Source organism: Allobosea sp. 47.2.35, from assembly GCF_024655635.1.
GTDB lineage: Bacteria > Pseudomonadota > Alphaproteobacteria > Rhizobiales > Beijerinckiaceae > Allobosea.
The window spans coordinates 1-113,361 of sequence record NZ_JANLGI010000018.1; the positions used below are offsets into that span (position 1 = coordinate 1).

The 113,361-nt window shown below is 66.7% G+C and carries 101 protein-coding genes and 2 tRNA genes (1 of these 103 only partly in view); 55 read left to right on the forward strand and 48 right to left on the reverse strand.

Annotated features, from left to right (window positions below):
* Positions 1-83: 83 nt before the first annotated feature.
* The 4 genes from NUV79_RS19710 to NUV79_RS19725 all read right to left on the reverse strand — a co-directional run bounded on the left by NUV79_RS19710 (position 84) and on the right by NUV79_RS19725 (position 3,816).
* Positions 84-1,199 carry a DUF2865 domain-containing protein gene (locus tag NUV79_RS19710; protein WP_257734771.1) on the reverse strand — a complete coding sequence of 372 codons (1,116 nt, stop codon included), beginning with the start codon at positions 1,197-1,199 and terminating at the stop codon, positions 84-86.
* A 140-nt stretch (positions 1,200-1,339) separates the two neighbouring features.
* Entirely contained in the window at positions 1,340-1,750 is a 411-nt protein-coding gene (locus tag NUV79_RS19715) for an MAPEG family protein (protein ID WP_257734772.1), read from the reverse strand.
* Between the two features lie 70 nt (positions 1,751-1,820).
* Positions 1,821-3,314, reverse strand: a complete 1,494-nt coding sequence (guaB, locus tag NUV79_RS19720) for an IMP dehydrogenase (RefSeq protein WP_257734773.1) — start codon at positions 3,312-3,314, stop codon at positions 1,821-1,823.
* Between the two features lie 184 nt (positions 3,315-3,498).
* Positions 3,499-3,816, reverse strand: coding sequence for a hypothetical protein (locus NUV79_RS19725; RefSeq protein ID WP_257734774.1), 318 nt, complete (start codon positions 3,814-3,816; stop codon positions 3,499-3,501).
* Between the two features lie 300 nt (positions 3,817-4,116).
* Here NUV79_RS19725 and NUV79_RS19730 point away from each other — a divergent pair, with 300 nt between their 5' ends.
* Positions 4,117-5,556, forward strand: coding sequence for a DHA2 family efflux MFS transporter permease subunit (locus tag NUV79_RS19730; protein WP_257734775.1), 1,440 nt, complete (start codon positions 4,117-4,119; stop codon positions 5,554-5,556).
* Between the two features lie 36 nt (positions 5,557-5,592).
* On the forward strand, positions 5,593-6,213 hold the full coding sequence (locus NUV79_RS19735; RefSeq protein ID WP_257734776.1) for a hypothetical protein: 621 nt from the start codon (positions 5,593-5,595) through the stop codon (positions 6,211-6,213).
* A 7-nt stretch (positions 6,214-6,220) separates the two neighbouring features.
* Here the strand turns inward: NUV79_RS19735 and NUV79_RS19740 are convergent, their stop codons facing one another.
* The 3 genes from NUV79_RS19740 to NUV79_RS19750 are packed head-to-tail and all read right to left on the reverse strand — an operon-like array spanning position 6,221 to position 8,356.
* Positions 6,221-6,475, reverse strand: coding sequence for a hypothetical protein (locus tag NUV79_RS19740; protein WP_257734777.1), 255 nt, complete (start codon positions 6,473-6,475; stop codon positions 6,221-6,223).
* A 17-nt stretch (positions 6,476-6,492) separates the two neighbouring features.
* Positions 6,493-7,227 carry an RlmE family RNA methyltransferase gene (locus NUV79_RS19745; RefSeq protein WP_257734778.1) on the reverse strand — a complete coding sequence of 245 codons (735 nt, stop codon included), beginning with the start codon at positions 7,225-7,227 and terminating at the stop codon, positions 6,493-6,495.
* A gap of 10 nt (positions 7,228-7,237) precedes the next feature.
* Positions 7,238-8,356: a Ppx/GppA phosphatase family protein gene (locus NUV79_RS19750; RefSeq protein WP_374679302.1), complete on the reverse strand. Its 1,119-nt coding sequence runs from the start codon at positions 8,354-8,356 to the stop codon at positions 7,238-7,240.
* 221 nt (positions 8,357-8,577) lie between these two features.
* On the opposite strand from NUV79_RS19750, the gene glpK reads away from it, so the two are divergent.
* Positions 8,578-10,080: a glycerol kinase GlpK gene (glpK, locus tag NUV79_RS19755; protein ID WP_257734780.1), complete on the forward strand. Its 1,503-nt coding sequence runs from the start codon at positions 8,578-8,580 to the stop codon at positions 10,078-10,080.
* On the opposite strand, the gene NUV79_RS19760 is transcribed toward glpK, so the two are convergent.
* From NUV79_RS19760 to NUV79_RS19780, 5 genes are all read right to left on the reverse strand, one after another.
* On the reverse strand, positions 10,072-11,238 hold the full coding sequence (locus tag NUV79_RS19760) for a Gfo/Idh/MocA family protein (protein ID WP_257734781.1): 1,167 nt from the start codon (positions 11,236-11,238) through the stop codon (positions 10,072-10,074). The genes glpK and NUV79_RS19760 overlap by 9 nt on opposite strands.
* Before the next feature lie 65 nt (positions 11,239-11,303).
* The gene (locus NUV79_RS19765) at positions 11,304-12,266 is read right to left on the reverse strand and encodes a substrate-binding domain-containing protein (RefSeq protein WP_257734782.1); all 963 of its coding nucleotides are present in this window, start codon (positions 12,264-12,266) and stop codon (positions 11,304-11,306) included.
* Between the two features lie 25 nt (positions 12,267-12,291).
* Positions 12,292-13,305, reverse strand: coding sequence for an ABC transporter permease (locus NUV79_RS19770; protein ID WP_257734783.1), 1,014 nt, complete (start codon positions 13,303-13,305; stop codon positions 12,292-12,294).
* Positions 13,292-14,800: a sugar ABC transporter ATP-binding protein gene (locus NUV79_RS19775; protein WP_257734784.1), complete on the reverse strand. Its 1,509-nt coding sequence runs from the start codon at positions 14,798-14,800 to the stop codon at positions 13,292-13,294. Before NUV79_RS19775 ends, NUV79_RS19770 begins: the two co-directional genes overlap by 14 nt.
* Entirely contained in the window at positions 14,797-15,765 is a 969-nt protein-coding gene (locus tag NUV79_RS19780; RefSeq protein WP_257734785.1) for an ROK family protein, read from the reverse strand. Before NUV79_RS19780 ends, NUV79_RS19775 begins: the two co-directional genes overlap by 4 nt.
* A gap of 437 nt (positions 15,766-16,202) precedes the next feature.
* Here NUV79_RS19780 and NUV79_RS19785 point away from each other — a divergent pair, with 437 nt between their 5' ends.
* The 4 genes from NUV79_RS19785 (at position 16,203) to NUV79_RS19800 (ending at position 21,405) form a co-directional block, all read left to right on the forward strand.
* Positions 16,203-17,258: a sugar phosphate isomerase/epimerase family protein gene (locus NUV79_RS19785; protein ID WP_257734866.1), complete on the forward strand. Its 1,056-nt coding sequence runs from the start codon at positions 16,203-16,205 to the stop codon at positions 17,256-17,258.
* A gap of 268 nt (positions 17,259-17,526) precedes the next feature.
* Entirely contained in the window at positions 17,527-19,092 is a 1,566-nt protein-coding gene (locus tag NUV79_RS19790) for a DUF4153 domain-containing protein (protein ID WP_257734786.1), read from the forward strand.
* Between the two features lie 10 nt (positions 19,093-19,102).
* Entirely contained in the window at positions 19,103-19,807 is a 705-nt protein-coding gene (locus tag NUV79_RS19795) for a response regulator (RefSeq protein ID WP_257734787.1), read from the forward strand.
* Positions 19,804-21,405: a sensor histidine kinase gene (locus NUV79_RS19800; RefSeq protein WP_308218224.1), complete on the forward strand. Its 1,602-nt coding sequence runs from the start codon at positions 19,804-19,806 to the stop codon at positions 21,403-21,405. Before NUV79_RS19795 ends, NUV79_RS19800 begins: the two co-directional genes overlap by 4 nt.
* Positions 21,406-21,409: 4 nt before the next feature.
* Here the strand turns inward: NUV79_RS19800 and NUV79_RS19805 are convergent, their stop codons facing one another.
* From NUV79_RS19805 to NUV79_RS19820, 4 genes are read right to left on the reverse strand one after another with little or no spacing between them, the layout of a single operon-like run.
* On the reverse strand, positions 21,410-21,694 hold the full coding sequence (locus tag NUV79_RS19805) for a hypothetical protein (protein ID WP_257734788.1): 285 nt from the start codon (positions 21,692-21,694) through the stop codon (positions 21,410-21,412).
* A gap of 17 nt (positions 21,695-21,711) precedes the next feature.
* A complete protein-coding gene (locus NUV79_RS19810) occupies positions 21,712-21,978 on the reverse strand; it encodes a hypothetical protein (RefSeq protein WP_257734789.1) in 267 nt (88 codons plus the stop codon).
* Positions 21,979-22,038: 60 nt separating this feature from the next.
* A complete protein-coding gene (locus tag NUV79_RS19815; protein ID WP_257734790.1) occupies positions 22,039-25,170 on the reverse strand; it encodes an efflux RND transporter permease subunit in 3,132 nt (1,043 codons plus the stop codon).
* A gap of 4 nt (positions 25,171-25,174) precedes the next feature.
* Entirely contained in the window at positions 25,175-26,398 is a 1,224-nt protein-coding gene (locus NUV79_RS19820; protein WP_257734791.1) for an efflux RND transporter periplasmic adaptor subunit, read from the reverse strand.
* 77 nt (positions 26,399-26,475) lie between these two features.
* Here NUV79_RS19820 and NUV79_RS19825 point away from each other — a divergent pair, with 77 nt between their 5' ends.
* Positions 26,476-27,153 carry a TetR/AcrR family transcriptional regulator gene (locus tag NUV79_RS19825; protein ID WP_257734792.1) on the forward strand — a complete coding sequence of 226 codons (678 nt, stop codon included), beginning with the start codon at positions 26,476-26,478 and terminating at the stop codon, positions 27,151-27,153.
* A gap of 93 nt (positions 27,154-27,246) precedes the next feature.
* Here NUV79_RS19825 and NUV79_RS19830 read toward each other — a convergent pair.
* Positions 27,247-27,320, reverse strand: a tRNA-Gln gene (locus NUV79_RS19830).
* Between the two features lie 244 nt (positions 27,321-27,564).
* Here NUV79_RS19830 and NUV79_RS19835 point away from each other — a divergent pair.
* Positions 27,565-28,677 carry a M20 family metallopeptidase gene (locus NUV79_RS19835; protein WP_257734793.1) on the forward strand — a complete coding sequence of 371 codons (1,113 nt, stop codon included), beginning with the start codon at positions 27,565-27,567 and terminating at the stop codon, positions 28,675-28,677.
* A gap of 85 nt (positions 28,678-28,762) precedes the next feature.
* Here the strand turns inward: NUV79_RS19835 and accC are convergent, their stop codons facing one another.
* The 4 genes from accC to NUV79_RS19855 all read right to left on the reverse strand — a co-directional run bounded on the left by accC (position 28,763) and on the right by NUV79_RS19855 (position 32,085).
* Positions 28,763-30,124 carry an acetyl-CoA carboxylase biotin carboxylase subunit gene (gene accC / locus NUV79_RS19840; protein ID WP_257734794.1) on the reverse strand — a complete coding sequence of 454 codons (1,362 nt, stop codon included), beginning with the start codon at positions 30,122-30,124 and terminating at the stop codon, positions 28,763-28,765.
* A gap of 41 nt (positions 30,125-30,165) precedes the next feature.
* Positions 30,166-30,630: an acetyl-CoA carboxylase biotin carboxyl carrier protein gene (accB, locus tag NUV79_RS19845; RefSeq protein ID WP_257734795.1), complete on the reverse strand. Its 465-nt coding sequence runs from the start codon at positions 30,628-30,630 to the stop codon at positions 30,166-30,168.
* 72 nt (positions 30,631-30,702) lie between these two features.
* Positions 30,703-31,158 (reverse strand): type II 3-dehydroquinate dehydratase, encoded by a 456-nt coding sequence (gene aroQ / locus NUV79_RS19850; RefSeq protein ID WP_257734796.1) that lies wholly within the window; start codon positions 31,156-31,158, stop codon positions 30,703-30,705.
* A gap of 120 nt (positions 31,159-31,278) precedes the next feature.
* Positions 31,279-32,085: a DsbA family protein gene (locus NUV79_RS19855; RefSeq protein WP_257734797.1), complete on the reverse strand. Its 807-nt coding sequence runs from the start codon at positions 32,083-32,085 to the stop codon at positions 31,279-31,281.
* A gap of 186 nt (positions 32,086-32,271) precedes the next feature.
* Here NUV79_RS19855 and NUV79_RS19860 point away from each other — a divergent pair, with 186 nt between their 5' ends.
* On the forward strand, positions 32,272-33,462 hold the full coding sequence (locus NUV79_RS19860; protein ID WP_257734798.1) for a pyridoxal phosphate-dependent aminotransferase: 1,191 nt from the start codon (positions 32,272-32,274) through the stop codon (positions 33,460-33,462).
* Positions 33,463-33,550: 88 nt separating this feature from the next.
* Complete coding sequence (locus NUV79_RS19865) at positions 33,551-35,860, forward strand: mechanosensitive ion channel family protein (RefSeq protein ID WP_257734799.1); 2,310 nt, start codon at positions 33,551-33,553, stop codon at positions 35,858-35,860.
* A 7-nt stretch (positions 35,861-35,867) separates the two neighbouring features.
* On the opposite strand, the gene NUV79_RS19870 is transcribed toward NUV79_RS19865, so the two are convergent.
* Both NUV79_RS19870 and NUV79_RS19875 read right to left on the reverse strand, forming a co-directional pair.
* Positions 35,868-36,221, reverse strand: a complete 354-nt coding sequence (locus tag NUV79_RS19870) for a hypothetical protein (protein WP_257734800.1) — start codon at positions 36,219-36,221, stop codon at positions 35,868-35,870.
* Positions 36,222-36,346: 125 nt separating this feature from the next.
* The gene (locus NUV79_RS19875) at positions 36,347-39,091 is read right to left on the reverse strand and encodes a ribonuclease E/G (protein ID WP_257734801.1); all 2,745 of its coding nucleotides are present in this window, start codon (positions 39,089-39,091) and stop codon (positions 36,347-36,349) included.
* Between the two features lie 706 nt (positions 39,092-39,797).
* Here NUV79_RS19875 and NUV79_RS19880 point away from each other — a divergent pair.
* The 3 genes from NUV79_RS19880 (at position 39,798) to prfB (ending at position 45,115) form a co-directional block, all read left to right on the forward strand.
* Complete coding sequence (locus NUV79_RS19880; RefSeq protein ID WP_257734802.1) at positions 39,798-41,021, forward strand: N-acetylmuramoyl-L-alanine amidase; 1,224 nt, start codon at positions 39,798-39,800, stop codon at positions 41,019-41,021.
* A 338-nt stretch (positions 41,022-41,359) separates the two neighbouring features.
* Positions 41,360-43,810, forward strand: coding sequence for a penicillin-binding protein 1A (locus NUV79_RS19885; protein ID WP_257734803.1), 2,451 nt, complete (start codon positions 41,360-41,362; stop codon positions 43,808-43,810).
* A 176-nt stretch (positions 43,811-43,986) separates the two neighbouring features.
* Positions 43,987-45,115 (forward strand): peptide chain release factor 2 gene (gene prfB / locus NUV79_RS19890; protein WP_257734804.1). Its coding sequence is split into 2 segments (ribosomal slippage): positions 43,987-44,055 and positions 44,057-45,115, totalling 1,128 coding nucleotides; the frame shifts between segments, so codons are not numbered across the junction.
* A gap of 72 nt (positions 45,116-45,187) precedes the next feature.
* On the opposite strand, the gene NUV79_RS19895 is transcribed toward prfB, so the two are convergent.
* Together NUV79_RS19895 and NUV79_RS19900 are read right to left on the reverse strand one after the other, a co-directional pair.
* Positions 45,188-46,489, reverse strand: coding sequence for a peptidoglycan DD-metalloendopeptidase family protein (locus NUV79_RS19895; RefSeq protein WP_257734805.1), 1,302 nt, complete (start codon positions 46,487-46,489; stop codon positions 45,188-45,190).
* A 104-nt stretch (positions 46,490-46,593) separates the two neighbouring features.
* Complete coding sequence (locus NUV79_RS19900; protein WP_257734806.1) at positions 46,594-47,058, reverse strand: peroxiredoxin; 465 nt, start codon at positions 47,056-47,058, stop codon at positions 46,594-46,596.
* Positions 47,059-47,289: 231 nt separating this feature from the next.
* Between NUV79_RS19900 and NUV79_RS19905 the strand changes: the two genes are divergently transcribed.
* Complete coding sequence (locus NUV79_RS19905; protein WP_257734807.1) at positions 47,290-50,727, forward strand: AsmA family protein; 3,438 nt, start codon at positions 47,290-47,292, stop codon at positions 50,725-50,727.
* A gap of 149 nt (positions 50,728-50,876) precedes the next feature.
* Here NUV79_RS19905 and tyrS read toward each other — a convergent pair whose 3' ends face one another.
* Together tyrS and NUV79_RS19915 are read right to left on the reverse strand one after the other, a co-directional pair.
* The gene (gene tyrS / locus NUV79_RS19910; protein ID WP_257734808.1) at positions 50,877-52,130 is read right to left on the reverse strand and encodes a tyrosine--tRNA ligase; all 1,254 of its coding nucleotides are present in this window, start codon (positions 52,128-52,130) and stop codon (positions 50,877-50,879) included.
* A gap of 90 nt (positions 52,131-52,220) precedes the next feature.
* The gene (locus tag NUV79_RS19915; protein WP_257734809.1) at positions 52,221-52,454 is read right to left on the reverse strand and encodes a YjiS-like domain-containing protein; all 234 of its coding nucleotides are present in this window, start codon (positions 52,452-52,454) and stop codon (positions 52,221-52,223) included.
* 121 nt (positions 52,455-52,575) lie between these two features.
* Between NUV79_RS19915 and gcvA the strand changes: the two genes are divergently transcribed.
* The gene (gene gcvA / locus NUV79_RS19920; RefSeq protein WP_257734868.1) at positions 52,576-53,532 is read left to right on the forward strand and encodes a transcriptional regulator GcvA; all 957 of its coding nucleotides are present in this window, start codon (positions 52,576-52,578) and stop codon (positions 53,530-53,532) included.
* On the opposite strand, the gene NUV79_RS19925 is transcribed toward gcvA, so the two are convergent.
* Positions 53,507-54,178 (reverse strand): alpha/beta hydrolase, encoded by a 672-nt coding sequence (locus NUV79_RS19925; RefSeq protein ID WP_257734810.1) that lies wholly within the window; start codon positions 54,176-54,178, stop codon positions 53,507-53,509. The genes gcvA and NUV79_RS19925 overlap by 26 nt on opposite strands.
* A gap of 290 nt (positions 54,179-54,468) precedes the next feature.
* On the opposite strand from NUV79_RS19925, the gene NUV79_RS19930 reads away from it, so the two are divergent.
* From NUV79_RS19930 to NUV79_RS19965, 8 genes are all read left to right on the forward strand, one after another.
* On the forward strand, positions 54,469-55,674 hold the full coding sequence (locus NUV79_RS19930) for a cysteine desulfurase family protein (RefSeq protein ID WP_257734869.1): 1,206 nt from the start codon (positions 54,469-54,471) through the stop codon (positions 55,672-55,674).
* Positions 55,675-55,734: 60 nt separating this feature from the next.
* Complete coding sequence (gene sufB / locus NUV79_RS19935) at positions 55,735-57,207, forward strand: Fe-S cluster assembly protein SufB (RefSeq protein ID WP_257734811.1); 1,473 nt, start codon at positions 55,735-55,737, stop codon at positions 57,205-57,207.
* Positions 57,208-57,356: 149 nt separating this feature from the next.
* Positions 57,357-58,109: a Fe-S cluster assembly ATPase SufC gene (gene sufC / locus NUV79_RS19940; protein ID WP_257734812.1), complete on the forward strand. Its 753-nt coding sequence runs from the start codon at positions 57,357-57,359 to the stop codon at positions 58,107-58,109.
* Complete coding sequence (gene sufD / locus NUV79_RS19945; RefSeq protein ID WP_257734813.1) at positions 58,109-59,458, forward strand: Fe-S cluster assembly protein SufD; 1,350 nt, start codon at positions 58,109-58,111, stop codon at positions 59,456-59,458. The genes sufC and sufD overlap by 1 nt, the downstream gene beginning before the upstream one ends.
* Positions 59,458-59,667 carry a tautomerase family protein gene (locus tag NUV79_RS19950; protein WP_257734814.1) on the forward strand — a complete coding sequence of 70 codons (210 nt, stop codon included), beginning with the start codon at positions 59,458-59,460 and terminating at the stop codon, positions 59,665-59,667. Before sufD ends, NUV79_RS19950 begins: the two co-directional genes overlap by 1 nt.
* A 4-nt stretch (positions 59,668-59,671) precedes the next feature.
* Positions 59,672-60,910: a cysteine desulfurase gene (locus tag NUV79_RS19955; protein ID WP_257734815.1), complete on the forward strand. Its 1,239-nt coding sequence runs from the start codon at positions 59,672-59,674 to the stop codon at positions 60,908-60,910.
* A 15-nt stretch (positions 60,911-60,925) separates the two neighbouring features.
* A complete protein-coding gene (locus NUV79_RS19960; RefSeq protein ID WP_257734816.1) occupies positions 60,926-61,309 on the forward strand; it encodes an SUF system Fe-S cluster assembly protein in 384 nt (127 codons plus the stop codon).
* Positions 61,310-61,410: 101 nt separating this feature from the next.
* The gene (locus NUV79_RS19965) at positions 61,411-62,298 is read left to right on the forward strand and encodes a PhzF family phenazine biosynthesis protein (RefSeq protein WP_257734817.1); all 888 of its coding nucleotides are present in this window, start codon (positions 61,411-61,413) and stop codon (positions 62,296-62,298) included.
* On the opposite strand, the gene NUV79_RS19970 is transcribed toward NUV79_RS19965, so the two are convergent.
* Both NUV79_RS19970 and NUV79_RS19975 read right to left on the reverse strand, forming a co-directional pair.
* Positions 62,293-62,649 carry an MmcQ/YjbR family DNA-binding protein gene (locus NUV79_RS19970; protein ID WP_257734818.1) on the reverse strand — a complete coding sequence of 119 codons (357 nt, stop codon included), beginning with the start codon at positions 62,647-62,649 and terminating at the stop codon, positions 62,293-62,295. The genes NUV79_RS19965 and NUV79_RS19970 overlap by 6 nt on opposite strands.
* A 3-nt stretch (positions 62,650-62,652) precedes the next feature.
* The gene (locus NUV79_RS19975) at positions 62,653-63,720 is read right to left on the reverse strand and encodes a malate/lactate/ureidoglycolate dehydrogenase (RefSeq protein ID WP_257734819.1); all 1,068 of its coding nucleotides are present in this window, start codon (positions 63,718-63,720) and stop codon (positions 62,653-62,655) included.
* A gap of 232 nt (positions 63,721-63,952) precedes the next feature.
* Between NUV79_RS19975 and NUV79_RS19980 the strand changes: the two genes are divergently transcribed.
* Positions 63,953-64,342, forward strand: a complete 390-nt coding sequence (locus tag NUV79_RS19980; protein ID WP_257734820.1) for a HesB/IscA family protein — start codon at positions 63,953-63,955, stop codon at positions 64,340-64,342.
* Between the two features lie 9 nt (positions 64,343-64,351).
* Here NUV79_RS19980 and NUV79_RS19985 read toward each other — a convergent pair whose 3' ends face one another.
* Positions 64,352-65,410, reverse strand: coding sequence for a GGDEF domain-containing protein (locus NUV79_RS19985; protein ID WP_257734821.1), 1,059 nt, complete (start codon positions 65,408-65,410; stop codon positions 64,352-64,354).
* A gap of 184 nt (positions 65,411-65,594) precedes the next feature.
* Positions 65,595-67,064, reverse strand: coding sequence for a DEAD/DEAH box helicase (locus NUV79_RS19990; RefSeq protein ID WP_257734822.1), 1,470 nt, complete (start codon positions 67,062-67,064; stop codon positions 65,595-65,597).
* A 162-nt stretch (positions 67,065-67,226) separates the two neighbouring features.
* Here NUV79_RS19990 and NUV79_RS19995 point away from each other — a divergent pair, with 162 nt between their 5' ends.
* Positions 67,227-67,922 carry an alpha/beta fold hydrolase gene (locus NUV79_RS19995; protein WP_257734823.1) on the forward strand — a complete coding sequence of 232 codons (696 nt, stop codon included), beginning with the start codon at positions 67,227-67,229 and terminating at the stop codon, positions 67,920-67,922.
* Positions 67,923-67,928: 6 nt separating this feature from the next.
* Here NUV79_RS19995 and NUV79_RS20000 read toward each other — a convergent pair whose 3' ends face one another.
* From NUV79_RS20000 to parE, 3 genes are all read right to left on the reverse strand, one after another.
* Positions 67,929-68,189, reverse strand: coding sequence for a hypothetical protein (locus NUV79_RS20000; RefSeq protein WP_257734824.1), 261 nt, complete (start codon positions 68,187-68,189; stop codon positions 67,929-67,931).
* Between the two features lie 101 nt (positions 68,190-68,290).
* Positions 68,291-69,223 carry a LysR family transcriptional regulator gene (locus NUV79_RS20005; protein ID WP_257734825.1) on the reverse strand — a complete coding sequence of 311 codons (933 nt, stop codon included), beginning with the start codon at positions 69,221-69,223 and terminating at the stop codon, positions 68,291-68,293.
* A 156-nt stretch (positions 69,224-69,379) separates the two neighbouring features.
* Entirely contained in the window at positions 69,380-71,461 is a 2,082-nt protein-coding gene (gene parE, locus NUV79_RS20010; RefSeq protein ID WP_257734870.1) for a DNA topoisomerase IV subunit B, read from the reverse strand.
* 210 nt (positions 71,462-71,671) lie between these two features.
* Here parE and NUV79_RS20015 point away from each other — a divergent pair, with 210 nt between their 5' ends.
* The 3 genes from NUV79_RS20015 (at position 71,672) to NUV79_RS20025 (ending at position 74,364) form a co-directional block, all read left to right on the forward strand.
* Entirely contained in the window at positions 71,672-71,938 is a 267-nt protein-coding gene (locus tag NUV79_RS20015) for a hypothetical protein (protein WP_257734826.1), read from the forward strand.
* 162 nt (positions 71,939-72,100) lie between these two features.
* Entirely contained in the window at positions 72,101-73,492 is a 1,392-nt protein-coding gene (locus NUV79_RS20020) for a polysaccharide biosynthesis protein (RefSeq protein ID WP_257734827.1), read from the forward strand.
* Positions 73,489-74,364 (forward strand): glycosyltransferase family 2 protein, encoded by an 876-nt coding sequence (locus NUV79_RS20025; RefSeq protein WP_257734828.1) that lies wholly within the window; start codon positions 73,489-73,491, stop codon positions 74,362-74,364. Before NUV79_RS20020 ends, NUV79_RS20025 begins: the two co-directional genes overlap by 4 nt.
* Positions 74,365-74,370: 6 nt before the next feature.
* On the opposite strand, the gene NUV79_RS20030 is transcribed toward NUV79_RS20025, so the two are convergent.
* The 3 genes from NUV79_RS20030 to NUV79_RS20040 form a co-directional block, all read right to left on the reverse strand.
* Positions 74,371-75,474: a glycosyltransferase family 4 protein gene (locus tag NUV79_RS20030; RefSeq protein ID WP_257734829.1), complete on the reverse strand. Its 1,104-nt coding sequence runs from the start codon at positions 75,472-75,474 to the stop codon at positions 74,371-74,373.
* A gap of 197 nt (positions 75,475-75,671) precedes the next feature.
* A complete protein-coding gene (gene glnA / locus NUV79_RS20035; RefSeq protein WP_257734830.1) occupies positions 75,672-77,081 on the reverse strand; it encodes a type I glutamate--ammonia ligase in 1,410 nt (469 codons plus the stop codon).
* A 98-nt stretch (positions 77,082-77,179) separates the two neighbouring features.
* Positions 77,180-77,518: a P-II family nitrogen regulator gene (locus tag NUV79_RS20040; RefSeq protein WP_257734831.1), complete on the reverse strand. Its 339-nt coding sequence runs from the start codon at positions 77,516-77,518 to the stop codon at positions 77,180-77,182.
* Positions 77,519-77,797: 279 nt separating this feature from the next.
* On the opposite strand from NUV79_RS20040, the gene NUV79_RS20045 reads away from it, so the two are divergent.
* A complete protein-coding gene (locus tag NUV79_RS20045) occupies positions 77,798-79,333 on the forward strand; it encodes an NAD(P)H-hydrate dehydratase (protein WP_257734832.1) in 1,536 nt (511 codons plus the stop codon).
* A gap of 79 nt (positions 79,334-79,412) precedes the next feature.
* Here NUV79_RS20045 and NUV79_RS20050 read toward each other — a convergent pair whose 3' ends face one another.
* Complete coding sequence (locus NUV79_RS20050; RefSeq protein WP_257734833.1) at positions 79,413-79,970, reverse strand: PRC-barrel domain-containing protein; 558 nt, start codon at positions 79,968-79,970, stop codon at positions 79,413-79,415.
* 271 nt (positions 79,971-80,241) lie between these two features.
* Here NUV79_RS20050 and NUV79_RS20055 point away from each other — a divergent pair, with 271 nt between their 5' ends.
* Positions 80,242-80,445, forward strand: coding sequence for a hypothetical protein (locus NUV79_RS20055; protein WP_257734834.1), 204 nt, complete (start codon positions 80,242-80,244; stop codon positions 80,443-80,445).
* 20 nt (positions 80,446-80,465) lie between these two features.
* Here NUV79_RS20055 and NUV79_RS20060 read toward each other — a convergent pair whose 3' ends face one another.
* On the reverse strand, positions 80,466-80,633 hold the full coding sequence (locus NUV79_RS20060) for a hypothetical protein (protein WP_156407096.1): 168 nt from the start codon (positions 80,631-80,633) through the stop codon (positions 80,466-80,468).
* Between the two features lie 232 nt (positions 80,634-80,865).
* On the opposite strand from NUV79_RS20060, the gene NUV79_RS20065 reads away from it, so the two are divergent.
* The 13 genes from NUV79_RS20065 (at position 80,866) to NUV79_RS20125 (ending at position 92,750) form a co-directional block, all read left to right on the forward strand.
* The gene (locus NUV79_RS20065) at positions 80,866-81,144 is read left to right on the forward strand and encodes a hypothetical protein (protein ID WP_257734835.1); all 279 of its coding nucleotides are present in this window, start codon (positions 80,866-80,868) and stop codon (positions 81,142-81,144) included.
* A gap of 89 nt (positions 81,145-81,233) precedes the next feature.
* Positions 81,234-81,308, forward strand: a tRNA-Lys gene (locus NUV79_RS20070).
* Between the two features lie 157 nt (positions 81,309-81,465).
* Positions 81,466-81,708 carry an FtsB family cell division protein gene (locus NUV79_RS20075; RefSeq protein WP_257734836.1) on the forward strand — a complete coding sequence of 81 codons (243 nt, stop codon included), beginning with the start codon at positions 81,466-81,468 and terminating at the stop codon, positions 81,706-81,708.
* Positions 81,709-81,982: 274 nt separating this feature from the next.
* The gene (gene pdhA / locus NUV79_RS20080) at positions 81,983-83,080 is read left to right on the forward strand and encodes a pyruvate dehydrogenase (acetyl-transferring) E1 component subunit alpha (protein ID WP_257734837.1); all 1,098 of its coding nucleotides are present in this window, start codon (positions 81,983-81,985) and stop codon (positions 83,078-83,080) included.
* A gap of 58 nt (positions 83,081-83,138) precedes the next feature.
* The gene (locus NUV79_RS20085) at positions 83,139-84,539 is read left to right on the forward strand and encodes a pyruvate dehydrogenase complex E1 component subunit beta (protein WP_257734838.1); all 1,401 of its coding nucleotides are present in this window, start codon (positions 83,139-83,141) and stop codon (positions 84,537-84,539) included.
* A 14-nt stretch (positions 84,540-84,553) separates the two neighbouring features.
* Entirely contained in the window at positions 84,554-85,918 is a 1,365-nt protein-coding gene (locus NUV79_RS20090) for a pyruvate dehydrogenase complex dihydrolipoamide acetyltransferase (protein WP_257734839.1), read from the forward strand.
* 17 nt (positions 85,919-85,935) lie between these two features.
* The gene (gene lpdA, locus NUV79_RS20095; RefSeq protein ID WP_257734840.1) at positions 85,936-87,375 is read left to right on the forward strand and encodes a dihydrolipoyl dehydrogenase; all 1,440 of its coding nucleotides are present in this window, start codon (positions 85,936-85,938) and stop codon (positions 87,373-87,375) included.
* A 69-nt stretch (positions 87,376-87,444) separates the two neighbouring features.
* A complete protein-coding gene (locus NUV79_RS20100; RefSeq protein ID WP_257734841.1) occupies positions 87,445-88,218 on the forward strand; it encodes an alpha/beta hydrolase family protein in 774 nt (257 codons plus the stop codon).
* Between the two features lie 64 nt (positions 88,219-88,282).
* Positions 88,283-88,621 carry a GlsB/YeaQ/YmgE family stress response membrane protein gene (locus NUV79_RS20105; RefSeq protein WP_257734842.1) on the forward strand — a complete coding sequence of 113 codons (339 nt, stop codon included), beginning with the start codon at positions 88,283-88,285 and terminating at the stop codon, positions 88,619-88,621.
* Positions 88,622-88,702: 81 nt separating this feature from the next.
* Positions 88,703-88,981 carry a GlsB/YeaQ/YmgE family stress response membrane protein gene (locus NUV79_RS20110; RefSeq protein WP_257734843.1) on the forward strand — a complete coding sequence of 93 codons (279 nt, stop codon included), beginning with the start codon at positions 88,703-88,705 and terminating at the stop codon, positions 88,979-88,981.
* 112 nt (positions 88,982-89,093) lie between these two features.
* Positions 89,094-90,107, forward strand: coding sequence for a lipoyl synthase (gene lipA, locus NUV79_RS20115; RefSeq protein WP_257734844.1), 1,014 nt, complete (start codon positions 89,094-89,096; stop codon positions 90,105-90,107).
* A 15-nt stretch (positions 90,108-90,122) separates the two neighbouring features.
* Entirely contained in the window at positions 90,123-90,599 is a 477-nt protein-coding gene (locus NUV79_RS20120; RefSeq protein ID WP_257734845.1) for a type II toxin-antitoxin system RatA family toxin, read from the forward strand.
* A 42-nt stretch (positions 90,600-90,641) separates the two neighbouring features.
* A complete protein-coding gene (locus tag NUV79_RS20125) occupies positions 90,642-92,750 on the forward strand; it encodes a fused MFS/spermidine synthase (RefSeq protein WP_257734846.1) in 2,109 nt (702 codons plus the stop codon).
* Between the two features lie 8 nt (positions 92,751-92,758).
* On the opposite strand, the gene NUV79_RS20130 is transcribed toward NUV79_RS20125, so the two are convergent.
* Complete coding sequence (locus NUV79_RS20130; RefSeq protein ID WP_257734847.1) at positions 92,759-93,256, reverse strand: CinA family protein; 498 nt, start codon at positions 93,254-93,256, stop codon at positions 92,759-92,761.
* A 2-nt stretch (positions 93,257-93,258) separates the two neighbouring features.
* The gene (locus tag NUV79_RS20135) at positions 93,259-94,494 is read right to left on the reverse strand and encodes a bifunctional 2-C-methyl-D-erythritol 4-phosphate cytidylyltransferase/2-C-methyl-D-erythritol 2,4-cyclodiphosphate synthase (protein ID WP_374679303.1); all 1,236 of its coding nucleotides are present in this window, start codon (positions 94,492-94,494) and stop codon (positions 93,259-93,261) included.
* A gap of 147 nt (positions 94,495-94,641) precedes the next feature.
* Here NUV79_RS20135 and dusB point away from each other — a divergent pair, with 147 nt between their 5' ends.
* The 7 genes from dusB (at position 94,642) to hflX (ending at position 103,955) form a co-directional block, all read left to right on the forward strand.
* Positions 94,642-95,631, forward strand: coding sequence for a tRNA dihydrouridine synthase DusB (gene dusB, locus NUV79_RS20140; protein ID WP_257734849.1), 990 nt, complete (start codon positions 94,642-94,644; stop codon positions 95,629-95,631).
* A gap of 27 nt (positions 95,632-95,658) precedes the next feature.
* Positions 95,659-96,792, forward strand: a complete 1,134-nt coding sequence (locus NUV79_RS20145; RefSeq protein WP_374679304.1) for a two-component system sensor histidine kinase NtrB — start codon at positions 95,659-95,661, stop codon at positions 96,790-96,792.
* Between the two features lie 16 nt (positions 96,793-96,808).
* Entirely contained in the window at positions 96,809-98,260 is a 1,452-nt protein-coding gene (ntrC, locus tag NUV79_RS20150; RefSeq protein WP_257734850.1) for a nitrogen regulation protein NR(I), read from the forward strand.
* Positions 98,261-98,379: 119 nt separating this feature from the next.
* On the forward strand, positions 98,380-100,671 hold the full coding sequence (locus tag NUV79_RS20155) for a sensor histidine kinase NtrY-like (RefSeq protein ID WP_257734851.1): 2,292 nt from the start codon (positions 98,380-98,382) through the stop codon (positions 100,669-100,671).
* Positions 100,668-102,035, forward strand: a complete 1,368-nt coding sequence (gene ntrX, locus NUV79_RS20160; protein WP_257734852.1) for a nitrogen assimilation response regulator NtrX — start codon at positions 100,668-100,670, stop codon at positions 102,033-102,035. Before NUV79_RS20155 ends, ntrX begins: the two co-directional genes overlap by 4 nt.
* Positions 102,036-102,304: 269 nt before the next feature.
* Positions 102,305-102,553 carry an RNA chaperone Hfq gene (gene hfq, locus NUV79_RS20165; protein WP_038365847.1) on the forward strand — a complete coding sequence of 83 codons (249 nt, stop codon included), beginning with the start codon at positions 102,305-102,307 and terminating at the stop codon, positions 102,551-102,553.
* A gap of 73 nt (positions 102,554-102,626) precedes the next feature.
* Complete coding sequence (gene hflX, locus NUV79_RS20170) at positions 102,627-103,955, forward strand: GTPase HflX (RefSeq protein WP_257734872.1); 1,329 nt, start codon at positions 102,627-102,629, stop codon at positions 103,953-103,955.
* 12 nt (positions 103,956-103,967) lie between these two features.
* Here the strand turns inward: hflX and mazG are convergent, their stop codons facing one another.
* Positions 103,968-104,804 (reverse strand): nucleoside triphosphate pyrophosphohydrolase, encoded by an 837-nt coding sequence (mazG, locus tag NUV79_RS20175; protein ID WP_257734853.1) that lies wholly within the window; start codon positions 104,802-104,804, stop codon positions 103,968-103,970.
* 37 nt (positions 104,805-104,841) lie between these two features.
* Here mazG and arfB point away from each other — a divergent pair, with 37 nt between their 5' ends.
* Positions 104,842-105,261, forward strand: coding sequence for an alternative ribosome rescue aminoacyl-tRNA hydrolase ArfB (gene arfB / locus NUV79_RS20180; RefSeq protein WP_257734854.1), 420 nt, complete (start codon positions 104,842-104,844; stop codon positions 105,259-105,261).
* A 1-nt stretch (position 105,262) separates the two neighbouring features.
* Positions 105,263-105,838 (forward strand): regulatory protein RecX, encoded by a 576-nt coding sequence (locus NUV79_RS20185; RefSeq protein WP_257734855.1) that lies wholly within the window; start codon positions 105,263-105,265, stop codon positions 105,836-105,838.
* 19 nt (positions 105,839-105,857) lie between these two features.
* On the opposite strand, the gene NUV79_RS20190 is transcribed toward NUV79_RS20185, so the two are convergent.
* The 4 genes from NUV79_RS20190 to NUV79_RS20205 all read right to left on the reverse strand — a co-directional run bounded on the left by NUV79_RS20190 (position 105,858) and on the right by NUV79_RS20205 (position 110,478).
* Positions 105,858-106,004, reverse strand: coding sequence for a hypothetical protein (locus tag NUV79_RS20190; protein ID WP_257734856.1), 147 nt, complete (start codon positions 106,002-106,004; stop codon positions 105,858-105,860).
* Positions 106,005-106,077: 73 nt separating this feature from the next.
* Positions 106,078-107,052, reverse strand: coding sequence for a Bug family tripartite tricarboxylate transporter substrate binding protein (locus NUV79_RS20195; protein ID WP_257734857.1), 975 nt, complete (start codon positions 107,050-107,052; stop codon positions 106,078-106,080).
* 217 nt (positions 107,053-107,269) lie between these two features.
* Positions 107,270-109,057 (reverse strand): peptide ABC transporter substrate-binding protein, encoded by a 1,788-nt coding sequence (locus tag NUV79_RS20200; protein WP_257734858.1) that lies wholly within the window; start codon positions 109,055-109,057, stop codon positions 107,270-107,272.
* A 512-nt stretch (positions 109,058-109,569) separates the two neighbouring features.
* The gene (locus NUV79_RS20205) at positions 109,570-110,478 is read right to left on the reverse strand and encodes a LysR family transcriptional regulator ArgP (protein WP_257734859.1); all 909 of its coding nucleotides are present in this window, start codon (positions 110,476-110,478) and stop codon (positions 109,570-109,572) included.
* A gap of 68 nt (positions 110,479-110,546) precedes the next feature.
* Between NUV79_RS20205 and NUV79_RS20210 the strand changes: the two genes are divergently transcribed.
* Positions 110,547-111,173 carry a LysE/ArgO family amino acid transporter gene (locus NUV79_RS20210; RefSeq protein ID WP_257734860.1) on the forward strand — a complete coding sequence of 209 codons (627 nt, stop codon included), beginning with the start codon at positions 110,547-110,549 and terminating at the stop codon, positions 111,171-111,173.
* Positions 111,174-111,370: 197 nt separating this feature from the next.
* On the forward strand, positions 111,371-113,020 hold the full coding sequence (locus NUV79_RS20215) for an MFS transporter (protein WP_257734861.1): 1,650 nt from the start codon (positions 111,371-111,373) through the stop codon (positions 113,018-113,020).
* A 48-nt stretch (positions 113,021-113,068) separates the two neighbouring features.
* Here NUV79_RS20215 and NUV79_RS20220 read toward each other — a convergent pair whose 3' ends face one another.
* On the reverse strand, positions 113,069-113,361 hold the 3' end of the coding sequence (locus tag NUV79_RS20220; RefSeq protein WP_257734862.1) for a bifunctional acetate--CoA ligase family protein/GNAT family N-acetyltransferase. The gene runs 2,314 nt beyond the window's last position; only the last 293 of its 2,607 coding nucleotides appear in the window; the start codon falls outside the window, past its right edge; the stop codon is at positions 113,069-113,071.

A 113,361-nucleotide genomic window follows, 5' to 3' on the forward strand; every position in this document is an offset into this window, starting at 1 on the left:
CAGTGAAGGTAGCGTTCAAGCGGTGGATGCTCGCCACAAGGGCGAGCATCACGCCGAGACCGACAGCCAAAATACTGAAAAGACTAGCGCGCCGGCAGCGAAAGCGAGATCAACCGAACCGGCTCGCGCACGGTCGGATCGACGGAGCCGCGCAGGATCGCGTCGCTGATGACACTGTCATCCTGAAGCTGTGCCTCGCGGACCCGCATCTGGCGCCGGACGCTGCGTGCCTGCGCTTCCATCCGGGAAATGCCGACCTGCTCGTCGATCTGCTTGCGCTGCGACTTGCTGAGCTCGGACGCCGTGCGGAAATCGCGGAAGTCGCGACGGCTATAGGGCCAGCTCGAGCTGCCGGTGAAGGTCGAGACCTTGCCGTCGAGCACGACGCTGTCGCCTGGGCGCAAGGTGATGTCGCGCAGCAGGGAGACGCGCCGCTCGCCCGCCTGGACGATGGCCGGCCGGCAGGCCGGGTCGGAGGCCTTGGCATGGCTGAAGGCCATCGGCAGGGCGCCGTAGCGCTTGCCGTCGGCGGCGACCGCATCGGCGATGTCGGTCACGCCAGCCGCGGCCTTGAAGACCTTGACCGGAACGCCGGGATTCATCGCCTTGCAGATCGCTTCATGCGCCTTGATGTCCCCGGACGCACGGAGATAGCCGATCGGCGCATGGAAGCCGTCGCAGAGGCGCACGCAGAAGGTCTGGGCCCGGTCCGCCGCGCCGGTGACGGTGTCCAGCGAGGCGTTGGTCGTGCCGGCCGGCTTGCGCTGCCGGTCGGCGAGCTTCTTGGGGGCGGTACGGAAAGGGTTGAGCTCGATCGGCGGATGCGCGAGGCGACCGTCCGGCTGCAGTTGCATGAGCGGCAGGCGCCAGCCGTTATTGGCGGGCGCATAGGCATTGGCTTGCGGAGCGTAGCGGGTGGGAGCGGTGGACGTATAGGCGGCATTCCGTGCGCCGGCCTGTGCCGCCTTTCGGGCGGCTTCCTGGGCGAAGAAGGCATGGATGCCGGCATCGTCCTCGGCCTGGACGAGCGAGGCCGTCAGCACGATGCCGCCCGAACCGAGCGCGGCCCCGAGCACGGCGAGCGCCAATAACCGGCCCGTACGGTTGCGCCGGACGATCTTCGCTTTGCCCGAAGCGGCAGCCACAACCTCCCCCTCGCGGGCGAAAACCCGCGCCGGGACTTCACGGACACGCAACATCGCGTCACTCCAAACTACGCTTGTCCACCGTCCGCCGCCATTCGGGGTGTAGTTTACTTTTCGTTAAGCTTCAACGCTTCCGGGCGTGCGCTCACCGGAAACGGCCGGAATGCTTAACGGGAGCGCGGAGCTGGCGCCGTTCAGAGCACGGAGACGAGGACGCCCAGCCACATGCAGAATAGCGCAATGAAGCCGATGCCGTAGACCGCGCCGCGCAGGGGCAGCTTGTTGGGGCCGACATGGATGAAGGTGTGGATGACGCGGGTGGCGACATAGAGCCAGGCGAGCAGCGCCATGACATAGCCGGTCGCGCCGGTCTCCATCGCGACCATCACGACCGCGAAGAAGATCACCGGGGATTCGAACTGGTTGGTGAAATTCGCTGCCGCGAGCCGGGCTGGAACAGGATAGCGCTCGGTCGAAACCGACACGTCCGCAGGCCGGACGGCGCCGCTCGTGAAGGCATTCTTGCGACGTATCGCCAGGACGACGCCGACGACGAAGATCCAGAAGATCATCGCCAGCGTCGGATAGATCAGCTTGAGAGTCATGGTTGCGCGTCGCCTCGTGTCGCACCGGCCCGGAAGAGCCGGGCCAGTGCTGCACAATGCCCGCGCTGACTCAAGAGCGGGTCGGATAGTTCGGGCTCTCGCGCACGATGGTCACGTCATGGACATGGCTCTCGCGCAGGCCGGCGCTGGTGATGCGGATGAAGCGGGCCTTGTTGCGGTAATCCTCGAGGTCCTTGCCGCCGACATAGCCCATCGCGGCGCGCAGGCCACCGGCGAGCTGATGCAGCACGTTCGAGACCGGGCCCTTGTAGGCAACCTGGCCCTCGATGCCCTCAGGCACGAGCTTCAGCGAATCCTTGATGTCCTGCTGGAAGTAGCGGTCGGCCGAGCCGCGCGCCATCGCGCCGACCGAGCCCATGCCGCGATAGGCCTTGTAGGAGCGGCCCTGGTACAGGAAGGTTTCGCCGGGGGTCTCGTCGGTGCCGGCGAGCAGCGAGCCGACCATGGCGCAGGAAGCGCCGGCGGCGAGCGCCTTGGCGAGGTCGCCCGAGTACTTGATGCCGCCATCGGCGATGACCGGCACGCCGGCCTTAGCGCCGGCCGAGGCCGCATCCATGATCGCGGTGAGCTGCGGCACGCCGACGCCGGCGACGATGCGGGTGGTGCAGATCGAACCCGGGCCGATGCCGACCTTGATGGCGTCGGCGCCGGCGTCGATCAGGGCCTGGGCGCCGCCGGCGGTGGCGATGTTGCCGGCGATGACCTGGACCGAGTTGGAGAGCTTCTTCACCCGGCTGACCGCCTCCAGCACCTTGGCCGAGTGGCCATGGGCGGTGTCGACGACGATCAGGTCGACGCCGGCATCGATCAGCATCTCGGAGCGCTCGAAGCCCTGGTCGCCCGTCGTGGTGGCGGCAGCGGCGAGGAGCCGGCCATGGGCATCCTTGGCGGCGTTCGGGTGGGCGACCTGCTTCTCCATGTCCTTAACGGTGATCAGGCCGATGCAGCGGTAATGGTCGTCGACGACGAGCAGCTTCTCGATGCGGAACTGGTGGAGCAGGCGGCGCGCCTCCTCGGGGTTGACGCCCTCGCGCACCGTGATCAGGCGCTCCTTGGTCATCAGCTCGGAGACCGGCTGGGCCGGGTTCTGCGCGAAGCGCACGTCGCGGTTGGTGAGGATGCCGACGAGCTTGCCGTTATGCCCCTGCGGGCCGCGCTCGACGACCGGGATGCCGGAGATGCCGTTGTTCTTCATCAGCGCCAGCGCGTCGGCCAGCGTCTCGTCGGGGTGGATGGTGATCGGATTGGCGATCATCCCCGATTCGAACTTCTTGACGAGGCGGACCTGCGCGGCCTGCTGGTCGGCGTCGAGATTGCGATGGATGACGCCGAGGCCGCCGGCCTGCGCCATCGCGATCGCCATGCGTGCCTCGGTGACCGTGTCCATTGCCGAGGCGATGATCGGCAGGTTCAGCGAGATGGTGCGGGTGAGCTTCGTGCGGATATCGACATCCGCCGGCATGACCTCGGACGGGCCCGGCTCGAGCAGCACGTCGTCGAAGGTGAAACCGTCGCGAATCAGACCGTCGAGGGAAAGCGTCATCGTCAACTCCGACCGCCGGGCGAGGCCGGCTTTTCAAGGGGGCCAGGGCAAGAGGCCCAGTGCCGAGTTGACGAGGCCCGTTAGCATGGGCGCGGCGGGTCCGCTAGTGCGCCGGGCTGGATTCTTTTGCAGTGCGGAAACGGCGCCCGCGCATGGCGGCGCCGCTTCCCTTGCGTCGCCGGGGTTATCGGACGGGCCGCGTGGTTGCGGGCTGGGCGGGCGCATCCGGCGCGACGCCGAAGCAGCCGGCCTCAAAAATGGTCCGGCCCGCCGCATTGGCCATGCGCTGGCAGCTTTCGAGGCGCAGGCAGGCGTCATAGCGCAGGCCTTCGCCGCCGCTGTTGGGAATGGTCTTGAACTGGCAGCCGGCTTGCCAGCCGCCAGAGGCGGCTGCGGCCGGGGCAGGCGCCCATGTCAGCCCCGCGGCCAGCGCAAGGCCGAGAATGGATAGTCCAGGCGCAGCGTGGCGCGTCGCAGTGAAAACGGATGAAACGGTGGTCATGGCGCTTCTCCAGAGATTGACGACGCGCGCCCCTCGCGACGGCCCGGTGCAACCGGACACCCTGCAGATGGTGCTGACGAGAGCCCCGAACGAGTGAAGTCAGTGCATGGCGGCGTTGTGTGTATCGCCAGGCCATATTCCCAGCGCATGGCGGAAGCGCGCCCGCAGCGGGCAAATCGAGGGTGCCGTCGCGAATTCGCTCTCGTCACTCCGTACGCATCGGATTAATAGCCGAGCTTATGATTTCAAGCGCGCCTAATTGGCCGGCGCGGAAGGTCCGAAGTCTCAAGGTCCGAAGACTTGCAGCGCTCCAAACTCCTGCCCCTGATCGTCGCCTGTGCGCTCTTCATGGAGAACACTGACTCGACGGTGATCGCCACCTCGCTGCCGGTGATCGCCGCCTCGCTCGGCGAGGACCCGATCGCGTTGAAGCTGGCGCTGACCTCCTATCTCGTCAGCCTCGCGGTCTTCATCCCGATTTCCGGCTGGATGGCGGACCGCTACGGCGCCCGCACGATCTTCCGCTCGGCACTCGTCGTCTTCATGTTGGGCTCGATCCTCTGCGCGGTGTCGAGTTCGCTCGGCGCCTTCGTCGGCGCGCGCTTCATCCAGGGTATCGGCGGGGCGATGATGGTGCCGGTCGGACGCCTCGTCATCCTGCGCAGCGTCAGCAAGTCCGAGATCGTCGGCGCGCTCGCCTACCTGACGATTCCCGCTTTGGTCGGCCCCGTCGTCGGGCCGCCGCTCGGCGGGTTCATCACCACCTATTTCGACTGGCGCTGGATCTTCTTCATCAACATCCCGATCGGCCTCGTCGGCATCGTGCTGGCGAGCCTGTTCTTCGAGGATATCCGCGAGGAGGATGTCGCGCCGCTCGACGTCAAGGGCTTCCTGCTCTCCTCCTTCGGCTTCGCCAGCCTGATGCTGGGCCTCGCCACCGGCGGGCGCCATCTCGTGCCGCAGGTCGTGTCCTATGGCTGCGTCCTGGCGGGCGCTGCAGCCCTCGTGGCCTATTGGTTCCATGCCCGGCGCGTGCCCTATCCCGTGCTTAATCTCGCGCTCTTCCGGATTCCGACCTTCCGGATCGGCGTGATCGGCGGCTCGATCTTCCGGACCGGAATCGGCGCGATTCCCTTCCTGCTGCCCTTGATGCTGCAACTCGGCTTCGGGCTGGACGCATTGCAATCCGGCCTGATCACCTTCGTCTCGGCGGCCGGCGCGCTGATCATGAAGACGCTGGCGCGAACCATCCTGGCGCGCTTCGGCTTCCGCCGCGTGCTGATCGCCAATGCCGTGATCGGCGCGGCGTTCCTCGCAGCTTCCGGCCTGTTCACGCCGACGACGCCGCACGCGATCATGCTTTCGGTGCTGCTGATCGGCGGCTGCTTCCGCTCGCTGCAATTCACCGGCATCAACGCGCTGAGCTATGCCGACGTCTCCAATCGCGAGATGTCGAGCGCGACCAGCCTGTCGAGCGTCGCCCAGCAGCTCTCGCTCAGCATGGGCGTGACGATCGGTGCTTTCGCGCTGGAGAGCGCCAATCTCCTCCACGGCGGCAAGGCGCTCGGCGCTGGCGATTTCTGGCCGGCTTTCCTGATCGTCGGGCTGATCTCGGCCTCGTCGGCGCTGTGGATGATGCGGCTTGCCCCGGATGCCGGCGCCGAGGTCTCCGGCCATGTCCCGGTCAGCGCGCGCAAGGTCACCGCCGAGGCGATCGCGGACCAGAAGCCGCTCGAATAGCTTGTCAGGCCGGGCGGCTTGCCGCAGGGTCAGGGCATGCAGGCTGAGCCCGCGCCCTCGACCGAGACGCGCCACACGCTCTGCGTCGGCGACGGCGCGGCCAGGCTCAAGCTCGCCGAGACCGAGCTGACGCTCAGCGACGAAGGCATAGCCTACGAGCTCGACGGCCGTTCGGGCCTGCGATCCTTCGACAAGCTGACCGGTGTGCGGCTACAGGCGGTCAATGGCGGCCCGCGATCGCCCTGGGAGGCGCTGGCGGAGCTGACCTTCACCTCCGGTCGGCCGCTCTTCGTCCATTCCAGCTCCCCCTGGGGCGTGGACGATCCACAGCGCGACACGACATTCATCGCCTTCATCGAGGACCTGCATCGTCGGCTCGTTGCCGGCAGCCATGGCCACGTCGCTTTCCGGCGTGGCATCCCGGAGAAGCGTCACCGCTTCCTGATCGTGGTCGCGCTCATCGCCGCCGTGGTTTTCGGCGGTGCCGGCTTGATGGTTCTCTATATCGGCCTGAGCGGGAAGGCAGGGTTCTTCGAGGTTATCGGACCGCTCATCGGCGTCGGCGGCCTCGGTTTCTGGATCTTGGCCTCGGTCGTGAAGACCGCACCGGGCACCTACGACCCGCGCCATCTGCCACGCGACGTCTTTCCGGAGTGACGGCGACCTAGAACCCGCAGGCGAGACACTCGCTGCCATCGGCCGTGCGATACTCCGCCTTCCAGTAATGCGGGTCGTTCAGCGCGGCGTAGGTGACGCCAGGCGGGGCCGGATAGCGCTTCCTGAACGGACGGGCGAGCTGAACGAAGAGCCGGCAATCCGGCGGCCAGTCGCCAAGGCTCAGGATCGAATTTCCCCGCGCGAGCTCGGCGTCGAGGATCGCCTGAAGCGCCCGAACCATGCGCGGAGCGGATTGCGCCACCGCCTTATCCGCCCCGCTCAGGCGTCGTCGCCTTGGGGCTTCTGCGCCCGCCGGTAGCCAGTCGCGAGCACGTAAAGCTCGGAGGAATCGGCTCGGCTCGCCGCCGGTTTGACGTTTCGCACCGTTGTGAAGTCGCGCTTCAGCGTGGCGAGAAGCTCGGCGCTGTCGCCGCCCTGGAACAGCTTGGCGAGGAAGAAGCCGCCCGGCGCCAGCACATCGTGCGCGAACTCGATCGCGGCCTCGGCGAGCGCGATGATCTTGAGATGGTCGGTCTTCTTGTGGCCGGTGGTGTTGGCGGCCATGTCCGACATCACGCCGTCGGCCCGGCCGCCGAGGCGCTCGGTCAGCAGGGCAGGCGCCTCATCGGCCATGAAATCGAGCTGGATCAGGTCGACGCCGGGGATCGGATCGACGGCCAGCAGGTCGATGCCGACGATATGGCCTTTGCCTTGCTCCAGCCCGATGCGCTTGGCCGCGATCTGGCACCAGCCCCCCGGCGCGCAGCCGAGGTCGACCAGCCGCTGTCCGGGCTTCAGGAACTTGTAGCGGTCGTCCATCTCCTCGAGCTTGAACGCCGCGCGCGAGCGATAGCCCATCTCCCGGGCCCGCTTCACATAGGGGTCGTTGAGCTGGCGCTCGAGCCAGAGCTGCGAGGAATGCTTGAGCTTGCCGGCCTTCTTGACCTTGACGCGCATGTCGCGCGCGCCGGCAGGCTTGCCGCCGGTTTTGCCGCCCGATTTTCCGGTGCTCATTGTATCGAACCTATTTCCGCCGCCACCAGGCGCGGTCCTCATGCATCATGCGCAGCAGGATACCCTCGCGCAGGCCGCGATCGGCAATACGGACGCGCTCGCTCGGGAACGCGCGGCGGATAGCCTCGAAGATCGCGCAGCCGGCCAGCACCAGATCGGCGCGCTCGCGGCCGATGCAGGCATTCGCCGCCCGGGCGGCATAATCCATCTCGATCAGGCGGTCGATCACCGTGAGGATGTCGCGCTGATGCATCCACAGCCCGTCGACCTCGCGCCGGTCGTAGCGCGGCAGGTCGAGATGGATGCCGGCGACCGTTGTCACGGTGCCGGAGGTGCCGAGCAGGTGGAAGCTGCGGGCGTCGCGGGCGCCGGCCGCCTTCTTAGCGAAAGGAGCGAGCGCCTGCGCGCAATCCTCGACCATCTTCTCGAACAATTCGCGGCTGACCTCGATGCCGCCGTAGCGCTCGGCGACCGTAACGACGCCGATCGGCAGCGAGGCCCATTCGCGGATGCGGGCGGCGGGGTCGCGCGCCTCGCTGCGGCCGCCGAGCCAGACGATTTCGGTCGAGCCGCCGCCGATATCGAAGACGATGACGCTTTCCGCCGCCGGATCGGCCAGCGCCGCGCAGCCGGAGACGGCGAGCGCCGCTTCCGTGCGCTGATCGATGACCTCCAGCGCGAGTTCAGCCTCGGCCGCGACGCGGCGGATGAAGTCGAGCCCGTTGGTGGCGGCGCGGCAAGCCTCGGTGGTGACGAGGCGGGCGCGGGTGACGCCGCGATTCGCCATCTTGCCGCGGCAGATCTTCAGCGCCTCGACGGCGCGATCCATCGCGGCATCGGCGAGGCGGCTGCTCGCGCCAAGGCCCTCGCCGAGGCGCACGATGCGGGAGAAGGCGTCAACGACGCGAAAACCGTGTTGAGCGGGGCGGGCGATCAGCAGGCGGCAATTATTGGTGCCGAGATCGAGCGCTGCATAGGTCGCGGGCAACGGCCGGTCGGTGGCAGGCTGCGCGAAGCTCCTGAAAGGCGCACCAACCGGGAGCGCGCCGTTCCGTTGCGGATCGGCGTCATGTCTCTGCGGCCGCGCCAGAGGCGCGACATCCCGTTGTTGCCGGTCCTCGACCGCCACCGATCCAACCTCTCAACCTGTCCGATACCTGGGGCACGGACAGGGGCCGCGACCCGGCGCGGCCCTGCTTCGTAACGAAGCTAACTACAGGGCGCGCGACATGCCAAGCGGAACCTTGCCGGCTGGGAGACTTGCCGCACATTCGCATGGGACGCGGCTTGCGCCGGGACCGGCTCATCGGCCAGTCTCCGCCGACCAATGAGACCGGGCAGGGAACCGACATGGCCGCCAGACACATCCTCGCCATCGACCAGGGCACGACCTCGTCGCGGGCGATCCTGTTCGATGCGTCGCTCGGCGTGGTGGCCAGCGCCCAGCGCGAGTTCCCGCAGCATTTTCCGGCCTCGGGCTGGGTCGAGCACGAGCCCGAGGATATCTGGGAGAGCGTGCTCGCGACCGCACGCGAAGCCATCGCCAAGGGCGGCTTGACCGCTTCGGATATCGCCGGCATCGGCATCACCAACCAGCGCGAGACGACGCTGATCTGGGACCGCCGCACGGGCCGCGCGATCCACCGCGCCATCGTCTGGCAGGACCGGCGCACGGCGAAGGCCTGCGCGAATCTCGTCGCCGCCGGCCATGAGGACCTCGTCGCCGAGCGCACCGGCTTGCGCATCGATCCCTATTTCTCGGCCACCAAGATCGCCTGGCTGCTCGACAACGTGCCGGGAGCGCGGCGCCGAGCGGAAGCGGGCGAACTCGCCTTCGGCTCGATCGATTGCTTCCTGCTCTGGCGCCTGACCGGCGGGGCGGTGCATGCGACCGACGCGACCAATGCCGCGCGCACCATGCTGTTCGATATTGGCCGCGGCGTCTGGGATTCGGACCTGCTCGACCTGTTCGGCATCCCGGCAGCACTGCTGCCGCAGGTGCGTGACTGCGCCGTGCATTTCGGCGACACGGCGCCGGAGCTGTTCGGCGCGCCCATCGCGGTGCGCGGCATCGCCGGCGACCAGCAGGCGGCGACGATCGGGCAGGCCTGTTTCTCACCGGGCATGGTGAAGTCGACCTATGGCACCGGCTGCTTCGCGCTGCTGAATACCGGTGACACGCCGGTGCGCTCGAAGCATCGCCTGCTCAGCACCATCGCCTATCAGCTCGGCGGCAAGCGGACCTATGCGTTGGAGGGCTCGATCTTCATCGCGGGTGCGGCCGTGCAATGGCTGCGCGACGGGCTCGGCATCATCGAGAAGGCCAGCGAAACCGGGCCGTTGGCCGAGGCTGCCGATCCCGAGCAGGACGTCTATCTGGTGCCGGCCTTCGTCGGCCTGGGCGCGCCGCATTGGGATGCCCATGCGCGTGGCGCGATGTTCGGCCTGACCCGTAATTCAGGGCCGCGCGAATTCGCGCGGGCGGCGCTGGAAAGCGTCTGCTACCAGACGCTCGATCTGGTCGAGGCGATGCGGGCCGATTGGCCGGATGCCGGCGCAGGCAAGCAGTCCGTGCTGCGGGTCGATGGCGGCATGGTCGCTTCCGACTGGACGATGCAGCGCCTCGCCGACATCCTCGACCTGCCGGTCGACCGGCCGACCGTTCTGGAGACGACGGCGCTGGGCGCGGCCTATCTCGCCGGGCTCGATGCCGGGTTGCTGCCCGAGCCTGATCGCTTCGCCGACCTATGGCGCCTGGAGCGGCGCTTCTCGCCGGCCATGGCCGCCAGCGAGCGCAAGCGCAAGGTGACGGGCTGGCGCGACAGCGTCAGGCGGACGCTGAGTTCAACCTGAGAACGGCAGCCAGCGCCGTCCAGCCGAGGACGCCACCGCGCATTCGATGAAGCGCACGCCGCGTGCGCCGTCGTTGACCGTCGGGTAATCGGCATCGAGAGGATTGGCCGTCGTGCCGGCCTTGCGGGCCCGGATGTCGGCAAATGTGCCGCGATAGATATTGGCGAAGGCCTCGATGAAGCCTTCGGGGTGGCCGGCCGGGATGCGGCCGGCGCGGCGGGCCGATTCGCAAAGCCAGGGCGAGGCGCGGGTGAAGATTTCGGTCGGCCCCTCGCGGCGGTGATGGACGAGTCGGTTCGGCTCCTCCTGCCGCCATTCCAGCGTGCCGTTCTCGCCGGAGACGCGCAGGCGCAGGTCGTTCTCAAGCCCGGCATTGATCTGCGAGGCGACGAGAACGCCGCGCGCTCCGCCTTTGAAGCGCAGCAGCATGCTGGCGTCGTCATCGAGCGCACGGCCAGACACCAGCGCGCCGAGATCGGCGACCAGCTCCTCGATCTGAAGCCCGGTCACGGTCGAAACGAGGTTCTCGGCATGGGAGCCGATATCGCCGAGCGCGCCGGCAATGCCGCTGCGGGCCGGATCGGTGCGCCAGCTCGCCTGCTTGTTGCCAGTTGCCTCCAGCGCGGTCGCGAGCCAGCCTTGATTGTACTCGACCACGACCTTGCGGATGCGGCCGAGCGCGCCAGAGCGCACCATCTCGCGCGCCTGTCGGACCATCGGATAGCCGGTGTAGTTATAGGTGACGCCGAAGACAGTGCCTTGGCGGGCAACGGTCTCGACCAGCGTCGTGGCCTGCTGGCCGGTATGGGTCAGCGGCTTGTCGCAGACGACATGGAAACCGGCTTCCGCGAAAGCCTGCGCGATCGGGAAATGCGTATCGGTCGGCGTGACGATGACGACGAGATCGACGCGCTCCGCCGCCGGACGGGCGAGTTCGGCTTCGAGAAAAGCCTGCCAGCCAGCGTGATTATGGGCATCGGCCAGCCCCAGCGCCCGCCCGGACTCGCGGGCCCTCTCTGGCGTCGACGAGAGGGCGCCCGCAGCCAGTTCCGCCTGCCCGTCGAGCGCGATGGCATGGCGGTGCACGGCGCCGATGAAGGCATCGCGGCCGCCGCCGATCATGGCATAGCGCAGCCTTGGCGCGTATTCGTCGTTCATCGCGTGACCTGATGCTCTCGAAGATGCGGCCGCCGCAGGAGCGGCGGCCGGTGGGTGCTGTCCGCTCAGAACGGCGAGTCGGGGTAGTAGAAGTCCTTGGCGTTGCTCTTGTCGATCAGCACCGAGGGGATGATCGTGGTCGCCGGCAGCTTCTCGCCCTTCAGGCGAGCTTCCGCCGTCAATTTGATCGATTCGTAGATGAATTTCGGCGAGTAGCTGACATTGGCCTGGATGCGCGGGTCCTTGTTGTCGAGGATGACCTTGACCATGTCCTTGGCCCCGGCGCCGCCAAAGATCACCTTGATGTCCTTGCGACCGGCCTGGTCAATGGCGCGGATCGCGCCGAAGGCCATGTCGTCATCGGCCGCCCAGAAGGCATCGATATCCTTGAAGCGGGTCAGGAAATCCTGGGTGACCTTGTAGGCGTCGTCGCGGTTCCAGTTGGCGTATTTGGCGTCGAGCAGCTTGATGTCGGGATGGCCCTTCAGCACGGCGTTGAAAGCGTCCATGCGCTCGTTGTCGAGCGTGGTCGGGATGCCGCGGAGCGCCACGACGTTGCCTTTGCCGCCGAGCGTCTTGGCGATGTACTCGGCCGGAATCTTGCCGAAAGCGGTATTGTCGCCGGCGACATAAGCATCCTGCGCCGAGGTATCGGTCAGGCCGCGGTCGACCACCGTCACATAGGCGCCCTTGGCCTTCACATTGGCGACCGGCCGGGTCAGTGCCGCCGATTCGAAGGGGAAGACGACGAGCGCGTTGATCTTGCTGACCGTACTCAGGTCCTGCAGCTGGTTGGCCTGCTCGGTCGCGTTGGCGGCGGTGCGGATGGTGATCTTGAGGTCCTTGTGCTTGGCCTCGAGATCCTTCTTCGCCTGGTTCGCCCAGTAGTTGATGCCGCCCATGAAGCTGTGCGTGGCGGCGGGAATGGAGACGCCGAGATGGACGGGTTCGGAGGCGGCGCTTGTCGCCGCGAAGGCGAGGCCCGCGGCGGTGGCAAGCATGAGGCTGCGTCTGGTCTGCATGGACATCGCTTCTCTCCCTGGTTGGCCGCCTTCAGCGGCGGCCTTTCTGCAAAAACGCGACGGTGATGATGACGAAGCCCTGCACGGCGGCGTTCAGGTAGACGCTGATCAGGCTCGTCAGATTGAGGATGTTGCTGATCACCGAGAGCAGGATCGCGCCGATGACCGTGCCGGTGATGCTGCCATGGCCGCCTTTCAGCGCCGCGCCGCCGACGATGACCGCGGCGATGGCTTCGAGCTCCCAGAGCAGGCCGGTGGTGGGCGAGGCCGAGGCCAGTCGCGGCACATAGAGCAGCGTGGCAACGCCGACGCAGAGCCCGAGCAGCATGTAGGTGAGTATCTTGACGCGCTCGACATCGACGGCGGCGTAGCGCGCGACGGTCTCGTTGGAGCCGATCGCCTGGACATGCCGGCCGAAGATCGTGCGGTTCAGGATCAGCGCGCCTAAAAGCGCGACCAGCAGGAAGACCCAGACCGGGATCGGCACGCTGAGGAAGCTGCCGTAATAGACCGGCGCGTAGAGATCGGCCAAAGCATTGTCGAGCGTGAGCGCGCCGCCATCGGCAAAATAGGTGAGGTATGCCCGGTAGATGCCGAGCGTTCCTAATGTGACGATGAAGGGCTCGATCCGCCCCTTCGCGATCAGGATGCCGTGCAGCAGCCCGAAGACGCCGCCGAGCACGACCGCGAGCGCCGCCCCGCCGATCACCGCCATGAGCGGCGAGCCGAAGGCGCCGGCCGCCCAGTTGATGAAGAGGATGACGCAGCCGGCGATCAGCGCCGCCATCGAGCCGACCGAGAGATCGATCCCTCCGAGGATGATGACGAAGCACATGCCGACGGCGATGATGCCGATGAAGGCGGTGCGGGTGAGCACGTTCAGCGCATTGTCGAACGTGGCGAAATCGCTGTTCAGCATCGCGCCGGCCGCGCAGAGCAGCACAAGGCCGATGATGGGCCCGAAGGCTGCAATGCGGTCGCCGAGTGGCGTGGCGGCCTCGCGGGTGCGAGCCTCGGCACGCTGGACGGCTTCAGGCTGCGACATGGCGGGTCCCCGTGGCATGGGCGATCATGGTCGCTTCGGTCATTTCGTCACCCTCGACCGTCGCGACGATCCGACCTCCGCGCATCACCGCGACGCGATGGGCGAGGCCGATCAGTTCGATCAGCTCCGAGGAGATGACGATCAGGGCGAGGCCCTGCGCCGCGAGCTTCTGGATCAGGAAATAGATCTCGCGCTTGGCACCGACATCGACACCGCGCGTCGGCTCGTCGAGCACCAGCACGCGCGGTGCCGGATGCAACACCCTGGCGAGCGCGAGCTTCTGCTGGTTGCCGCCCGAGAGCGAGGCTGCCTTCATGCCGAGCGAGCCGGCGCGGATACCGAACTCGCCGACGGCGGCTACGAGCGCTTTCTGCTCAGCCTCATGGTCGAGCAGCGGCTTGGCATAGCGCTCCAACGCCATCAGCGTCAGGTTCGGCCGCAGCGGGAAGTCGACATGCAGGCCCTTGCCCTTGCGGTCCTCGCTCAGATAGGCGAGCCCGTGGCGGGTGGCGTCGCGCGGCGAGCCGAGCTGAATTGGCCTGCCGTCGCGTTTGATCGTGCCGGTGCCCGGCCGCAGACCCAGAATTCCCTCGAAAAGCTCGGTCCGCCCGGCGCCGACCAGCCCGGCGAAGCCCAAAATTTCGCCCGGCCGCACCGCAAACGAGATGTCGCTGGCCCAGCCCGGAACAGAGAATTCCTCGACCGACAAGGCCGGCGGCAGAGCTGGATCAGCGAAAATCTTCTCCGGAAAGAGGTCGGCGATCTCGCGCCCGACCATCATCGTCGCCATGGCCTGACGTGTCAGCGAGGCGGTCGGCGCGCGCCCGACGAAACGGCCGTCGCGCATGACGATGACCTCGTCGGTGATGCGTTCGACCTCGTCGAGCTTGTGCGAGATGTAGACGACGGTGATGCCTTCCGCCCGCATCCGCTCGATCAGGGCGAAGAGCCTTCCGGCTTCGGACGGCGTCAGCGTCGCGGTCGGCTCGTCCATGATCAGCAGGCGGGCCTTTCGCGACAAAGCCTTGGCGATCTCGACGAGCTGCTTCTCGGCGACGATCAGGCGGCGCACCGGCGTATCCGGCGCTCGCGCCAACCCGACCTGCGCGAGCGCGGCCTCGGCCTCGCGGCGCATCGCCTCTTCGTCGAGAAGCCAGCCCTTGCGGCGCTCATGGCCGAGGAAGATGTTGCCGGCGATGGTCAGGTCCTCGGCCAGGTTGAATTCCTGGTGGATCAGGACGATGCCCTTTGCCTCGGCCTCGCGGGAACCGGAGAAGGCGACAGGCTCGCCGTCGATCAGGACGCGGCCCTCGCTCGGCTGCTCGTAGCCGGAGAGGATCTTCATCAGGGTCGATTTGCCGGCGCCGTTCTCGCCGAGCAGGCCGTAGACCTTGCCCGGTTCGAGGCTGAAGGAGACGCCGTGCAGCACCTCGACCGGGCCGAAGCGCTTGACGATGCCGTCGAAGGCGACAGCGAGGCCGGCTGTCGTGCTCATGCCGGGCCTCCGCTGCGAAGCGCCTCGCGCATCGCAAGCACGCCGGCGCCGATGAGGCCGGTCTCGGGACCGAGCGGTGCGGAAGTGATCTCGAGATGCCGCGTCGAGAGGGCGAGCGAGCGCTGGTTCACGCTTTGGCGGATCGCCGCGAGGAACATCGGGCCGATCGCCGAGACGCCACCGCCGATGAAGATATGCGAGGGGTTGTAGAAATTGACGAGCGCGGCGAGCACCTGGCCGATCAGGTGGCCCGAGCGGCGCACGATCGCATCGGCCTCGGCATCGCCGGCGCGGCTGGCCGCGCCGATATCGGCGGCTTCCAGCTGGTCTTTTGCGGCGAGGCGGTCCGCCAAAGAGGGGCTGCGGCCCGATTGAGCGGCCTCCATCCCCATGGCAACGATGGCGGGGGCGGCAGCCATGGCCTCGACGCAACCGCGATTGCCGCAGCGGCAGAGCGGGCCTTCGGGATCGGCGCAGATATGGCCGATATCGCCGGCCGAGCCCGTGGAGCCGCGATAGAGCTCGCCATGGCAGACGATGCCGCAGCCGATGCCGGTGCCGACCTTGATGACGAGGAAGTTCTCGATCTGCTTGCGCTGGCGCCAGAGCACGCCGAGCGCCATCAGGTTCACGTCGTTGTCGACGAAGATCGGCGCATCGGTAACCTCGCGCAGGTCCTCGCGGATGGCGTAGCTGTCCCAGCCCGGCATCAGCGGCGGATTGACCAGCTGGCCGGCGGCGAAATTGACCGGACCGGGCACGCCGATGCCGACGGCGAGCACGCGGTCGGGCGCAATGCCGTTCTGCGCCAGCATTGCCGGCAGCAGGGTCCGCAGCCGCGCCATGATCGGGCCGGGGCCGGCCTGAACATCGGCCTCCTGTGCATGGCGGGCGATGATGCCGAGATCGGGGCGGAGCAGAGCGATGTCGAGGCTGGTCGCGCCGATATCGATGCCGACGAGCACGCCGATGCGGCGATGGACGCAGAGGGTCTCGGGCCGCCGGCCGCCGGTGGAATGCTGGACGCCGGCCTCGTCGAGCAGGCCTTCCTCGATCAGCCCTGCGGCGATCGCATTGGTCTTGCTGCGCGAGAACTGCAGGCTGTCGGCGAGCGCATGGCGGGCGGCGCCCCCGGACCAGAAGGTGGCCTCGAGCAGCGCGAGCTCATCCGGGCTCAGCCTGTGCCAGGGCAGGGCGATCGCAGCCTCCTGTCGTTTCCCGCTCGGCCTTTTAGTGGCCGTTGCGTGCAGGCTAGGGGACGGCCTCGAAACGGCTCAAGACCGAACTTCAGCCTAATTCAGGCTGAAGTTGATTTGAAGGCGAGGTGGAGATCGTGCTGCGGCGATCTGGACGCCCGGCCGATCTCTGGGTGAAGCTGCGCGCAACGATGGAGGAACAGCCGATGTCGGCGACGATGCAGGGCCCCGCGATTTTTCTTGCCCAGTTCGCCGGCGACAAGGCGCCATTCGACAGTTGGGCCGGCATCACGGCCTGGGCTGCGAGTCTCGGCTATCGCGGCGTACAGCTCCCCAGTGGCGATCAGCGCTTCTTCGATCTGGAGAAAGCCGCGGCCTCGCAGGACTATTGCGACGAGATCGCCGGCGTGGCCCGCGAGAACGGCATCGCGATCACCGAGCTTTCGACACATATCCAGGGCCAGCTCGTCGCCGTTCATCCGGCCTATGATGCGGCCTTCGATGTTTTTGCGCCGGCGGAACTGCGCGGCAAGCCTGGGGAGAGGCAGGTCTGGGCCGTGGAGCAGATGAAGCTCGCAGCGAAAGCCTCGCGCTGGCTCGGGCTGTCGGGCTCGGTTAGCTTCACCGGCGCGCTGGCCTGGCCCTTCCTCTATCCCTGGCCGCAGCGGCCGGCCGGCCTCGTCGAGGAAGCCTTCGGCGAATTGGCGCGTCGCTGGCGGCCGATCCTCGACGTCTATGAGGAGGAGGGCGTCGATATCGGATTCGAGATCCATCCGGGCGAGGATGTCTTCGACGGCGCGACCTTCGAACTCTTCCTCGACCGGCTCGGCGGGCACAAGCGCTGCCGGATCAACTACGATCCCTCGCATTTCATGCTGCAGCAGCTCGACTATCTCGCCTTCATCGACATCTATCACGAGCGCATCAGCGCCTTCCATGTGAAGGATGCCGAGTTCCGGCCGGACGGCCGGCAGGGCGTCTATTCCGGCTTCTCGCCCTGGATCGGCCGGGCCGGGCGCTTCCGCTCGCTCGGAGACGGGCAGGTCGATTTCAAGGCGATCTTCTCCAAGCTCGCGCAGTACGGCTTCGACGGCTGGGCCGTGCTCGAATGGGAGTGCGCCCTGAAGCATCCCGAGGACGGCGCGCGCGAGGGCGCCCGCTTCATCGCCGACCATATCATCCGCGTGACCGAGACCGCCTTCGACGATTTCGCCGGCGGCGGCGATCCGGGGCTGGCGCGGCGGATGCTGGGGCTCGACTAGCGCTCCCGCCTGCGGTCTGCACAGAACCTGCACGAAAATACTGAGTTTCTGCCGATCTCGGCGATCTCCGCTGCAAACGGCCGTCGCATCGATGGCGGATGGCGGACATCATCGCTCCAGCACCGTTCTCGTCGAGACTGCCGCGCCGGCTCGTCCGAGACGGCTGGTGGCTGGAAGCGGTGATGCGGCCCGCCTGTGCCGAAATCCTCGCCTTTCCAATCCGGCCTCGGGCCGTGACCGAAGGCGTCGCCAGCCGAGACGAACGCCCATGTCAGCCTATGCACCAGAAAGCCCCGCTGCCCTCCGCCCCGGAAAGCGGCCGCTAGGATCGCTGGCCCTTCAACTGACGGGCGCCGCCGCACTCGTCGCGCTCGCCGATTTTCTGTTCTACGACCGCGCGGTCGGGCTCTCGCTGGCGCTGTTTCTGCTGGGACTCGGCGCGGCTTCCGCCTGCCTCAACCATGTGCGCGCCGGCTCGACGCGACGCATGGGCGCTCTCGTGTTGTTCGGGGCGGGGCTGCTGCCGATCCTTGAGGATGTCGGCCCGCTTTCGATCCTGATAGCGCTGACGGCGACGGCCGTCTTCGCGAGGATGCTGAGCGAGGCGAGGGCGCTCTCCTGGCAGGAGCACCTGCGCGCCGCGCTGCGCATGCCATTTTCCGGCGCATTCAGGCTGCTGGGCGACCTCGCCCGTGCGCGCCGTGCCTCGCTGCGTGGCAGGAAGGGAGAGGGCGTTATCGCCCTGACACTAGGCTGGGCCATCCCGCTTGGCCTCTGTGGCGTCTTTGCCGCCCTGTTCGTCTCGGCCAATCCGCTGCTGGAACGCTGGGTGAATCATGTCGATCTCAATGCCCTGCTGACGAAACTCCTGTCATGGCGCGCCGCATTCTGGATCTTGGTCCTGTGCTTGATCTGGCCTGTGGTCCGGATGCGATCGCTGCGCCGCAAGCGCCGCGCAGCAATGGAGACGGTCGCGCTGATCCGCCCGCAAGAACTGCTCGGCGACCGCACGGTGCGTCGCTCGCTGATCCTGTTCAACGGGCTCTTCGCGATCCAGACGGTGATGGATATCGCCTATCTCTGGGGCGGCGTGGCGCTGCCTGCCGGCATGAGCCATGCGACTTATGCTCATCGCGGAGCCTACCCGCTGATCGTGACGGCCTTGCTCGCAGCAGCCTTCGTGGTGGCCGCGGTGCGTCCGGACGGAGCGGCGGCGCGAGACAGGCTGGTCCGGCCGCTGGTCCTCGCCTGGGTAGGGCAGAACGTCATGCTGGTCATGTCGGCGCTGCGGCGGCTCGACCTCTATGTCGCCGCCTATTCGCTGACCTCGCTCAGGCTCGCGGCCTTCGTCTGGATGCTGTTGGTCGCGATCGGCCTCGTCCTGATCCTCGTGCAGATCCTGACGCAGCGGAGCGTCAGCTGGCTCGTCTCGGCGAATGCCCTGGCGTTGGCACTGACGCTCTATGGCTACAGCTTCGTCGACACGGCCGTCGTGATCGCCAATTACAATATCCGGCACTCTTTCGAGATGCGCGGCGAGGGCAAGTCGCTCGATATCGGCTACCTCTTCGACCTTGGCCCCAGCGCCATCCGGGCGATCGATCGCTATGCGCCGCGGATCGTGGCCGCAAGGGGAAGTGCCGCTGCGCACTCGTCCTGGGCATCTCCGTATGGGATCGCGGCCCGACGCGACCGTCTGGCTTCAGATCATCGTCAATCTCAGGTCGACTGGCGCGTCTGGAGCTTTCGCGGATGGCGGCTGTCGCGATATTTGGCTAACACCCCTGTAGCGCCGTTCCCGGCGAAGCCGGCCGCGCCGGCAGGCAATTCCTGAGGCAGACGGCATGGCGCCCCGCATTCTCGTGGTCGACGACGACAGCCACATCCGGGACGTGATCTGCTTCGCGCTCGAGAAGGCAGGAATGACCACAACCACGGCGCATGACGGCCTGCGGGCGCTCGACGCCTTCAGGCGCCAGCCGGCGGAACTGATCGTGCTCGATATCGGCATGCCGGAAATGGATGGGCTGGAGGTCTGCCGGCAGATCAGGCGCTCCTCCGAGGTGCCGATCCTGTTCTTGTCGGCGCGCGACGACGAAATCGACCGGGTGCTAGGGCTGGAGATCGGCGGCGACGACTATGTCACAAAGCCGTTCAGCCCGCGCGAGCTGGTCGCCCGCGTCAACGTGATCCTGAAGCGCGTGCGGCAAGGGCAGCGCAAGGAGAGCGAGGTGGAGACGCCCCTGTCCTGGGGGGCGCTCAGCCTCGACACGGGCGCCCATGCCGCCCGCTTCGCCGCGCGGGACCTGCCCCTGACCGCGATCGAGTTCGCGATCCTGCGCGCACTGATCGCGAGGCCACGGCACGTCTTCAGCCGCGAGCAGATTCTCGATCATGCCTATGGCAGCGCGATCCATGTCGCCGACCGGACGATCGACAGCCATATCCGCAACATCCGTGCGAAGCTCGCCAAGGCCGGCTGCGAGAGCGCGATCGAGACTGTGCATGGCGTCGGCTTCCGGCTCGGGCGCTGCGAGGCTCCAGCGTGACCACGCAGGGCGCGGCACCTGTCCGGGTCAAGGCCAAGTGGCGGCCGAGCCTGAGCCTGATGGTCTTCATGATGCTGACGGCGGTGCTGGCGCTGCCCTTCGTCGGCCTGTTCTTCTTCCGCATCTACGAGAACCAGCTCGTGCATCAGGCGGAATCGGAATTGATCGCCCAGAGCGCGGCTCTGGCCGCGACGATCCAGCAGGACCTGCGGAGCCATCTGCCGCCGGGGACGCTGCTGGGAGCGCAGGTTCCGCCGGAAACAGGGCGTTACGGCAATGAAGAGCTCGCTCCGCTGCTGCCGTCGCTCGATCTGGCGCGGGACCGGCTGCTGCCGCGCCGGCCCGATGCACAGGCCGCGACCGTTCCGGCGAGCGAGGCCTATCGCGCCGCTGGCGGGCGGATCGAGCCGCTTCTTGTCGCGACGCAGAAGGTGACGCTGGCCGGTTTCCGCCTGCTCGATCCGCAGGGCGTCGTCATCGCCGGGCGCGGCGAGGTCGGCCAGTCGCTTGCCCATGTCGAGGAGGTGGCGGAGGCACTCAAGGGGCGGTTCGCCGCGATGTTGCGCTTGCGCATCTCCAAGAACGAACCGCCGCCGATCTATTCGCTCAGCCGCGGCACTGGCGTCAGGGTCTTCACGGCCATGCCGGTCGTGCTCGACGGCCGCGTTGCGGCGGTGCTCTATGCCTCGCGCACGCCGAGCAATGTCTTCCGCCATCTCTACGAGGAGAAGGGCAAGGTCGTCGCCGCAGGTCTCTCCGTCGCGGCGCTGACCCTGTTGATCGGGCTCGCCTTCCACCGCACGATCACGCGGCCGGTCAAGGAGCTGATCGCCCGCACCGATGCGATCGGGAAGGGCGATCGCACGGCGCTGCGGCCGCTCGACCATCACGGCACCGCCGAATTCGCGATGCTCTCGCAGAGCTTCCTCGACATGGCGGGGGCGCTCGCGAACCGCTCCGATTTCGTTGCGACCTTCGCCGCCCATGTCTCGCATGAGCTGAAATCACCGCTGACCTCGATCGAGGGCGCAGCCGAGCTTCTGCGCGAGGATGTCGACACCGGTGCGATGACGGATGCGGAGCGGAGACGCTTCCTCGACAACATCGCTGCCGATGCCAAAAGGCTGACGACGATCACCAATCGCCTGCGCGAACTGGCTCGCGCCGAGGAGCCGCCGACGGGCGGGCGGGCGAGCGTGGGGCAGGCGATCGAGGCGCTGCGGTCGGTTGTCTCAGGGCTTTCGATCGAGGCTGGTGGCGAGCTGATGGCGCCGGTCGGTATCTCGTCGGAGAACCTGCGGATCGTGTTGGCGCATCTGGCGGATAACGCGCTTCAGCATGGCGCGGCCCGCTTCGCTATCGACGTGTCGCGTGAAGACGGGGCGCTACGCCTCGACATCCGCGATGACGGGCCGGGAATATCGCCGAACAACCGGGCGCAGGTCTTCGACAGCTTCTTCACGACGCGGCGCGACAGCGGCGGCACCGGCATGGGGCTCGCCATCGTGCAGACGATGCTAACGGCGCATGGCGGTTCGATCACGCTCGTCGAGAGCGAGCAAGGCGCGCGTTTCGCGGTGATGCTGCCGACAGCTTAGGGCTTCAGGACAGGCGCCGGTCGAGCGTATCCGCGATACGCTCCACAAGCGCGGCATGCTCCGCCAGCAAATCCTGAAGCGGGCCGATCGGGCGGAAGGCGCGCGCGTCCTGCGCCTCCTCGCCCTCGTTCTCCCAGGCCTCGACCGCCTCGTCGGCAGCCGTCAGCCAGGTTTCGAGGGATGTTCCATCGAACGGCGCGCCTGCTTCCAGCGCCAGCCGCTCAGCGATCCGGCGGCGAAGCTCGTCCCGGGCGGCACGAAGCGCGTCGAGTTCGTCGGTATAGCGCATGGAAAGCCGCTGACCGCTCAGTGCACGGTGGCGAGGTCGTCGTCGTCCGGATCGATCAGACGGTCGAGGCCAAGCTGCTCGACGCCATCCGTGAACTCGGCAAAGGCGTCGGCATCGGTGGCGAAGGAATCCTGCCAGACGGTCGAGCCGCCTTCCTCGTCGATGAGCTCGAGGGTCCAGCCGTCGGTGCCCTCGATCTTGTAGATCTCCACGCGCACGGTCAGGCCGTCATGAGTAAAGGTCTGCGACAGGGGCGAGCGGATGATGTCGGGGAAATCAGTCATTGCCGCAGTCTAGCAGCTTCGTCGGAAGGGCGCAGCCGTCGCCGGCCGCGCCCCCGTCATTCACTCAGCGGCGGTCGCGGGGGCCGCTTCCGGGCGGCGCCAGCGCCGTACAAGGCGCACGACCACGACATAAAGCAGCGGCACGAAGAACACGCCGATCACGGTCGCGGCGATCATGCCGCCCATCACGCCGATACCGATCGAGTTCTGGCTCCCCGATCCAGCGCCCGTGGCAACGGCCAAAGGCGTCACGCCCAGCACGAAGGCGAGCGAGGTCATCAGGATCGGCCGCAGGCGCTGGCGCGCCGCTTCCAGCGTCGCCTCGACGAGGCCCTTGCCCTTGGCTTCCTGCTCGATCGCGAACTCGACGATCAGGATCGCGTTCTTGGCCGCGAGGCCGATCGTCGTCAGCAGGCCGACCTTGAAATAGACGTCGTTGGTCTGGCCGAACAGCGTTGCCGCGAGCAGGGCGCCGAAGATGCCGATCGGCACCGAGAGCATGACGGCGAACGGGATCGCCCAGCTTTCATAGAGCGCCGCAAGGCAGAGGAAGACGACGAGCATCGAGATGGCGTAGAGCGCCACCGCCTGGCTGCCGGAGAGCCGCTCCTGGAAGGACAGGCCCGTCCATTCATGGCCGAAGCCGGTAGGCAGCTGCGTCATCAGCCGGTCGATTTCCTCCATCGCCGCGCCCGAGCTGACGCCGGCCGCGGCTGCGCCCTGCATCTGGACCGCCGACGCACCGTTATAGCGCTCCAGCCGCGGCGAGCCGTAGGTCCAGCGCCCGGAGGAGAAGGCCGAGAACGGCACCATCTCGCCGCCCTGGTTGCGGACATACCAGCGCCCGATATCGCCGGGCTGCATGCGGAAGGGCGCATCGGCCTGGACATAAACCGATTTCACCCGGCCGCGATCGATGAAGTCGTTGACATAGGCCGAGCCCCAGGCCGTCGACAGCGTGTTGTTGATCGCCGCCAGCGGCAAAGTGAGAGCGCTCGCCTTCTCCTGATCGATCTCGACGGCGTATTGCGGCGTATCCTCCTGCCCGTTCGGGCGCGTGCCGGTGAGCTGCTTGCTCTGCGCTGTGAGGCCGAGCAGCTGGTTGCGGACTTCCATCAGGCGCGTATGGCCGGCGCCTGCGATATCCTGCAGGTAGAAATCGAAGCCTGCCGTATTGCCGAAGCCCTGGATCGCCGGCGGAGCCAGCGCGTAGACCGTGCCGTCCTTGATCCCGCGGAAGGCCCCCATGGCGCGGCCCGCGATCGCCTGCGCCGTCGCCTGCTTGCCGACGCGCTCGGCGAAGGGCTTCAGGCGCACGAAGGCGAGGCCGACGTTCTGGCCTTGGCCGCCGAAGCCGAAGCCGGCGACGGTCAGCACGCCCTCGACGAGGTCCTTCTCCTTTTCGAGATAGTGCTTCTGCACCTGATCGAGCACGCGCAGCGTCCGGTCCTGCGTCGCGCCGACGGGTAATTGCACGCTGGTCAGAAGGATGCCCTGGTCCTCGTCCGGCAGGAAGGAGGAGGGCATACGGGCGAAGAGCCAGGCCATGCCGCCGCCGATCAGCAGGAACACCATCAGGAAGCGCATCGGCCGCGCGATCATCGCGGCAACGCCGGAGCGATAGCCGTTGGTCGTGCGCTCGAAATTGCGGTTGAACCAGCCGAAGAAGCCCTTGCGCGGGCCGTGGTCGCCGACGGGCTTCAGCAGCGTCGCGCAGAGCGCCGGGGTCAGCACCAGCGCGACGACGACGGAGAGCGCCATCGCGGTCACGATCGTCACCGAGAACTGTCGGTAGATCACGCCGACCGAGCCGCCGAAGAAGGCCATCGGCACGAACACGGCCGATAGCACGGTGGCGATGCCGACCAGCGCGCCGGTGATCTCGCCCATCGACTTGATCGTCGCTTCCTTGGGCGAGAGCTTCTCCTCCTGCATCACGCGCTCGACATTTTCGACCACGACGATGGCGTCGTCGACGAGAAGACCGATGGCAAGCACCATCGCGAACATGGTCAGCGTGTTGATCGAATAGCCAGCGAGCGCCAGCACGCCGAAGGTGCCGAGCAGCACGACAGGCACCGCCAGCATCGGGATGAACGTCGCGCGCAGGTTCTGCAGGAAGACATACATCACGATGAAGACGAGAATGATCGCCTCGAACAGCGTGTGCACGACCTTCTCGATCGAGAGCGTCACGAAGGGCGTGGTGTCGTAGGGGTAGGTGACCTCGACGCCTTCCGGCAGCGTCTGCTTCAGCCGCTCGATCGTCGCGGTCACCGCCTTGGCGGTATCGATCGCGTTGGCGCCGGTGGCGAGGCTGACGGCGAGGCCAGTCGTCGGCTTGCCGTTGTAGAACGAGACGGTGTCGTAGCTCTTGGCGCCGAGCTCGACGCGGGCGACGTCGTTCAGGCGCACGATCGAGCCCGACGAGCCGCTCTTGAGGATGATGTTCTCGAACTGCTGCACCGTCTGGAGCCGCGAGAGCGCGGTCACGGTGGCGTTGAGCTGCTGGCCGCGGACCTGGGGCAGGCCGCCGAGCTGGCCGGCCGACACTTGCGTGTTCTGCGCCTCGATCGCAGCAGCGATATCGGCCGGCATCAGTGCATATTTCCGCAGCTTGTCCGGGTCGAGCCAGATGCGCATGGCGTAGCCGGCGCCGAAGAGCTGGGTCGTGCCGACGCCTTCGACGCGCTTCAGCGTGTCGTTGAGCGTCGAGTCAACATAGTCGGCGAGGTCGGTGGTCGACATCCGCCCGTCCTTCGAGACGAAGGCGACGACCATCAGGAAGCCGGTGGAGGCCTTGGCGACCGAGATGCCGGTGCTCTGCACCACGGCCGGGAGCTGGCGCGTCACGAGCTGCAGCTTGTTCTGCACCTGCATCTGCGCGACGTCGGGATCGGCCTGGCTGTTGAAGGTCAGGGTGATCTGGGCGTTGCCGGTCGAGGTCGATGTCGCCGTCATGTATTGCAGGTTGTCGAGGCCGGTCATGCCCTGCTCGATGACCTTGGTCACCGAATTCTCGACGGTCTGCGCGTCGGCGCCGGGATAATTGGCGCTGATCTGGACGGTCGTCGGCGCGATCTGCGGATATTGCGAGATCGGCAGCGTGCGCAGGGCCAGAAGCCCCGCCAGCATGATGACGATGGCGATGACCCAGGCGAAGATCGGGCGTTCGATGAAGAAGCGCGACATGGCGTCAGTTCTTCGCCGTGTTGCCGGCGGCGGGCAGCTCGGCCCGGCGATTGGCGGATTTGAGCTCGCCGGTAGCCTCGTCGACGCTGACCTCGTTCACGGTCACGGTCTGGCCCGGGCGCACGAGCTGCCCGCCCTCGACGATGATGCGCTCGCCATCCTTGACGCCGCTATCGACCAGCCAGTTGTTGCCGATATTGCGGCGGGTGGCGAGCACGCGCTCCTCGACCTTGCCCTCGGCCGAGACGAACTTCGCGGTCGCCTCGCCCTTGGTGTTGCGGCCGACCGCGCGCTGCGGCAGCAGGAAACTGTTCTCGGCGATGCCTTCCTGGATCACCGCGCGGACGAACATGCCCGGCAGCAGAATCCGCTCCGGATTGGGGAACTCGGCGCGGACCGTGAAGGTGCCGGTGGTCTCGTCGATATTGGCCTCGGCGAATTCGAGCTTGCCGGACTGCGCATAGGCATCGCCGGTGTCGAGCTTGAGCTTCACCGCGACATTGGGACCCGTGAACTTTAGCCGGCCGGAGGCGATGTCGTTGCGGAATTTCAGCAGGTTGGTGCTCGACTGGGTGACATCGACATTGATCGGATCGAGCTTGCGGATCGTCGTCAGGATCGCCGCCTGGTTGGCGGTGACGAGTGCGCCCTGCGTCAGGGCCGACTTGTCGATGCGCCCATCGATCGGCGCAGTCACCTTCGTGTAGGCGAGGTTGATTTTGGCCGTCTCGACATTGGCCTTGGCGGCGGCGACATCGGCCTGGGCCTGGCCGAGCGTCGCAGCGGCGTCGTCAGCGTCCTGCTTGCTGCCGGCATTGCGCTGGAGCAATTCGCGATAGCGATCGGCCCGCACCTGCGCGTTGGCGACGGCGGCCTCGGCCTTGTGCTGGGCGGCCAGCGCGCTGTCGAGCGCGGCCTGATAGGGCGCCGGGTCGATCTCGTAGAGCACGTCGCCGGCCTTGACCTCGCTGCCCTCGCGATAGAGCCGCGCCTTGATGATACCGCTGACCTGCGGCCTGATCTCGGCCGTGAGGCTTGCCGAGACGCGGCCCGGCAGCTCGGCCGTGATCGCGACCGGCTGCGGATGCAGCGTGACGACACTGACCTGCAACTGCGGCTGCGGCGGAGGCGCCGCCTTATCCGAATTGCAGGCCGCCAACGCGGCCGCAAGGAGGAGGGCGCCCGGCAAGGCATAACGGGATGACGACGGGGCGCGCTCGGCCAGCATGCAGGCTCTCTTTTCGGAAACTGAAGAGTTTCTTATCTCTTGATTTCTCTGCCTGTCAAATTCAAGAATGCGGCACGATGACGGGCGCGACGATGACAAGCGATAAAAATGGCGAGATCGAAGGGCGGCAGGCCCGCTCACGCGGGCGGCCAAAGACCCGGTCGGATGAGGCCGAACGGCAGCGGATCGTGCGCACGGCGCGCGAGCTGTTTCTCGACGTCGGCTACGGCGGCTCCACGATGGACGCAGTGGCGGCGCGCTGCGGCGTCTCCAAGCGCACGCTCTATCAGCTGTTCCCGGCCAAGACCGACCTGTTTCGCGCGATGATGGCCGATCACCGGCGTTCGATGCTGGCCCTGCCGCGTCCGGAAGGCGAGGATTTGCCCTTGTTGGAGGTGCTCGCCGCGATCTTCCGCCTCGACATCGATGAAATCGACAACCACGAGCGCCTGGCCTTCATCAGGCTTGTTCTCGCCGATTCGGACCGCTTCAGCGAGATCGGAGAGTTGATCGTGCAGGAGGGAGCCGAGCCCGCGCGCCGCCTTCTCGAAGACTGGCTTTCAGCTCAGCAGGTGCGCGGCGCGCTCCGTGCCTTTCCGGCGGATGCGCTGGCGCGCATGCTGATGGACATGATCTTCTCGGTGCTGATCAAGCGCTTTCCGGGAGACCGGCTGCTGACTGTCGAGGACCGCGCCCGGCACGCACGACTGTGCCTTGAGGTGTTTCTGGAGGGCGCGGCGGCAAAGGTTGGGTGAACGGAGCAAATCGACTGCCGACAAGGGCACGCAGAAACATGTGCCTAAATCGGTTTCAAAATGACGACATCGGGTTTGCCGGGCCACAAGAAGTGGCTGGGGGACTAGGATTCGAACCTAGACAACCAGAGTCAGAGTCTGGGGTCCTACCGTTAGACGATCCCCCAACGACAGGGCGCTTGGTGCCGCGCCGCGTTGGTGAGCCGGGGTCTAATCAATGCGATCCGGCTTGGCAAGAGCAGAATTCACCGTCGATGAGAAACGCTTCACAGAAACGACGTCAGCACCGTTCACGGGGCACAACTCCGCTCGCTTTCGTTCGTGCCATGAATATCGGTTGCGCTGCCGATCTGCGTAGGGCGCATGCAGCTCGCCTTGCGCGGCACCGCCCTCTTCGGAGAACATCACAGCATGAATCAGCAAGAAGCCGCCGCCGCGCTCTCCGTCTGGGTTGCGCTTGAAAGTCCCACCAGCCATGCCGCCGGGCTGAATGGCATGATGGACCTCGTCCAGAAGGAGGTCGCGGGGCTGCCGATCGCGGTCGAGCGCATTCCCGGCCGCGACGGGCTCGGCGATATGGTCATGCTGCGTGCCGGGCTCGACAATGGCCAGCACGCCGTCGCCGTGATGTCGCATCTCGATACCGTGCATCCGGTCGGCACCAGTTCCAAGGAACTGCCTGTCAGAATCGAGGGCGACCGACTCTATGGCCCCGGCGTCTACGACATGAAGGGCGGTGCCTGGCTCGCCCTGCAAGCCTTCAAGCAGGTCGCTGTGGCCGGCTCGGCCAAGCGGCCGATGGTCTTCCTGTTCACGCCGGACGAGGAGATCGGCTCGCCGACCAGCCGCGCGCTGATCGAGGAGATCGGCAAGGGATCGAAGGCCGTGCTCGTCACCGAGCCGGCGCGGCAGGGCGGCAAGATCGTGACCGCGCGCAAGGGTGTCGGCCGCTTCGACGTCCGGTTGGAAGGCCGGCCGGCCCATGCCGGTTCGAAGCATGCCGACGGGCGCAGCGCCATCCGCGAGGCGGCGCACCAGATCCTCGCGATCGAGGGCATGACGGATTATGCGCGCGGCATCACCACCAGCGTCGCGCTGATCGGCGGCGGCACGGCGGCGAACGTCATCCCGCAGCATGCCTGGTTCAGCGTCGATTGCCGCGTGACCACGCTTGCCGACGGCACGATGATGGAGAACCGCATCCTCAGCCTGAAGCCGCATGATCCCGATGTTGCCTTGCGCATCACCGGCGGCATGAACCGGCCGCCCTATGAGAAGTCGGCGGAGGTCGCCGCCTTGTTCGAACTGGCGCGCAACGTCGCCGCCGATGTCGGCTTCGACCTGCAGGATTGCCCGATGACCGGCGGCGGTTCGGACGGCAATTTCACCGCGGCGCTCGGCGTGCCCACCCTCGACGGCCTCGGCATCGACGGCGACGGCGCGCATACGCTGCAGGAATACGGGCTGATCTCGTCGATCGCGCCGCGCCAGGCGCTGATGAAGGGCCTGCTGGAGACGATCTGAGAGCGGGCTGCTCCTCTCAGCAGCAGACAAGAAAAAAGCCCCTCGCATCGCGAGGGGCTTTTTCATATCGGGAGTTGCCGAAGCCTCAGGCTTCCGGCTCGCCCATGCCGCCGGCAGCGAGGAATTTCTCGAGCCAGTGGATGTTGTAGTCGCCGTTGAGGATGTCCGGGTTGCGCACCAACGTGCGGAACAGCGGCAGCGTCGTGTCGACGCCGTCGACGACGAACTCGTCAAGCGAGCGGCGCAGGCGCATCAGGCATTCGTCGCGGTTGCGGCCATGGACGATCAGCTTGCCGACGAGCGAGTCGTAATGCGGCGGGATCGAATAGCCCTGATAGGCCGCCGAATCGACGCGCACGCCAAGGCCGCCCGGGGTGTGGAACGAGGCGATCTTGCCGGGCGAGGGACGGAAGGTCGCATGATGCTCGGCATTGACCCGGCACTCGATGGCATGACCCTCGATGACGATGTCGGACTGCTTGAGCGAGAGCGGGGCGCCCGCGGCGATGCGGATCTGCTCGTTAACGAGGTCGATCCCCGTAATCATCTCGGTCACGGGATGCTCGACCTGGATGCGGGTATTCATCTCGATGAAGTAGAACTCGCCGTCCTCGTAGAGGAATTCGATCGTGCCGGCGCCGCGATATTGCAGCTCGCGCATCGCCTTGGCGCAGATCTCGCCGATCCGGTCGCGCTCGCCGGCGTTCAGCGCGGGCGAGGGGCCTTCCTCCCAGACCTTCTGGTGGCGGCGCTGCAAGGAGCAGTCGCGCTCGCCGAGATGGATGGCGTTGCCGCGGCCGTCGCCCAGCACCTGGATCTCGATATGGCGCGGCTTCTCGAGATACTTCTCGATATAGACCGCGTCGTCGCCGAAATTGGCCTTGGCCTCGCTGCGGGCGGTGGCGAGCAGGACGGCGATCTCGTCCTCGGTGCGAACCACCTTCATGCCCTTGCCGCCGCCGCCTGAGGCGGCCTTGATGATCACGGGCAGGCCGATCTCGCGAATGATGCGCAGCGCCTCGGCCTCGTCGGCGACGCCGCCTTCGGAGCCCGGCACGCAGGGGATGCCGAGGCGCTTCGCGGTGCGCTTGGCCTCGATCTTGTCGCCCATCGAGCGGATATGCTCGGCCTTGGGGCCGATGAAGGTGATGTTGTGCCGGTCCAGGATGTCGGCGAAGCGGGCGTTCTCGGAGAGAAAGCCGTAACCGGGATGGACCGCATCGGCGCCGGTGATCTCGCAAGCCGCGATCAGGGCGGGGATGTTGAGATAGCTCTCGCGGGCCGGCGGCGGCCCGATGCAGACGCTCTCGTCGGCGAGGCGCACATGCATGGCGTTGGCGTCGGCCGTGGAATGCACCGCGACGGTCGCGATGCCGAGCTCCTTGGCGGCGCGCAGCACGCGCAGCGCGATCTCTCCACGATTGGCGATCAGGATCTTGTCGAACATCTTGAAACCCAAATCGGACCCGGCGGCGCGCGGCGCCACGCTCACTCGATCACCAGCAGCGGCTCGCCGTATTCGACCGGCTGGCCGTCCTCGACCATGATGGCCGTGACCTTGCCGGCGCGGGGCGCGACGATGTCATTGAAGGTCTTCATCGCCTCGACGAGGAGGATGCGCTCACCCTGCTTCACGATGCTGCCGATCTCGACGAAGGGTTTGGCATCGGGCGAGGGGCGGCGATAGGCGGTGCCGACCATCGGGGAGGGCACGGCGCCGGGATGGGCGGCGGTCGGCTTGGCATCGGCGGGCGCCACGGCAACGGCAGCGCCCGGAGCCGGCATCGCGACCATCGGGGCTGCGGCGGGGACCTGGACGGTCGTCGAGATGTTGCGGGCGACGCGGACGCGCAGATCGCCCTTCTCGACCTCGATCTCGGTGAGATCGGTCTGGTTCAGCAGCTCTGCGAGCTCGCGGACAAGTTCGGGGTCGATCGGGCTCTTGGTCGCCATGGCGGGTATCACCGTCTTCTTCGGATATTCGGATGGAGGCGACGATTGGGCCGCGCTCCCGTTCAAACAGGTTCAGGCGGCCTTCGCCGCCCGCTTTTCCAGCAGCGGCACGATCGCGTCGAGAGCGAGATCATAGCTCGCGACGCCGAAGCCGCAGATCACGCCGACGCAGACCGGCGCCATGTAGGAATGGTGCCGGAATTCCTCGCGTGCATGTACGTTGGAGATATGGACCTCGATCGCCAGCGCATCGACGCCCTTAATCGCGTCGCGCAAGGCCACCGAGGTATGGGTATAGGCGCCCGCATTGATGATGACGCCGGCACCGGCAAGGCCCGCCTGCTGGATGAAGGTGACGAGCTCGCCCTCGAAATTGGTCTGGCGGAAGGTGAGATCGACGCCAGCAACCTCGGCCTTGCGGCGCAGGCGTTCCTCGACGCCGGCCAGCGTGACCGCGCCATAGGTTCCGGGCTCGCGGGTTCCGAGCAGGTTGAGATTGGGTCCGTTCAGGACGTGGACGGCGACCATCGAAGGCGTTGATTCCGGCACCGCGCGCGGGCGGCAGGAGCCGCCCTCATAAACGTTGAAGGCCGGCAGGGGAAGCCTGAAGCTCCCTGCCGGCCCTGCGGATCGTGTTGAAACGACGGTTCAGCCGGCGCAGTCGGTCTTGCCGCAGCGGCGCACCGAATCGATCTTCTGCTTGAGGGCGGCCTGGCCGACCGCGCCGAAGACGATCTCGTCGCCGATGATGAAGGCGGGCGTGCCGGTGAGGCCGAGACGGTCGCCGAGCGCGACGGTGTCCTCGATCGCGGCCTTCGTGGCGGGCGCCTCCATGTCCTTCTTCAGCTGCGCGACGTCGGCGCCGGCCTCCTTGGCGATGTCGAGCGCCTTGGCGGCGTTGATCTTGCCCTTCACGGCCATCAGCTTGTTGTGGAACTCGAAATATTTCGGGCCCTGGAGCTGGTTCTTGGCGGCGATCGCGACGCGGCTGGCCTCGACCGAATCAGGTCCGAGGATCGGGAAGTCCTTGAGCACGACGCGCAGCTTCGGGTCGGCCTTGGAGAGCGCGGTCACGTCCTCCATCGCCCTTTTGCAGTAGCCGCAATTGTAATCCATGAACTCGACGAGGGTGATGTCGCCCTCGGGGTTGCCTATGATGACCGAGGTCGCGGGATCGGTGATGCGGGCCTTCTCGGCCGCTACCGCGTTGCGCTGGGCATCGGCCTGGGCGACCGTGTTGCGGCGCTCCAGCTCGATCAGGGCGTCCTGGATGATCTCGGGATTCTTCAGGATCGTCTCGCGGATCAGGTCGGTCACCGCCTTGCGCTGCTCGGGCGAGAGCGACTGGCCCTGCGCCATGGCCGGCGCGGCGGAGGCCGCGAGCCACAGGCTCAGCGCGACGGCGGCAGGCCGCAGGCAGGCGCGCGCCAGGCTGGTGAGGGTCGGGAAAGCCATCTCGTCATCCTTTTCAAAGCCGCCGGGCGGTAAACCGCGACCGAAGCAGCGCTTCCAGCCGCGAGCTTGTGGGTGTTCGGGGGGAGAAGGTCAAATCACAGCTCTGCCACCGGATGCGGCCGATGGTTGCAGGCCGCCACAGGCTCGGCTACGCGAGCGGGCCTCTTCGCGAAACCGGACAAGCCGATGCAGAAGCCCCTGATTGCGCCCGCCGCCTTGCCCGCTCTCGCCGAGCGGGCCGAACGCGTCGCGCCCTTCATCGTCATGGACGTGATGAACCAGGCGGCGGCCATCGAACGCCGCGGCGGCTCTGTCGTGCATATGGAGGTCGGCCAGCCCTCGGCGCCGACGCCGGCCTCGATCCGCGCCGCGGCAGCCCGCGCGTTGGAACATGGCCGGATCGGATATACGCAGGCGCTCGGCACGGATTCGCTGAGGGATCGCATCGCGCGGCATTATCAGGACGCTTATGGCGTCCAAGTGGCGGCCGAGCGTGTCGTGGTCACGACAGGCTCGTCTGGCGGCTTCATCCTCGCCTTCCTCGCCTGCTTTCAGCCGGGTTCGCGGATCGCCATCACGGCACCGGGCTATCCGGCCTACCGCAATATCCTGATCGCGCTCGGGCTGGAGCCTGTCGCGATCGAGGTCGGCCCCGAGACGCGTTTCGCGCTGACGCCGGACCTGATCGAGCGTGCCCATCGCGAGAAGCCGCTCGCCGGCGTGCTGACCATGAGCCCAGCGAACCCGACCGGCGTGGTGATGACGCCGGAGGCTATCGCCGATGTCGCTGCCTGCTGCCGCAGGCTCGGGCTCTGGTACATCTCCGACGAGATCTATCACGGCCTGACCTACGAGACCCCGGCGACGACGGCGCTGGCCGCCGATCCCGATGCGATCATCGTCAATTCCTTCTCCAAGTATTACTGCATGACGGGCTGGCGGGTCGGCTGGCTCGTCGTGCCGCAGCGGCTGGTGCGCACGATCGAGCGGCTGCAGCAGAATTTCTCGATCTCGGTGCCCTATCTCAGCCAGGTGGCGGGCGAGGCGGCCTTCGATGCGACAGAGGAATGCGAGGCGATCAAGGCGGGCTATGCCGAAAACCGCGCCTTTCTGCTGAAGGCCCTGCCGGAGATCGGCCTCGGCGACTTTCTGCCCGTGGACGGCGCCTTCTACATCTATCTTGATATCGGCCGGTACTCGAACGATTCCATGGCCTTCTGCCGCAGCGTGCTTGAAGAGGCCGGCGTCGCGATCACACCCGGGCTCGATTTCGACGAGGCGCGGGGCGCGCGCACGATCAGGCTCTCCTTCGCCGGCTCGCTTGGCGAATGTGAGGAGGCGGTGACGCGGATCGGCGCCTGGATGAAGAAGCGTTGAGGCGCGGTTTTCTCTGTCCCGCGAACGGCTTGCCAGAATTCGCGGAATCTCAGCATTCTGTACCCGTGGGATAGCGCGGAGGCCTGCCATGAACGTCGCTGCACCGGGCGCATCCGTCCCGCGACGAAGCTTTGCCCGACGGCTGGCCGTGCTCGGCTGGCTGGCGCTCGCCTTCACATGTCTCTCTCCGGTCATGCCCGCGATGGCCGAGGGCCAATCCACCGTCGTCCTCAACTTGCGCGGCGATGAGACGCCCGAGGCGATACGGAGGATGGTCGATGCCCTGTCCGCGCCGGGGCGACAGGTCGAGATTAGGGTCGGTGGCGCGACGGCGGCACCCGTCGCTGCGGCGCCGGCGGAGCCCGCCAGCAAGACCAAGCCTGTCGCTGCTCAACCCGCACCGGCTCCGTCCATGGCGGACGAGGACGGCTTCCAGGCCGAGGTCAACGCGCTCGTCGATCGCTTCGTCGACGGAGTCGAATATGGCGGCACCTCGATACCTGCGATCAGCGAATTGCCGGACAGCTGGGGGCGTGCCTGGCTGCGCAATCTCAATGGCCGCGAAGGCGCGTCCGCTGGCTGGCGCATCCTGGGGATCATCGGCCTGGCGCTCGTCGCCGCTTTCACCTTCCGGCTCGCCTCCGCCCGCTGGTTCGCGCGCAAGATGCAGCCTGCGGGGCCGGAATTCACGCCGCGCCTCGTCGCCTCGTCCTGGGGGCTGCTCCAGGATTTCGCGACGGTCCTGCTGGCCCTGGCCGTCGCGAGGGGCGCCCGCAACGCCTGGCTGCCGGAGCACGACCTCGCCCATGTCGCCCTGACGACGGGTGCCAATGGCGCGGCGATCGGCGCGCTCTACGTTGCCGTGGGCCGCTTCCTGATCGCACCTGGCGCGCCGGACCGGCGGATCATGCCGCTGCCGCGTGCCGAGGTGCATTTCCGCAGGCTGGTCGCCTACGCGATCCTGACGCCGCTGATCGTGACCGGCATCCTGCTCGCCCACCATGTCAGCGCCGGCCCGCGGCCGGTGACGGGGCTGATCGCGCTCACCGGAATCCTGATCACGCTGTTCAAGATCTGGTGGTTCCATGACGGACGGCACGATCTGGAGGCGCTGGTCCTGTCGGGCTCCTTCGAACCCGGCCCGATCCGGCGGCTGCTCGCGACCGGAACGGCCTGGTTCTACATCGGGACGACGGTTCTCCTGTGGATGGTCAGCAGCGCCGCCGCGATGATGTCGAATGGCGGGCGCTGGGCCGAGGCCGCGGCGCTGACGCAGGTGGCGATCGTCCTGATCCCGATCCTCGCCGTCGGCATTGCCAGTCTGCTGCGCTGCCATGCGATGCGGCACGAGGAGGAGCATGGCGCGACCCCGATGCGGCGCGCTGGTGGCGCGGCCCTGCGTGCGGCGGCTGTCGGGGCGCTCTGGGCGGCTGGTTTCTTCGTGCTGGCACGCCTCTGGGCAGGCCTTCTGCTCGGCGTCAGCTCGGCGCAGTTCGCCGCTGTGATGCGCCAGACGGCCGGCGTCGCGATCTTCGCCTTCGCCGGCTGGGTGGCGCTCGTCTTCCTGCATGCCTTCTTCGATGCCTATACGCCGCGGCGGCACGTCGTCGGCCCCGGCGACGAAGACGCGGCACATGAGGAGGGGGTGCCGAGCCGGCTGGCGACAGTGTTGCCGGTTCTGCGCGGCGTCGTTCTGGGCGCCGTGCTCGGCCTCACCATCCTCATCGTGCTGTCGCGGCTGGGCGTCGATATCGGGCCGCTGCTCGCCGGCTTCGGCATCCTCGGGCTCGCCATCTCCTTCGGCTCGCAGGCACTGGTGCGCGACATCGTCTCCGGCGTGTTCTTCATGCTCGAGGACGCCTTCCGCGTCGGCGAATATGTCGATACCGGCCGGCTCAAGGGCACGGTTGAGAAGATATCGCTGCGCTCCATGCAGTTGCGCCACCAGAGTGGCCAGATCCACACCGTGCCCTTCGGCCAGGTCCAGTCGCTGACCAATGCCAGCCGCGACTGGGCGACGATCAAGTTCAACGTCCGCCTCGACCATTCCGCCGATATCGAGCAGGCCCGCAAGGCGATCAAGAAGACCGGCATCGCCCTGATGGAGGACCCCGAATACGGGCCGCATTTCATCGCCCCGCTCAAGATGCAGGGTGTCGCCGACATCACCGACAGCGCCATCGTGATCCGGCTCAAATTCACGGCCAAGCCGAACCAGTCCTCGATGCTGCAACGCGAGTCGCTCAAGCGGGTCTATCGCGCCCTGAACGACGCGCATGTCCCCTTCGCCTCGAACGCCGTCACCGTGCGCGGCGGCGAGGGCGGTTCGCACAGCCATGCGGCGGCCGCGATCTCGACCGTGCCGCCGCCGACCCCGCTTGCGCCGGCTCCCGGCTGAGCCGTCGTTACGACAGGAAGAAGAGTCCGAAGCCGGTAATCGTGAGCAACCCGCCAAACAGGCTGGCGAGGCGGGCGGAGCTGGCCAGAACCCGTCGTTCCGAGCTTCGTCCGGCCCGTTCGGCATGCCCCTGGCCGGACTCGCTGTGATATTGCCCGGCATAGAGGCCGGGCGTCATCTGATGGCCGACGGGGCGGTTGTCCTCAAGCTCGACACGGACGGCGAGGAACAGGACCAGCAATCCGAGCAGTCCGGCGCCGAACCAGCCGATCGAGCTCCAGGCGAGATAGGCCAGGCCCGTCAAGGCGATCGCGGCCAGTGCGATCATGACCATGCGCTCGCGATTGCGTGGCGGCGGCATTGGCTCCTGCCTCAGAGGGATTGGTCTCCGGGCCGCGATCCTGACCGGTTTGCCGGCCCGTGAAAAGAGAAAGCCCGCTGCGGATCGCAGCGGGCTTCGTCATTCATCGGGTTGGGATGGCGCGATCAGGAACGGCCGGCGAGCCTGTTCCACCAGCCGCCACGCTTCGGCCGGTTCGGGTCCGGCTCGGTCAGCACGACCGCGACAGGTTCCTCCGCCGGGGCCTTGACCGGGGCGGGCTCGGGCGCGGGAGCCGGAGCTGCGACGGCCTCGGGAGTGGCAACCGGAGCCTCGGCCTTCGCCTCGACAGGAGCCGCAGCGGCTTCAGCCACAGCCTCACCGCCCTCGGTGATCGGCACGACCTTCTTGCGCGAACGGCTGCGCTTGGGCTTCTCGGCTTCGGCGGGGGGCGCTTCGACTGCAACCGACTCGGCCTTAGCCTCGGTCTCCTTGGCGGCCTCTGCCTTCGGCTTGCGGGCGCGGCTGCGCTTCGGCTTGGCGGCATGCTCCTCGGCGACCGGCTCCGGAACGACCTCGGCCACGGCCTCAGTGACCGGCTCGGCAGCGGCCGTGGTCAAGGCCTCGTCACCGTCCTCCTCGCCCTCGTCGCCTTCGTCATCACCCTGCGCGCCGTCGAGCTGCTGGCCCTGCTCGTCACGCTCACCGCCACGCCGGCGCCGGCGACGGCGGCGGCGGCGGCGGCCGTTTTCGCCCTCGCCACGCTCGGACTGGCCCTGAGCCTCGTCGGCAGCGGTTTCGGTACCGCCGGTCTCGGCGTCGAGAGCAGCCGCTTCCGCGGCGGCGTCGAGCGCCTCGTCATCGACGTCGGAAGCGATCGCTTCGGCCTTGAAGCTGGTCGGGACGACACGGCCCTCATTGCCGACGAAATCGCCACGCTCGACCTCGAAATAGCGCGTACCCAGCAGGTTCGCGTCGGTCGAGACCGTGATCGCGATGGCGAAGCGGGTCTCGAGATCGGCAAGATGGGCGCGCTTCTGGTTGAGGACGTAGAGCGCGACCTCCGGCCGGGTGCGGACGGTGAGGTTGTGCGAGGCGCTCTTGATCAGCGTCTCCTCCAGCGCGCGCAGGATCTGCAGCGCGACCGACGGGGTCGAGCGGATCATGCCGGCGCCGGCGCAGTGCGGGCAGGGCACCGACGACGATTCGAGCACGCCGGTGCGGATGCGTTGGCGCGACATCTCCAGCAGGCCGAAGGCCGAGATGCGGCCGACCTGGATGCGGGCGCGGTCGTCCTTCAGGCACTCCTTCAGCTTCTTCTCGACGGCGCGGTTGTTCCGGTTCTCCTCCATGTCGATGAAATCGATCACGATGAGGCCGGCGAGGTCGCGCAGGCGCAGCTGGCGGGAGATTTCCTCCGCCGCTTCGAGATTGGTCTTGAGGGCGGTGTCCTCGATGTTGTGCTCGCGGGTCGAGCGGCCCGAGTTGATGTCGATCGCGACCAGCGCTTCCGTCTGGTTGATGACGAGATAGCCGCCGGACCTCAGCGTCACCGTGTTCGAGAACATCGCATCGAGCTGGCTCTCGACGCCGAACGAGGCGAAGAGCGGGGTCTGCTCGCGATAGGGCTTCACGCTCTTGGCATGGCTCGGCATGAGCATGCGCATGAAGTCCTTGGCCTCGCGATAGGCGCTCTCGCCGGCGACGTGAACCTCGTCGATATCCTTGTTGTAGAGGTCGCGGATCGAGCGCTTGACGAGATTGCCCTCCTCATAGACCAGCGCAGGCGCGACCGAGGCGAGCGTCAGCTCGCGCACGCTTTCCCACATCCGCATCAGGTACTCGTAGTCGCGCCGGATCTCGACCTTGGTGCGCGAGGCACCGGCCGTGCGCAGGATCAGGCCCATCCCCTCGGGAACCTCGAGCTCGGTCGCGATTTCCTTGAGGCGCTTGCGGTCCTCGGCGTTGGTGATCTTGCGCGAGATGCCGCCGCCCTTGCCGGTGTTCGGCATCAGCACCGAATAGCGGCCGGCGAGCGAGAGATAGGTGGTGAGCGCCGCGCCCTTGTTGCCGCGCTCTTCCTTGACGACCTGGACCAGGATGATCTGGCGGCGCTTGATGACCTCCTGGATCTTGTACTGGCGGCGGTGGCTGCGCTGGCGCCGCTCCGGCATGTCGTCGAGGGCGTCGCCGCCACCGAGCTGCTCGGGCGCCTCCTCGGCCTCCTCGTCGCCGTTCTCGTCGTCGCTGTCGTCCTCGGAGCGCTTGCGCGCCGCAGTCTCCGTGCTCTCCGACGCTTCGGCGGAAACGACGGTCTCCTCGACAGAGACGCTCGCCTCGACAGTCTCGAAGGTCAGCGGCGCGGCGTTCGGGGCGGCGTCCTCGGTGGTCGATTCGGCGACGTCCGGGGCGAAGAACTCGCCGAAGGCGGGGCCGCCCTCGTTGACCATCGCGGCTTCCTTGCCGTCGGTCTCGACGCGCTCCTCGCCATTCTGCTCGACCTCGGCCGAAACGGTCTCGTCGGCGGCAGCCTTCTTGGCGCGGTTGTCGCGATCGCCGCGACGGCCACGATCGCGGCGGCCGCGCTTCTCGCGGCGCTCCTCGTCGCGCTCCTCGTCACGCTCGGCGCGGGCCTCGTCCTCGAGCAACGCCTGCCGGTCGGCGACCGGGATCTGGTAATAGTCGGGATGGATCTCGGAGAAGGCGAGGAAGCCGTGGCGGTTGCCGCCATACTCGACGAAGGCCGCCTGGAGCGAGGGCTCCACGCGGGTCACTTTGGCGAGATAGATATTGCCGCGGAGCGGCTTTCGGCTGGCGGATTCGAAATCAAACTCTTCGACGCGGGACCCGCGGACCACCACGACCCGGGTCTCCTCCGGGTGGGTGGCATCGATAAGCATCTTGTTGGCCATAAGAAATTTCCATTGGCGCGGCCGCCAACCGGGGCCGAGCGGCTACGGATGCGAATCCGCCGCCGCGGGCAGGGGCGCCGCGAGAAGGCCGGAGCGAGCCGGCATGTTGCAGGAGGGAGGAGGAAGCGGTCGAGACAGGAAGGCGGCTCGGAGCAGCCACTCGGGCGCAAAGCCCGGCGCGGTTCCGCAGGTTCGGACGGTTCACCGATGGTGCTAGCGGCGTCTTATGCCCCGTCATCTGTCCTGACCTGCGATGCTCCGGCCAGACAGCCAGGCGCATCGCGTTTGCACGCTCGCAAGACAGGGCAGGGCGCAGAAAACACGCAATCCCGATGCCAACCGTCTGCGGACGATCCGTTGCGGTCGTCTTGTTGCCGCCGCTCCGTGGGGAGCGGCAGCCCAGCCTGCTTCGGACGCCGACGGATCGCACGATCCGGATGTGTCCCTCGGGCAGGCTGACAAGCAACCTGTTCCATTACAGACAGGTGATGGTGATTTGCAAGTCACATGACGGGCGCATCTCACCCCGTCTCAGGCAGGGCGGTTCACGGTCTCGGGAAGAGATGGTAACGGGCTGTTAGGATTTCAGCCCCGTTATGGTTAAACCCTCGTAATAAATACCGGGATTGTTCAACTGTTCTCGTGCATCCGCCGTGCCGATTGGAGCCGTCGCGATGCGCTGTGGCACCTCCGGGCGCTGCGGCGCGTGCTGGCTGCTGCGTGCCTGCTCGCGAGTGTTCCCGTCGCAAGCCTCCTGCCGGCCCAGGCTCAGCCGAAGACGGAATCGCGACCGCAGAGCGAATATCCGGTCGCGACCGACGCCCGCATCGAGCAGAGCGGCGAGACGGTGCGCCTCACGATGATGCTGTCCTCGTCTGTTGCGGTCGATGCCTGGGTGCAGGCCGCACCCGATCGGGTCATCGTCGAATTGCCCTCGACAAATTTCCAGATTCAAGCCTCGGCCAAGCGCAGTGCCGGCTTCGTCAGCGGCTATCGTTTCGGCCTGTTCACGGCCGACAAGGCCCGAATCATCATCGACCTCGCCCAACCCGCCACCATCGCCAAGGCCGAGGTGAAGACGGTGCGCGGCGGCTTCGGCGAGCTGACCATCGAACTGAAAAAGACGGCGCGGGCGGATTTCCTGGCCGAGGCCGGAAGGGTGCTGAAGCCAGCGCCCGTCATTCCCGCTCCGGCACCGGCCAAGACCGCCGGCGAAACCCGGCGCACCATCGTTATCGACCCGGGCCATGGCGGGATCGACCCCGGCGCGACGGTCGCCTCCATTGCCGAGAAGGCCGTCGTCCTCGCTTTCGGCAAGGCGCTCAAGGAGCAGCTCGAAGCCAATGGCCGCTATCGCATCGTCATGACCCGCGATGACGACCGCTTCGTCTCGCTCGGCGATCGCGTTCAGCTCGGCCGCAGCGAGCAGGCCGACCTGTTCATCTCGATCCACGCCGATTCGCTGACCCAGGCGCAGGAGGTCCGCGGCGCAACCGTCTATACCCGTTCCGAGCGGGCGACCGACGCCGAGGCCGCCCGGCTCGCGGCCAAGGAGAACGAAGCCGATGCCGTCGCCGGTCTGGAGACCAGCGAGGAGGTGCAGGACGTCGCCGGAATCCTCATGGATCTCGCCCGGCGCGAGACGCGAACCTTCACCGGCGTCTTCGCCCGCAATCTGGTCGAGAAGCTCGGCGGCTCTATCAAGATGCACAAGATTCCGCTGCGTTCGGCGCGATTCTGGGTGCTGAGCGCGCCGGACGTGCCCTCCGTGCTGATCGAACTCGGCTATATGTCGAGCCCCAAGGACGCCGAGCTGCTGAACTCCCCCGAATGGCGCGGCAAGGCCGTGACGGCCGTCTCATCGGCGATCGAGGATTACTTCGCCCGCGAGCGGGCTTCCGTGGGCAAGGCGGCGGAAAGCCGGAACTAAGACATGCTGATGTCCGGCGCAGCCAGGCTGTCATCCCGTGCGCGCTGCGGCGCGTAGTGCCGCTGCGCAGACACGGGACCGTCACCCGGAAGGGGGGGCTTTTCGGGCGTCGAGGAGGATCGGAGTACGAAGCGGCACGCGGTCCCGTGTCTGCGCAGCAGCATTTCCTGCCGCAGCGCGCACGGGATGACAGCGTAGTCTCGCAAGGACGGTGTGAGATGATGCGGAATGTGGTTGCAAGGCCACGGTTCCGCCATCTCCGTCATGTTATAGCTATGATTTGCGAAGCGCCCTGATTTGGCGCCAGCCGATGGCAGTTACGGGGTCCAGGGCCTGAGATGCGGTTCATTCTGCGAATCTTCGGATGGTTGTTCGCCGCCGGCGCGATCGCTTTCGTGATCGGCGCCGCCATCGCGGGCGGTCTGATCTGGCATTATTCGCGCGATCTGCCCGATTACGCGCAGCTCAGGAACTACGAGCCGCCGGTGATGACCCGCGTGCATGCGGGCGACGGCAGCCTGATCGCCGAATATGCGCGCGAGCGGCGCCTCTACCTGCCGATCCAGGCCGTGCCGAAGCTCGTCGTCGACGCCTATCTCTCGGCCGAGGACAAGAATTTCTACAAGCATGTCGGCGTCGATCCCGAAGGCCTGGTCCGCGCCGCGATCTCGAATTTCCGCAATCGCGCCGCCGGCCGCCGGCCGCAGGGTGCCTCGACCATCACCCAGCAGGTCGCGAAGAACTTCTTCCTGAGCCCCGAGCAGTCGATCGAACGCAAGATCCGCGAGGCGCTCGTCGCGCTGAAGCTCGAATCGACCTACTCGAAGGACAAGATCCTCGAACTCTACCTGAACGAGATCTATCTCGGCGCGCCGGCGCCGGGGCAGGGCAGCTACGGCATCGCCGCCGCGGCCCTGAACTATTTCGGCAAGTCGGTGCATGAGTTGAACCTGCAGGAGGCGGCCTATCTCGCCGCGCTGCCGAAGGCGCCGACCGATCTTCATCCCTTCCGCAACCGCGACCGCGCGATCGAACGCCGCAACTACGTCATCGATCGCATGGTCGAGAACGGCTACGTCAAGCGTGAGGCGGGCGAGAGCGCCAAGAAGCAGCCGCTCGGCGTCAATCCGCGCACGGTTTCGCCGAACCAGATCGCCGCCGGCTATTTCGCCGAGGAGATCCGCCGCGAATTACAGGATCGCTACGGCGAGAAAAAGCTGCTCGAGGGCGGCCTTTCGGTTCGCGCCACGGTCGATCCCAAGACGCAGCTGATGGCGCGCAAGGCGCTGGTCGACGGCCTCGTGCGCTTCGACGAGGCGCGTGGCTGGCGCGGCGCGATCCAGAAGCTCGATATCGGCGGCAAGGAATGGGGCGCCGTCGTCGGCGAGCTGCCGGTGCTCGGCGACGTCGCGCCATGGCGGCTAGCGGTGGTGCTGGAGGCCAACGGCGACACCGCCCGCCTCGGTTTGCATCCGCTGCGCGATAATGCCGGCCATCTCAACAAGGAGCGCCAGATCCTGACGCTCGCTGCTGACGGTATCAAATGGACCCGTCGCGCCCGCGTCTCGCAGGCCGTCTCGGTCGGCGACGTCGTCTATGTCGAGCCGATGGACAGCCGGCCGGGCTTCGCGCGCCTGCGCCAGCTGCCGGAGGTCAACGGCGCCATCGTCGCGATGGACCCGTTCTCGGGCCGCGTGCTCGCGATGGTAGGCGGCTTCAGCCATGATCAGTCGGAGTTCAACCGCGCGACGCAGGCGCTGCGCCAGCCGGGTTCCTCGTTCAAGCCCTTTGTCTACGCGACCGCGCTGGACAACGGCTACACGCCGTCGAGCATCGTCCTCGACGCTCCCGTCGAGATCGACCAGGGCCCGGGCCTCGGCATGTGGCGGCCGGAGAACTATGACGGCAAGTCGACCGGCCCTCGCACGCTGCGCTACGGCATCCAGTTCTCGAAGAACCTGATGACGGTCCGGCTCGCCAAGGATGTCGGCATGCCGTTGATCGCCGAGTATTCGCGCCGCTTCGGCATCTACGACGACCTCCAGCCGGTGCTGTCGATGTCGCTCGGCGCCGGCGAGACGACGGTCATGCGCATGACCGCTGCCTATTCGATGCTGGTCAATGGCGGCAAGCGTATCCGGCCGACCTTGATCGACCGCATCCAGGATCGCTCGGGCTCGACGATCTTCCGGCATGACCAGCGGGTCTGCGAGGGCTGCAACGCCGAGAAATGGGCGAACCAGCCGGAGCCGCGCCTTGTCGACAACCGCGAGCAGGTGCTCGATCCGCTGACCGCCTACCAGATGGTCTCGATCCTCGAAGGCGTGGTCAACGCGGGCACCGCGACCGTGGTCAAGTCCGTCGGCAAGCCGCTCGCCGGCAAGACCGGCACGACCAACGACGCCAAGGACGTCTGGTTCGTCGGCTTCTCGCCCGATCTCGCCGTCGGCGTCTATATGGGCTTCGACAAGCCGAAGTCGTTGGGCACCTCGGCGACCGCCGGCCAGTACGCCGCGCCGATCTTCCGCGACTTCATGAGCGTTGCGCTCAAGGAGAAGCCGGCGACGCCCTTCCGCGTCCCGGCTGGCATCAAGCTGATCCGCGTCGACCCGAAGAGCGGCATGCGGGCGGGCGGCGAGGGCGGCATCCTCGAGGCCTTCAAGCCGGGCACGGCGCCGCCGGACAGCTATTCGGTGATCGGCGCGGCCGGCGACGGCAGCATGCCGCTCGGCGCAGGTCCTGGCGGCGGCGGCAGGGCCGTCGGTTCCGGCACCGGCGGGCTCTACTGAGCTGACAGCAGGTGATTTCGCGGCGCCCGGAGGGATTCTCCGGGCGTTGCCTTTTCAGGCCAGCCAACCCATGGCCGCCTCGATGGGGAGGCGATATCGCCTCCGGCGTTTACAGCCGGGCCTTTCGCCCCTATCTCAGCCTTCAAGTTTGCTCACAAGGACGTTCAGACGGAATCATGCGCCCCGAAATCCAGACGCAGCTCGATAACGCCAAGCAGTCGATCGGACTGCTGAGGAGGCATCTTTGACTGGGATCAAGCCCAGCGCCGCCTAGCGGAACTCAACGCCCTCTCGGAGGGACCCGATTTCTGGAACGATGCCGAAGCCGCGCAGAAGCTGATGCGCGAGCGCACTTCGCTGGAGACCCAGATCGAGGGCATCACCAAGCTTGAGCGCGAGCTTGACGACGCGCTGACGCTGATCGAACTCGGCGAGATGGAGGGCGACGACGCCACTGTCACCGAGGGCGAGCAGGCGATCAAGGCCGTTCAGGACGAAGCGGCGCGCCTCCAGGTCGAGACCTTGCTCTCCGGCGAGGCCGACATGCTCGACACCTATGTCGAAATCCATCCCGGCGCGGGCGGCACCGAAAGCCAGGACTGGGCCGAGATGCTCCTGCGCATGTACCGGCGCTGGGGCGAGCGGCGGAAGTTCAAGGTCGAGACGCTCGAATACCAGGACGGCGACACGGCTGGCATCAAGTCGGCGACGCTCCAGTTCAAGGGGCATAATGCCTATGGCTGGCTGAAGACCGAATCGGGCGTGCACCGTCTGGTGCGCATCTCGCCCTTCGACTCCAATGCCAGGCGGCAGACCTCCTTCGCCTCAATCTGGGTCTATCCCGTCGTCGACGATCGCATCGTCATCGACGTCAAGGAATCGGACTGCCGCATCGACACCTACCGCGCTCAGGGAGCTGGCGGGCAGCACATCAACACGACGGATTCGGCGGTGCGCATCACGCATATCCCGTCCGGCATCGCGGTGGCCTGCCAGCAGGAGCGTTCCCAGCACAAGAACCGGGCCAAGGCCTGGGACATGTTGCGCGCCCGTCTCTACGAGGTCGAGCTGAAGAAGCGCGAAGAGAAGGCCAATGCCGAGCAGGCCTCCAAGACCGATATCGGCTGGGGCCACCAGATCCGCTCCTATGTGCTGCAGCCCTATCAGCTGGTGAAGGACCTGCGCACGGGCGTGAGCTCGACGGCGCCCTCCGAGGTGCTCGACGGTGCCCTCGATCCCTTCATGGAGGCATCGCTGGCCCAGCGCGTCTATGGCACCGAGGTCGAAGTCGAGGACATCGACTAGTCCGGGCCATCAAGCCGAAAACAAAGAAGGCCGCGCCCGAAGCGCGGCCTTCTTTGTTTCTGTGGGGGTCTCTTAGAGCGCGTTCGCGAGCAGCTTGCCGCCGGCGCGCAGGAAGCGGGTGGGATCGACCGGCTCGTCGTTGATGCGGGTCTCGTAGTGCAGGTGCGGGCCGGTCGAACGGCCGGTGGAGCCGACGCGGCCGACCACCGTGCCGGTCTTGACCATCTGCCCGGTCGTGACCGAGATCGCCGACATATGGGCGTAGCGGGTCGTCAGCCCGTTGGCATGCTCGACCTCGACCATGTTGCCGTAGCCGCCGTTATATTCGGCCACGACCACCTTGCCCGGCGCGGTCGCCATGATCGACGAGCCGGTCTCTGCCCTGAAATCGACGCCGGTATGCATGGCGAGGCCGCGCGTGAACGGGTCGGTGCGATAGCCGTAATTCGACGTGAAGTCGTGGTCGCCGGCCATCGGCCGGGCGAGGGGGAGCTGCTCGATCAAGCCACGCAGCCGCATCACCGAGGCGACGCGCGGCTGGAGGGCGTTCAACGTCGCCTCGAAAGGTCCCGCCGAATTATCGAGCTTCACTGGCACGAAAGGCCCGCCCATGCCGCCCGTGGCAACGGCCGGCGCGGAAAGCTTCTCGGCATCGAGCCCGGTTTCGGCGAGCGCGCTGCGCAGGCGCTTCTGCGTCGCCGCGAGGGTCTCGTCCATGTCCTTGAGCGCGGCGAGCTGGGCATCGGAACTCCGCGCCATCGCACCGTCCAGTCGGGTCAGGGCGGCATCGACCCGCTTGGCCGGCGGCTCGGCCGGAGCCTCTCCTGATTGCCAGCCGCCGCCATCGGCGCCGCGCAGCGGTGGCGTCTCGGGCGCGGGCGTTGGCTTGTTCGGCAAGATCGGGGCGAAGCTGGTCACGCCGGAGGCGCGGATCGGTTCGCCGGGCTTGATGACCTGCGAGCGCAGCGGGAGCTTTGCAGCCGGGATCAGTCCGCTGGACTGCAATGTGTCGGTGAGGGCTGCGACCAGAGACTGGCGCGATTCGAGCTCGGCCTGCCGGCTCGCGAGTTCGTCGACGCGGGATTCGACGCCGTCCTGATCGAGCAGGGCGCGGCTGGCATAGCGGTCGATATCGGCCCGCAGCGCCGATATCCGGTCCTCATAGGCATATTGGCGCGTCGTCTCGCGGGCGATCATCCGGGCGGCGAGGTCATCGCTGCTGAGGATGTACCAGCCGGCGGCGCCGCTGCAGGCCGTGCTCAGGGCCAGCCAGGCGAGCCCCGCGAGCATGGTGGAGCGGCGCACCGTATAGGTCTTGTGGGAGACCAGGCCAACGGTCGAGAGGGCGGGGGCTGTCTGGGACTGATGATGCATACGCAGTACCGGTAATCACGCTGCCGATACCGTCATCAGACATTGTTAGGGTTAATCTTTCGCAAACTTCGCCCCGCGCAACGCCCGGGCAATGCTTCAAGGCCTCAAAGCGCTTGCGCCGCCGCCAGAACCTCCTCGGCATGGCCCGCAACCTTCACCTTGCGCCAGATCCGGGCAAGGCGTCCCTCGACATCGATCAGGAAGGTCGAGCGTTCGACCCCCATATAACTGCGACCATACATGCTCTTCTCGACCCAGATGCCATAGGCGTTCGCCAGCGCCTGCGTCTCATCGGCCAGCAGGGGGAAGTCGAGCTCGTATTTCTTCTTGAAATTGCTATGCTTCTTCGCCGAATCCGGCGAAACGCCGATGATTTCGGTGTCGCAGGCCGCGAATTCCCGGCGCAAGCGGTTGAAGGCGATCGCCTCCTCCGTGCAGGCCGGGGTATTGTCCTTGGGGTAGGCATAGAGCACGACCTTGCGGCCGCGCAGCGCGGAGAGGCTGACCTCGCCGCCGCCGTCGCGCGGCAGTGTGAAGCCGGGTGCCGGATCGCCTTCCTGCAAAGCCATGGTCGCTGCCTTCCTTTCGTCGCCTTCTCGCTGCATGGAGCCCGCGACCCGGCGTGGCAAGCCGGCTCACGGCAAGGCCCGGCGAATCGTCGGATGTTTCCGTTTCCGGATTGCCGAATCGCTTCGCCTGACCGCATCGACATGCATGCTGCCTTCCGGGATTGCGGCAAGGGGCGATCGGCCGCACCCTGATGCGAACCGATGCAGGCGCAGAAAAGGACCACGCGAATCTTGTCGGATCAGGAAGCAAAGGCTGCGGCGGCAGGGCACGGCAAGGCGTTGCCCGCGGACGAGGCCTGCGATGTCGAGATCGTGAAGCGGCGCGCCAAGGCGGGCCTCGTCACGATCTGCGTCGCGGTCACCGTTGCCGTGCTGGTGCTGGCCGGTGCGGCGGCGACGCTTCTGGTCACGGGCATCGTCCCGCTCTCCGGCCTCGAAGGCCGTATCACGGCCGCCATCGAGGAGCGGCTCGGGCCGGACTGGAAGGTCACCGCGGCCGCGGCCGAACTCGGCCGCATCGACGGGCATTCGCAGCTGCGGGTCCGGCAGGTCTCGTTCCAGCATGTCAGCGGCGCCGTGATCCGCGCGCCCGAGGCAGTCCTCGGCTATGCGCCGATGGCGCTGCTCCGCGGCGACATCAGGCTGGTCTCGGTCGATCTGCGCGGCGTCAATGTTCGTCTCGGCGTCACAAAGGACGGCGCCCTCGTGGTCAACGCCGATTCGGCGCCGGCCGAGACACCGCCCCAACCGACCCTGCCCGATGCCGCGCAGTGGAATGCCTTCACCGGCATCATGGGCGCGATCTCGACACTGGCGCGCGGCGACGGTTTTCTCGGCTCGCTCGAGGAAGCCGGCATGAACGGGGCGCGGCTGTCGCTGGTCGATCCCGACGGGCGTCAGAAGGCTGGGCTGGAAGATGTCGAGATCAGGCTGACGCGCATCGCCGAGCGCGGCACGCGGATGACGATGAAGGGGCGCACGGGACAGCGCTGGAAGGAACTGGCAGTCGATCTGTCGACAGAGGCCGACGGCACGCAGCGCGCGGACATCGACATTCAGCGCTTCGAGCCCGCCGAGGCGGTCGCGCTCGCCTTCGGCACCGGCGGTATCCGGGTCGAGGGGCTGCCGCTGCAGGGCCGCGCGACGCTGCGGCAATCCCCGGACGGCAAGAAATCGATCACGGCGCGGGTCGGTGTCCGGTCCGGCACGTTGCGCTTTCCCGACGCTCCGATCTCGTCCTTCGCGCTGGATTCGGTGGATCTCGAAGTCGCGAGCGGTGCCGACCTCTCCGAGCTCAACATCACCCGCGGCGAGATCAAGGCCGGCGCGACACATTTCACGGCGACAGGCTCGTTGCGCGAGGACAATGGTGGCTGGCGCATCGCACTCGATGCCAGCGGCCAGCTCGCCGGGATCGACAATGATCCGCCGGTCCAGATCGACAGCCTCAAAGCTGCGCTCAAGCTCGATTCAGCCAACAATGCGGTCACCATCGATTCAGCCTCGCTGCGCGGACCTCTGGCCTCGGTCGACCTGTCGGCCCTGGTGCAGCGGATCAACGGCTCGCCGCTCCAGCGCTTCGCGATCAAGTCCACGAACTCCGACGCGCGTGCTCTGCTCGCGATCTGGCCGAGCTTCACTTCGCCGGACGTGCACGGCACGCTGCGACGGCAGCTCGCCGCGGGGCGCCTCAGGTCGCTCTCGGTCGATCTGGATCTCGCGCCCGAGGACCATGCCCGCCTGGTCAAGGGCGAAGGCATGCCGGATGCCGCACTCTCCGTGATGATCGATGCCGACCGGGTTCGCTATCTCCCCGATCCCGGCCTGCCGCCGCTGGTCGATGCGACCGTGACCGGGCGTGTCGGCGGGCGCACCGTCCAGCTCGCCATCGGCAAGGCGACGGCGGAGATCGGCGGCGGCCGCCAGCTCCAGCTGAGCGAAGGCAGCTTCGCCATGCCGGACTACCACGTGCACCGTGCGCAGGCCCGGATCGGCTTCCGTTCGCTCGGCTCGATGGATGCGCTGGCGGCGCTGTTCGCGTTTCCGTCGCTGAAGGATTTCAGCCCCGGCAAGATCGACCCGGCCGCGATCAAGGGCACGAGCGACCTGAAGGTCGGCATCACGCTGCCGCTCGCCGATGACTTGAAGCCGGACGAGGTCGTCGTGACCGGCGCGGGCAACCTGGCGAATGTCGCCTCCGATACGCTCCTGGGCACGGAGAAGCTCGAAGCCGGCATGTTCGCCGTGAATGTCGATCGCGCCGGCCTGCTGCTGCGTGGCGATGCGCGGGTCGGCGGCGACAAGGCGCAGGTCGAACTCAAGCAAAGCGGCAAGGGGCAGGGCGAGGCGACCCTGCAGCTCGCGCTCGATGCAGCCGCGAGGCAGCGTCGTGGCTTTGGCGCCGATAGCGGCATTTCCGGGACATTGCCGGTGCGGGTGGTCAAGCCGCTCGGCAAGGGCCCGGAGCAGCCGCCGCGCGTCGAGATCGACCTTGCCAAGGTCGCACTCGACGGTGTCGTACCCGGCCTGAGCAAGCCGGCGGGGAGGCCCGGCAAGGTCTCATTCGCGTATGTGGCCGATCCGGAAGGCCCGGATCTCGACGATTTCACGCTCGAGGCCGGCTCGGCCTTGATTAAGGGGCGCATCGAGCTGAACAAGCAGAACGGGCTGGACAGCGCGAGCTTCTCGCAGTTCCGCCTCTCGCCCGGTGACAACCTGAAGATCGATGCCAGGCGGGACGGCAACATCGTCAAGCTGACGGTGCGCGGTGCGGTCGCGGACCTGCGCCCCTTCATCAAGGATCTGCAAAGCCCGGGATCGTCGGGCAAGGGTGACAAGTCCGGCGGGAAGGGCGGTGACTACGACGTCGATCTCGACGTGCCGATCCTGACCGGCTTCAACAACGAGGCGATCACCAACGGCACGCTGAAATTCGCCAAGCGCGGCGGCGAGATCCGCTCGGCCCATTTCCAGGGACGGATCGGCCGGGCCGATGTCTCCGCCCGGCAGGGCGGCCGGGGCGAGGGCGGGCAACTCGTCATCCAGTCGGAGAATGGTGGCTCGTTGCTGCGCTTTCTCGATCTCTACAACAAGGCCCATGGCGGGGATCTCCTGCTGACCCTGGGCCCGGGCGAGAACCAGAGCGGAGACCTGCTGTTCCGCAATTTCCTGGTCCGGGACGAGCCCGCGCTTCGCCGTGTGGTCGGCGCGCAGTCGTCGAGCGCCTTTGCGGGCGACAACGCAGCCGAGCAGCGGATCGATGTCAGCGAGGTCGCCTTCACCAAGCTCAAGGCCGAGTTCACCCGCTCCGCCAGCCGACTCGATGTCTCGGACATGGTGATCTGGGGCCAGCAGGTCGGCTTCACGCTGCAGGGCCATGTCGATTACGGCCGCGACCGCGTCGATATCGGCGGCACCTTCGTGCCGGGCTATGCTTTCAACAATGCGTTCGCGCAGGTGCCGGTGGTTGGCGCGCTGCTCGGCGGCGGCAGCCAGTATGGCGGGCTCTTCGCGGTGAATTTCCGGATTTCCGGCGCCGCCAGCGCGCCGACCATGTCGATCAACCCGCTCTCGGCGCTGGCGCCCGGCATCCTGCGCCGCTTCGTCGATCCGCTCGGCGGCGCGCCGGCGCAACGGCCGGTCCAGCCGCGGCAGACCCAGCCGCGCTGAAATGTATCATCCCGTGCGCGGTGCAGCGCGTAGCGGTGCGCCGCAGACACGGGACCGCGCGACGAGAAGGCACCTTTTCCGGGTGACGGTCCCGCATCTGCGCAGCAGCACTTCGTGCCGCAGCGCGTGCGGGATGGCAGGCGGAGAGCTTACTCCGGCCGCAGCAGGATGTGCTTCTTCTTGCCGAAGGAGAGCTTGATCACGCCTTCCGACGTCAGGTCTCCCAGGCCGAGCAAGGCGCGCTCGTCCGTCACGACCATGTCGTTGACGCGCAGGCCCCCGGCCTTGACCTGACGGCGAGCCTCGCCGGTCGAGGGCACCAGCCCCGCCTTGACGAAGGCAGTGAGCACGCCGACGCCGGGCTCGATCTCGGCGCGCGCGATCGCGACGCTCGGCAGGTCGGCGGCGAGGCCACCTTCCTCGAAGGTCTTGCGCGCCGTCTCCGCCGCAGCCTCGGCAGCCTCGCGGCCATGCACGATCGCGGTGATTTCGGTCGCGAGGATCTTCTTCGCCTCGTTCAGTTCGGCGCCGCCGAGCGCGGCGAGCCGGGCGATCTCGTCCATCGGCAGGCGCGTGAACACCTTGAGGAAGCGGCCGACATCGGCGTCCTCGGTGTTGCGGAAATACTGCCAGAAATCATAGGGGCTGAAGACATCGGCATTGAGCCAGACCGCGCCATTGGCGGTCTTGCCCATCTTGGCGCCGGAGGAGGTCGTCAGCAGCGGCGTCGTCAGGCAGTAGAGCTGCGGCCCGCCCATCCGGTGCGAGAGGTCGACGCCGTTGATGATGTTGCCCCACTGGTCGGAGCCGCCCATCTGCAGGCGGCAGCCATGGCGCCGGTTGAGCTCCGTGAAGTCGTAGCCCTGCATGATCATGTAGTTGAATTCGAGGAAGGACAGCGACTGCTCGCGGTCGAGCCGGAGTTTCACCGAATCGAAGGAGAGCATGCGGTTGACCGAGAAATGCCGGCCGACGTCGCGCAGGAACTCGACATAGTTCAGCTTCAGCAGCCAGTCGGCATTGTTCGCCATCATCGCGTCGGTCGGCCCGTCGCCATAGCGCAGGATGCGGCTGAAGACCCGCTTGATGCTCTCGATATTGGTGGCGATCTCCTCGACCGTGAGCAGCTTGCGCTGGTCGTCGCGGAAGGAGGGGTCGCCGACCATGGAGGTACCGCCGCCCATCAGCGTGATCGGGCGGTGGCCGGTCTCCTGGAACCAGTAGAGCATCGTCAGCGAGATCAGGTTGCCGATATGGATCGAGGTCGCCGTGGCGTCATAGCCGACATAGGCCGTCTGCGTTCCCTGCCGGCACAGAGCATCGAGGCCCTCCGCATCGGAGACCTGATGGATGAGGCCGCGCTCGTCGAGCACGCGCAGGAAATCGGACTTGTAGGTGGTCATGGCGGCTTGCGATCTGCTGAATGTCGTTCCGCCGTCGTCTAGAGCATCGGACCGCAAAGGGGAAACCGCTTTTTTGCGGCCAGGGCGCTCTCAACCGCCCGCGGAAAGGCGGTTGAGCCAGAGATCGGGATTGTCGCGGGCGCGCGGAGGCTGCACCGCATCGCGCGGCAGGCCGAGATCGCAGAGCGCGCGATCATCCAGTCGCGCGAGACGATGCTGCGTGCGGAGGGTGACTGCATGGCGCTGCCAGGCCGTGAACAGGCCATGCAGAAGGGATGAGCTGCCGGACGTGTCCAGCCGCCCCGCATGGGAAGCGCAGGTCATGATGTGATCCTCTCGGAGGCAGGCGCGACCGCCCGCTTTCATGAGATGAATCTGGGCCAGACCGGGCGCGGGGACAAAGCGGAAGATTGTCACCTGCCATAAAGCAGGCTTATGCTTGAGTATGCCCTCGCATCCGCCGCCGCCCAAGCTTCCGCCCCTTGCAGCGGTCCGCGTCTTCGAGGCTGCGGCGCGGCACCAGAACTTCACCCGCGCCGCCGAAGAGCTCGGCATGACGCAGGCGGCGGTCAGCTATCAGATCAGATTGCTGGAGGATCGCGTCGGGGCGCCCCTCTTCGTGCGCCAGCCGCGCCAGGTCGTGCTGACGCCGATCGGTCAGCGGCTCGCCGGCCCCGTCGGCAAGGCGCTCAACGATATCGGGACAGTATTCCGCGATATCTGCGAGGAGAACCAGACGGTCCTGACGATCTCCTCACTGCAGACGATGGCGATCACCTGGCTCTCGCCAAGGCTGGCTCAGTTCCAGATGGAGAACCCGCAATTCGCCGTGAGGGTCCGCACCTCGCAGCATCTCGTCGATTTCGCCACCGAGGCCGTCGACCTGGCCGTACGCTATGGGCCGGGCTCATGGCCGGGCGTCACGGCGGAGAAGCTGTTCGATTGCCATTACGCGCCGCTCTGCTCGCCGGAGCTGCGCGAGCGCTTGCAATTGCGCGAGCCGGCGGACCTGCTGCGGGCGCCGCTGCTGAGCGCCGACGAGGAAGCGTGGAAGGACTGGTTCGCCGATCTCGGCCTCGACATGCCCCGGCAAGGCGGGCGGTCGATGTCGCTGGAAATGCAGGCGATGAGCGTGCAGGCCGCGATGCGCGGGCATGGCGTCGCGATGGCGGTGCCGGAGCTGTTTGCCTATGACATCGCAGCCGGGCGGCTCGTCTTCGCCGTCGAGCACGCCGTTCCCGACGAATGGGCCTACTGGATCGTCTATCCGACGGAGCGTCAGCGCGAGCGCAAGATCAGGCTGTTTCGCGACTGGATCATGGCGGAGGCACGGGCAGCGCAGATGACGCTGCCCGTCATGGCATCGAGCCGGGGGCTCAGGCCTGTTCCTGCTCGGTCTTGAGGATTTCGGGGCCGACCTTGCGGTCGAGATAGACGCCGACCTGCTCCATGAGCTGCTCGACGCGGCCGTCGAAGAAGTGGTTCGCGCCCTCGACGACGGCATGCTCGATCTGGATGCCCTTCTGGGTCTTCACCTTCTCGATCACCGCCATGACTTCCTTGACCGGGGCGACGCGATCCTCGGAGCCATGGACGAACAGGCCCGAGGACGGGCAGGGCGCCAGGAACGAGAAGTCGTAGCGATTGGCCATCGCCGCGATGGAGAGGAAGCCCTCGATCTCCGGGCGGCGCATCAGCAGCTGCATGCCGATCCAGGCGCCGAAGGAGACGCCGGAGATCCAGCAGCTCTTGGCTTCGGGATTGAGCGCCTGCATCCAGTCGAGCGCGGCGGCCGCGTCCGAAAGCTCGCCCGCGCCATGGTCGAAATGGCCCTGGCTGCGGCCGACGCCGCGGAAATTGAAGCGCAGCGCCGAGAAACCGCGGTTCACGAACGTGTAGAACAGGTTGTAGACGATCTGGTTGTTCATCGTCCCGCCGAATTGCGGGTGCGGGTGCAGGATGATCGCGAGCGGCGCACCCCGCTTCTTGGCGGGCTGGTAGCGACCCTCGATCCGGCCTGCGGGCCCGTTGAAGATAACCTCTGGCATCGTCTCACCGCTTCTTGCGGCAGCGCCGGCGCGGGCGGGCAGAAAGCGGGCGCATGCCTGCTCGAAACCCGGCCACCCTTGACGGCGCCACCATGCGCGCCCTAGATGAAGGGCGCTTAGAATAGTTCTAACAGCCGTGAACAAGTCGAGAACAAAACGGTGGATCGCACTGGCGAACCGCGTTTCGACCGTTCCGGCCGGTTCGGATGGGCGGCTATAGCACGGCGCACAGGTGCGATTTCAAGCATTTCGTATCGGTGACCGGCAATGACGAGGATGGAGCAGGCAGGATCGTGACGGCGGGACGCGCCTATCTCGACCATAATGCCACGACCCCGGTGCGGCCGGAGGTGGTGGAAGCGGTCGCGCATGCGCTGACGCTGCCGGGCAATCCGTCCTCCGTCCACGGCGAGGGACGCGCCGCGCGGGCCGCCATGGAGCGGGCGCGCGAGCAGGTCGCGAGGCTCGTCGGTGCCAAGGCCTCGAATGTCGTCTTCACCAGCGGTGGCACGGAAGCGAATGTCGCGGTGCTGTCGCCCGGTCTGATGGATTGCGACGGCGGCCGCGACTGCGTGCGCACGCCCGCGACGCTTCTGCTTCACAGCGCGACCGAGCATGCCTGCGTGCGCGAGGGACATCGGTTCCCGGCCAACGCCGTCGAGGCGATCCCGGTCGACGGCAATGGCCTCGTCGACCTCGTCTGGCTCGACGGGCGGCTGGCGCGTTTCGTCGCCGAAAACCCCGGCGTCCGCGCGCTCGTCTCGATCCATCTCGCCAATAACGAGACCGGCGTGATCCAGCCTGTCGCCGAGGCGGCAACGATCGTGCATCGCCGTGGCGGGCTCATGCATAGTGATGCAGTGCAGGCTGCCGGCAAGATCGCCATCGATATCGCGGCGCTCGGCGCTGACGTGCTGACCCTCTCGGCGCACAAGATCGGCGGGCCGAAGGGCATCGGCGCGATCGTGTTCCGCACGGGCGCGCTCGAACTCGCCGACAAGCCGATGCGTGGTGGCGGGCAGGAGCGTGGCTGGCGAGCCGGAACCGAAAACCTGCCGGGAATCATCGGCTTCGGCGCGGCGGCCGAGATCGCTAGCAAGGTTCTGGCTGACGAGGCTGAGCGGCTTTCCAGATTGCGCGACCGTCTGGAAGCCGGGCTTGCTGCGCTGTCACCGGAGACGATGATCTTCGCCCGGTCCGCGCAACGCCTGCCCAATACCAGTGCCTTCGCCACGCCGGGCCTCAAGGCCGAGACCGTGCTGATCAAGCTCGACATCGCCGGTGCCGCGCTATCTTCTGGCTCGGCCTGCTCTTCGGGCAAGGTCAAGCGCTCGCATGTGCTCGATGCGATGAAAATCGACCCCGCCATGAGCGCAGGGGCCTTGCGGGCCTCGCTCGGATGGACCACCTCCGAGGCGGATATCGATCTCTTTCTCGCGGCCTACGAAAAGCTCGTGGCCGCGCAAGTCGATCGGGGCGCCCGGGCTGCCGCCTGACGCGTTTCGCAACACGAAGACCAAACCGGCGGGCCTTGAACCCGCACTGGAGACTGAGAAATGGCAGCGGTCCAGGAGACCATCGATCAGGTCAAGTCGATCGACGTGACCGAGTACAAATACGGCTTCGTCACGGAGCTGGAGGTCGAGAAGCCGGCCAAGGGCCTCACAGAGGACACGGTCCGCTATATCTCGGCGCGCAAGAACGAGCCGGAATGGATGCTGGAATGGCGGCTCGACGCCTTCCGCCGCTGGAAGACCATGACGGAGCCGACCTGGTCGCGCGTCAACTATCCGCCGATCGACTACCAGGACCTGTACTATTACGCGGCGCCGAAGAAGGGCGCCTCGCCGAAATCGCTCGACGAGGTCGATCCGGCCATTCTGGATACCTACAAGAAGCTCGGCATCCCGCTGCGCGAGCAGGAAATCCTGGCTGGCGTCGCTCCTGAGAACCGCGTCGCCGTCGATGCGGTGTTCGACTCGGTCTCGGTGGTCACGACCTTCAAGAAGGAACTGGCGCAGGCCGGCGTGATCTTCTGCTCGATCTCCGAGGCGATCCAGGAGCATCCCGAGCTGGTGAAGAAGTACCTCGCGACGGTCGTTCCGGTGACGGACAACTATTTCGCGACGCTGAACAGCGCGGTCTTCACCGATGGCTCCTTCGTCTACATCCCCAAGGGCGTGCGCTGCCCGATGGAGCTGTCGACCTATTTCCGCATCAACGAGCAGAATACCGGACAGTTCGAGCGCACGCTGATCATCGCCGACGAGGGCGCCTATGTCAGCTATCTCGAAGGCTGCACGGCGCCGAAGCGCGACGAGAACCAGCTCCACGCCGCGGTGGTCGAGCTGATCGCGCTGGATGATGCCGAGATCAAGTACTCGACCGTGCAGAACTGGTTCCCCGGCGATGCCGAGGGCAAGGGCGGCATCTACAACTTCGTGACCAAGCGCGGCGACTGCCGCGGCAAGAACTCGAAGATTTCGTGGACGCAGGTCGAGACCGGCTCGGCGATCACCTGGAAGTACCCGTCCTGCATCCTGCGCGGCGACGGCTCGCGCGGCGAGTTCTACTCGATCGCGGTGTCGAACGGCATGCAGCAGGTCGATAGCGGCACTAAGATGCTGCATCTCGGCAAGAACACGACCTCGAAGATCATCGCCAAGGGCATCGCCGCCGGCAAGTCGGACTCGACCTATCGCGGCATCGTCTCGGCCCACCGCAAGGCGACCGGCGCGCGCAACTTCACCAACTGCGACTCGCTTTTGATCGGCGACCAGTGCGGCGCGCACACCATCCCCTATATCGAGGCCAAGACTGCGACCGCGATCTTCGAGCACGAGGCGACCACGTCGAAGATCGGCGAGGACCAGATGTTCTACTGCCAGCAGCGCGGCCTCTCCGAGGAGGAGGCGGTGGCGCTGATCGTCAACGGCTTCGTCAAGGAGGTGCTGCAGCAGCTCCCGATGGAATTCGCCGTCGAGGCGCAGAAGCTGATCACGATCTCGCTCGAAGGCTCGGTTGGATAAGGGCGGTCTTCCCGCACGCGCTGCGGCACGCCAGTGCTGCTGCGCAGATGCGGGACCGTCATCGGAATAACCACTGGACAAAACGATCCCGGGTCTGCGGCGCACCGCTTCGCGCTGCACCACGCACGGGATGACACAGGAACGAAACGATGCTCGAAATTCGCAATCTGATCGTCAAGATCGCCGACGAGGACAAGCAGATCCTGAACGGCCTGAACCTCACCGTGAACGACGGCGAGGTCGCCGCCATCATGGGGCCGAACGGCTCCGGCAAGTCGACGTTGAGCTATGTCATCGCCGGCAAGGAGGACTACGAGGTCCTCGACGGCGAGATCCTGCTCAACGGCGAGAACGTGCTGGAGATGGAGGCCGATGCCCGCGCCGCCGCCGGCATCTTCCTCGCCTTCCAGTATCCGCTGGAGATTCCCGGCGTCGCCACCATGACCTTCCTGAAGGCCGCCATGAACGCGCAGCGCAAGGCGCGCGGGCAGGACGAGCTCTTGACCCCGGACTTCATCAAGCAGGTCAATGCCGCAGCCGACAAGCTCGGCATCGCCAAGGACATGCTGCGCCGCCCGCTCAATGTCGGCTTCTCCGGCGGTGAGAAGAAGCGCATGGAAATCCTTCAGATGGCTCTGCTTTCGCCGTCCATGTGCATCCTCGACGAGACCGATTCCGGCCTCGACATCGACGCGCTCCGCATCGTCGCCGAGGGCGTGAACGCGCTCCGCGACAAGAACCGCGGCTTCCTCGTCATCACCCACTACCAGCGCCTGCTCGACCATATCGTGCCGGACACCGTCCACGTCATGTCGAAGGGCCGGATCGTGAAGACGGGCGGCAAGGAGTTGGCGCTGGAGCTCGAGAAGTCGGGCTATGCGGCCTATGGGGAGGCTGCCTGATGGCCATCGTCACCCCGCTGAAGACGGCTGCCGAACAGCAGCTCGTTCAGCAATATGCCGACAGCAAGGCCGAGCTGCCGGGCGGCCCGGCCGTGCGCAAGCTCCGCGAGGACGCCTTCGCCGGCTTCGAGGCCAAGGGCCTGCCGCATCGCCGGCTCGAATCCTGGCGCTATACCGACCTGCGCACGCTGCTGCGCGAGGCACGTCCGCTTACCGGCGGCGCTGCCGTTACGGCGGCGGTCAAGGCTCGCCTGGCCGCGCTGAAGCTCGATGGCCTGCGCCTCGTGCTGGTCGACGGCATCTTCGCACCGGAGCTCTCGGCGCTCGACGCGATCCCGGAGGGTGTCTCGGTGCAGTCGCTCGCCGAGGCGTTGGTCTCGCCGCGCGAGGACCTGACCCGCATCCTGGCCGGGCCTTCGGTTGGCCATGACGACATGGGCCTCGCGCTCAACACCGCGCTGATGCGCGATGGCGTCTTCGTCGAGATCGCCGATGGCGTCGAGCTGGAACAGCGGATCGTCATCGTTGCGCTCGCCTCGGGCGAGGAGGAGCGGGCGGTGTTCCACCGCTCGGTCGTGCTCGCCGGCGAGGGCGTCAAGGGTACGGTGGTCGAGGTCAGCGAAGCAGCCGGGAAGGCCGCGCAGCAGATCAACGGCGCGATCGTCTTCGAAACCGGCGACGAGAGCGAGATCCAGCATGTCCGCCTCGTCACCCGCCAGCAGGCGGCGACGGTCGAGGTGCAGAGCCTGCTCGCGACGGTCGGTGCTCACGCGAAGTTCGATTCCTTCGCGCTGATCTGCAATGCCGGCACGGTGCGCCAGCAGCATTTCGTCCGCTATGCCGGCGAGCACACCGAGATCGGCTTGCGTGGTGTCAACCTGATCAACAAGGCGCAGCATTCCGACGTCACGCTGATCGTCGACCACGAGGTGCCGCACGGCACCAGCCGCGAGCTGTTCAAGACGATTGCCGGGGGCGAGGCGACCGGCGTGTTCCAAGGCAAGGTCATCGTGCGCAAATACGCGCAGAAGACCGATGGCGGCATGAAGAGCAACGCGCTGCTGCTCAACGACGGCACCTCGATGTACAACAAGCCCGAGCTTGAGATCTTCGCCGATGACGTGGTCTGCGGCCATGGCGCGACGGTCGCGCAGATCGACGGCGACCAGCTCTTCTACCTGATGGCGCGCGGCCTGCCGCGGCCGCAGGCCGAGGCGCTGGTGCTGCAGGCCTTCGCCGGCGAGGCAGTCGAGTTCATCACGGATGAGGATGTGCGCGATCTCGTGATCGGCGAGGTCGAGTCGTGGCTGAAGGCCCGCGAGGCCGCTTCCGAGGTGAGCACCGTCTGATGCCCTACATCAATCTCCAGATCACCAAGGGCGCCTCGCGCCAGCAGAAGGCGCAGATCGTGAAGGAATTCACGGAAACGCTGGTCAAGGTGCTCGGCAAGAACCCGCAGAACACCCATATCGTGATCCAGGAGATCGAGCGCGAGGATTGGGGCCATGGCGGCGAACTCGTCGCCGACAAGGCGCCAGTCACGCCCGGAAAGGCCTGAACCGATGAACGCGCTGGCGAAGCCCTACGACGTCCAGGCCATCCGCAAGGATTTCGCGATCCTGAGCCGGGAGGTCTATGGCAAGCCGCTGGTCTATCTCGACAATGCCGCCTCGGCCCAGAAGCCGGAAGCGGTGATCGAGGCGATGACGCGGCTGATGCGGGAGGACTACGCCAATGTCCATCGCGGCCTGCATTACCTCGCCAACGCGTCGACGGAAGCTTATGAGGCGGCTCGCGAAAGCGCGCGCCGCTTCCTGAACGCGGCGCATCTGGAGGAGATCGTGTTCACGCGCTCCTCCACCGGCGCGCTGAACACGGTGGCCTCCTCGCTCGGGCGCTACCTCAAGATCCAGGAAGGTGACGAGATCATCCTCTCGATCCTGGAGCACCATTCCAACATCGTGCCCTGGCACTACTGGCGCGAACGCCATGGCGCCGTGATCAAGTGGGCGCCGATCGACGAGGACGGCAATTTCCTCATCGATGAATTCGAGAAGCTGATCTCGCCGCGCACCAAGGTGGTGTCGCTGACGCAGATGTCGAACGCAATCGGCACGATCATACCCGTAGCCGAGGTCGCCGCGATCTGCCGTTCCTACGGCATTCCGTTGGTGGTCGACGGCAGCCAGGGCGCCGTGCACCTGCCGGTCGACGTGCAGGCGCTGGGCTGCGATTTCTACGCCTTCACCGGCCACAAGACCTATGGACCGACCGGCTCCGGCATCCTCTGGGGCAAGAAGGAATGGCTCGACAAGCTGCCGCCTTACGAGGGCGGCGGCGAGATGATCGTCACCGTCAGCGAAGACAGCGTGACCTATAACGACCCGCCGCATCGCTTCGAATCCGGCACGCCGGCTATCGTCGAGGCTGTGGGGCTGGGTGCGGCGCTCGACTACATGATGGCGCTCGGCCGCGAGAACATCGCGGCGCACGAGGCCAAGCTAGGCGCCTACGCCATGGAGCGGCTCGGCGAGATGAATTCGATCCGCATCTTCGGCAAGGCCAAAGAGAAGGGTGCGATCGTCGCTTTCGAGATGAAGGGCGCCCATGCCCATGACGTCGCGACCGTGATCGACCGCGCCGGTGTCGCCGTCAGGGCCGGCACCCATTGCGCCATGCCGCTTTTGGCACGATATGGGGTGACATCGACCTGCCGCGCCTCCTTCGGGCTCTACAATACGCTCGAAGAGGTGGACAAGCTGGTCGATGCCCTGCGGAAGGCCGAGAGCCTGTTCGCCTGACCGGGATTTGAAGAGATGACCGACAGCGTCGCCGAAGACATCAAGCCGAACGCCCCCGCCATGGGCACGGGCACCGCGCTGCCGCCGGAAGAGATCGACCGGCTGACGGACGATATCGTGGCCGCCCTGAAGACGGTCTACGATCCCGAGATTCCCTCGGACATCTACGAGCTCGGCCTGATCTACCGCGTCGATATCGCCGACGACCGGCAGATCACGATCGACATGACGCTGACCGCGCCGGGCTGCCCGGTGGCCGGCGAGATGCCGGGCTGGGTCGAGAACGCGGTCGGTGCCGTTCCGGGCGTCGCCGGCGTCACCGTCAACATGACCTTCGATCCGCCCTGGGATCAGTCGCGCATGTCCGACGAGGCCCGCGTCGCCCTCGACATGTGGTGAGCGGCTCCGCCCGCGTTGATGGATCGCATCTCATCGCTTCATTGGTGCTGAGCTCGCGCCGCTGGCAGGAATAGGCGCGTCATCCGCCACCGGAGCCCGCGATGCCCAGCTTTCCTTACGAGACCGTCGACGTCTTCACCGACCGCGCCTTCGGCGGCAACCAGCTTGCCGTCTTCACCGATGCGCGCGGTCTCTCGGACGCCCAGATGCAATCGCTCGCGGCCGAGATGAACTATAGCGAGACGACCTTCGTCCTGCCGCCGGACGATCCGGCCAATGACGCGCGCGTGCGCATCTTCCATCGCACCGCCGAGATGCCCTTCGCCGGTCATCCCAATGTCGGCACGGCCTGCGTGCTGGCCCGCCACGGCCGCGACCGCAACGGCGTGCTGCGTTTTGAGCAAATGGCCGGGCTGGTCGAGATCGCGGTCGAGCGCGATGCGGCCGGCGCTGTAACCGGCGCTGTCATCGCCGCGCCGCAGGCGCTGTCGCTCGGCATCGAGCTGCCGGCGGACGGCATCGCAGCCTGTGCGGGCGTCGCGGCTTCCGATATCGTCACCAGCGGGCACAAGCCGGTGCAGGCCTCGCTCGGCGTGAAATTCGTGCTGGCACAGGTCGCGCCGGCCGCGCTTGCGGGCGCGACGCCCGACATCGCCGCCTTCCGCAAGCTCGAAAGCCAGCATCCGGAATTGCAGGGGCGCCTGTCGCTCTTTCTCTATGCCCGCGACGGCAACGCCGTCCGGGCGCGGATGTTCGCGCCGCTGGCCGGTACCTGGGAGGACCCCGCCACCGGCAGCGCCAGCGCCACGCTGGGCGCGCTGCTCCTGTCGCTCGATGGCGGCGATGAAGCGGCCTACAGCATCACCCAGGGCGTCGAGATGGGCCGCCCGAGCCGGCTGAACGTCACGTCGCGCCGCGCGACAGACGGCTTCCGCTCGCGGGTCGGCGGTGGCTGCGTGCCGATGTTCCGGGGCGAGGCGCTGCTATAGCCCCAGCTCCGCCCGCACCCGCTTCGTCAGCCCGACGGCGACGAGGCGGTGGCTCTCGGCGAGGTAATCCCGCAGGGCATCGTCCGGCATGCTTTCACCGGTGAGCCACTGGATCCATTTCATCCCGCGCGAGGCGAGATAGGGCGCGGGCCTGAGGCCCGGCTGCTCGCTCAGGATATCGAAACCCATCGGCGAGCATTTGAAGGAGACGGCTATCTCGCCGTTCTCCTGCTGCCGACCGATGGCGAAGACCTTGCCGCCGACCTTCCAGACATCGGCGCCACCCCATTGCACGACATGGCTCGTCGCCGGAAGCGCAGCGCAGAAGGCGTTATAGGCCTCGGGGGACATGGCTCAGTAGCTTTCCGCGTCGATGCCATGCTGCTTGGCGGCGGCAACGATCTGCGACCAGGTCTCGTCGTCGAGCGGGATGCCGGCGGCCTGCCGCTCGATCTTGACCTTGCGCTCCTTGTCGCCGGGCGCCAGCACCGGATTGGCCGGGTCCATCGGTTTCGCCGCGCGGACGAAGGCGAGATAGCTCTCGGTGCGGCTGCGGCGAAGCTCCGCATCGGGCTCCAGCCGTGCCGGATCGATGATGACGCCGAAGAGCGAGTTGATCACCCAGGTCTTCTGCGGCTTCTGGTCGATCCGCGCCGCACCCATCAATCCGGCTGAGAGCAGTTCCGCGATCAGCGAAAGGCCGGCACCCTTGTGGTCGCCGAAGGGCAGGAGCGCGCCGAGCGGGTGGTTCGGGCTGGCGAAGACATGGGCCGGGTCCGTGGTCGGGCGGCCCTCGCCGTCGATGATGTAGCCGGGTGCTACTTGCTCGCCCTTGTTGAGGGCGACGCGGGCCTTGCCATGGGCCATGCGGCTGGTGGCGAAGTCGAGGATCAGGGGATCGCCGCCGGGCACGGGGATGCCGATCGCATGGGGATTGGTGCCGAAGCGGGCTTCCTTGGCGGCATAGGGCGCGACGATGGGCGGCCGGCCGGCGACATTGACCCAGAAGAACGAGATCAGCCCGGCCTCGGCCGCGACCTCGGCATAATGTCCGATGCGGCCGATATGGTGGGAATCGAGCAGGTTGACGATGGCGACGCCGCCGGCCTGCGCCATCGTGATGGCTCGGTCGACGGCATTGCGCGCGTTCGGCTGGCCGAGCGCGATCTTGCCGTCGATGATCAGGAAGGGCGCCGCATCGACGCGCGTCTGCGGCTGCGAGGCCGGGCTGAGATTGCCGTCGGCCAGCGACTGGAAATAGAGCGGCAGCATGCCGACGCCGTGGCTGTCATGGCCGCTGAGATTGGCGAGGACGAGATGGTCGGCGGTCTCCTGCGCCTCGGCCTCGGTCCAGCCGGCTTTCACGACCATGTCGCGGACAAGGGCATGCAGCGATTCGGGGCGATGCAGACGATGCGCCATGGGTTTCCTGCCGTTTGGAAGAGGTCTTGTCGGAAGAGGTCTTGGAGCCTCAGGGATTCTTGAGCGTCAGAGTGCATGAGCCGGCCCGTTCCGCAATGCGTCGGGCGGGCAGGGGCTGGATCGCGGGCGCATGGCGCGCCTCCGCCATCTCGACGAAAGCCCCGGCGATCCCTATGTTGTCGGGAACAATCTTGCTTCTCCGGGCCTTGAACCCGGTCGAGGAGGGAAACCGATGTTTTCGATACCGGGCCTCAAGGTCATTTCGCTGACCGACGCCGCGGCGGCCCGCATCCGCGAGATCATGGCGCAATCCTCTGGTGGGGATGCTCCGGCGCTCGGCCTCAGGGTCGGCGTCAAGAAGGGCGGCTGCGCCGGCATGGAGTACACCTTCGAGATCGCGCGCGCGCTCAACAAGGGCGACGAGGTCGTGAGCGACAAGGACGCGACGGTGGTCGTCGATGCCAAGGCCGTGCTGTTCCTGCTCGGCACCGAGCTCGATTTCAGGACGGACCGGTTCTCCTCGACTTTCGTCTTCAACAACCCCAATCAGGTCTCGGCTTGCGGCTGCGGTGAATCCGTCGAGATCAAGCCGCGCAACGAAAGTGCGCTGACGGCGCCCTGAACCGGAGGCTCAGGCGACGCGGCTGCTCGTTTCCAGCGCGTCTTCGGTGACGGTGCGGTTGCGCCCGTCGCGTTTGGCCTGCATCAGCGACTGGTCGGCCCGGTCCACCAGCGAGCCGGCCGTATCGCCGCGGCGATAGCTGGCAACGCCGAGCGAGATGGTGATGCGGCCGAGATTCACGTTGGTCGAGCGCTTGATCAGCTCGCGGGTCAGCAGCGCCTGGCGCACCGTCTCGGCGCCGAACTTGCCGGCGATCAGGTCGGCTTCCGGCAGGATGATGGCGAATTCCTCGCCGCCGAAGCGGGTGATGATCGCCTTGTCCTTGAACTTGTCCTTCATCGTGCGCGCGACAAGGCGCAGCACCTGGTCGCCCGTCAGGTGGCCATGGGCGTCGTTGAAGCGCTTGAAGAAGTCGATATCGGCCATGACCAGCGCGAAGGGCTCGCGGCGCAACGTCGCCTGATCGATCGACTTCTGCAGCATCTCCTCGAAATGACGGCGATTGGCGAGCCCCGTCAGCGGATCGGTGAGGGCCTCGGCACGCGTCGATTCCAACGCTTCGCGCAGGTTGCGGATTTCGTTCGAGCTATTGCGCAGCTCGGCCTCGAGCTGAGCCTTGCGCGTGACTTCTTCGCGGGTCGACATCACCAATGCCTCGACCCATTCGCGCAGCTTGTGACGGTCGGTCGCCGGCGGCACGTCCTCCGACATGGCGCAGAGTCGGCCATGATAGAGTTCGCTGGAGCCAAGTGCCTTGTCGACGAGGCCCATCATCGCGTCGATCTCGCCGAGCACCTGCAGGCTGGTGCGCTCGGCCTGGCGCGAGAAGCGCTCGGTGCTGATGAAGCGCTCGTAGAGGCTGTCGATATCGGCAGCGGAGACCTTTCCGTCGCTGCCGGCGATGATCGCGTTCATCGCGATGCTGACGGCCGGTATTTCGCCGCTCAGATGGGCGTACCAGACCTCGAAGGCGCGGGGATAGCTCGGCGAGCCATGCTCTCGCATCGCCGCGACGACGCGCTCGGCGAGATCATCAGTGCGGGCGGGAACCGAAACCAGGTCGTCCATGCCTTCGCCATCCCGTATGAAGCCGGGTCGCGGCCTTTGGCCACGTCAGCTTCGATCAAACAATCGAAGCGGGACATCCTGTCCGTATATACGGCGGCATGCGCCCGTCCGCCGCGAAGGTCATCCCGTCGCGACGAAATGCAATCTAGGGCGATGGTGTTAAAAACGGGTTGATGCCGTAACGTTATCCGACACGTGCCGGACGCAGCAGGAAGGCCGGCACGTGATCGCCCAGGCCCTTCACCTGCGGGCCGTCATCGTCGTCGCGATGGTTGCGGCCACGCCGGCCATCCTGGTTGCGGGGCTTGGCCGCAGCCGTGTCGGAATCCGGCCGCACGGGCTCGTGCCGACCGGGCGCGCGATGCGCATCGGCCTTGCCTTCCGGCTCGCTGGACCGCGGGCTCGCCTCGCTCTCGGCGCGGGGGCCGCGCTCGCGCTCGGGGCGGCCGCGACCGCGCGACGACGAACGCTTGTCGTCCCGGCGGCCTCCGCGGCGCTCATCGCGCGGTTCGCCCGGAGGGAGGGCGTCGAGGCCGGGACCTTCGAAGGCGATGGTCTGGCCGGTCAGTTTCTCGACGGCGGAGACGAGCTTGTCGTCATGGCGCGTGACGATGGTGAAGGCGGTTCCGAGACGCCCGGCGCGGCCGGTGCGGCCGATGCGGTGGACATAGTCCTCGGCATGGGTCGGCACGTCGAAATTGAAGACATGGCTGACGGCGGGGATGTCGAGGCCGCGCGCCGCGACGTCCGAGGCGACGAGGATCGGATTCTCGCCGGTGCGGAAGGATTCCAGCGCCGCCATGCGGGCATACTGGTCCATGTCGCCATGGAGCGCGACGGCGGGGAAGCCATGGCGCTGCAGCGACTTGTGCAGCGTCGCGACATCGCGCTTGCGGTTGCAGAAGACGATCGCGTTCTGCAGGTCGGTCGCGCCTTTGATCAGCTTGCGCAGCGTCTCGCGCTTCTCGAAATCCTGTGAATTGGAGGCGATCAGCCGCTGGGTGATCGTCGCCGCGGCCGTCGCCGGCCGGGAGACCTCGACGCGAACGGGATTGTGCAGGAACTGCTCGGAGATGCGGGTGATCTCCGGCGGCATCGTCGCGGTGAAGAACAGCGTCTGCCGCGTGAAGGGCACGAGCTTGCAGACGCGCTCGATGTCGGGGATGAAGCCCATGTCGAGCATGCGGTCGGCCTCGTCGATGACGAGGAGTTCGACGCCGGTGAGCAAGAGCTTGCCGCGCTCGACATGGTCGAGCAGGCGGCCGGGCGTCGCGATCAGCACATCGACGCCGCGGGTGATCTTGGCGTCCTGGTCGCCGAAGGAAACGCCGCCGATCAGCAGCGCCACCGAAAGCTTCTGGTTCACGCCATAGCGGACGAAGTTCTCCTCGACCTGCGCCGCAAGCTCGCGCGTCGGCTCCAGGATCAGGGTGCGCGGCATCCGGGCCCGGGCGCGGCCGGTTTCCAGGATGGTGAGCATCGGCAGCGTGAAGGCCGCGGTCTTGCCGGTGCCGGTCTGGGCGATGCCCAGAACGTCCTTGCGGGCAAGGACATGCGGAATGGCCTGGGCCTGGATGGGGGTCGGCGTGTTATAGCCTGCGGCCGTGACGGCCGTCAGAACCTTTTCGCTCAAGCCGAGTTCGGCAAATGACATCGCGTATCGTGCTTCTTCTGGGTCGGTGAAACGCGGCGGGATGACCTGCTCAACCACCACGTTGGCGCGACGACAGTTCCTGCGCGCCTTCGGACCCGTGTGGAATGCAAAGAAAACGCGGCAAAGTCAATCATCTAGCCTCGAAAGGACTGCTTTGATCTCATGAAGGAGCCGCTTGTTCTCGTGCCCGGCCTGAGTTGCAACGCCGCGCTCTATGCTCCGCAATGGCCGATGCTGGCCGATGGCCGGCCTATTCTCGTCGCCGATCACGCCCGCGACGACACGCTGCCCGCCATCGCGCAACGCCTGCTCGCGGCAGCGCCGCCCCGTTTCGCGCTCTGCGGCCTGTCGATGGGTGGCTATGTCGCGTTCGAGATTCTGCGGCAAGCGCCTGAGCGCGTGACGCGGCTTGCCTTGCTCGACACCAGCGCCAAACCGGCAACGCCCGAGACGAACGAGCCGCGGGAGCAGATGATCGCGCTCGCCGAGAAGGGCGTCTTCGACAATGTCACGACGCTGCTCTGGCAGAGGCTGGTGGCACCGGCGCGCCTGACCGACGAGCCGCTGCGGCTGCTGGTGCGGCGGATGGCCGACGACGTCGGGGCGGAGGGGTTCGTGCGGCAGCAGAAGGCGATCATGAAGCGACCGGATTCGCGGCCGCTGCTGGCGAAACTCTCGATTCCGACACTTGTTCTGGTCGGGCAGGAAGATGCGATCACGCCTGTGGCGGAAGCCCAGGAAATGGCAGGCCTTGCCGGCGAAAGGGCCCGCCTCACGATCGTGCCCGGCTGCGGCCATCTCTCGACACTGGAGGCGCCGGAGGTAGTGAGCGCGGAACTGTTGCGCTGGCTCGGCTGAGGGACGTCAGCGGGGCAGGGCGCAGGGGTCGAGTTTCGTCGCGTTGGCGGTCTGGCCGATCGAGCCGGTGATCATCGGGTCGGTGGGCTGGCGCTTCGACGCTGCAAGGCTGATGGCGGCCATGCGCTCCTTGTCGAGCGAGGCGGTCTGGCTCGACAGGAAATTCGCGGCGATGACCGACAGAAAGGCGATGGCCGCGCCGGCCTTGGCGATATCGGCGGCGAGCGTGCCGCGGTTGTCCTTCCAGAACATTTCGATCAGGCGCATGGCGCACTCTCCACGGCCCGTGACATCACGAGCTTTGCGGCAGCATGCGCCCAGAGCAGTAAAAGGATGGTTAGCCAAGTCTTGCCGGGCTGCCGAAGACTTTAAGGATCGGCGACCGTGCGGCCTGCGAGGCGTGCCTGATGCGCCTTGAACAGCTTGCGCAACGCGCTCAGCACTGCGGCGACGCCGGGTCTGCGGCGCGAGACCTCGTGCGAGACCAGGAAGATGTCATCGCCCGTCTCCTCCGGTGGTGGCTCAAGGCGGCGCAGGCTCGGATCGGCATCCCCCATGAAGCAGGGCGCCATGGACAGCGCGCCGGCCGAGCGGATGCTTTCATAGCGGGCCGCCGAATCGCCGACGCGGGCCGCGATCGGCCGCCCTGCGGCATAGGCCATGATGTGATCGTCGATCCGCGACGAGGTTTCGCGGTTCACCGAGATGATCGGAGCCGTCGTGGGATCGATGTCGCGGCGGACATAGAGAGTCTGCATCAGCCGCCCGACCTTCTGGGCGTAATGGCCGGGTTCGCCTGGAACCCTGGTCATTCGCAGCGCGATATCGGCCTCGCCGCGCGCCAGGTCGAGCCTGTTGCGCGTGCTGATGATCACGATCTCGACCCCGCCGGCTGCCTGCGAGATCGCCGTCGCGTTCATGGTCAGGAGCATGCTGATCGAGGTGGTCGCGGTGATCCGGACCGGCGCATCGGCGCGCGGGCGGGCAGCGTCGGCGCGGATCGCGAAGCGCTTGGCGGCGGCTTCCACGAGAGCAGCCTCGGCCGCGAGTTCCATGCCAATGGTCGTCGGCACGAGCCGGTTGGCTTCGCGGGTGAAAAGCTGCAGGCCGAGTTCGGCTTCGAAGCCCTTCAGCCGGCGCGCGACGGTAGCTTCGCTCAAGCCTAGCTGCGCCGCCGCCACGGCCATCGACCCGCAGACGGCGATGGCGTTGAATATCCGGATGTCGTCCCAGGATGCCTGTCCGGCCGGCGATGCCAATTCACCGTCGCGTCCAGATGGAGGGGAAGCAGGCTCGCCCATGCCGTCAGTGGCCAGTCCCAGTTGGAGTGGTGTCGGCGATCATGGTGGTCCGGGGAGTGGGGAGGGTTCGACATAAGCGAACCCTGCCGGGAAACGTTGCGTCGGGCAGCCCGCCGGGCCTGAGCCCCAGCCCTGCACGGATGCAGGGCTCAACTCTCACAGGTCGATCAGTTCGCCGGCAAAGGCGGCTCGTTCCTGGATGAACACGAAGCGCGCTTCCGGCTTGTTGCCCATCAGCCGCTCGACCGTGTCGGAGGTCTCCTCCTTGGCCTCGTGGTCAACCATGACCTTGAGCAGGATGCGCTTGCTCGGGTCCATTGTGGTTTCCTTGAGCTGGGCAGGCATCATTTCACCAAGGCCCTTGAAGCGCGAGATTTCCGGCTTCTTGCCTTTGAAGACGGTCTCGATCAGCTCGTCCTTATGGGCATCGTTGCGGGCATAGATGCTCTTGCCGCCGTGCTGGAGCCGGTAGAGCGGCGGCACGGCGAGATAGAGATGCCCCTTCTCGATCAGGCGCGGCATCTGCCGCCAGAAGAAGGTGACCAGCAGCGAGGCGATATGGGCGCCGTCGACATCCGCGTCGGTCATCACGATGACCTTCTCGTAGCGCAGGTCGTCCTCGCGGAACTGGGTGCCGATGCCGCAGCCGAGCGCCAGGATGAGGTCGGCAAGCTGCTGATTCTGGTTCAGTTTCTCGCGCGTCGCATTGGCGACGTTGAGGATCTTGCCGCGCAAGGGCAGGATCGCCTGGTTCGCGCGGTTGCGCGCCTGCTTGGCCGATCCGCCGGCCGAGTCGCCCTCGACGATGAAGAGTTCGGAGCCGGCGGCCCCTGCACTCGAGCAATCAGCGAGCTTGCCGGGCAGGCGCAGCTTGCGCGTCGCAGTCTTGCGCGAGACCTCCTTTTCGAGGCGCCGGCGCAACCGCTCCTCGGCGCGATCGACCGACCAGTCGAGCAGGCGCAAGGCCTGCTGCGGCGCGGCCGCGAGCCAATGGTCAAAGGCGTCGCGGATCGCGTTCTCGACGATGCGGTGCGCTTCCTGCGTCGCGAGCTTGTCCTTGGTCTGGCCCTGGAACTCCGGCTCGCGGATGAAGACCGATAGCATGGCGGCGCAAGTGGCCATCACGTCGTCGGAGGTGACCTGCGCCATGCGCTTCGACTGGCCGATGCGCTCGGCATGGTCGCGCAGGCCGCGCAGCAGGGCGATGCGCAGGCCCTGCTCATGGGTGCCGCCCTCGGGCGTCGGGATCGTATTGCAGTAGGAGGAGGAGAAGCCGTCCTCGCCGGTCGCGAGCCAGGCCACCGCCCATTCGAGCGAGCCGTGGCTGCCTTCCCTGGTGATCTTGCCGGAGAAGATCGGCTCGGCGACGAGGTCCTTGCCCTCGATCTCGCGGCCGAGATAATCGCGCAAGCCCCCGGGGAAGCGGAACACGGCCTCGGCGGCGACATCGCCTTCCGGCTTCAGCAGCGCGGGGGCGCAGGTCCAGCGAATCTCGACGCCACCGAAGAGATAGGCCTTCGAGCGCGCCATCCTGAACAGGCGGGCCGGGGAAAAATGCGCGCCCTCGCCGAAGATTTGCGCGTCGGGATGGAAGCGTACGCGGGTGCCGCGCCGGTTGGCGACGGCGCCGACCGTCTCCAGCGGCCCCTGCGGCAGGCCGCGCGAGAAGATCTGGCGATAGAGCGTCTTGCCGCGCGCGACCTCGACCTCCAGCCGATCCGACAGTGCATTGACGACGGAGACGCCGACGCCGTGCAGGCCGCCCGAGGTCTCATAGGCTTTGGAGTCGAACTTTCCACCGGCATGAAGCGTCGTCATGATGACTTCGAGCGCCGACTTGCCGGGGAATTTCGGGTGCGGATCGACCGGGATGCCGCGGCCGTTATCGGTCACGGCCAGCGAGCCGTCCTCGAACAGCTCGACATCGATGAAGGTGGCGTGGCCGGCCACCGCCTCGTCCATGGCGTTGTCGATCACCTCGGCGAAGAGATGATGCAGGGCGCGCTCGTCGGTGCCGCCGATATACATGCCCGGACGGCGGCGCACCGGCTCCAGCCCTTCGAGGACCTCGATCGCCGAGGCGTCGTAGCCGGCCTCGGACAGGGTGCCGTTGCGGGCAGGGGCGGCAGGCGCCGGTGCCGCCTTGGGAGCTGCGGCAGGCAGGGGCGCTTCCGGCCGCGGGCTTGCCGCGTCGGGCCGCTCCGGCTCCGAGCCGAAAAGATCGCCGTTATCCGCCATTGCCAACCGATTCTTCCTGATTCGCGACTGTGAACTCTAGCGCATCGCGCTGCGCAACGCCCTGTCAGGAACCGCTTATAGACACCTCATCCGCAGATCGAAACCGCCGTGCCATCGCAGTTTGCGTTCCCGTCACATCCCTGTCGTCGGCATGGGCAAGAGCGAGGTGGAACCGGCCCATTCAGTCCACGTTAACCATCGGTGTCGAGGATGATGAATACGGTCAGGCCTATGCGGATTTCCGCAATGCGCTATGATCGGCCTAAAGGGGAGAAGGCCGTGGCGTCGCGTCAGTCTGTGCCGGTTGCGGGTATCGCGGGCTTGCAGCGTACTGCACGCCTCGCCGGCGAATCCTTCGGTCATGAGGATGTCATCGGCAGGCCGCTTTCCGCCGCTGACCCACACGCCTCACGCTGGCTCTGGTGGCTGGCTGCGGTCGCGGCATCGGCTGGCCTCGCGGTTCTGCACTTCTCCTGAGAACCGCCCTCGCATAGCGCGGAAATATCAACCTTTTTGCCCTAGGCCTGTGGTCGGAGGGTAATGGGATGCGCCGCCTCGTCATCACGGTTTCCGGTTCGGCCGATAGCGGCACGCCGCTGCTTGCCGCGCCCGGGACGCTCTGAGCGGAGCATCGCACCGGTGGGCCAGATCGCCGCTCTCGGAGCCTATGTCTACCAGGCCGCGCTCGCGCTCGGGCTGCTGCTGCTTGTCTCGCGCATCCTGCCGGCGCAGGACTTCACGCATTACTCGCTGTTCATCACGATCAGCCAGTTCGGCAGCATCGCCGCCTTCGAATGGCTGCGCTTTTCCTGCAGCCGCTTCTATCCGGGCACAGACGAAACGGCCCAGCGCTCGGTGATCCTGTATTCCTTCATGGTCTGCGCGGTGCTCTGCCTGCTGGCTGGTGGCGGCGTTTTCGCGTCCGGCGCAGCTTCCATCGGCATCGCCATCGGCGGAGCACTGGTCGCGGTGTTCCAGGGCGGTTCCGAGCTACATCTGACCATGCTGCGCTTCCGGCAGAATTTCCGGCTGTTCTCCATCCTCCAGGCTGCGCGCGCTTCATTTCTGGCCGTCGGAACGATCTGCGGGGCGCTTCTCGATCCCACGCTGGCCGGCGCCGTGTCGGGCATGCTGGGCGCTTACCTCGCCTATGCCGCGCTGGCGCGCCTTCTGGCGGGCTCGCTTGCCGAGGGATTGCAGCGGCCGCAACGCCACCTGCTCGCCAAGCACCTGACCTATGGCGGTGTCTCGGCCGGGGCATCCGTCGCCGGCATCCTGGCGCCGCTCGGGCTCAAGGCCTTCCTGACCGCCGTGATCGGAGCGCATGGTGCGGCCGGCGCCTTGCTCGCACTTGATCTCTTGCAGCGTCCCTTCGTCATGGTGGTCTCGGCGCTCCAGGCCATCCGCTATCCGGAGATCGTCGCGACCTATGACCGCGAGCCCGGCACGGCCACGTTCCGCGGGCGGCTCGGCGAGTACTACGCCCAGCTGGCGAGTTGCTCGCTCGTCACTGCGGCGGGGATCCTGTGCCTGCTGGCGCCTGCAGCGGCCTGGCTGGTCAAGGCGGAACTGCGCGAAACCTTCCTGCTCGCGAGCCCGGCAGTGACCATCCTCGCGCTGCTGAGAGCCTGGGTCCAGACCTTGCTGCCGACCCCGGCGCATCTGAAACAGCGCCTGCGACCGATCATCGGGCTGGCTCTTGCCGATGCCGTCCTGCTCAATCTCGGTGCCGTCATGGGCTGGTACCTGTCCGGCGGCGCACTGGTCGGGCTTCTCTTTGGCAGCGTGGCCGGAGCGGCCGCTTCAGCTATCGTGGGGGCGCCGCTCTTCCTGTCGATGCCCTTCCGCTGGCATGCACTCACGCTTGTGAGCGCCCTGGCCGCCCTTGTCATCGCTGCGCTCGCCAATGGCAGCACTCCCCAGACATCCCTGCCGATCTCGCTGGCGGTTTTGCTGCTTTGCATCCCGCCGGCCGTCGCGACCCTCGGCTCGCTGCTCCAGCGTCGCGGCGTTTCACCGGAGGCTTCATGAAGATCGCCATCGGCATCGCGACCGCGGGGCGCCGCGATGTCCTCTCCGCAACGCTCGCCCATCTCGTCGAACAGAGCCGCCTACCAGATGCCGTCATCGTCTGCCCGGCGGAGGCAGTAGATTTCGACGAAACCGCCGCCGCGCACCTGTCCTTGCCCATCCGCCGCGTCGAGGGGCGGCGCGGCAGCTGCGGCCAGCGCAACGCGATCCTGGCTACGGCCGAGGACGCCGATCTCATCATCTTCCTCGACGACGACTTCATGCCGGCACGAGATTTCGTGGCAGAGGCGGAGGCGCTGTTCGGGGACAGGCCGGAGATCGTTGCAGCTACCGGTACGGTTCTCGCCGACGGGATCCACGGGCCCGGCATCAGCGCCGATGAAGCGCGCAACATCCTGGCCGCCGACAAGGGCGAGCCGAAGGCGACATGGCCGGTCTACAATGCCTATGGCTGCAACATGCTGGTGCGGATGGCGGCGGTTCATGCCGTGGCGGCGCGCTTCGACGAGAACCTGCCGCTCTATGGTTGGCAGGAGGATGTCGATTTCTGTCGTCAATTGGCGGGGCAGGGCGAGATCGTCCACAGCACGGCGCTGAGGGGGGTTCATCTCGGCAGCAAGCGCGGTCGGACATCGGGCCTGCGCTTCGGCTACTCCCAGATCGCCAACCCGATCTACCTCTGGCGCAAGGGGAATATGACGCTGCACAAGGCGCTGCGCCTGATGATCGGCAATGTCGCGGCCAATCTCGTCGGCAGCCTGCGCGAGCAGCCCTATGTCGACCGCCGTGGCCGCTTGAAGGGCAATGGCATCGCGCTGGTCGATCTGATGCGGGCGCGGCTGAATCCGCAGCGCATCCTGTCGTTCAAATAGGCGCCGTCAGCGCCGCGGCGCGGCCATCTCCGACAGGGTCGCGAGAAGCGTCTCGGCGCTCTTGTCCCAGGAGAAGCGCGCCAGATTGGCGCGGCCTTTCCCGGCCAGCCCCAGTGCGTCGCCATCAGCATCCATGACCCGCAGCATCGCCTCTTCGAGGCTGGCGCGATCGCGCGGATCGAAATAGAGCGCCGCTTCGCCGCAGGCCTCGCGCACCGCCGGGATATCCGCGGCCAGAACCGGGCAGCCCTGCGTCATCGCCTCCAGCGGTGGAATGCCGAAACCTTCATAGAGGCTGGGAAAGACGAAGGCGCGCGCGTGACGTTCGAGCGCGACGATCTCGGCATCGCTCAGGCGCCCGGTGAAGATCAGGTTCTCGGCGCTGGCGGGGGCATCCGCCTTGAACACGCCGCTCTTGTCGAGCGCACCGGCGATGACGAGCTTCCAACGGCGATCGCCGAGCGCGTCGAAGGCCCGGATCGCGAAGTCGACGTTCTTGTTGGGCTTCAGCGTGCCCAGCATGAAGAAGAAATTCGTACCTTCCAGCCCCAGCCGCTGCAGCACGGTTTCGTCCGGCGTCACCCCGGAGAAATGGTCCGTGGCGTTGTAGAGCACCGGGACAGTCTCCGGCGCGACACCGAAGACCGTGCCGAGTTCGCCACGCGAGAAGTTGGAAACGGTCGCGATCCGCGCCGTGCGCGTCAGCCCGAAGCCGAGGAGCTTGTGCGTGGCCCGATAGGAGGCGCTGAAGGCTTCCGGGTGCCGGAAAATGGTGACGTCGTGGATCACGACGAGCTGCCGGCGATGCAGCAGCGGCCCGCTGCCGCCGAAGCCGACGAGGGTGTCTCCTGCAGCCCGGTGCGCGAGCGAGGTCTGTTCCCAGAGATGGCCGGAGAACGGGCCGAAGCGCTCCACGGCGATATGCTGGAATTCCCGGGTTTCCGGAACGTCCTGCGGCGCGAGGAGGCGCCATTGGGCCCGCCTGAGCGCCTCGGGAGCCGCACCCGCGCCGATCCGCCGGTCGAGTGCCTTCGTCATCTCGAGGGCAAATCGCTGCACGCCGGTCAGCGGCTGGCCGAGAAAGCGGCCGTTGATCGAGATCGTCTGCAAGTCCGGGGCACCGCTGTTCGGCAATGGTCGCCAGAACCTGCCCGATCACGCGTGAAGGTCGCGTTACCTGATACCGGAACGGCGTGCGATGCCGAACGCTTCGCCCGATGCGCGCGCGAAAAAGCCGGGGCGTTGCCGCCCCGGCCTGGTGTCTCCCGGGAATGTCGGCCGCCGCCTGCGCAGCCGGCCAGCCATCCTCAGTACGAGTAGTACATCGCGAACTCGACCGGGTGCGGCGTCATCTCGAAGCGCGCCACATCCTGCATCTTGAGCTCGATATAGCTGTCGATGAAGTCGTCATTGAAGACGCCGCCGGCCTTGAGATAGGCGTTGTCCTTCTTGAGCGCTTCCAGCGCCTCGCGCAGCGAGCCGCAGACCGTCGGAATCTTCTTCAGCTCGCGCGGCGGCAGGTCGTAGAGATCCTTGTCCATGGCCGGGCCCGGATCGATCTTGTTCACGATGCCGTCGAGGCCGGCCATCAGCATGGCCGCGAAGGCGAGATAGGGGTTCGCCATCGGATCGGGGAAGCGGACCTCGACGCGCTTGGCCTTCGGCGAGGTCGTCCACGGAATACGGCAGGAGGCCGAGCGGTTGCGCGCCGAATAGGCGAGCAGCACCGGAGCCTCATAGCCCGGGACCAGGCGCTTGTAGGAGTTGGTCGAGGGGTTGGTGAAGGCGTTCAGCGACTTGGCATGCTTGATGATGCCGCCGATGTACCAAAGGCACTCCTGCGACAGGTCGGCATACTTGTTGCCCGCGAAGACCGGCTTGCCGTTCTTCCAGATCGACTGGTGGACGTGCATGCCCGAGCCGTTGTCGCCATAGATCGGCTTCGGCATGAAGGTCGCGGTCTTGCCGTAGCTCTGGGCCACGTTGTGGATCGCGTACTTGTAGATCTGCATCAGGTCGGCGGTGTGCACGAGCGTGTCGAACTTCATGCCGAGCTCATGCTGGGCCGAGGCGACCTCGTGGTGGTGCTTCTCGACGACCACGCCCATCGACTGCATCGCGGCCAGCATCTCGCCGCGCATGTCCTGCGCCGAATCCTGCGGCGGAACGGGGAAATAGCCACCCTTGGTGGCGATGCGGTGGCCGAGATTGCCGCCCTCGTAGTCGGAGTAGCCGTTGGTCGGCAGCTCGACGTTATCGAGCTTGAAGGCGGTGTGGTACGGATCGGCGGCGATCTTGACGTCGTCGAAGACGAAGAACTCGGCCTCGGGGCCGACATAGACGGTGTCGCCGATACCGGTCGACTTCAGATAGGCCTCGGCCTTCTTGGCGATGCCGCGCGGATCGCGGCCATAGGGCTCGCCGGTGCCCGGCTCGAGCACGTCGCAGTTGATGACCATGGTCGGAGCCGAGAAGAACGGGTCCATCGTGGCGGTCGTCGGATCCGGCATCAGCAGCATGTCGGACTCGTTGATGGCCTTCCAGCCGGCGATCGAGGAGCCGTCGAACATCGTGCCCTCGGCGAAGATGTCCTCGTCGATCATGCCGACGTCGAAGGTCACGTGCTGCCACTTGCCGCGCGGGTCGGTGAAGCGGAAGTCGACATACTTGACGTCGTTGTCCTTGATCGCCTTCAGGACATCCTTGGCGCTTTTCATTTCAGCATTCCTCTTGCCAGCAGTTATTCAATTTCACGCTGCCGCGACCGGCTCCAATCCGGCCGGCGGCTCGTTGTCCAATGATCGGGGAGACGATCTCAGATCGCGTCCGCGCCGGTCTCGCCGGTACGGATGCGGATCACCCCCTCGATGGTCGATACAAAAATCTTGCCATCTCCGATGCGGCCCGTCTGGGCGGCCTTCATGATCGCTTCGATGGCGCGGTCCAGCATCTCGTCGGCGAGCACGATCTCGATCTTCACCTTCGGCAGGAAGTCGACGACGTATTCGGCGCCGCGATAAAGCTCGGTATGGCCCTTCTGGCGGCCGAAGCCCTTGGCTTCCAGTACCGTGATGCCCTGCAGCCCGACCTCCTGGAGCGCCTCCTTCACCTCGTCCAGCTTGAAGGGCTTGATGATCGCCTCGATCTTCTTCATGCGCCGACCGGCCTCCTTTGCATCTCGGGCTCCGGCTCGGGCCGGAACGTGGCTGGCAGCGCCATCCAGAGTGGGATCAAGCCCCGCTCTGTAGGACGATTGCAACCTTGCTTTTGCTCATAGCATTGGCGCCGACGCCCCGCCATGCGGCACCGCCCGCGAACGCGCCTCGTGGAAAGGCAATAAACAGCACAAAAAATATGCATCTGCATATCTGTTGATCATAAGCGACATTCCACCGCAACTTGCGGGATCGCCAGCCCCGCCGGAAGATGCGGCATGGACGATACCGACGACAATATCAGGGGCAAGGCGGAGCTTGCCCTGCTGACCACGGAGCAGATGGCGACGGCCGATCGCATCGCGATCGCGCAGGGCGCGCCGGGCATCGAGCTGATGGAGCGCGCGGGCCACGCGGTAGCCGACGCCGTTCTCGACCGGGCAGGGGCGGGAAGCGTCGTGACGCTCCTATGCGGCCCCGGAAACAATGGCGGCGACGGCTTTGTCGCGGCGCGCCTCCTGCGCCAGAGCGGCCTGACGGCCCGTGTGGTCGCACCGGGCGGCGCGGGCGGCTTCGTCGGGGATGCGGCCATCGCGCTGGAGCGCTGGGCAGGCGCAATCGAACCGCTGGACGCGTTCCATGACCAGCGAAGCGACATCATGGTCGATGCGCTGTTCGGGGCCGGGCTGAAGCGCCCGCTCTCGGGCGCCTTCGCCGAGGCGGCGAAGCTCCTCAACGAGGCCGCTTGCCCCGTCATCGCGGTCGATATCCCAAGTGGTGTGTCGGGCGATACTGGCCTTGCCGAAGGTGTCGCGGTTAGAGCGGACGAGACCGTCACCTTCTTTCGGCTGAAGCCCGGTCATCTGCTCCAGCCGGGCAGGGCGCTTTGCGGCCGCGTGCGGCTCGCCGATATCGGCATTCCCGCCGACGCAGCCCTCACGGAGATCGGATCGACGGCCTTTCGCAATGATCCCGCGCTCTGGCGGCAGACCTTGCCGCGTCATGGTGCCGATACGCACAAGTTCCGGCGTGGTGCGGTCGCTGTCCTCGCCGGCGGCGTGTCGGGTGTCGGCGCGCCGCGACTCGGTGCGCGCGCGGCACTTCGGGTTGGAGCCGGGCTCGCGACGATCCTCTGCGAGCCGGAGGCCTTGCCCATCCATGCTGCACGCGGACCGGACGCCTTGATGCAGCGGGGCCTATCCGACCGGCAGGCCTTGGAGGCGTTTCTCGATGACCGCCGGACCGCGTCCATCCTGGCCGGCCCGGCTCTCGGCCTCGACAGGCGAGCTGAGGATCTGATCCGGGCCGTGATCGATTGCGACCGTCCAGCCGTCTTCGACGCCGATGCGCTGACCCTGCTCGCCGGCCTCCCTGGTGACGGCTCACGCAGTATCCAGAGCCGCAAGGGCTCGGCCGCAACGGTGCTGACGCCGCATGAGGGTGAATTCCAGCGCCTGTTCGGCAAGGACACCCTCGTTGCCGGAGAACCTTCCAAGCTGGAGCGCGCGCGGAAGGCTGCCGCGACTTGTGGCGCCGTGATCGTCTACAAGGGCGCCGACACGGTCATCGCCGCACCGGACGGGCGTGCCGCGCTCAATGTCACGGGATCGGCGGCTCTGGCGACGGCCGGATCGGGCGACGTGCTGGGCGGGCTGGTTGCGGGCCTCCTGGCACAAGGCATGCCCGCGTTCGAGGCAAGCTGCGCTGCCGTCTGGCTGCATGGGCTCGCCGGCGAAAGGCTCGGCATGGGCCTGATCGCGGACGATCTGCCCGAGGCGATCCCGCAGTTGCTCCGGGAGCTTGCCGTAGCCTGAGCCCGCTCACGAAAAGCCCGCCCCGTTTTCACGAGGCGGGCCTGCTCATTCACATCATGGCATCGCTGCCGATGACGGCTCAGGTGCCGGAATAGGTCACGCTCGGCGCGGACTTCAGCTGATCCTTGGTCAGCGTGATCTTGCCGTGATCCGGATACATGGCCGGCGCCTTCGGAGCGGCTGCGGCAGCCGGCGGGGACGCCATGCCGCCACCCGCGCCGCCGGCGCTACCGGACGAAGCGGGCGCAGGGGCCGGAGCCGGCGGGGCGATCGGCTGGTCGCTCCAGGTCACCTGGTCGAACGGGATCGCGACATCCTTGGAGCCGATGCCGAGGAAGCCGCCGACGCCGATCGTCACCATCTCGACCTTGCCGGTCTTGTCGACGATCACCTCGGTGACGTCGCCGACCTTCTTGTCGTCCGGGCCGTAGACATCGACGCCGATCAGCTTGCTTGTACGCCACTTGCCCTGGCCGGCGAGATTGGTTTCAGCCGGCGAGCTGGCGCTCGACTGCGTCGCCGCAGGGGCAGCCGGAGCGGACGAGGGCGGCGTCGGGGCGCTGGTTTGGGCCATGGCCGCGGTCGCGAGCATCGCGACGCCGACGGTGGACAGCATGAAACGATGATTCCTGATCATGTCTTCCTCCAGAGTGTTCCGCTGCGAAGCGGGTTGAACAGACAACAAACGGAAGGCGATTTTGTTCAGGTCGGCGTTGAATGATTTTCAGCTCTGAAAAAAAATGCATTTTGGAAAAGGTCATGAGTGACCATTGACCTTATGGCTTAACGTGACGACCTTGACGACATCGGCACATTTGCTTGACGGCCGAAGCTGTGGTCGAATACCGCACTCATGGAAACGTCGCAGCTGCGACACTGTTCCAGCCTCGGGACTGAGAGGTGCGTCGATGTCGCAAACCCCGATCGCGCTGACCCTCGATGAGCGCACGCTGGCCGCGCTCGATCGGCATATCGAACTTCATCGGCAGGGGCGTTCGCGCGCCGATGTCATCGCGGAGATCCTTTCCGTCTGGGCTGCGAGCCCGGAGCACACCGCGGCACCCGATGAAGGACTACGCCCCGAAGAGCTCAACGCAAGCAACGATTCCTGAGACGGAGAGCGGGCCGCCCGTCAGTCGTCGGCGTCGTCACGCCGTAGCTCGAAAGCCAGCATGGCCTCGGCGAGAGCGTGCAGCTCGCGCTCTTTCTCGGCGCCATCCGGCATCGCATTCAATTCCTCGACCCGTTGCTGCGCGCGGTCATAGTCTTCCTCGGTGTGGATCACGATGGGCAGCTTCACGGCGTTGGTCTCCTGTGACGTTCGGGCGGCTGGCAGCATCGATCCGAACGCCGCCTGACGTGGCGAGTTCCAGCGCACTCCCACGATATTGGGGCGCGCAGCCGGTTTCACAAACGCTTTTCTCTGGCTTGTCGCCCTGCGGCACGGCAACGTGAGCTTAAGCCTTCGGCAAGGCGGGGCCGCCATGATGGCCGCTTTCCGGCACGATACAGGGCGCCGAAAGGGCAGGTGGATGCGTGGCTTTCTGATTCCCGCTGGCTTGGCCGCAGCGATGATCGCTGCTGCTGGCGGGCCTGCATCCGCGTTCTGGCAGCGTTCGCAGGTCTCGGCCTGCTCGGATGCCACGACCGATGCGGAGCGCCAGCGCCTGCGCTGCTGGGAGCTCAAAGCCTATGCCGATCCGGGCTGGCCCGCGCTTGGGGCGGGCGGCGGCGCTTATCTCATGCCTGCGCCGGCAGCCCGGCACGGACGAGGATACAAGGGTGGCGGCGTGACCCGGCGGCTCGGCTGAAAGATGTGAGGAAGCGGGAGGCCCTTAGCCAATCCGCACGGAACGAGTTGACCGGCGCCGCTCGGCTCCGTATGTCAGCGGCCCGGTGAGGGCGGGTAGCTCAGTGGTAGAGCACGTGACTTTTAATCATGTGGTCGTGGGTTCGATCCCCACCCCGCTCACCACCGCAGGCCGCCGCTCTGCTGCGATCTCCCGCCTGCTTTCTTAAGCTCCGTTAACCAGCCGGAAACCAAACCGCCCTAGCGTTCCGGCATGGTTATTCGCCGCGGCCTTCGCTCGATCTTCGTGACATTGGCTCTCTACCTCGTGTCGGGAGCGGCGGTGGCCTATTTCATGTTCCACGCTCAGCACGGCGCGCGCGGCCTCGAGGCACGCGGCGCGATCCGGGAATCGCTGCGCGACCTGGAGGGCGAACTCGCCACTCTCACGACCGAGCGCAAATCCTGGGAACAGAGGCTCGCCCTGGTGCGCAGCGAAGCCGTCGATCGCGATCTCCTTGAAGAGAATGCCCGTGCGATCCTCGGCCGGACCCACAAGAACGACGTCGTCATCATGGGGCGCTGAGCAGGCGCAGCCGGCATCGTCAGGGCGGCGAACGGCAATCCGTTTGATCGCTTCGGCGTCGCGGTCCTCAGACGAGCGAGTTCCATCTTTCGATCCGGGCGTTCCAGAACCTGCGACGCTTAGTTCCGGACGTATCGATTAACTGAAATCCGGTTTATGCTTCCGGTTCCTTTCTTTTCAACAACTTAGACCATGCTGCATTGCGAGATAGCGTGCTCGCCAAGGTTTTTTTGATCCTCTACAACAATAGTCGGATGACCTTGGAGGACCGCCTATGGCTGTTGCTGCGCGTAAGTCGAAAGCTCCCGCTCAACCCAAAGCCGCCGCGAAGCCGGCGAAGGCCCGTTCGGGCAAGGACGGCGCCGGTAAGGTCGAAGGAGCCCTCAGCAACACCCCGACCTTCACCAAGGACGAAGATCTCCACGCCTATCGCGAGATGCTGCTGATCCGGCGTTTCGAGGAGAAGGCCGGTCAGATGTACGGCATGGGCCTGATCGGCGGCTTCTGCCACCTCTATATCGGCCAGGAAGCCGTCGTCATTGGCATGCAGATGGCCTCCAAGGATGGCGACCAGGTCATTACCGGCTATCGCGACCACGGCCATATGCTGGCCTGCGGCATGGAATCGCGCGGCGTGATGGCGGAATTGACCGGCCGGCGCGGCGGCTATTCGCGCGGCAAGGGCGGCTCGATGCACATGTTCAGCCGCGAGAAGAACTTCTATGGCGGCCACGGCATCGTCGGCGCGCAGGTATCTCTCGGCACCGGCCTCGCCTTCGCCGATTGGTATCGCGACGACAAGACGGTCTCGATGACCTATTTCGGCGATGGCGCGGCCAACCAGGGCCAGGTCTACGAGAGCTTCAACATGGCCCAACTCTGGAAGCTGCCGGTCGTGTTCGTCATCGAGAACAACCGTTATGCCATGGGCACGGCTGTCAGCCGCGCTTCCGCCCAGACCGATTTCTCCCGCCGCGGTGTCTCCTTCGGCATCCCGGGCGAGCAGGTCGATGGCATGGATGTCCGCGCCGTGCGCGAGGCAGCGGCCCGCGCGATCGAGCATGCCCGCTCCGGGAAGGGCCCGTACATCCTGGAGATGCAGACCTATCGCTATCGCGGGCATTCGATGTCCGACCCGGCGAAGTATCGCTCCAAGGACGAGGTCCAGCGCATGCGCGAGGAGCACGATCCGATCGAGCAGGTTCGCGCCCGTCTGGTTCGCGATTTCAAGATCGGCGAGGACGAGCTCAAGGCGATCGACGCCAAGGTGCGCGAGATCGTCAACGACGCCGCCGAGTTCGCGACCCATGATCCCGAGCCGGATCCGTCGGAGCTCTACACCGACATCCTGCTGGAAGCCCCGCGGAGCTGATCGCTCCGCGCCTGCCGGCCTTCATCCTTTCCCCGCGTCTTAGAATCCGGGTGCGTTCATGCCGATCGACATTCTCATGCCTGCGCTTTCTCCCACCATGGAGGAAGGAAAACTGGCCAAGTGGCTGAAGAAAGAGGGCGATCAGGTCAAGGCCGGCGATATCATCGCCGAGATCGAGACCGATAAGGCGACCATGGAGGTCGAGGCGGTCGACGAGGGCGTGCTCGCCAAGATCCTCGTCGCCGACGGCACCGAGAACGTCGCGGTAAACACGCCGATCGGCGTGATCGCCGCCGAGGGTGAGGATGTCTCGGCCGCGGCCAGCGGTGGCGGCAAGGCTGCGGCGCCCGAAGCCAAGGCCGCGCCTGCGCCGGCTCCCGCTGCGGAGGCCGCTCCGGCTGCCGCGGCCCCGGCCGCCAGCGTTCCCGCTCAGGCCAAGGCCTATGACGCCTCCTCGGAATTCCCGGCCGGAGCTGAGATCGTCAGCACCACGGTCCGCGAAGCTCTGCGCGACGCGATGGCCGAGGAGATGCGCCGCGACAAGGACGTCTTCGTCATGGGCGAGGAGGTCGCCGAATACCAGGGCGCCTACAAGGTCACTCAGGGCCTGCTGCAGGAATTCGGGCCGAAGCGCGTGATCGACACCCCGATCACCGAGCATGGCTTCGCCGGCATCGGCGTCGGCGCGGCTCTGTCCGGCCTGAAGCCGATCGTCGAGTTCATGACCTTCAACTTTGCCATGCAGGCGATCGACCACATCATCAACTCGGCCGCCAAGACGCTCTACATGTCCGGCGGCCAGATGGGCGCGCCGATCGTGTTCCGTGGTCCCAACGGCGCGGCCGCCCGCGTCGGCGCCCAGCACAGCCATGACTATGCGGCGTGGTACTCGAACGTGCCGGGCCTCAAGGTGGTGATGCCCTACAGCGCCTCCGACGCGAAGGGCCTGCTGAAGAGCGCGATCCGCGATCCGAACCCGGTGATCTTCCTCGAGAACGAGATCATGTACGGCAAGTCCTTCGACGTGCCGAAGGGCGACGACTTCCTGATCCCGATCGGCAAGGCGAAGGTGGTGCGTCCGGGCACGGATGTGACGATCGTCTCCTTCGGCATCGGCATGACCTATGCGCTCGGCGCCGCCGAGGCGCTGGCCAAGGAAGGCATCGAGGCCGAGGTCATCGATCTCCGCACGATCCGCCCGATGGATATCGAGACGGTCATCGCCTCGGTGCAGAAGACCAATCGCTGCGTCGCGGTCGAGGAGGGCTTCCCGCAGTCCGGCGTCACCGCCGAGATCGGCATGAAGATCATGGAGGTGGCCTTCGACTATCTCGATGCGCCCGTCGCCCGCGTCACCGGCAAGGACGTGCCGATGCCCTATGCGGCGAACCTCGAGAAGCTCGCGCTTCCGAATATCGGCGAGGTCGTCGCGGCGGCCAAGGCCGTCTGCTATCGCTGAGAGGGGGCTGACCGATGCCGACGAACATCCTGATGCCCGCGCTCTCTCCGACGATGGAGAAGGGCAACCTCGCCAAGTGGCTGAAGAAGGAAGGTGACACGATCAAGTCCGGTGACATCATCGCCGAGATCGAGACCGACAAGGCCACGATGGAGGTCGAGGCGGTTGACGAGGGCGTGCTCGCCAAGATCGTGGTGCCGGAAGGCACCGCCGATGTCGCGGTCAACGAGATCATCGGCGTGATCGCCGGCGAGGGCGAGGACGCCAAGAGCGTCTCCGCGCCGGCTGCCGGTGGCGCTGCGCCTGCCAAGAGCGACGCGCCGAAGGCTGAGGCTCCCAAGGCGGGCGCCGCAGACACCGACAGCGGTCATGTGACCGGCAACGGCAAGCCGCTCCAGCCGCAGTCGTTCGTTGCCGCGAGCGGGAATGCTTCACGCGCTTTCGCCTCGCCGCTCGCCCGCCGTATCGCGAAGGACGCCGGGCTCGACCTCAATGCGATCAAGGGCTCCGGCCCGCATGGCCGCATCGTCGAGAAGGATGTCGAGGCCGCCAAGGCGGGCGGCGGTGCCAAGGCTGCCCCGGCCGCGGCTGCCGCCGGGGCTCCGGCCGCCAAGCCTGCGGCTGCGCCGCTCGCGAGCGGTCCCTCCGACGAACAGGTCAAGAAGCTGTTCGAGCCGGGCTCTTACGAGGAAGTCCCGCATGACGGCATGCGCAAGACGATCGCGCGCCGCCTGACCGAGGCCAAGCAGACGGTTCCGCATTTCTACGTCACCGTGGATTGCGAGCTCGACGCGCTCTTGAAGCTGCGCGGGGAGCTCAACGCCGCGGCGCCGGAGAAGGACGGCAAGCCGGCCTACAAGCTCTCGGTCAACGACATGGTGATCAAGGCGCTGGCGCTCGCGCTCAAGGCCGTGCCGGATGCCAACGTGTCCTGGACCGACAACACCATGCTCAAGCACAAGCATGCCGATGTCGGCGTCGCCGTCTCGATCCCCGGCGGCTTGATCACGCCGATCATCCGCGATGCCTGCCACAAGAGCCTGTCGCAGATCTCCAACGAGATGAAGGACATGGCGGCGCGCGCCAAGGCCCGCAAGCTGAAGCCCGAGGAGTATCAGGGCGGCACCACGGCAGTCTCCAATCTCGGCATGTTCGGGGTCAAGGACTTCGCCGCGATCGTCAATCCGCCGCATGCGACGATCCTGGCGGTCGGCGCCGGCGAGCAGCGCGTCATCGTCAAGGGCGGCCAGCCGGCCGTCGCGACGGTGATGTCGGTGACGCTCTCGACCGATCACCGCGCCGTCGACGGCGCGCTCGGCGCCGAGCTTCTCGCGGCCTTCAAGGGCTATATCGAAAAGCCCCTGGCGATGCTGGTCTGAGCGGCGGGAGAGAAACCATGGCTGACTACGACATCATCGTCATCGGCTCCGGTCCCGGCGGCTATATCGCTGCGATCCGGGCGGCGCAGCTCGGCTTCAGGACCGCGATCGTCGAGCGCGAGCATCTCGCCGGCATCTGCTCGAACTGGGGCTGCATCCCGACCAAGGCGCTGCTGCGCTCGGCCGAGATCCTGCATTACGGCCAGCACGCCAAGGATTACGGCCTGACGCTGGAAGGCTCGTTCAAGGCCGATCTGGACGCCATCGTGAAGCGTTCGCGCGGCATCGCCGCGCGGATGAACAACGGCGTCCAGTTCCTGATGAAGAAGAACAAGGTCGACGTGATCTGGGGCGAGGCCAAGCTGACCAAGCCCGGCACCATCACCGTCGCGCCGACCAAGAAGCCGGCGATGCAGCCGCAGACGCCGCCGCCCAAGAACGCCAAGGGCGAGGGCACCTATACCGCCGACCACATCATCGTCGCGACCGGCGCCCGGCCGCGCGCGCTGCCCGGCATCGAGCCGGACGGCAAGCTGATCTGGACCTATTTCGAGTCGATGGTGCCCGCGAAGATGCCGAAATCGCTGCTCGTCATGGGCTCCGGCGCCATCGGCATCGAGTTCGCCTCGTTCTACCGGACGATGGGTGTCGAGGTGACTGTCGTCGAGGTGCTGCCGCAGGTCGTTCCCGTGGAGGATGCCGAGATCGGCGCCTTCGCGCGAAAAGCCTTCGAGAAGCAGGGCATGAAGATCCTGACCGGCGCCAAGGTGACGAAGGTCGAGAAGGGTGCCGACTCCGTCACTGCCCATGTCGATGACGAGAAGGGCGGCAAGCAGACGATCACGGCGGATCGGATGATCTCGGCGGTCGGCGTCGTCGGCAATATCGAGAATCTCGGGCTCGAGACGCTCGGCGTGAAGACCGATCGCGGCTGCATCGTCATCGACGATTTCTGCCGGACCAACGTCAAGGGCGTCTATGCGATCGGCGACGTCGCCGGCCCGCCGATGCTGGCCCACAAGGCCGAGCATGAGGCGGTGATCTGCGTCGAGGCGATCAAGGGCCTGCATCCGCACCCGATGGACAAGCTGATGATCCCGGGCTGCACCTATTGCCATCCGCAGATCGCCAGCGTCGGCCTGACCGAGGCGAAGGCCAAGGCTGCCGGCCACGAGATCAAGGTTGGCCGCTTCAACTTCGTCGCCAACGGCAAGGCCGTGGCGCTCGGCGAGGATAGCGGCATGGCCAAGACGATCTTCGACGCCAAGACCGGCAAGCTGCTCGGCGCCCATCTCGTCGGCCCGGAAGTGACCGAGCTGATCCAGGGCTTCGTCGTCGCCATGAACCTGGAGACGACCGAGGAAGAGCTGATGCACACGATCTTCCCGCATCCGACCCTGTCGGAGGTGATGAAGGAGAGCGTGCTCGACGCCTACGGCAAGGTCCTGAACGCCTGAGGCATAAGACGATGACGGAGAGCCTGCGGAGCCGGCTCTCCGCAGGCGCGATGGCGGCAGGGGGCAGCCATGAAGCGCTTGGGTGTGAGGATTCTCGCCGGTCTCGCGGCTGGCCTGTTCGGCAGTGTCGGTGCCTTGGCCTGCGAGGGCGAGAAATGCGCCAACGGCCTGGCCTATGAGGCTTTCGGCGCGGCGCCGGGTGGTTCGCGCCCCGTGCTCGCCATCTTCGTCCATGGCGATGTCTCGGCTGGTGGGCCGGCCGATTACATGTACGCCTATGCCCGGCAGTTCGCCTCCGGACGCAAGAACATGGTGGCCGTCGCCTTGCTGCGGCCCGGCTATTACGACCGCACCGGCCATCGCAGCGACGGCTCCGACAACGGCAGGCGCGATACGTTTCATTCCGGCAACAACCGCGCCGTCGCCGGGGCGATCAGCGAGCTGAGGCAGCGCTACAATGCCCGCAGCGTGGTCGCCCTCGGGCATTCGGGCGGAGCCGGCACGATCGGCGTGGTCGCCGGCAACAATCCCGGCCTGATCAACGGCCTCGTGCTGGTGTCCTGCCCCTGCGACGTTCCCGCCTGGAATGCCAGCCGCGGCCGACGGCCCGGCTCAGCCCAGTCGCCGGTGGATTACCTATCAGGCATACCCGGAGGAACCCCGATCGTCGCGGTCACCGGCCAGGCCGACGACAACACCCGCCCCGACCTGGCGACGGACTATGTCGCAAAGGCGCAGGCGCGTGGCTTGCCGGCAAAGGCGCAGATCGTTGGCGGCGGGCATGGCTTCAGCGGCGCACTGTCGGCAACCTCGGTATCCGCGCTGGGCGCGATGGCGCGCTGATCCCCAGCGAAAATGGGGCTAGGATCGGCTTGGCGCCGGCCAACCCGCGCTCCATATTGCGCCGATGCCGCCACGCACCCGCAAATCCGCCAAGCCCGATCGCATCGTCCGCGACGAGGAGATCGAGATCCTGCCACCGCGCCGGACGCTGCCGCTTGACTGGAGCGTCATCGCGCCGACCGTGGCCTTCGGCACCTTCACGGGCTTTGCCGCCAGCCTGGTCGTCGGTGGCGGCGGCGTGATCCGCCATGCGGTCGTCGGCGTGCTCGGCATGCTGGTCGGGCAGGGGATCGTGCGCCTGACCGGCTGGCGCCTGAACACCGGCTACAGCTTCCTCGACGATGCTGGCATGGCGGTGATCGGCGCCATCCTCGTCATCCTGCTGGCACGTTTCATCGCCTGAGATAGCATCGCGAATGGAACCGGCTCCGGCCGGAACCGTTGGTTACGCGCGCATTCGCGCTTGGCTAGGGGAATATCCGCGATGGAAAGCTTTGCCGCCACCATGGCCCAGCCGGGCTATGGCTTCTTCATGACGCTGCTGATCGGCGTCCTTGCCGGCTGGATCGCCGAGCGCCTGACCTCGTCCGATCACGGCCTCTTCACCAATATGCTCGTCGGTGTCGCCGGCTCGTTCGTCGGCGCCAAGGTCGCGGAACTGCTGGAAATTCCGGTCTTCGGCTTCTGGCGGACCCTGACGGCGGCGGTGGCTGGCGCCGTCATCGTCATCGTGATCTGGAATGCGGCTCGCCGTCGCAGTTGAAGCTCGGGTGAAGCTCTCTTGCCGGGGGCGGGAGTTGCGGCAGAGCCCTTTGGGGATTAGCTAGAGGGAGCCGGCTTTGTCCGGCTCCTGCTGTTGAAGCCCGGACCCCGTTATGGCGCTTGTTCTCGACCTGCTGAACCGCGATCCGCGGCCCAATGCCGGCAATCCGAAGGCGCAAGCCACGGAAGTCCGCCATCCCGAGAAGCAGAAGCGGCCGGAGAACCCGGTCCTGCGCAAGCCGGACTGGATTCGGGTGAAAGCGCCGGGCTCCCCGAAATGGGCCGAGACCAAGGCGATCGTGAAGGCCGAAAAGCTGGTCACGGTCTGCGAGGAGGCCGGCTGCCCGAATATCGGCGAGTGCTGGGAAAAGAAGCACGCCACCTTCATGATCATGGGCGACACCTGCACGCGGGCCTGCGCCTTCTGCAACGTGAAGACCGGCGTGCCGCAGCCGCTCGACCTGGAAGAGCCGCGCAAGGTCGCGGAAGCTGTCGCCAAGCTCGGGCTCGAGCATGTCGTGATCACCTCGGTCGACCGCGACGACCTCAAGGATGGCGGCGCCGAGCATTTCGCCAATGTCATCCACGCGATCCGCAAGGCTTCGCCCGGCACCACGATCGAGATTCTGACGCCGGACTTCCTGCGCAAGCCCGGCGCCCTCGAAGTGGTCGTGGCGGCCCGCCCCGACGTGTTCAACCACAATCTGGAGACCGTGCCGGGCAAGTATCTCAAGGTTCGCCCGGGCGCGCGCTATTTCCATTCGCTGCGCCTGTTGCAACGGGTGAAGGAGCTCGACCCGACCATCTTCACCAAGTCCGGCATCATGGTCGGCCTTGGCGAAGAGCGTAACGAGGTGCTCCAGCTGATGGACGACCTGCGCTCGGCCGAGGTCGATTTCATGACGATCGGCCAGTATCTCGCGCCCTCGCGCAAGCACCATGCGGTGATCCGCTTCGTCACGCCCGACGAGTTCAAGAGCTTCGAGACCATCGCCTATGCCAAGGGCTTCCTGATGGTGTCCTCGACGCCGCTGACCCGCTCCTCGCACCATGCAGGCGAGGATTTCGCCCGGCTGCGGGCAGCGCGCGATGCCCAGATCGGTATCGGCCACAACCGCCGCGGCTGAGAAGGCCCATCCTCGATGCCGATGTTCAACAGCACCCGCCGGGTGAGGCACTCGCCCGAGCAGATGTTCGCGCTCGTCGCCGATGTCGAGAAATACCCGCAATTCCTGCCGCTCTGCGAGGGGCTGACGGTACGGCGGCGTACACCGCGTGAAGGCGGCGGCGAGGTGCTGCTGGCCGATATGAGCGTCGGCTACAAGGCGATCCGCGAGACCTTCACCAGCCGGGTCACGCTCGATCCCGCCAATCTCAAGATCCTCGTCGAATATGTCGACGGGCCGTTCCGCTATCTGGAGAACCGCTGGACCTTCAAGCCGCACGAGGCGGGGTGCGAGGTCGGGTTCTTCATCTCCTACGAATTCGCCAGCCGGATGCTCGGGCTGCTGATGGGCGCGATGTTCGACAAGGCCTTCCGCAAGTTCGCCGAAGCCTTCGAGAAGCGCGCCGAACTGGTCTATGGCCGGAATGCCCCAACGGCAGTGACGGGGTCTTAAGCCCTGCATGGCATGGTTCGGCACCCAGCCGAGGACATGCCCATGGACGGATCCGCAGCGCAGACCGCCGATCGCCTTCAGACGCGCCGTCTGGCCGCGACGCTCCCGGTCTATGTCGCGACGATCTTCGTCTCGGCCTTCCTGCTGTTCGGCATCCAGCCGATGTTCGCCAAGATGGTGCTGCCGAAGCTCGGCGGTTCCCCCGGCGTCTGGTCGGTCGCCATGGTGTTCTTTCAGGCGGTGCTGCTCGCCGGATACGGCTATGCCCATCTGCTGGTCAGCCGCCTGACCCTGCGCCGCGCCGCACTCGTCCACCTGGCGCTGATGATTGTGGTCTTCGCGATCAGCCTGCCGATCCATATTGCCGCCGGCTTCGAGCGACCGCCGCAGCAGGGGGAAGTCTTCTGGCTGATCGGGCTCTTCGCCGCATCGGTTGGCTTGCCTTTCTTCGCCGTCGCCGCCAACGGCCCGCTGCTGCAGGCCTGGTTCGCACGGACCGGACATAGCCATGCCGCCGATCCCTACTTCCTCTACGCGGCCTCGAATGTCGGCAGCTTTCTCTCCCTGATCGCCTATCCTTTCGTGATCGAGCCCATGCTGCCGCTCGCGATGCAGGCCAATGCCTGGGCCTGGGGCTTTGCCTTGCTGTTGGCTGGCATTGCGGCCTGCGCCGGGCTCGCGATCGGGGTGAAGCACTCGGATGCGCCCACGAATCTCGACGTGGCAGCGGCGCCGCCGGTCACCAATGCCCAGCGCTTCAGCTGGGTGGCGCTCGCCTTCGTGCCCTCGGGGCTGCTGGTCGCCGTCACCGCGCATATCTCGACCGATGTCGCCGCGGTGCCGCTGCTCTGGGTCGTGCCGCTGGCGCTGTTCCTTCTGACCTTCGTCATCGTCTTCCAGCGCCGCCCGATCCTGCCGCATCGCTGGATGCTGCATCTTCAACTCGCCCTGACGGCACTGCTGGTGGTCGCAAGCGCCGCAAAGCTCGATATCGGCTGGATCGGAACGCTCGCCCTGCATCTCGGCTTGTTCTTCGCGACGGCCATGGTCGCCCATGGTGAACTGGTGAAGCGCAGGCCGGGCGCGGCGCACCTGACGGAATTCTATCTCTGGATGTCCTTCGGCGGCGTGCTCGGCGGACTGTTCTGCGGCCTGCTGGCGCCGATGATGTTCAACTCGGTCGTAGAGTATCCGATACTCCTTGTTGCCGGGCTGCTGTGCCGGCCGGGCTTCACAGCGATCAGGATGTCGCCTCGCGTCCGTTTTGCCGTGGCCGTCGCCGGAGTGAGCGCGATCATCGGCATCGTCCTGGGCGAACAGAGGCGCACGGATTCCGTCCGCTCCTTCTTCGGCGTCCATCGCGTCTTCGAAGCGGGCGACGGACGCTTCCGCGACCTCGCCCACGGCACGACCGTGCATGGCACGCAGCGCATCCGCAACGACGACGGCAGCGTCGTCACGGGGCGTCCCGAGCCGCTGACCTACTATTTCACCGGCGGCGGGATCGCGGATGGCATCGATGCCTTGCGGCGCACGCGCGGCCGCATGCTCGGCAAGGTCGCTGCGGTGGGCGTCGGCACCGGCTCGCTGGCCTGCCAGATCAAGCCGGGCGAGAACTGGAGCTTCTACGAGATCGACCCGCACGTGATCGGCATCGCGACCGATCCCGCTCGCTTCTCCTTCATCAGCCAATGCGCCCCGCGCGTGCCGTTCGTGATCGGCGACGCCCGGTTGACGCTTGGCGATGCAGCGCCGGGCTCCCTCGACCTCATCGTCATCGATGCCTTCTCTTCCGATGCGATCCCCGTCCACCTGCTGACGCGCGAGGCGATCGGGCTCTATCTCTCGCGGCTCGCTCCCGGTGGCGCCATGCTGTTCCATATCTCCAACCGGCACATGGATCTCGGCCCCGTCGTCGCCGCGACAGCCAATGAGCACGGGCTGGTCACCTGGGTCAGGGACTCCCGGCAAACCGAGGAGCTCACACGTGAGCGCAAGTTCTCGCCGCTCGTCGCGATGGTCGCGCGCAAGCCGGGCGATCTGAGCTTTCCCGAGAGCGAGAACTGGCGACTTTCGGAGCCCGCGGCCGTGAAGCCCTGGCGCGACGATTATGCCGATGTTCTCGGCGCGATCATGCGCAAGTCCCGGTAAAGGGCGGCTCAGGGCCCGGTCAGCACCGTCTCGCGCAACAGGTCGAGCGCTTCCCGCACGCTGAGGCGGCGGATCTCGTCGCGCGACTGCTCGCCGAAGCGGCGCTCGCGGTGGTGTGTGCCGGCAGGCCCGGCGCAGGCGAAATGGACCAGCCCGACCGGCTTCTCGACGCTGCCGCCACCCGGCCCGGCGACGCCGGTGATCGAGACCGCGAAACTGGCTTCGAGGCGCTCGCGCCCACCTTCTGCCATGGCGCGCGCCACCGGCTCGCTGACGGCGCCGTGCTGTGCGATCAGCGCCACCGGGACGCCCGCCAGCGCGGCCTTGGCTTGGTTGGAGTAAGTGACGAGGCCGCCCTGAACCATCGCGGATGAGCCCGCAATGGCCGTCATCGCGCCGCAGACGAGGCCGCCGGTGCAGGATTCGACCGTCGCGACCGTAAAGCCGCGCTCCAGGCTCAGGTTCAGCAACTCGACCGCTAGCGAACGGATCTCAAGATCGAACATGGCTAGTCCTCCTCGGGCAGGCGGATCGTTGCCGTCCCGAATGCGACGAGGCCTTCGCGCCGGCCGGTGAAGCCCATCCGCTCCGAAGTCGTCGCCTTGATCGCGACCTTGCTTGACGGAATGCCGGCGATCGCTGCGACCTCGGCGCGAATGGCCTCACGATGCGGGCCGATCTTCGGCGCTTCACAGACGACGGTCAGGTCGAGGAAATCGATCCGCCCGCCGCGCTCCCGGACGCGGGCTGCCGCGAAGGCCAGAAACTGGGCCGAGGCCGCGCCACGCCATTGCGGATCGCTCGGCGGGAAATGCGTGCCGATATCGCCATCGGCGAGCGCGCCGAGCAAAGCGTCGGTCAGGGCATGGAGCGCGACGTCGCCATCGGAATGGGCGATGACACCCTGGTCGTGTCCGATCCGGACGCCGCCGAGCCAGACATGGTCGCCCGGCCCGAAGGCGTGGACGTCGTAGCCGGTGCCGACGCGCGTCACGAGCGTCTTGCCCGGATGGGCCGCGGCCCGCAGGAAATCGGCTGCATGGGTCAGCTTCACATTGGCAGGGTCGCCCTGGAAGGTCGCGACCGGATGCCCCGCCCACTCCATCAAAGCGGCATCGTCGGTGAAGCCGTGCAGCAAGGCAGATTCAGCGGCCTCATGGGCTTCCAGCAGCGGCTTGAAGCGGAAGGCCTGCGGCGTCTGGACGGTGACCAGCTGGTCACGCGGCGGAGTTTCGGCGACATGGCCGTCGGCGCTGGTGCGTTTCACGGTGTCGGTCACAGGCAGGGCGGGGATGGCGGCGATCGCGCCGGCACCGAGCCGATGGATCGCGGCGCTGATCTGCGCGCGGGAAACGAAGGGCCGCGCCGCATCATGAACCAGTACGATGCCATCGAAGCCCGCGCGCGCCAGCGCAAGCAAGCCCCGCCGCACGGAGGCCTGACGCGTCGCGCCGCCCAGCGTCGGGGCTGCAAGGCGCGCGCTGTCGATCCCGGCCATGGCATTGGCATAGCGCGCCTCGTCGCCTTCGCCGATCACGATGGCAATGCGCTCGATCGCCGGCTCCGCGAGGAACGGCGCGAGCGCATGCGCGAGGACCGGGCGGCCTTCGACCAGCCGGTACTGCTTCGGTTCGCCCTCACCGGCGCGCAGGCCACGGCCGGCCGCCACGAGCAGGGCGGCAACGGGCAAGGACGCATCTGAATGAGGGAGCACGGCACTGGGTCCTGGCTGCAAGCGGGTCATGGGCGCATGCCATAGCCAATTCTGTGGCGCTGGGGCAGGGGGTGCGACGCTGCTGCATTGCAACATCAACCTATGAGCGCTTGCGCTCCTGCAGCATTGTCCAATAAATATGCATGTAGAGAAATGCCTTAAAAGCAGGCTGAAGCTTTGGACATCGCAGGTATCCCGGTTGCGTCCCGCGCCTTCCTGGCGCCGATGTCGGGCGTGACAGACATCGTCATGCGCCGCCTGGCGGCCCGCAGCCATGCCGGAATCGTGGTTTCGGAGATGGTCGCGTCCGACGAATTCGTGCGTGGCAGCGAGGAGGCGCGCATCCGCGCCGAAGGTGAGGGCGTCTCGCCGCATGTCGTCCAGCTCGCCGGTTGCGATCCCTATTGGATGGGCGAGGCAGCGCGGCTGGCCGAGGCCAATGGCGCCGATATCGTGGACATCAACATGGGCTGCCCGGCCAAGAAGGTGACGGGCGGCTGGGCCGGCTCCGCCCTGATGCGCGATCTAGACCATGCGATCGCGCTGGTTGAGGCCGCCGTTGCCGCCACCAGCGTGCCGGTCACGGTCAAGATGCGCCTCGGCTGGGACGATGCCTCCCGCAACGCACCCGAACTGGCCCGCAGGGCTGTCGCAGCCGGGGCGCGGATGATCACGGTCCATGGCCGCACGCGCCAGCAATTCTACAAGGGTACGGCCGATTGGCAGGCAATCGCTGCGGTGCGGGCCGCCGGTGACTTTCCCTTGGTCGCCAATGGCGACATCCATGACGTCGCGGATGCGCGAACCTGCCTTGAGCAGTCCGGCGCCGATTTCGTCATGGTGGGTCGCGCCGCGCTCGGCCGGCCCTGGCTGGTCGGCAAGATCGGCGCGGCGCTCGACGGGCGCGAATTCCGGCCGCTGACATTGGCTGAAAAGCTCGCGCTGGCCTGCGAGCATTACGAAGGGCTGCTGTCCCTGATCGGTGTCGCGCATGGCGTGCGCCATGCCCGCAAACACCTGGCTGCCTATGCCGACGATGCCGTGGCCGATGGCTGCGAGCCCGATGCGGACTTGCGCCGCAGCCTGCTGACGTCCGACGAACCCCGGAAGGTCCTGGCGGCCCTCGCGGGGCTGTTTTCGACCGACCGCAGCCGCGCAGCGGCTTGACGCGGAGAGGATGAGCTGATGACGGCGATGTTTGCCGACAAGGGGCTTGGAAGCCGCAGCGCCTACTTGCTCGACCCGATCGAGGTCCAGGCGCTGAACGTGCTGCCCATGCCGGTGCTGGTGATCGGCGAGAGCCATGCCGTGCTCTACGCCAACACGGCGGCCGAGGATTTCTTCCAGTCCAGCGCTGCCCTGCTCAAGCGCCAGCGCATCGACGATCTCATCGCCTTCGGCTCGCCCGTCCTGGGCCTGATCGAGGAGGTGCAGCGCCGCGGCGCCAGCGTCAGCGAGTATCGCCTCGATCTCGGCACGCCCCGCCTCGGAACCGATCACATCGTCGATGTCTTTGCCTCTCCCTTGCCCAGTCAGGGCGATGCGGTCGTGCTGATGCTGCAAGAACGGACAATTGCCGAAAAAATGGACAGGCAATTGACGCACCGCGGGGCAGCCCGCTCGATCACCGCCCTCGGTGCGATGCTGGCCCACGAGATCAAGAATCCGCTTTCCGGCATTCGCGGCGCGGCACAATTGCTCGAAGGCTCGATTTCCGACGACGACCGGATGCTGACGCAGCTGATCTGCGACGAGACCGACCGGATCGTGAAGCTCGTCGAGCGTGTCGAATTGTTCGGCGACGAGCGGCCAAGCGAGCGCGATGCGGTCAATGTCCATGACGTGCTCGACCATGTGAAGCGCCTGGCCCAGTCCGGTTTCGCGCGGCATATCCGCTTCACGGAGGTCTACGATCCCTCGCTGCCGCCGGTCGCCGGCAATCGTGACCAACTCGTCCAGGTGCTGCTCAACCTCGTCAAGAACGCCGCCGAAGCGATCGGCGAGGGCGCGATCGACGGCGAAATCACCCTGACGACGGCCTATCGCCCGGGCATCCGCCTGCAGGTGCCCGGTTCCTCGGAGCGTATCGCACTGCCGCTCGAAATCGGCGTGCGCGACAACGGGCCGGGCGTGCCTCCCGATCTGGTGCAGCACCTGTTCGATCCCTTCGTCACGACCAAGGCCCAGGGAAGTGGCCTTGGACTTGCACTTGTCGCCAAGGTGATCGGCGATCACGGCGGAATCGTCGAATGCGAGTCCGTTCCGCGCCGGACGCATTTCAGTATCCTCCTGCCCCTGCACCAGCTCAGGTCGGGGCAGGCAACGTAAAGGCCTCAAGCAACACATGCCGACCGGTCACATCCTCGTCGCCGACGACGACGCCGCGATCCGCACCGTCCTCAACCAGGCCCTCGCGCGAGCGGGCTATGAAGTCAGGACCACGGGTCAGGCTGCCACGCTCTGGACCTGGGCTGCCCAGGGACTGGGCGACCTGATCATCACCGACGTGGTCATGCCGGACGGCAATGCCTTCGACCTGCTGCCGCGCATCAAGCGGGTGCGGCCCGAATTGCCGATCATCGTGATGAGTGCGCAGAACACCTTCATGACGGCGATCAAGGCTTCGGAGCGCGGCGCCTACGAATATCTGCCCAAGCCCTTCGACCTGAAGGAACTCGTCGCCATTGTCGGCCGCGCGATGTCGCGCCCCCGTGGCGAGGCGGCTCGGGGACACGCAGCCGAGCCCGAGGATATCCCGCTGATCGGCCGCTCGCCGGCGATGCAGGACGTCTATCGCGCTCTGGCTCGCCTGATGCCGATCGACCTCACCGTGATGATCAACGGCGAATCCGGCACCGGCAAGGAGCTGGTGGCGCGCGCGCTGCACGATTACGGCAAGCGCAAGAACGGCCCCTTCGTCGCGATCAACATGGCCGCGATCCCGAAGGACCTGATCGAATCCGAGCTGTTCGGCCATGAGAAAGGCGCCTTTACCGGCGCGCTGACCCGCTCGTCCGGTCGCTTCGAGCAGGCGGAGGGCGGCACGCTTTTCCTCGACGAGATCGGCGACATGCCGATGGAGGCGCAGACCCGCCTCCTGCGCGTGCTCCAGCAGGGCGAATACACCACGGTCGGCGGGCGCACTCCGATCAAGACCAATGTCCGCATCGTCGCCGCGACCAACAAGGACCTGCGCATCTCGATCGCGCAGGGCCTGTTCCGCGAGGACCTGTTCTTCCGCCTGAACGTCGTGCCGATCCGCCTGCCGCCTTTGCGCGAGCGCATCGAGGACATCCCCGATCTCGTCCGCCACTTCTTCACGCTGGTCGAGAAGGAGGGACTGCCGCGCAAGCAGGTCGATTCGGAAGCGATGGACGTGATGCGGCAGTACCGCTGGCCGGGCAACGTCCGCGAGCTCGAGAATCTCGTCCGGCGCCTGGCCGCGCTCTACCCGCAGGAAACGATCACCGCGCCGATCATCGAGGCCGAATTGCAGCCGGCGGCGGTCGGGGCAGGGTTCACGAGCAGCACCGCGGCGCCTGAACGCGCCGAGACCCTGTCCGGCTCGGTCGAGCGCCATCTCGGCCAGTATTTCGGCGGTTTCGGCGACAATATCCCGCCGCCTGGCCTCTATCACCGCATCTTGCGTGAGATCGAGCCGCCCTTGATCGCTGCAGCGCTTGCCGCCACGCGCGGCAACCAGATCCGTGCCGCGGAGCTTCTCGGCCTCAATCGCAACACGCTGCGCAAGAAGATTCGCGAGCTCGACATGCAGGTGGTGCGTTCGTCCCGCTGATAGGGCTTCACCGCCTTGTGAATGTCATATTTTGACAACACCGTTGCGGCGGCGCATCAGTGGCGCCCTGCAGGCGTGATCGGTTCGCGATCCCTGCCATATCGGAGTTGTCGGGAAACGTGTCCGCTTCTGTCAACGAAGCCAGAATGATGCCGCGCGGCGAGGAGAAATCCCGCCGCGTCTCGGGTTGGGTTGGCGGGATCGTCGTCGCGCTGGCGCTGATCTCGGCGCTGCTGACCTTCCTCGTGCTGTCCGGCGCGACCCCGCTCGTGCCCGTGCACGAGGTCGTGGTCGGCGTATTCGTGCTCAACGCGCTGCTGATCCTGCTGCTCGTCGTCATCGTCGCCATCGAGGCCGCCGTGCTGATCCGCGCCCGCAAGGCCGGCGCTGCGGCGGCAGGTCTTCACGTCCGCATCGTCGGCCTGTTCAGCATCATCGCGGCCCTGCCGGCGGTGCTTGTCGCCATCATCGCGACCGTCACGATCGAGCGCGGTCTGGAACCGTGGTTCTCGGACCGGATGCGCGACGCGATTTTCAAATCGGTCGAGGTTGCCGATGCCTATGCCGCAAGCCAATGCCGTTCGCTCGGGCGCGAGATTCGGGTGCTGGCCGACGACCTGAGCCGGGCCAAGCCCGCCTTCGACGTCGATCGCAAATGGTTCGAGAACTTCCTGACGACGCGCGCGACGGCGCTCGGCGTCCCCGTCGCCGCGATCATGCAGCCGCCCGACAAGATCGTCGTGCGCGCCAATATCAATGTGCTGCGCGATCCGCCCATGCCGGATCAGGCAGCCTTCGACGATGCGCGCTCCGCGCCGGAGCCGATCTGCGTCATCCCGCGGACGGGCACGGTGTTCGGCGCCGTGATGAAGCTACCGGCCTATGACAACAGCTTCCTGCATGTCGCGCGCGAGGTCGATCCGCTCGCGGTCGAATTCCCCGCGGTCGCGCGCGGAGCGGCGGTCGAATACCTCTCCATCGATGCACGCCGGAAGGGCGTTCAGATCGCCTTCGCCTCGATGTACGGCCTGATCGCGCTGATCCTGCTGCTCTCGGCGATCTGGCTGGGCCTGAGCTTCGCCAACGGCCTCGTCGCGCCGATCCGCCGGATGATCGACGCGACGGACCAGGTCTCCAGCGGAAACTTCTACGTCCAGGTACCGATCCGGCGATCGGAAGGCGACCTCGCCCATCTCGGCGAGACCTTCAATAAGATGACGGCCGAGCTGCGCCGCCAGCGCGACAGCCTGATCACGGCGAGCGAAGTCATCGACCGGCGCCGACGCTTCACCGAGACGGTTCTGTCCGGCGTCTCCTCAGGCGTGCTCAGCCTCGACAGCGACGGTCATATCACCACGATCAACCGCTCGGCCGAGAGCCTGCTCGGCACCGGTGGGCGCCTGCTTGGCAAGCCCATTGCCGAAGTTGCACCGGAAGTGGCGGGCTTCGTCGCTGAAGCCCTGCAGAACCGCCAGCGCCAAAGCTCGGGTCAGGTCGCCTTCACGCGCGCTGGCCAGGACCGGATGGTCAATATCCGTGCCGCGCGGGAAGGCGAGGGGATCGGGGCCGGGCTCGTGGTGACGCTCGACGACATCACCGATCTCGTCTCGGCCCAGCGCACCGCCGCCTGGGCCGATGTCGCCCGTCGCATCGCGCATGAGATCAAGAACCCGCTGACGCCGATCCAGCTTTCGGCCGAGCGCATCAAGCGCCGCTTCGGGCGCGTCATCACCGAGGGCAAGGACGTCTTCGACCAGTGCACCGACACGATCGTGCGGCAGGTCGAGGATATCCGCCGCATGGTCGACGAGTTCTCCTCCTTCGCCCGCATGCCGAAGCCGTCGCTCGCCCGCGAGGATATCGTCGAGACGGTTCGGCAGATCGTCTTCCTCTGGCGGGTCGGCAACCCCCAGACGACGATCGCCGAGGTGCTGCCGACGGATGCCGTTTCGGCGCGCTTCGACCGTCGCCTGATCTCGCAGGCGCTGACCAACGTCATCAAGAACGCGACCGAGGCGATCGAGGCCGTGCCGGCGGAGGAACGCGGGCAGGGCCGGATCGATGTCCAGATGGCCCGCCTCGACGACGGCCGGATCGTCATCGACGTCATCGACAACGGCAAGGGCCTGCCGGCGGACCAGCGCCAGAAGCTGCTCGAGCCCTATATGACGACGCGCGAAGGCGGCACGGGCCTGGGGCTCGCCATCGTCGGCAAGATCCTGGAGGACCATGGCGGCGGCATCGAATTGCTCGACCGCCCGGATGCCGCCAGCGGTGCACGGGGCGCGCGCATCCGCCTCTGGTTCCCCGAGGCAGGTCCGGCGCAGGACACTGAGGGCGGCGATGCGGCCGCACAGCCGGCTAACGGCGCGCATGACACGGATGATTCGAAGAATGGGATACGCCTATGAGCGCTGACATCCTGGTAGTGGACGACGAAGTCGATATCCGCGATCTGGTCGCCGGCCTGCTGGAGGACGAGGGCTATCGGACCCGCAAGGCAGGCTCCGCCGACGAGGCGCTGGCCGCGATCGCATCGCGCCGGCCCAATCTGGTCTTTCTCGACATCTGGCTGCAGGGCAGCCGGCTCGACGGCCTGCAGGTCCTGGAGCTGATCAAGGAGAACCATCCCGATCTCGCGGTGGTGATGATCTCCGGCCACGGCAACATCGAGACGGCGGTCTCGGCGATCAAGAGCGGCGCCTACGACTTCATCGAGAAGCCGTTCAAGGCCGACCGGCTGGTGCTGGTCGCCGAGCGGGCGCTGGAAGCGTCGCGCCTGCGCCGTGAGGTCCGGGAGCTCAAGACCCGCTCTGTCCAGGCCGACCGCATCGTCGGCCGCACCACGGTCGTCAATCAGCTCCGCCAGACGATCGAGCGCGTCGCCCCGACCAATGCGCGCGTGCTGATCACAGGCGAGCCCGGCTGCGGCAAGGAACTGGCGGCGCGCACGCTGCACGGCGCCTCCACCCGTTCCAGCGGCCCCTTCGTCGTCATCAACGCCGCGACGATCACGCCCGAGACGATGGAAGAGGAGTTGTTCGGCATCGAGGGCGGTGACGGCCGCGGGCGCCGGATCGGCGCGCTCGAGGAGGCGCATGGTGGCTCGCTCTATATCGACGAGATCGGCGACATGCCGCGCGAGACGCAGAACCGCATCCTGCGCGTGCTCGTTGACCAGAACTTCCAGCGCGTCGGCGGCGCGACCCGCGTCCATGTCGATGTCCGCGTCATCTCCTCGTCGAGCCGCGACCTGGCGCAGCTCATCGCCGACGGACATTTCCGCGAGGACCTCTACCACCGCCTCAGCGTCGTGCCGATCAAGGTGCCGCCGCTGTCGGAGCGGCGCGAGGACGTTCCCGAGCTGATCGAGTTCTTCATGGATCAGATTTCGGTCGCCAGCGGCCTGCCGAAGCGCCAGATCGGCAGCGACGCAATGGCCGTGCTGCAGTCGCATGAATGGCCCGGCAACATCCGCGAGCTGCGCAACAATGTCGAACGCCTGATGATCCTGACCAAGGGCGATCCGACGGCAGAGGTGACAATCGAGATGCTGCCGGCCGAGGTCGGCGCGATGGTGCCGACGACGCCGTCCGGCTCAGGCGGCGAGCGCCTGATGAGCCTGCCGCTGCGCGATGCGCGCGAGATTTTCGAGCGCGAGTACCTGATCGCGCAGATCGCGCGCTTCTCCGGCAACATCTCGCGCACGGCCGAATTCATTGGCATGGAACGCTCGGCGCTGCACCGGAAACTGAAGTCGCTCGGCGTCGGCTAGCCATAAAGCCGAACAGCTCGCCTGTATTGGAATCGTCCAGGGGCGAGGCGATTGCAGGCCGTCAGGCGCCCCGCGCATGCCCAGTTGCACGCTACGCAGGCGGCATGCGTCTAAAGTCGGCAATGCTGCACTTGCGTTGCGGGCGAAGACGACGATCTAATGGAACATCGGTGTTCCGACGCTGGCGGAATGCGCCGCCGGCCTGAAACGGAACGAATTGGATCGCTGGATTTTAATCCGATCGGCGATCCCAACAACAGGGACTACCCATGGCCGCCGAGCGGGCACAGAATCTCCAGGACACTTTCCTCAACCATGTGCGCAAGCAGAAGATCCCGCTGACGATCTTCCTCGTCAACGGCGTGAAGCTGCAGGGCGTCGTCACCTGGTTCGACAATTTCTGCGTGCTGCTGCGCCGTGACGGTCACTCGCAGCTGGTCTACAAGCACGCGATCTCGACCATCATGCCCGGCCACCCGGTGCAGCTGTTCGAGCCCGAGGAAACGGACAAGAACTGATTTGGCGACAAGCCACAAGGACGACAAGGATCGGGCGGCCACGCGCGTCACAGGCGCGAAGCCGCTCGACGAGATCGAACGCGACATCGCGGCGAATACGCGCGCCTTCGTCGTGGGACCCTACCTGCAGAAGCGTGGCGTCGCCGTCGATGCCAACCAGCGTTCCTTCGCGGCGCGGCTGGACGAGGCCGTCGGCCTCGCGGCCGCGATCGACCTGACGGTCGTCGAGCCGGTGCAGGTGCTGCTGACCGCGCTGCGCCCTGCGACCTATCTCGGCAAGGGCAAGGTCGAGGAGCTGGCCGAGCGCATCAAGATCGAGGAAATCGGCCTCGTCGTGATGGACTGCGCCCTGTCGCCGGTCCAGCAGCGCAATCTCGAAAAGGCCTTCGGCTGCAAGGTCATCGACCGCACCGGCCTGATCCTCGAAATCTTCGGGCGGCGCGCCCGCACCAAGGAAGGCGCGCTGCAGGTCGAGCTCGCGCATCTGAATTATCAGAAAAGCCGATTGGTGCGGTCCTGGACCCATCTTGAACGCCAGCGCGGCGGCTTCGGCTTCCTCGGCGGCCCAGGCGAAACCCAGATCGAGGCCGACCGACGCATCATCCAGGAGCGGATGACCAAGATCGAGCGCGATCTGGAGAGCGTGAAGCGCACCCGCTCGCTGCATCGCGCCAGCCGGAAACGCGTGCCTTATCCGATCGTTGCGCTGGTCGGCTACACCAATGCCGGCAAGTCGACGCTGTTCAACCGGCTGACCTCGGCCGAGGTGCTGGCGCAGGACATGCTTTTCGCCACGCTCGACCCGACGGCACGCGCAATCAAGCTGCCGCATGGCGCGCGTATCATGCTTTCCGACACGGTCGGCTTCATCTCCGACCTGCCGACGCAGCTCGTCGCCGCCTTCCGCGCCACGCTGGAGGACGCGATCGAGGCCGACGTGCTGCTGCATGTCCGCGACGTCGCGCATGAGGACACGCAGGCGCAGGCTGCCGACGTGCAGGCGATCCTGCGCGATCTCGGCATCAATCCCGACGATGGCCAGCGCGTCATCGAGGTCTGGAACAAGGCCGACCTGCTCGATCCGGCCGAGCGCGAACGCCAGCTCGGCATCGCGACGCTGCGGCCGGACGGATCGCGTCCGGTCCTGGTCTCGGCCCTGACCGGCGAGGGGATCGATCGCCTGACGCGTTCGATCGAAACCCGCATCGCGCATAGCCGCCCGGTCTACGCGCTGGAGCTTGCGCCGGGAGACGGCAAGTCGCTCGCCTGGCTGCATGCCAATGGCGAAATCCTGCAGCGCGAGGATGGCGAGGATGGCGCGCTGAAGCTCACCGTGCGCCTGCCGCCGGAGCGCGAAGGGGCGTTCACGGCGCGTTTTCCTGAGGCTGAGCGGCGAGGGTAAGCCCCGCCGCAGCTAGCCGGTGGCCTTCTCCCGCTTCTTCACGGCCTGCCAGAGCGCTTCCATCTCGTCGAGACTGGCATCTTTCGCGGTCCGGCCTTCGGCTTCCAGCGCCGCCTCGATCGCCTTGAAGCGGCGTTCGAACTTGATGTTGGCGGCGGCGAGGCAGCCTTCCGGGTCGGCATCGGCATGGCGGGCGAGGTTGGCGACGACGAAGAGCAGGTCGCCGATTTCCTCATGGATCGCGGCCTTGTCTCCGCCGGCGAGCGCTTCGTCGATCTCGGCCGTTTCCTCGCGAATCTTGTAGAGCACGAGGCGGGCATCGTTCCAGTCGAAGCCGACGGTGGAGGCGCGTGCCTGCAATTTCCAGGCACGGGTGAGGGCGGGCAAGCTATGCGGCACGCCGGCGAGCACGCCGCGCTCCTCCGTCTGCGGCGGCAGCCCGGCCGCCTCGCGCGCCGCCGCCTTGGCAGCCTTCTCCTCGGCCTTGATCCGGTGCCAGAGCACCTTCACCTCGGCTGGCGAGAGATCGCGCGCATCGCCGAAGACATGCGGATGCCGGCGGATCAGCTTGGTGGTGATCGCCTCGACGACATCGGGAAAGGCGAAGGAGCCTTCCTCCTCGGCCATCCGGGCATGGAAGACGACCTGCAGCAAGAGGTCGCCGAGCTCATCCTTGAGGTCGAGCTTGTCGCCGCGTGCGACCGCGTCGGCGACCTCATAGGCCTCCTCGACGGTATAGGGCGCGACCGAGGCGAAATCCTGCTCCAGGTCCCAGGGGCAGCCGGTCTCCGGCGTGCGCAGGGCGGCCATGATCGCGATCAGGCCGTCAATCTCGCGAGAAGGCTTCACCGCTGCATGTCTCCGTGATTTGCAGTACGGTCCTTCCATGATTCAAGCCACCCCGTCCATCGCGATCGACGAGAGCGAGATCGAGGAAAGTTTCGTCCGTGCCTCCGGTCCGGGCGGCCAGCACGTCAACAAGGTCTCGAGCGCGGTGCAGATTCGCTTCGACGTGCGCCGCTCGCCGTCGTTGCCGAACGATGTCGCGATCCGCCTGATGAGGCTCGCCGGCAGCAAGCTGACGCAGGAGGGCGTGATCGTCATCGTCGCGCAGACACACCGCAGCCAGAAGCGCAATCGCGAGGAAGCGGTGGAGCGCCTTCTGGAGCTGATCCGGGCCGCTGCCGTGCGCCCGCAAGTGAGGCGCGCGACGAAGCCGACCAAGGCGTCGAAGGAGCGCCGGCTCGCCTCCAAGGAGAAGCGCTCCGGCGTGAAGGCCGGCCGGCAGAGGCCGGCTTCCGACTGACATGGCGGAGGGAGACGACAGGCGCCGGCGGGAGGCTCGCCCGGCCCGTGCGCCGCGGCGGATCACACCGGACTATCTCCAGCGCGCGGCGATGCATTATCTCGAACGCTATTCGGCGCCGGCCGCGCAATTGCGCCGGGTGCTGGCACGCAAGATCGCCCTGAGCTGCCGCCATCATGGCGAGGACCCGGCCATGCACGCGGCCGCGCTGGATGATGTCGTCTCGCGCTGCATCAGATCCGGACTGGTCGACGACCAGCGCTTCGCCGAGGCACGGGCTGCGACGCTCAGGCGCCGTGGCCGTTCGGCGCGGGCCGTCGCCGCCTCGCTCACCGCGAAGGGCGTGGGCCGCGAACTCGCGCAACAGGCCAGCAGCGCCGGTGACGATGAGGAACTGGCTGCGGCGCGGAAAGCGGCCCGGCGCAAGCGGCTCGGCCCGTGGTCGCGCGCCGATCGAACCGCAAGTCGCCAGAAGGATCTCGCAGCCTTGGCGCGGGCCGGCTTCTCGATCACAGTCGCCCGCGCCGTGATCGACGGTGCGGGCGATGAAGATGCGAATGACGGCGCGCTGATCTGACTGTAGAAGCCGCGCCGATTCAGGTCGGAATGCAGGTTTGCTTCGCAGCATCCCATGTCCCGTCCTGACAGGGCACGGTCGCGAACTCGGTGAGGAAGCCCACCGCCAGGAGCACGACAAAGGCGGCCAGCGCGATCGCGATGCCAATGACGGCCAGCCTCGCCATGCTCCATCCCGCCCGCATCAGGGCGCTCACTCAGGTCGATGCGGCACGGGAAGAACGGCCACAGCCGCCGGTCTCACTCCAGCTTAACCTGCGCCTCCTTGACGACCTTGCCCCAGCGCTCGACCTCGGCCGTGACGAACTTGCTGAAATCATCGCCGGCCAAGGTCGGGATCGGCGAGCCGCTCTTCTTCCAGACGGCGTCGATGGCGGGCGTCTTGAGCGCCTTCTGCACCTCACCGCGCATCCGGGTCACGATCTCGGCCGGCGTGCCCTTCGGCGCCCAGAGCGCATACCAGGTCGAGACTTCGTAGCCGTCGAGGCCAGCCTCCTTGGCCGTCGGCACGTCGGGCACAGCCTCGGACCGGGTCGGGGCAGCGACGGCGAGTGCGCGCAAGGCTCCGCTCTGGATCTGGGCGGCCGATGAGCCGAGCCCGTCGAACAACAGGTCGACCTGGCCGGCAACCGTATCCTGCAAGGCCGGTCCCGCGCCGCGATAGGGCACATGGGTCAGCTTGGTCTTGGTCGAGATCTGGAAGAGCTCGCCGGCGAGATGATGCGTGGTGCCGTTGCCGGCCGAGGCATAGTTCAGCTTCTCCGGGTTCTTCTTCGCGAAATCGACCAGCTCCGCGACAGTCTTGGCCTGGACCTTGCCGGGGTGGACGACGATGACCTGCGGCGGCTGGGCGATGACCGCGATCGGGATGAAGTCGGTCTGGATATTGTAGTCGAGCTTCGGATAGAGCGCCGGCGCGATGGCATGATGCGCCGCGCCTACGAAGAAGGTGTAGCCGTCGGGCTTGGCTTTCGCCGCGGCCGAGGCGCCGACCGTGCCGCCGGCACCGCCGCGATTCTCGATGATGATGCGCTGGCCAAGTTGCTGGTCGAGCTGGGCGGCGAGCGGCCGGGCGAAGGTGTCGGTGCCGCCACCGGCCGGGAAGGGCACGATGAAGGTGATCGGCCGGGCTGGCCAGGTCTCGGCCACGGCCGGCGCGGCCGCGAGCAGCGCGAAGGCCGCGGTCGCGAGGATCAGGTCTCGTTTCGTCGTCATCTGGATGCTTCTCCCTTGGTGCGGCGCTTCTCGGCCCCTGCCTTCGTGGCGGGCAGGGTGCAGGAGAGCCGGAAAATCGGCCGGGTCGCTCGTCGGTTTCAGGGCGAGCACGGCCGCGTCGAACCGGATGCGTGGAAGCATTCCCGGCCCTGTACGGGCCGGGGCGTCATCGGATCGGAGACCGGGCGAAACCCGGCCTCCGAAACAAGCGCGGCGATCAGCTGCGATACCAGCTCGCCAGGTTCCAGGTCGTGACTTCCCAGCCCGAGATGTCGGGCGTCAGGTTGTTGGCGGAAGCGCCGACGACCGTGCGCGACAGGACCGGGAGGATGACATTGGCCTCGCAGAAGATCTCGTTGACCTTGATCAGCAGCGCGGCGCGCTTGGCCGGGTCGAGCTCCTTCTGGGCGGCCTTGTAGGCCTTGTCGGCCTCCGGGTCCGAGTAGCGCGAGACGTTGCGGCCCAGCCACTTGTTCTCCTTGCTGGCGATCTCCCAGGAGACGAGCTGGTTGAGGAAGCGCTCCGGATCGGGCTGCGGCTGCGTCGTCGTGTACATCTCCATGTCGCAATACAGCTTGGTGTAGGTGTCGGGATTGGCGACGTCCGACGAGAAATACACCGAGGCCGTCACCGACTTCAGCTCGAGGTCGATGCCGGCGCGTTGGCACGCCTGCTTGATGATCGCCTGGGTCTTCTGGCGCGGGGCGTTGATCGAGGTCTGGAAGACGTATTTGAGCTTCTTGCCGTCCTTCTCGCGGATGCCGTCGGCGCCCTTCTTCCAGCCGGCGTCGTCGAGGATCTTGTTGGCCTTGTCGATGTTGAACTCGTACTTGAGCTTGGTCGACTTGAACTGCTTGGGCTCGTTGACGAAGCTCGCGGTCGCGACGCCGCCGCGGCCATAAATGAACTTCTCGATCGAATCGCGGTCGATCAGCAGGTTCATCGCCTGGCGCACCGCCGGATCGCTGAGCGAGGGGTGCTTGGTCTTGACGCTGGAGCGCTCGCCATCGACCTCGGTCCACGGATCGGTCGTGTTCAGGATGATGAACTCGACGTCGCCGCCCTTCACCGCGACGACCTTGCCGCGGCCGCCGGCTTCCATGCGCTTGAGGACCTCGTCCTCGACCTGCAGGTTCCAGGCATAGTCGTATTCGCCGGTCTGCAGGACGGCACGGGCCGCCGAGACCGCATCGCCGCCGCCCTTGACCTCGAGCGTGTCGAACTGCGGCTTGTTCTTGACGTGGTAGTTCTCGTTGCGCGCGGCGAGCACGATGTCGCCCGGCTTGAAGTCGACGAACTTGTAGGGGCCGGTACCGACGGGCTTGAGGTTCGCCGGGGCCTCGCGCGACTTGGCGCCCTTGTACTCGCCGAAATGGTGCTTCGGGATGATCATGCCGGCGACGCCGACGAAGGGGTCAGCCCAGAACGGGGTCGCTTCCTTGAAGATCACCTTGATGGTGTGGCTGTCGATCTTCTCGACCTTGATATTGGCATAGGAGCCGGTGGTGTAGGCGGCGGTCGCCGGATCGGCGGCATATTCCCAGGTGAAGACGGCATCGTCGGCCGTGAACGGCTTGCCGTCATGCCATTGCACGTCCTTCTTGAGCTTCCAGATGACTTCCTTGCCGTCGGCGGAGAGGCCGCCATTGGCCTTGCTCGGGATTTCGGCCGCGAGCTGCGGAATGAGGTTGCCGTCCTTGTCCCAGCCGGCGAGCGGCTCGAAGAAGATGCGGGACGCGATCTGGTCCTTGGTGCCCGAGGCGAAATGCGGGTTCAGCAGCGTCGGGGCCTGCCAGAGCAGGATCTTGAGCGGCCCGCCGCCACCGGCCTTGGTCGGCTTGTAAGGGTCGGCCGGCTGGGCCATCGCGACGTCGTTCCAGGCGAGGATCTGGCTCGCCAGCGGTGCCGTGATGCCTACGGCCGCCATTCTCTGGATGAAGGATCGTCGCGACAGCGAGCCGTCCTTCACACCCGCGACCAGGCCGCGGATTTCCTCTTCCTTCATGGGTTCCCTCCACCTTTCAGCATAAACGGTGCCCCGGCATTCGGTGCCGTGTTTTCGTTGGCGCGCCAGCAATGCATGGCCGGGCGCGGGCGTCCAGTCGGCGAATGGACGGAGCATGCCGGCAATGACGCCGATGCGCATCGCCCACCGGCGAGAGGCGGCCGGCAGAGCGTCAAACCGAGCAATCAGCGCTTCTTAGCGGGATATTCTCGTAAGAATTGCCGCATGCGCGCAATTTTACATTCCGAATTGAACGCAATTTGAGAGTTCTCGGCCATTGCTGGCCCCGCGAGCATATGGCTGCGGGGGTTCATGTTCACGCGATACCTCACCTTCGTCTTCCTGGTGGGCTTGAGCGCGCTCTTCTTCACGAGCGGGCGCTCTGAAACGCCAAGTGACGAACTCCGAAAGGGCTTGGTACACGCTGCGGCAAAGGCCGGCTGAGAGGGCTTTGTCCGATTCGGCTGTGGCTAACGACAGCTGAGCCGGTCGTCTCCTTGGCCGCGCGCACACTATACGTCCGGCGCAAGCTTTCGCAGCTGTCGAGCAGCCACCGTCTTCACGGCTTTCGTCATGGCGTCGAGCAGCCGCGTGTTCAATCGCGTGCATTGCCAGTTCAGCGGCACGGCTATCCGGTGGAGCGGCAGCAATTCGACGAGCCGTCCCTCGGCGATCAGCGGCGAGGCCATGGTGATCGGCGCCATCGACCAGCCCAGGCCTGCGAGCGTCAACTCCAGCATGCCGTGGGTCGAAGGCGCCCAATGCGTCGGCGGCAACGGGGTCGCGCCCCAGACCTCCCGCATCCAGCGTGATTGCAGTTCATCGCGCCGGTCGAAACGCAGCATCGGCGCGGATTGCAGGCTCGGGCCAGCAACGCCCTCCGCGAAATGGCCGGCATTGAACGCCGGGCTGGCGACGGCGGCATAATCCAGCACGCCAAGCGGATGGATCTTGCAACCGGCCACAGGCGCGAGGTCAGCGCTGACCGCAGCCACGACTTCACCGGTGCGAAGCCTTTCCGTGGTATGGGCTTCGTCATCCAGAACCAGGTCCAGCAACGCACCTGTGTCAGCCGTGAACTGCGCGGCAGCGTGCGGAAACCAGGTGCTGAGGCTGTCGGAATTGACCGCGACGCGCAGCGTCGGCGTAGTTTCGCCAGCCCCTGCGAGGCCCTGCAGATCGTCCGAGATATCGGCTTCGAGCAGCCTGACGCGCTCGATATGGGCATGGAGCTTGGCGCCGATCGGTGTCGGCAGGCAGGGTGCTCCGCGCGTCAGCAAGGTTGCGCCGAGGCGTTCCTCCAGCCCCTTCACGCGTTGCGAGACCGCCGAAGGGGTGACGCCGAGGGCCGACGCAGCCTTTTCGAAGCTGCCTTCGCGCAGGACGGCTGCCACCGTGGCAAGCGCCAAATAGTCGAGCATTAGCCACCCTAATTCTGACTTAGAGAATGTAGTTAGACTACGCCGACTCGCTCAGGCATCAAGCCGCCATGAGCACATTGTTTCTCCCCGCCTTCGCCAAGGGCTTTGCGCTTTCGGCAGGACTGATCATCGCCATCGGCGCGCAGAACATGTTCGTGCTCAGGCAGGGTCTCAAGCGCGAGCATGTCTGGCCGATCGTGCTTTTCTGCGCAGCCGCCGATGCGACGCTGATCGTCGCCGGCGTCAACGGGCTGGGCGCGTTGCTCTCGGCCGTGCCCGGCCTCTCGGTCGCGCTGAGCCTGGGCGGGGCTGCCTTCCTGATCTGGTATGGCTATGGCGCCTTGCGCCGTGCCATGGCCTCGTCGAGCCTGGTCGTCGAGCAGGAGGCCGGAATCTCGCTTGCCGCCGCGCTTGCCGGCACGGCCGCCTTCACGTTCCTGAACCCTCACGTCTACATCGATACGGTCATGCTGATGGGCGCGATCGGCGCGAGCCTGCCGGTGGACGAGCGGCCTTGGTTCGTGATCGGCGGCGCCTGCGCGAGCTTCGCCTGGTTCGCCGCGCTCGGTTTCGGCGCCCGTTTCCTGGCGCCGGTCTTCTCGCGGCCTGCGGCCTGGCGCGTTCTGGATCTGCTCATCGCGATGATGATGGCAGCTCTCGCCATCAGCCTTTTGCGCGGCGCTTTCGCCATGTGATCAGGCCGCCACCTCCTTGCTCGGATGAACTCTTCCGGGCTGGGAGGCGCCTGTCGCGGGTGACGAGCCCATCGTCCGGCAGACCGCCGCCATCCGCTGATGGCGCTTCTCAAACAGGATTCGAGACGTAAGAGTCCGGCGTCAGGCTCGGAATCAATGCCGGCGCCCCATGAACAGACGTCGGATCTAAGCCGGTTATGGATGCACGAAAGCCTGCGGCAGGCACGGGGCCGTTTGCGCCGCTCAACAACCTGACGTTCCGGGCGATCTGGCTTGCCGGGCTGATCTCCGGATTGGGATGGCTGATCCAGACCATCGCCATGAGCTGGCTGATGGCGACGATCACGCCCTCCAGCGTGATGGTCGCTCTGGTTCAGGCCGCGACGAACCTGCCGGCCTTCATCCTGTCGATCTTCGCCGGCGCCATCGTCGACAATTTCAACCGCCGCAAGGTGATGCTGGTCGCGCGCTCCCTGATGGCCTTGACGGCCGCCACGCTGACGCTGCTCGTCGCGCTCGGGCTGATCAATCCCTGGATCATCCTGTTCTTCAGCTTCCTGGCGGGCTGCTGCATCGCCTTCAACGATCCGGCCTGGCAGGCCTCGGTGGGCGACATCGTCGATCGGAAGGACCTCGCCGCGGCGGTGACGCTGACCTCGGTCGGGTTCAATACCGTGCGCAGCGTCGGGCCGGCGCTCGGCGGCATCATCCTCGCGACATTCGGCCCCCTGACGGCCTTCTGCCTCTACACCCTCGGCCATTTCGCGCCACTGATCGTGGTTTGGCGCTCCAAATGGAAGGTGCCGGAATCGCGGCTGCCGCCCGAAGCGATGCTGACGGCGATCTCCGACGGCATTCGCTTCACATCGCTTTCGTCCGAGATCAAGACGGCATTGGCGCGCGGCTTCCTGTTCGGCCTTGCGGGCATCGCCATCCTCGCGCTTCTGCCGCTGGTGGTCCGCGATCAGCTGAAGCTGGGAGCCGTTGCCTACGGCGTTCTCATGGCCGGCTTCGGCGCCGGGGCGCTGCTGGCGGGGCTTTCCTCGACGGCGCTCCGGCGCAGATTGTCGGACGAGCAGATGCTGAAGCTGGCTTGCATCGCCTGCGCGACCTGCACGATCAGCCTTGCGCTGACCCAGACCGCGGCCGTCGCCGCCGTCGCGCTAATGCTCGGCGGCGCCGGCTGGGTCCTGGGATGGTCGGGCCTGAGCATCAGCGTGCAATGGGCGAGCCCGCGTTGGGTCGTCGGACGGACGATCTCGCTCTACTACGCGCTCACCTCGTTCGGGCTCGCCGTCGGGAGCTGGCTCTGGGGCATGGTCACCGAGAGCTATTCCCTGAGCTTCGCCTTGCAGGCATCGGGCGCGGCATCGCTCGGCGTCGCCGTTCTCGGCGTGCTCCTGCCGATCCACCAGCGCAAAGACGCCGATGTATCGACGCCCGATCACGTCGAGCCCCCCGAGATCAGCCTCGACGTGAAGCCACGGAGCGGACCGATCGCGGTCAAGATCGAGTACCGGATCGCGGCCGATCAGGTCGAGCCGTTCCTCGCCCTGATGCTGCAGCGCCGGCGTGCGCAGGGACGCAACGGAGCGCGCCGGTGGATCCTCACGCGCAATCTGCACGACACGGCGATATGGACCGAGACATTCCGCACGCCGACCTGGAACGACTATCTGCGTTTCAACTACCGCCAGACCGCGGCCGACAGGATGCTGAATGCCAGCCTCGCCGAGCTCCATATGGGCCCGGGCGGGCCGGGTGTGACGCTCGCGATCGAAAGACCCACCGCTGCGCCGCGAAAAGCTGAGATCTTCAGGTCCGAAACGCCCAACAGCTCGGCGTGAGCGCCCGCTTTGGGCCTCGTTTCTTTCCAGATGTGCAGGAGGTCTGCTTCAGCCGCTCTTGGGCGACCGGCGCTTTCGAGCGGGGCGGCGTTCTGCTGGCTTGCTGCCCCGCTCCTTGCCCGCGGCCTTGCGCAAATCCAGCGCGACGCGCCTGACGGAGGTATCGTCCGGATCGAGCGTGATCTCGAATCCCAGATCGCGACAGAGCGCGAGCATCGGCGCGTTTTCCGCGAGAACCTGGCTATGGACGCGCTGCAGCTTCTCCGCCCGTGCCCAGTCGAGGATCAGCTCCATGAGGGCCCGGCCGAGCCCGATGCCCTTCAGGTCGGAGCGCAGCAGGA

What these genes read in the sequence shown, in the direction of transcription:
- guaB (WP_257734773.1), bottom strand. Translation starts at nt 3,314, where the DNA reads ATGACGCTTTCCCTCGACGGTCTGATTCGCGACGGTTTCACCTTCGAC.
- NUV79_RS20135 (WP_374679303.1), bottom strand. Translation starts at nt 94,494, where the DNA reads ATGACCCGCTTGCAGCCAGGACCCAGTGCCGTGCTCCCTCATTCAGAT.
- NUV79_RS20015 (WP_257734826.1), top strand. Translation starts at nt 71,672, where the DNA reads ATGATGAATACGGTCAGGCCTATGCGGATTTCCGCAATGCGCTATGAT.
- sufC (WP_257734812.1), top strand. Translation starts at nt 57,357, where the DNA reads ATGCTCGAAATTCGCAATCTGATCGTCAAGATCGCCGACGAGGACAAG.
- NUV79_RS19985 (WP_257734821.1), bottom strand. Translation starts at nt 65,410, where the DNA reads ATGGACGACCTGGTTTCGGTTCCCGCCCGCACTGATGATCTCGCCGAG.
- NUV79_RS20100 (WP_257734841.1), top strand. Translation starts at nt 87,445, where the DNA reads ATGAAGCGCTTGGGTGTGAGGATTCTCGCCGGTCTCGCGGCTGGCCTG.
- NUV79_RS20215 (WP_257734861.1), top strand. Translation starts at nt 111,371, where the DNA reads ATGGATGCACGAAAGCCTGCGGCAGGCACGGGGCCGTTTGCGCCGCTC.
- NUV79_RS19875 (WP_257734801.1), bottom strand. Translation starts at nt 39,091, where the DNA reads ATGGCCAACAAGATGCTTATCGATGCCACCCACCCGGAGGAGACCCGG.
- NUV79_RS19885 (WP_257734803.1), top strand. Translation starts at nt 41,360, where the DNA reads ATGCGGTTCATTCTGCGAATCTTCGGATGGTTGTTCGCCGCCGGCGCG.
- NUV79_RS20110 (WP_257734843.1), top strand. Translation starts at nt 88,703, where the DNA reads ATGGAAAGCTTTGCCGCCACCATGGCCCAGCCGGGCTATGGCTTCTTC.
- NUV79_RS19925 (WP_257734810.1), bottom strand. Translation starts at nt 54,178, where the DNA reads ATGCCAGAGGTTATCTTCAACGGGCCCGCAGGCCGGATCGAGGGTCGC.
- NUV79_RS19995 (WP_257734823.1), top strand. Translation starts at nt 67,227, where the DNA reads ATGAAGGAGCCGCTTGTTCTCGTGCCCGGCCTGAGTTGCAACGCCGCG.
- NUV79_RS19835 (WP_257734793.1), top strand. Translation starts at nt 27,565, where the DNA reads ATGAATCAGCAAGAAGCCGCCGCCGCGCTCTCCGTCTGGGTTGCGCTT.
- gcvA (WP_257734868.1), top strand. Translation starts at nt 52,576, where the DNA reads ATGCCCTCGCATCCGCCGCCGCCCAAGCTTCCGCCCCTTGCAGCGGTC.
- NUV79_RS19735 (WP_257734776.1), top strand. Translation starts at nt 5,593, where the DNA reads ATGCAGGCTGAGCCCGCGCCCTCGACCGAGACGCGCCACACGCTCTGC.
- NUV79_RS19900 (WP_257734806.1), bottom strand. Translation starts at nt 47,058, where the DNA reads ATGGCTTTGCAGGAAGGCGATCCGGCACCCGGCTTCACACTGCCGCGC.
- NUV79_RS19980 (WP_257734820.1), top strand. Translation starts at nt 63,953, where the DNA reads ATGTTTTCGATACCGGGCCTCAAGGTCATTTCGCTGACCGACGCCGCG.
- NUV79_RS20085 (WP_257734838.1), top strand. Translation starts at nt 83,139, where the DNA reads ATGCCGATCGACATTCTCATGCCTGCGCTTTCTCCCACCATGGAGGAA.
- sufD (WP_257734813.1), top strand. Translation starts at nt 58,109, where the DNA reads ATGGCCATCGTCACCCCGCTGAAGACGGCTGCCGAACAGCAGCTCGTT.
- parE (WP_257734870.1), bottom strand. Translation starts at nt 71,461, where the DNA reads ATGGCGGATAACGGCGATCTTTTCGGCTCGGAGCCGGAGCGGCCCGAC.
- NUV79_RS19855 (WP_257734797.1), bottom strand. Translation starts at nt 32,085, where the DNA reads ATGGCTTTCCCGACCCTCACCAGCCTGGCGCGCGCCTGCCTGCGGCCT.
- lipA (WP_257734844.1), top strand. Translation starts at nt 89,094, where the DNA reads ATGGCGCTTGTTCTCGACCTGCTGAACCGCGATCCGCGGCCCAATGCC.
- NUV79_RS20025 (WP_257734828.1), top strand. Translation starts at nt 73,489, where the DNA reads ATGAAGATCGCCATCGGCATCGCGACCGCGGGGCGCCGCGATGTCCTC.
- NUV79_RS20065 (WP_257734835.1), top strand. Translation starts at nt 80,866, where the DNA reads ATGCGTGGCTTTCTGATTCCCGCTGGCTTGGCCGCAGCGATGATCGCT.
- NUV79_RS19975 (WP_257734819.1), bottom strand. Translation starts at nt 63,720, where the DNA reads ATGGCGCATCGTCTGCATCGCCCCGAATCGCTGCATGCCCTTGTCCGC.
- NUV79_RS19895 (WP_257734805.1), bottom strand. Translation starts at nt 46,489, where the DNA reads ATGCATCATCAGTCCCAGACAGCCCCCGCCCTCTCGACCGTTGGCCTG.
- NUV79_RS19745 (WP_257734778.1), bottom strand. Translation starts at nt 7,227, where the DNA reads ATGAGCACCGGAAAATCGGGCGGCAAAACCGGCGGCAAGCCTGCCGGC.
- NUV79_RS19795 (WP_257734787.1), top strand. Translation starts at nt 19,103, where the DNA reads ATGGCGCCCCGCATTCTCGTGGTCGACGACGACAGCCACATCCGGGAC.
- NUV79_RS20145 (WP_374679304.1), top strand. Translation starts at nt 95,659, where the DNA reads ATGTTTGCCGACAAGGGGCTTGGAAGCCGCAGCGCCTACTTGCTCGAC.
- NUV79_RS19950 (WP_257734814.1), top strand. Translation starts at nt 59,458, where the DNA reads ATGCCCTACATCAATCTCCAGATCACCAAGGGCGCCTCGCGCCAGCAG.
- NUV79_RS20210 (WP_257734860.1), top strand. Translation starts at nt 110,547, where the DNA reads ATGAGCACATTGTTTCTCCCCGCCTTCGCCAAGGGCTTTGCGCTTTCG.
- NUV79_RS19825 (WP_257734792.1), top strand. Translation starts at nt 26,476, where the DNA reads ATGACGGGCGCGACGATGACAAGCGATAAAAATGGCGAGATCGAAGGG.
- NUV79_RS20005 (WP_257734825.1), bottom strand. Translation starts at nt 69,223, where the DNA reads ATGGGCGAGCCTGCTTCCCCTCCATCTGGACGCGACGGTGAATTGGCA.
- NUV79_RS19990 (WP_257734822.1), bottom strand. Translation starts at nt 67,064, where the DNA reads ATGTCATTTGCCGAACTCGGCTTGAGCGAAAAGGTTCTGACGGCCGTC.
- NUV79_RS19790 (WP_257734786.1), top strand. Translation starts at nt 17,527, where the DNA reads ATGTCAGCCTATGCACCAGAAAGCCCCGCTGCCCTCCGCCCCGGAAAG.
- NUV79_RS20090 (WP_257734839.1), top strand. Translation starts at nt 84,554, where the DNA reads ATGCCGACGAACATCCTGATGCCCGCGCTCTCTCCGACGATGGAGAAG.
- NUV79_RS19785 (WP_257734866.1), top strand. Translation starts at nt 16,203, where the DNA reads ATGTCGGCGACGATGCAGGGCCCCGCGATTTTTCTTGCCCAGTTCGCC.
- aroQ (WP_257734796.1), bottom strand. Translation starts at nt 31,158, where the DNA reads ATGGTCGCCGTCCACGTCCTGAACGGACCCAATCTCAACCTGCTCGGA.
- NUV79_RS19820 (WP_257734791.1), bottom strand. Translation starts at nt 26,398, where the DNA reads ATGCTGGCCGAGCGCGCCCCGTCGTCATCCCGTTATGCCTTGCCGGGC.
- lpdA (WP_257734840.1), top strand. Translation starts at nt 85,936, where the DNA reads ATGGCTGACTACGACATCATCGTCATCGGCTCCGGTCCCGGCGGCTAT.
- NUV79_RS19765 (WP_257734782.1), bottom strand. Translation starts at nt 12,266, where the DNA reads ATGTCCATGCAGACCAGACGCAGCCTCATGCTTGCCACCGCCGCGGGC.
- NUV79_RS20190 (WP_257734856.1), bottom strand. Translation starts at nt 106,004, where the DNA reads ATGGCGAGGCTGGCCGTCATTGGCATCGCGATCGCGCTGGCCGCCTTT.
- NUV79_RS19810 (WP_257734789.1), bottom strand. Translation starts at nt 21,978, where the DNA reads ATGACTGATTTCCCCGACATCATCCGCTCGCCCCTGTCGCAGACCTTT.
- NUV79_RS20205 (WP_257734859.1), bottom strand. Translation starts at nt 110,478, where the DNA reads ATGCTCGACTATTTGGCGCTTGCCACGGTGGCAGCCGTCCTGCGCGAA.
- NUV79_RS19760 (WP_257734781.1), bottom strand. Translation starts at nt 11,238, where the DNA reads ATGAACGACGAATACGCGCCAAGGCTGCGCTATGCCATGATCGGCGGC.
- NUV79_RS19960 (WP_257734816.1), top strand. Translation starts at nt 60,926, where the DNA reads ATGACCGACAGCGTCGCCGAAGACATCAAGCCGAACGCCCCCGCCATG.
- ntrX (WP_257734852.1), top strand. Translation starts at nt 100,668, where the DNA reads ATGAGCGCTGACATCCTGGTAGTGGACGACGAAGTCGATATCCGCGAT.
- NUV79_RS20105 (WP_257734842.1), top strand. Translation starts at nt 88,283, where the DNA reads ATGCCGCCACGCACCCGCAAATCCGCCAAGCCCGATCGCATCGTCCGC.
- NUV79_RS20050 (WP_257734833.1), bottom strand. Translation starts at nt 79,970, where the DNA reads ATGATCAGGAATCATCGTTTCATGCTGTCCACCGTCGGCGTCGCGATG.
- NUV79_RS19815 (WP_257734790.1), bottom strand. Translation starts at nt 25,170, where the DNA reads ATGTCGCGCTTCTTCATCGAACGCCCGATCTTCGCCTGGGTCATCGCC.
- hfq (WP_038365847.1), top strand. Translation starts at nt 102,305, where the DNA reads ATGGCCGCCGAGCGGGCACAGAATCTCCAGGACACTTTCCTCAACCAT.
- NUV79_RS20040 (WP_257734831.1), bottom strand. Translation starts at nt 77,518, where the DNA reads ATGAAGAAGATCGAGGCGATCATCAAGCCCTTCAAGCTGGACGAGGTG.
- NUV79_RS20000 (WP_257734824.1), bottom strand. Translation starts at nt 68,189, where the DNA reads ATGCGCCTGATCGAAATGTTCTGGAAGGACAACCGCGGCACGCTCGCC.
- NUV79_RS19715 (WP_257734772.1), bottom strand. Translation starts at nt 1,750, where the DNA reads ATGACTCTCAAGCTGATCTATCCGACGCTGGCGATGATCTTCTGGATC.
- NUV79_RS20045 (WP_257734832.1), top strand. Translation starts at nt 77,798, where the DNA reads ATGGACGATACCGACGACAATATCAGGGGCAAGGCGGAGCTTGCCCTG.
- NUV79_RS20120 (WP_257734845.1), top strand. Translation starts at nt 90,123, where the DNA reads ATGCCGATGTTCAACAGCACCCGCCGGGTGAGGCACTCGCCCGAGCAG.
- NUV79_RS19805 (WP_257734788.1), bottom strand. Translation starts at nt 21,694, where the DNA reads ATGCGCTATACCGACGAACTCGACGCGCTTCGTGCCGCCCGGGACGAG.
- NUV79_RS20055 (WP_257734834.1), top strand. Translation starts at nt 80,242, where the DNA reads ATGTCGCAAACCCCGATCGCGCTGACCCTCGATGAGCGCACGCTGGCC.
- NUV79_RS19970 (WP_257734818.1), bottom strand. Translation starts at nt 62,649, where the DNA reads ATGTCCCCCGAGGCCTATAACGCCTTCTGCGCTGCGCTTCCGGCGACG.
- NUV79_RS20130 (WP_257734847.1), bottom strand. Translation starts at nt 93,256, where the DNA reads ATGTTCGATCTTGAGATCCGTTCGCTAGCGGTCGAGTTGCTGAACCTG.
- ntrC (WP_257734850.1), top strand. Translation starts at nt 96,809, where the DNA reads ATGCCGACCGGTCACATCCTCGTCGCCGACGACGACGCCGCGATCCGC.
- NUV79_RS19865 (WP_257734799.1), top strand. Translation starts at nt 33,551, where the DNA reads ATGAACGTCGCTGCACCGGGCGCATCCGTCCCGCGACGAAGCTTTGCC.
- glnA (WP_257734830.1), bottom strand. Translation starts at nt 77,081, where the DNA reads ATGAAAAGCGCCAAGGATGTCCTGAAGGCGATCAAGGACAACGACGTC.
- NUV79_RS19710 (WP_257734771.1), bottom strand. Translation starts at nt 1,199, where the DNA reads ATGTTGCGTGTCCGTGAAGTCCCGGCGCGGGTTTTCGCCCGCGAGGGG.
- NUV79_RS20185 (WP_257734855.1), top strand. Translation starts at nt 105,263, where the DNA reads ATGGCGGAGGGAGACGACAGGCGCCGGCGGGAGGCTCGCCCGGCCCGT.
- accC (WP_257734794.1), bottom strand. Translation starts at nt 30,124, where the DNA reads ATGTTCGACAAGATCCTGATCGCCAATCGTGGAGAGATCGCGCTGCGC.
- NUV79_RS19725 (WP_257734774.1), bottom strand. Translation starts at nt 3,816, where the DNA reads ATGACCACCGTTTCATCCGTTTTCACTGCGACGCGCCACGCTGCGCCT.
- accB (WP_257734795.1), bottom strand. Translation starts at nt 30,630, where the DNA reads ATGGCGACCAAGAGCCCGATCGACCCCGAACTTGTCCGCGAGCTCGCA.
- NUV79_RS19860 (WP_257734798.1), top strand. Translation starts at nt 32,272, where the DNA reads ATGCAGAAGCCCCTGATTGCGCCCGCCGCCTTGCCCGCTCTCGCCGAG.
- glpK (WP_257734780.1), top strand. Translation starts at nt 8,578, where the DNA reads ATGGCCGCCAGACACATCCTCGCCATCGACCAGGGCACGACCTCGTCG.
- NUV79_RS19915 (WP_257734809.1), bottom strand. Translation starts at nt 52,454, where the DNA reads ATGACCTGCGCTTCCCATGCGGGGCGGCTGGACACGTCCGGCAGCTCA.
- NUV79_RS19870 (WP_257734800.1), bottom strand. Translation starts at nt 36,221, where the DNA reads ATGCCGCCGCCACGCAATCGCGAGCGCATGGTCATGATCGCACTGGCC.
- NUV79_RS19770 (WP_257734783.1), bottom strand. Translation starts at nt 13,305, where the DNA reads ATGTCGCAGCCTGAAGCCGTCCAGCGTGCCGAGGCTCGCACCCGCGAG.
- NUV79_RS19775 (WP_257734784.1), bottom strand. Translation starts at nt 14,800, where the DNA reads ATGAGCACGACAGCCGGCCTCGCTGTCGCCTTCGACGGCATCGTCAAG.
- NUV79_RS20200 (WP_257734858.1), bottom strand. Translation starts at nt 109,057, where the DNA reads ATGAAGGAAGAGGAAATCCGCGGCCTGGTCGCGGGTGTGAAGGACGGC.
- tyrS (WP_257734808.1), bottom strand. Translation starts at nt 52,130, where the DNA reads ATGACCACCTACAAGTCCGATTTCCTGCGCGTGCTCGACGAGCGCGGC.
- pdhA (WP_257734837.1), top strand. Translation starts at nt 81,983, where the DNA reads ATGGCTGTTGCTGCGCGTAAGTCGAAAGCTCCCGCTCAACCCAAAGCC.
- sufB (WP_257734811.1), top strand. Translation starts at nt 55,735, where the DNA reads ATGGCAGCGGTCCAGGAGACCATCGATCAGGTCAAGTCGATCGACGTG.
- NUV79_RS19955 (WP_257734815.1), top strand. Translation starts at nt 59,672, where the DNA reads ATGAACGCGCTGGCGAAGCCCTACGACGTCCAGGCCATCCGCAAGGAT.
- NUV79_RS20125 (WP_257734846.1), top strand. Translation starts at nt 90,642, where the DNA reads ATGGACGGATCCGCAGCGCAGACCGCCGATCGCCTTCAGACGCGCCGT.
- NUV79_RS19965 (WP_257734817.1), top strand. Translation starts at nt 61,411, where the DNA reads ATGCCCAGCTTTCCTTACGAGACCGTCGACGTCTTCACCGACCGCGCC.
- arfB (WP_257734854.1), top strand. Translation starts at nt 104,842, where the DNA reads ATGATTCAAGCCACCCCGTCCATCGCGATCGACGAGAGCGAGATCGAG.
- NUV79_RS20195 (WP_257734857.1), bottom strand. Translation starts at nt 107,052, where the DNA reads ATGACGACGAAACGAGACCTGATCCTCGCGACCGCGGCCTTCGCGCTG.